Origin of the sequence: Alishewanella longhuensis (assembly GCF_014653435.1) — a bacterium.
GTDB classification, from domain to species: domain Bacteria; phylum Pseudomonadota; class Gammaproteobacteria; order Enterobacterales; family Alteromonadaceae; genus Alishewanella; species Alishewanella longhuensis.
In genome coordinates this window covers 163,712-279,054 of the sequence record NZ_BNAO01000003.1, presented here as the reverse complement: position 1 = coordinate 279,054, position 115,343 = coordinate 163,712, and the positions used below count along the sequence as shown (strand labels likewise).

Sequence of the window (115,343 nt, the reverse complement as noted above, 5' to 3'; positions counted from 1 at the left end):
TAATTTGCGGCTGTTAATGGCATAGACGGCAGTATCCATTAAGGTGCTGGTATCATTTTTTTGCCCGGAGATCAGATAAGCGCCTACCAGTGTCCAATAACTTAAGGCAGCTGTGGACTCATCACTAAACTGCACCTGATCAAAAGACACCAGGGCGATAACATCGATGCCAAACATAGATTGCAATTGATCCAGATTAGTGAAGCTGCCCTGCGGCCGCAGGTAGCTGCTGGGAATAAGTTGAATATCGCCGATAAAGTCTTGTTGCCGGAAGTGGCTCGCAATATTTTCCATTATCTGCATTTTAGCCGGCTCGTTTAAGCTTGCAGCGCCATGTTCGGCAAGAGCCCAAGGATTGCTGCCACGTCGATAAGTCTGCTCTGCGGGCACAAAAGCAATACCTAATCGAATAGGCAGGGTGAGCACTGGTGTGCCGGTTTCAACCTTAACTTCCGCAGCGGTGGGATACAAATACTCTACGACACTACTGCGACTGCCTAATTGCTGGCTGGCACAGCCTGCCAGGCTAGCTGCCACAGTACAGGATAAAAGTAGACGAGAGATGATGTTGGAAAATGCGATTCTCATAGTATAGCTCCAGCTAATACGGCTTTGGGTTAGACAACTCATTAGAGCGCCTTAAACTACCTGAAGTATTTTTTAGTGCCACTTAAATATAAAAAGTTGTTTTATTAAGCTCTTTAGGTATTATTTATTGATACTTTTTGGAGGTGGTATGACGCAAGGGGCTGCCTTGGTACAAACATTAAAGCGCGCGTTAAAGCAGCATGGTTGTACTTACGCGCAGGTCGCTGAGCAGTTACAGCTCAGCGAAGCCAGTGTGAAGCGCATGTTTTCACAGCAGCAATTTACCTTACAAAGGCTGGAGCAAATCTGTCAGCTGCTGGCAATGGACTTTAGTGACTTATTGCGGCTGTTGCAGCAAGAGCAAGGGCAAATTAGCCAGCTTACTGAGCAGCAAGAGTTAGAGCTAACAGCCGATCTAGGCTTACTGTTGGTTGCAGTGTCGGTACTTAATCATTGGACCATAGCAGATATTGTTAAATGGTATCAGTTTACGCCCAGCGAATGCCTGCAAAAACTGATTAAATTGGATAGGTTACAACTGATCGAGCTACAACCGGGTAACCGCGTTAAATTGCGGATAGCGGCAAATTTTAGTTGGCGCGACAATGGCCCTATTCAACGGTTTTTTCAACAGCAACTGGCGGTAGAATTTTTCAATCATCGGTTTAATGGCCAGGATGAAGCCTTGCTGGTACTAAACGGCATGTTGTCTACTGCCAGTAATCAGGAGTTTCAACGCAAGTTAACCCGCTTAGCGCGTGAGTTTAATGAGCTGGTGCAGCATGATAGCCAATTGCCACTGGCGCATCGCTATGGTGTGAGTGTGGTGCTGGCGCTGCGTAATTGGCGATTTGGCGTCTTTAAAGACTTTTTACGACCCGATGCGCCCGGATGATTTCAGCCGCGGTTCAGCCACAGCGGTATAAAAGCTACATATACAATTGATTTTGGGATCTTTATGCGTATCACATTAAATTTTACCGCGGCGTTGCTGCTAAGTAGTATATCGTTATCGACAGTTCAGGCTGCAACAGTGATTACTGAGCAAAATATTGCCCGCTATGAGGCCGCTTTACCGGAGCTGGCAAAAATTGAGCAAGATAATCCGGCCAGCTTAAAAAATTTACGACTGGCTAAGCATTGCGATTGGGCAAAACATGCCAGTGAGCTAAGAGCAAAAGAGCAGGGCAAGGACTATTTGCCGCAAGTTGACCAGGTGTTAGCCAAGCATCAGTTAACACCGGCGTTATTTATTGAGTTAACGGCCAAAGGTGCCTGGCCGGTGCTGCAATCAATGCAAGGGGTATTTAATCTTACCCGGCAAGGTTTACCTTTTTTACCCGAGGCACAGCGCAAGCAAGCTGAGCGCACTTTAGCGCAAAGTGATCATATGAGCTCGGTCATTCAGCCTTGCTTAACCGCCGCCGATAAAGCTGCGCTGCAACAATATCAACAGCGCTTTATTAATCTGGCCGGGCGTTTGCCGGGTTTAAGCCTGTAGCTAGGGTAAAACCTGCGGTTATGTAAAATAAGCCGCCAGGGGGCGAATTTTTACAGCTAATGGCTTAGGTTTAAAAGCGGAGTTCTCCCTAGTAAACGCCTTATCCTTGTCAAAGGCCGCTATCTTTAAGCGGCCTTTGCCGTTTTAGCACCCACCAGGTGAAGAGGCTGGCAGTAAAAAACATTAAAATGCTATAGCTGCTTGGCGCAATAGACATCGCCGTGTTTTGCAAAATACCGGTGGTGATCAGTAATGCCAGGGTGCCGTTTTGCAAGCCAACTTCTAAACAAATGGTGCGGGCCTGCTGTTCATTATGCAATAAATAGCGGCCAAGCAAATAGCCTGCTGCCATGGTAATAATATTTAGCGTTAACGCCGCCGGGCCACTTAGCAGCATGTAGTGCCAGAAATCATCACCCAGATCGATGGCAATACTGATAATCAATGCGGCTAACACCAGCACCGAAAAACGGCTAATAATCGGCTGTGCGCGGTGGGCAAAATTTGACCATTTTGCCCGGATCAACATCCCCAGTAATACCGGAATAACACTCACGATCATCAGGGTTAGCCAGGTGCGTACTAGTGGCAGTTCAAAAGCCGTGCTTTCGCCAAGGTAAAAATTAATCGCCCAGGCAGCGAGTAGCGGCAGGGTAAAGGGGGTAATAAAGCCGACTATCGCGGTAAGAGATACGGATAAGCCGACATCGGCTTTACAGAGGTAACTGTACAAATTAGAGGTGGTGCCGCCCGGGCAAAGCGCCAGAATAAACAACCCCACCGCCAGTTCTGCCTGCAAGCCAAATAAACTAATCAGTAACACCGCGATAGCCGGCAGTAATAACAGCTGCGCTGCTGTACCAACAAAAAACGCTTTAGGGGCACGCAGGACATCACGAAAGTTACTGGGGCGTAAGCTCATTCCTACGCCGGTCATAATCAGGATCAATGCTAGCGGCAAGCCAATTTGGGTCAGGGTAGCAAACATAAGCAGTTCTTTTTGTAATATATTCTTAGCCCTACGCTACCTTGTTGTGCAGCCAAGGGCAAGCTGCAAACTTATCCACACAACTCTTATATCCACACAACTCCGGTACCGGCCATACCAGTTTATCCACACAACTCCGGTACCGGTCAGACCAGTTTAGTCGCATGACTGCGCGACGGTGCTGCTCCGGGGTTCGATATGTAAGGTTAATTGCACGCCAAGCTCGGCTAGCTGCTGCTCGGCGATATCGGCGAGCTGATGGGCTTGCGCTACTGTCCAGTGGCCTGGGACCTGTAAATCGGCCTGGGCAAAAGCCTGGGTTGCGGCAGCACGGGTACGTAGGTTTATAAAACTTACCTGGCTGGCGTCAGGCAGATTCAAACCCGTGTTAGGTGTGGCAAGATAGTCTGCGCTAATATGAGCCAGCAGTTCGGTTAATTGCTGAACTTGTGGCTCTGGTAACGCCTTATCCATTAACCCATTAATGGCTTTGGCCAAAATACCAGCGCCTTCGCGCAGAATATGCAGGGCAACCAGCATCGCTACTGCCGCATCCAGCCAGCTTAAACCACTGATTGCCGCCAACGTCACGCCAATGACTACGCCGGCGGTAGTCCAGACATCTGTTAGCAGATGCTTGCCATCGCCTTCCAGCGCGGGGGATTGATACTGCTTGCCAGCGCGGATCAGTAATAAGCCAATAGCCAAATTAATCACACTAGCCAACACCGTCAGGAAGGTACCAAGCCCCAGGGCAGTAATAGCTTGCGGGTTAAGCAAGCGCTCAGCAGCGGTAACAAAAATGGCAATAGCCGCTGCAAAAATCATCCCGCCTTCAAAAGCAGCTGAAAAATACTCAGCTTTGCTATGACCAAAAGGATGACCTGCATCGGCGGGGCGGCTGGCAATGGTTACCATCCAAAGCGCGAAGCCTGCGCCAGCTACATTGACTAAAGACTCCATGGCATCTGATAAAAAACCGACTGAGCCGGTGAGGTACCAGGCCAGGGTTTTTAACGCCATGGTGAGTAAACCGGCAAAGAGCGACAGTAACAATAATTGGCGCGGGTGTAACTGCGGCATAGTGTCGTCCTGATAAGTTTTTACTAATCTAGTTTAGCGCGTATTGCGCCGGTAAAGTAATAAGCTTGGATAAAACACTTGCGCCTGAAGAGGTTGACGGTTAGCTTAGCTGTTTTATACCCGTTATCTTTGACGCTAACTGCACTTGCTGAAACAGGCTTGTTGGCGATACGACATTAAAGGCGAGCCATGAGCAGCGTAACCATTTTGGTGGATGTACAAAACATCTATTACACCAGCCGTGAGGCTTACCAGCGTAATTTTGACTACAATGCCTTTTGGCGTAAGGTCACGGCCGGGCGCACTGTGGTAAAAGCCATTGCCTATGCCATTGACCGCGGTGATGAAAAGCAGCGCCAGTTTCAGAATATTTTGCGCGCTATCGGCTTTGAAGTAAAACTTAAACCCTTTATCCAGCGTGCGGATGGCTCGGCCAAAGGCGATTGGGATGTTGGTATTACGCTGGACGCCATTGAATATGGTCAACAGAGCGATGTATTGGTATTAGCCTCGGGTGACGGTGATTTTGATTTACTGGTGCATAAGCTAGTGCAACAGTTTGCTACCGAAGTTGAAATTTATGGTGTAGAAGGCTTAACTGCCCAGGCCTTGGTCAAGGTGGCAAGCCGTTTTATTGCCATTGATGATGGCTTGTTGCTGCCAAAATAAAGATAGGTGCAAACTGCAGTTTGCACCTGATATTGAGGCTTAATGCTGGAAAAACTGCCGGACTAAATTATGCCGGAGTCGGTTCCGGCAGCAGCGCATCATCCAGCTTAGTCGCGCGTATCGCTGCGGCTCGCGTTTGCAGCCGCTGGACATAATCTTTAAAGGCTGGCCGTGGTTCTAAGGTGTTGAACCATAGGCCCCATTCAATATGGCTGCCAACATACACATCGGCGGCGGTAAATTGCTCACCACAAAGGTAAGGACTGGCAGTTAAGGCCGTTTCCAGTGCATCGAGTGTATCCACATACCTGCCACAACCCACCGAGGCGGCGTTATCTTCGTCAAGCCGCCAGCCAAAGGCCTTGGCTGAAGTGGCCATTTCCAGTGGGCCGGCGGTGAAAAAGAGCCAACGGTAATAGGTTGCACGCTCTGGGCTGTTGATGGCAGGTGCCAGCTGTTTTTCAGCGAAAAAGTCTGCCAGATAGGCACAAATTGCCGCAGTTTCTGTTACTACAATATCGCCATGGGTAATAACCGGCACTTTGCCCATCGGGTTCAATGCCAGAAAATCTGCTGCTTTCATCTCAGGGCCATATTGCAGCACCTTTACCTGATAAGGCACATTCAGCTCTTCCAACAACCAACGGACAATACGACCGCGTGATTGGGGGTTGGTAAACAAGGTTAATGAAGACATAGGGTTATTTCCTTATATTGAGTTTAGGTTAGCTACTATTTACCCGTTAACTGGTAAGGTTTCGGATAGGTTGGGGCTGTTCCCCCAAAACTATCCACAAACTATAAAACCCAAATAGGACAGAATCCGTCCTAGTTTTACGCTATATTTGCTGAATTCTCGTAAAAATAATGGAGTAATAAACAGTATGCGAAAAAGGCAGCAACTTTGAGCGGCCCAACAGTGCGGGTACTGACCTTATTAGAGCTGTTGCAATCAAACAGCCGGATGAGTGGCACTGAGCTAGCAGCGCGGCTGGGCGTAGATAAGCGTACGGTACGGCGTTATATTCAGGCGCTGGAGGCACTGGGTATTCCGGTTACCACCGAGCAAGGCTGTGAAGGTGGCTATATGTTAGTCGCCGGTTTTAAATTGCCGCCGATGATGTTTACCAATGATGAAACACTGGCCTTGTCACTTGGCTTGTTGGCTGCAAAAAATCTGCGCCTGGCCGATGTGCAAACGGCCATTAGCAGTATTCAGGCGAAGCTGGAGCGGGTGATGCCCACAAAACTGAAAAACCGCGCTCAGGCCATTGCCAGGACCATTGATGTGATGTTGCCAGAGGCCGCAACGGAAACGCCCGGTCAACACTTAGCCCCCTTACTTGACGCGCTGGAGTTGCAGCGCTCGGTTACTATTACCTATGCCTCCTATCAACAGCCGCCAGTGTCGCGGCAGGTAGACCCCTACGGATTATTGTTTCGAAACGGTCGTTGGTATATGAGCGGCTATTGTCATTTGCGCCAGGAGCTGCGTACCTTCAGGCTGGATCGCCTGCAACAGATAGCCTTGCTGGAACAGCGGTTTAACCGGCCAGCAAACTTTAATGCGGCCGAGCATTTTACCCATAGCCTGAACTCAATGCCGGGTAATCTGGACATTAAAGTTGTGCTGCACACCGATAAAACGACGGCAGCACTGGCGATGGGCGCAACCGCCGCCATGCTAAAACCGCAGTCAGAGGGGTTACTGCTTAGCACCCGTACCGATAGCGCCTATTGTTTTGCCTTATGGCTAAGCCAATTGCCGTTTGATTTTAGTGTTATTTCTCCGCCAGAGTTAAAACAGGCGCTGACTGCGCAAGCAAAGCGCTTAATGGCTATTGCCCTGCAAGAAACACCGTAGAGCTACATCAGGTACTTTGGCAAAGGCTTCGTTTGAATTTACCCGGAAGCGGTGTGCCTGGAGATTGTACTTTAGCAAAAGATATTAAGAAATGGCGTGCGGCGCTTGCTAGTTTTATAGTCGTTTACTACGCTTTAGTTGACTGCCGTAATAGCGAGTCCCAAACGGGTTAAAAATTAGTTTTTCAACCTGACTTATGTTCTTCATATCAGCAAAGGTGAGTAATTAATGCAAACTGCACTTGTTGAAAGGCGCCAGTTGACTGGGGAAATGCAGCCGTTCTGGGATGAACTTAATCTGGCCCAAAAATTCGCAATAACCGAACTCGAACGTTATGGTTACGAACTTGTTTTTGTGCGTTATACCAGCTCCGGCAGCCTGGCCGTTTTACGTTTAGGAGAGCGCTTCGCCGTCATCGATGAACATGGAGAGATTGATAGCGCCCCCAAAATTGCTATACGCCATTGAGTACTGTCAAACAGCAGTTATTTAGCTCTGCTTCGCCGTGTAATTTGGCGCTTGTTTCTCAGCAAGCGCCGTTTTTGTTGGTTTGCAGATAACTATTAACAGTTTATGTACCTCGCATAGCTTCACGTATTGCTGATAGCTCTAACGAAGTCGCCGTGGTGGTCAGGCGATTTAGCCTCATTTTGGGATCTGCTCGGCTTGGAAACCAGGTGCTTCAAATAGTCTTCAGCTGGTTTCATACAGTCCTCTTAGCTTATTACTAATGCTTATAGTCCTAAAGCTACGTAAAGGCATTAGGTTTGACAGTGTCAGGGTTACCAGGATGATCAGTAACGTTACCGCGTATAGCAGCAAGCTGTGCCAGCTCAGGTAAGGTATCAGCCAATCATAAAAGATAACCAAGCTTGTCAGAGCAATTAATGTCGCCAAGCCAATACCGAGTATCAGCATTGTTAGATATTCTCGTATCGAGTCTTTCACAATATGGTGGTACTGAGCACCTACAGCCAGTTTGATACTGAATTCAATCGAGCGTATCTGTACGCTGTAATGCATAATGCCAAAGAGTCCGATACAGGCTAAAAAGATCGTAAACAGCGCTAAGCTAATAGCGGCGATCAGTCTGACCCGATGGGGAAAGTTTGCTTGGGCAATACTGGTATCCAGCAGATTAAAGCGGGTAAGAATGAACTGTGGATTTAAGCTATGTAGCAGTTCAATCATACTTTCCCTGTTCAGTTCAGTATCTGGTTTTAGCTTGACCAACATCCATAATGCAGTGCCATAGTTGGGAAGGTAAAAGCGTGGTGGCGCGATATGTTTGCCGGGCAGTTGCAGGTTTTCCACTACGCCAATTACTGTCATGGGGGCGGTTGCTGCGTCCATCTTTAAACTCTGACCAATGGCTTTAGCGATATCAGCACCGGTTAGCAATTCGGCAAAGGCTTGATCAATAATCACCACTTTATCACTACCAAGATCGTCGCGGGTAAAAGTATTACCGAATAACAATCTTTGACCAACTACGGAGAAGTAATGGTGATCAACATTTCTATGCCAGGGATAGTAACGGCGATCATTCGCCATATCGGTTATTGCTAGCTGGTATAGATCCGCTAGCGGGCTGTATGCAAAGCTTAACTGCTCTACGTCTGGCCGTAAACGCAGTTGCTCCCCCAGCCCTGCCACCTGAGGAGCATAGTGATCCCAGCCTTGCCAGTCCAAAGTGGCAATATCAAATTCGATTTGTAAAATATGCTGGCTGTCAAAGCCTAGTGAGCGGTTCAATTTAGCGATGCTATCTTGTACCAGTAGGGCACTGAAAAAAATCAGCAGGGTGGCAATGCTTACCTGAGCCACAACCAAGCTTTTTCTGATGGCCGGTGAGACTTGTACATCCGTACCTTTACCACTTCCCTGCAACGCATGGCTTAGCTGGCGATAGTTAATACTGCGAACTGCCAGACCAGAAAGCAGCAAGGCGAGCAGAAGCAAGCCAGCGGCTCCCAGTACCAGTAACAACAGTGTTTTTTCATTGTCAGCTATCAGAGCATCTCGTAACGGGCGGCCTTCTAGCACGACTTGCCAGTTTCTGAAATTATCATGAGCTATAATATGTTGCTGATAGTATTCATTGACTATCGGTGTCAGCTCTGTGCTAAGTTTTTGCAAACGGCTTTGTTCTAGTTTGAGCAGAAGAAAGATTTTATCATCGGTTAGCCACCAACTACCTTGAAATGGTGAATTATTGTAGTCCCATGGCAACCAGAGCTGGGGTTCCTGTCCGATTTCTGTCAATTGGGGAGCAACAAAGGCTTTATCTAACACGCCTATAATAGGGTGGCTTACGCCATTAACATTGAGCCGAAGCGTTAAAATGTCATGCCGTTGTTGAAATAATTGCTGCCATGCCTGATAGCTGATCACCGCACCGGTATTAAAACTTCCTGGTCGATAATCATGGCCAAACCAGTTGCCCACCGCCATCTTTATGCTAAGTAGTTCGGCCAGTTCAGGCGTGACGTAAGCATTGGCTAAACGGGGTTGGGCTGGCTCAGATGCTAAAACTTCATTGGTAAAGTACAGCAAAGCCTGTTGACTGGCGGTGTCTTGTGCAGATTGTTGCAGTTGCTGATATAAATGCTCTGCGGCGGGGTGCAAAATAGCCGCTGACTGCAACACCTTGTGTTGATCCCAACGCTGGTAGTCTATCAGGTAAAGCTTGTCCTGCTCTGCATAGGGTAAGGGCTTAAATAGCAAAAAATAGCCTAGTGTCAAGACGATAAGAAAACCGGCAGTGGTTATCCCCATCGTTAGCACCACAGTGCTGACAAACCCTTTATCTTTAACAGCAGACTGCCCACTTTGTCACAACCAATAAAGCGCATTAGAAAATTTTTTTATAGTTAGCATGTTATTGGCCCTGCAATGCATAAATAGCCGGTTTGCGGATAATGCCCCAAACCGATAGGAGTGAGGTGAGCACGGTGAGCAGCACTATTAAGACAAGTGGCAGCGCAAAGCCGCCGGCTGACAGTGCAATGCTAAGCGTGCTGTGTTGCAGAGCTAGCCACAGTGCCACCAGCAGCAATGCTGCCAGCGCTAAACCTGCACCAACCGGTTTTAGATTCTCGCCCAGTAGTTGGCGTAAAATAGTGGCAGGCCGCGCACCTATTGCCATCCTTACCCCTAGCTCAAAGCGGCGCAGTTGCACGTTGTAGCTTAGAACACCGTAGATGCCGATGGCGGCCAAAACAAAACTCAGCACCACCAAGGCACTGGTGACGGCGGCGGCCAAATAATTACGCAGCAGCACGCGGTCAATATTGTCAGCCATGCTATGCATAGCAGCGGCTTTAAATTGCGGCGAAACCTGTGTCATGGCTTGATTGATCACTGTTTTGTCGATAGACATACCGGGTTTTAATTGCAGCACTAAACTGGCGCTACCACTCACACTGCGTGGCATGTAACTGCGATTGGGTTCGATCGCAGACCATGCATCTGGCAGCTGATGATTGGCGCTGACGCCGATGATTTCATAACTTTGGCTACCCGTTGGGTTATGCAGCCGTAGCCCTAACACTTGGCCATCGGGGCGCAGTTTTTCGGCAAACGTCTGATTGATGATCACTACCAGCGACTGGGTGCTGACTTCCTGCGCGGTAAAGTTGCGGCCTTGCAATAACGGGATCGCAAACATTGGGAAATAGTGCTGATCAGTGCTGGTGTAGCGGCTGATCAAGGCCTGGCTCGGTTCTGCCGGATCGGCCACCGCGTTTAAAATGCCAAAGAGTCCATCAAAAGATACCGGCGGGTAGTTGGTCACGCTGGCCGCTTCAACTGCAGGATGCTGTAGCAGAATATCGCGCACCTGCATCAGTTCCGTGGTGCGCTGGCGCAGCAAGGCAAATCGCTGCTCTGCCGGTAAACCGGCAGCAGGTGCTGGCGTGGCATCATCAATGGTGATTTGATAGCGGTCCCGGCTGGCAAACCCTACGTCCTGGCGTAGCTGGACCAGCGCCTGCAGCAACACCTGCAGACAACAAACCAGCAGCATGGCGGCCAGCATGACCTGGGCACCAATCAACAACTGACGGCTGCGGCGGCTGATTTGTACGCCGCTGCCTTTGCCACTGCTTTGCAGGTTTTGCTGGATGGCTCTGTAGTTAATTTGCGTATTAATCAGTTGGGCAAAGCAAAGCCCCAGCAACAGACAACTCAATAACGCAAACAGCAACACCGGCCAGTCCAACCCCAGCGCAGCGATGCCGGGCAGTGAATCAGCGGCGTATTCGCGTAGCAGGGCGTAGGCGGCCTCTGCCACCAGAAAAGCCAGCAATAGAGCGCCCAGCAGCAGCCAGCTCAGCTCTGCCAGAATGGACCCTAGAATATGCCGCCGTTGCGCCCCTAAAGCGACTTGAATGCTCATAGCACGCTGCTGACGGGCGGCACGGGAGAACAGCAGGTTCATAATGTTGGTGGCGGCAATCAACAGTAACAACATACTGCCGGCCAGCATCCACAAGGTGCGGTTACCGCTGTCGCCATGCAATATCTGCCGCAGCGGTTCTGCATTGAATACCAGGCTGCGGCCAGACTGATTGGATAGTGCTGCATCCTGATAACTGTTGTCCACCAGTGCTGTTAATTCCTGCGCAAAAGCCTGTCGTAAATCCGGGCTTTTCAGCTTGGCCAGATAAAACTGCCAGCCACTAACCGAAGTTCTGTCCCGCGGTACGACCGGGTTAAAATCCCAGGGTAGCCACACATCCGTATGACGGGAGGGGCCAACCAGCCTTGGCTCGGTAAACAAGGCTGATGCGATGCCAATGACTTTATAATCCTGCTCACCAATTCGCACCGTGCGGCCTACCACGGCCGGTTCGCTATTGTATTGACTGCGCCAGAGCTGTTCAGATAGCACCGCGACAGGCTGATGGCTGCCGGTATCTTCATCCTGACTAAAAGCGCGGCCGTGCAACATGGGCATCTGGTACATCCGCATAAACCCTGAGGTGGCATAAGCCACCTGGATCACCGGGCTGTGCGGTAAATCGCGCAATGTCATGTCGGTAAAAGAATAACCATACAGCGCATGGTCGCTGAGTTTGTCGGATGGCTGCTGGTAGACCGGAAAAGTCGAGTTCGGCAGCACCCGTTGAAACAGCACTGAACCATCTTTTGCTAACCAACTGGCACTACCTACCACCAGGTGCTCGTCATCCGGATAAGGCAGCGGCGCCGCCAGGATCTGGTAATTTAGGTTAAACATGGCGACTAAGGTGCCAAGCGTTAAGCCCAGCGTCAGGATCACGGTCAGTGCATAACCTTTGGCTTTGCTTAGCGCATAAAACGCGGTTGAAAAATCTTTGATAGTAAACATGTTACTGACCCTGCAATGCATAAATAGCCGGTTTGCGGATAATGCCCCAGACTGATAACAAAGATGTCAGCACTGTGAGCAGCACAATCAGTAGCAGTGGCAGGGAGAAGCCACCGGCTGACAGTTCAACCATCAGGCTGGTGTGTTGCAGACCCAGCCACAATGCAGCTAATGCCAGGGCTGCCAATACTAAACCGGCCAGCACAGGTTTCAGGTTCTCGCCGAGTAACTGGCGTAAAATCGTCGCCGGCCTGGCGCCAATCGCCATCCGCACACCCAGCTCAAAGCGACGCAGTTGCACGCTGTAGCTCAGCACGCCATAGATACCTATGGCCGCCAGCACAAAGCTCAGCAGCACCAGGGCGCTGGTGATGCTCAGTGCAAGATAATTGTCATACTGCAAACGGGTCATATTGTCAGCAATACTGACGATCCTATTGACCCGGTAATTCGGTGACACCGAGGTCAGCGCTGCGTTAATCGCGCTTTTGTCGATCTGCTGACCGGGCTTTACCTGCAGCAGTAAACTGCGGCCAAACACCGGGTTCAGCGTGCTGTAAACCCGGTATTTTTCGGGTTTAGCCAGTTCACTGTCCGCCGCGTACCAATCGGCAGCGATGCCAATAATTTCCGCTGGCGGCTGGTTACCTTGGCTATGCAGAAACTGGCCAAGCACCTGGCCATCGGGCGATAACGCTCTGGCGAGGGTTTCACTGATCACCACTACTGGCGCCCGGCTGCTGACTTCTTGTGCAGTAAAGCCACGGCCTGCCAATAAATCGATGTTAAACAGTGCCATAAAATATTGATCGGTATGCGTGATGCGGGCGTCGAGCAATTGGTTTGGGTTATCAGGGGATACCAGCACCATCAGCCGATCGCCGGAGGGGCCATAAAAAGACGCCGGCGCCCCGTTGGCAAAGGCCGCCATGGCAATCGCCGGGTGTTGTTGTAACAGATCGCGGACCTGCATCATCTGATCTTTACGTCCGCGGTGAATGGCGTCTTGTTCCGCCGCCGACAAGTTGGCAGCCGGATATGGCGTGGTATCTTCGGTATACACCTGAAAACGGTCTTCGGATGCAAAGCCGACCGGCTTGTTAATCTGGCTTATGCTCTGCAGCAACACCTGCGCACTGCAGACCAGCAAGATGGCGGCGAACATTACTTGCGCGCCAATCAACAACTGACGGGCGCGCTGGCTGACCTGCACACCACTGCCTTTGCCACTACTTTGCAGTGTTTGCTGCAGCGCCTGCATATTGATGCGCCGGCTAATCAGCGCAGCAAACGCCAGCGTCAGCAGCAGGCTGCCGACGATGGCAAATGCCAGGCTGCTCCAGCCAAAGCCCAATTGGATATAAAGCGGGATCAGATCACTACTATAGCGGTGCAGCAGCATACTGACGCCTTCGGCGACCCCTAAAGCCAATAGCATCGCCGCGAACATCAAACAGCTGAGCTCTGCCAACACCTGTGCAAACAAATGCTTATGTTGCGCTCCCAGCGCCGCCTGAATACACAAACTGCGTTGTTGTTTTACTGCACGTGACAACAACAGATTGGTCACATTGGTGGCCGCAATCAGCAGCAGCACCAAAGCGCCTGCCAGCATAAACAGCGTTTGCGTGTCGTCGTTGGCCAGGAAGTCGCGCAAGCTGTGTGCCTGAAAAATCACCTGACGCCCCGCCACGCTGGGCGTATCGGCACTGGTTTCCAACCAACGGCTGGCAATTTGCGGTCGCATCTCCTGTTCAAACTGCTGGCGCTGTGTGGGGTCGGCCAGTTTTGCCAGATAAAACAGGAAGGGTGAGCCGCTACGGGCAGGTATGGAATGCAACGGGCGGTCAAAATCCAGTGGCAGCCAGACATCAACCGCCCCCATCAACGGTCCATAAAAGTCGGGTTGTTTAAACTCAGCGCCAGCGATGCCGACGACGCGAAACTGCCGATCATCGACAATAATTTGCCGTTCTAACATGGCCGGATCGGCCTGATAATGCGCACGCCAAAACTGTTCACTGATCACCGCGACCGCCAGCTGACTGTCAAGTTCTTCGGTGTTGTCAAAGGCACGGCCTTGCAAAATCGGCATCTGATACATCCGCATAAACCCTGGCGTGGTATACGCAATGTCTGCCAATGGGGCATCGGGCAAATCACGTAAAGTATAGGTACCGGCATAGGCAAACAAGCCATGATCGGTCAGGCTTGTCGAAGGTTGGTGGTACATTTGTAACATGACTTGCGGTAGAGTGCGCTCACTGAGCACCTGACCGTTGCGATCAAGCCAGCGCGCACTGCCGACCAGTAGTTTGTCTGCTTCCTGATACGGCAGAGGCGCGGCAATAATTTGGTAATTCAGGTTAAACATCGCGACTAATGCACCTAAGGTCACACCCAAGGTGACAATGACGGTGGCGGCGTAACCTTTGGCTTTGCTTAGCCCGTAAAGCGCAGTAGAGAAATCTTTGATAGTCAGCATGTTATTGGCCCTGTAACGCATAAATAGCAGGTTTGCGGATAATGCCCCAGACGGAAAGCAGCGAGGTCAGCACGGTGAGCAGCACTATCAGCGCCAGTGGCAGGGCAAAACCGCCGACCGACAGTTCAACCATCAAGGTTGTTTGCTGCAAGCCTAACCACAGCGCTATTAGTAGCATGGCCGCCAGTGCTAAACCGGCCAGCACGGGTTTCAGATTCTCGCCGAGTAACTGCCGTAAAATAGTAACTGGCCTAGCGCCAATCGCCATCCGTACGCCCAGTTCAAAGCGGCGCAGTTGCGCGCTGTAGCTGAGCACACCATAAATGCCAATGGCAGCCAGCAGGAAGCTTAAAACAACCAGTGCTGTGGTTACCGCCGCGGCCAGATAGTTGCTCATTAGTACCCTGGTGACATTATCTTCGATGCTATAGATCTCGGCGGTACGAAAATGAGCGGAAACTTGGGACATCAGCTGATTTAACGCCGTTTTATCCAGTTGCATGCCGGGTTTTAGCTGTAAAAGTAAGCTGGTACCGCTAATCAGGTTACGCGGTAAATAACTGCGGTTGGGCTCTTCGGCCGACCATTCGTCTGGCAGATTATGGTTGGCGCTGACGCCAATAATTTCATAGGTCAAAACCCCACCTTGTGAATACAGGCGTTGACCGATTACATCACCATCGGGTCGCAGTTTTTGGGCAAAGGCCTGATTGACAATCACCACCAAAGCCTGAGTTGCTACTTCCTGTGCGGTAAAGTTTCGACCTTGTAGCAATGGGATATCAAATAGCGGTAAAAAATACTGATCGGTGGTGGCAACCCGGCTGGCGAGAATACGGGTGGGGTTATCCAGATCAGGCACATATGTAGCCGAGCCATAGACGCCGTCAAACGATATGGGCGGGTAGTTACTTACCGAAGCTTGCTGTACAGCTGGATGTTGCCGCACTAAATCACGCACCTGCATAAGCTCTTCTTTGCGTTGACGCTGGGCGGCCTGTCGCTGCTCTCTTGGTTGGTTGCTGTCAGATGTGGGAGCGGTGTCATCTATCGTGATTTGATAGCGTTGTTCGCTGCTAAAGCCAACTTGCTGGCGTAACTGCGTTAAGGACTGCAGTAACACCTGGGCACTGCAGACCAGCAGTAATGCCGCCAAGGCACTTTGGGTAGCAATCAGCAACTGACGGGTGCGGTTGCTGATTTGCACACCACTACCTTTGCCGCTGCTTTGCAGGCTCTGTTGCAATGCGCGGTAATTAATTTGTCGGCTGATCAATAAAGCGAATAGCAGTGCCAGCAGTAGGGTGGCTAGCAGGGAGAACAGCAACACGGGCCAATCAAAACCCAGTTCAAACAGCCTGGGCAGGGTGTTGGCGGCATAGGCTTGCAGCAAAGCATAAGCCGCTTCCGCAACAAGCTGTGCCAACAACAGTGCTGCCAACATCAACCAAGTTAGTTCGGCGAAAGTCTGGCTGAGCAAATGATGGCGCTGTGCTCCCAACGCCGCCTGAATACTCATGCTGCGTTGCTGTTTTGCGGCACGCGATAACAGCAGATTGGTAATATTTGCCGCGGCAATCAACAGCAGCATTAAACTCCCTGCCAGCATCCACAGCGTGCGGCTGCTGCTGTCGCCTTTAAGTAGTAACCGTAATGGCTCGGCATTAAACTGCACGCTGCGGCCAGTCTGGCTCGGTAAACCTTCTATCGATTCTTGAAACAGATGATTGATTTGCGGCCGTAACTCTTGCTCAAACGCCAATCGATCTGCCTCATGTTTTAGCTTGGCCAGATAAAAGTGCCAGCCATTGATAGAGTTGGCGGATTGTTGACTGACCGGATTAAAATCCCACGGCAGCCAGACATCGTTAGTGCGCGATGGGCCGATAAAGCGCGGTTCGCTGAAAGCGGCGGCAGCAATGCCAACCACGGTAAAATCAACGTTGCCAATGCGGATCCTGCGTCCCAGCATAGCCGGATCGGCGTTATAGTGTTTGCGCCATATTTTCTCACTCAGCACTGCGACTGCATTATGGCTACCTATTTCTTCAGCATCGGCAAAAGCGCGACCAAGCAATAATGGCATCTGGTACATTCGCATAAAACCCGGCGTGGTATAGCCAATCTGAATTTGTGGTGTATCCGGTAGATCACGCAGTGTCATACTGACAAATGAATAACCAAACAGTGCTTGATCGCTGAGTTTATCTGATGGTTTAGTGTAAAGTTGCAGCATGGTCTGGGGCATAATGCGTTGATACATCACGCTGCCATCTTTATCCAGCCAAGCCGTGCTGCCCACTACCAATTGCTCTTCATCGGCATACGGCAGCGGTGCGGCCAAAATCTGGTAGTTCAGGTTAAACATGGCAATTAATGTGCCCAGCGTCAGGCCCAGCGTTAGCACAACAGTGGCGGCGTAGCCCTTGGCTTTGCTCAGAGCATACAGCGCAGTCGATAAATCTTGCAGATTGAACATATCAATATCCTTATTCTGAGCCGGCACTGTTACTGTTTTCAAACAGTGAAATCAGTACAGTAAGCACGAGCAGGCATAGTGGTTGCAGTACGGTGATGACCAATAACAACCAGTAACTTTGCAGCAGCATTTACTGGCCAGCTACCTGACGCAATAGCGTTTCCGGCTGTGTTAATGGCGTACCCTCGGCATCCAGAATGCGGCCATCGAGTAAGTGCAATTTGCGGCTGGCCATATCGGCGTAACGCGGATCGTGCGTTACCATACAGAGGGTGGTGCCGTTGCTGTTGAGCTCGCTTAGCATATCCATTACCGCATCGCCGTTTTTGGAATCGAGGTTACCGGTGGGCTCATCCACCAGCAGCAGGGCAGGGCTGCCAACCAGGGCGCGGGCGATCGCAATACGTTGCTGTTGACCACCGGAAAGCTGGTTTGGGCGATGGCCGGCGCGATGTGTCATATCAACCGTTTTTAAACAGGCCATCACCCGTGCTTCCAGCTCGGCTTTGGGCACAGCATTACGCCGGTAGCGTAGCGGCAGGGCAATATTGTCAAATACCGTTAGCTCGTCTATTAAATTAAAAGACTGAAAAATAAAGCCAATTTTTTCATTGCGGATATAAGCTGCTTCGCTAAGGCTTAAACCACTGACTTCCTGACCTTCAATCTGGTAACTGCCTTGGGTAGGCATATCCAGTAACCCCAGCAAAGACAGCAAGGTAGATTTACCACAACCGGACGGGCCACAAATGGACACGAAGTCACCAGCAAAGATCTCCAGATCAATACCGCGCAAGGCATGGGTTTCCATTTCATCAGTGGCAAATACTTTGGTAATGCCTTGCATGCAGATTTTTTGTTGTTTCATTATAAATCCTTATTTTTAATTATATTTATAGTGCTTTGCTGATGCCGCGGGGGTTACTGCAGCAACTGGATACGCTCTGCATCACGATAAGTCGCCATATCAGACAAGACAAAGGTATCGCCTAAGTTAGCACCACTGGTAACTTGGATAAAACGGCCTGCATCTTCACCGAACTGTAAAGAAATAGCCGATAAGCTGCGACCATCGTCGGTTATTTTAAAGATGCGGCTGGTGCTATGGCTTTGACTATTAACAGGTCGTTCCAGATAAAGGGTGTTTGCTAAATGGGCGGTGAAAATTTGTGCATCAATATTGAGTTCTGGCCGAGCAGAGGCGGGTACACCTTCAGTAAAGGCCAGTTCAACTTCAATAGTGCCTTCCCGTACTTCCGGCGTAATACGGGTTACCACGGCGGCTACCCGCTCGCGGCGGGTATTTATTTGCGCTAACTGGCCTACCTGTAGCTGCTCAGCCCGGGATTGCGATACCCGTACCAGTGCCAATAAATCTTTGTCACTGCCCACCAAAGCTAACTCCTGTCCAGCTGCGACACTCTGCCCCAACTCGACCGGTAGCCGCTGTAAGACACCCGTCATACCGGCACGCACGGTTAAACGCTCAGCCCGTTGTTGCATTGTCAGGTAACGGGCCCGGGCCTGATTAATTTGCTCTTGCTGAATAATTTCAGATTGCGCAATGACTTCGCTCAGCTGTCCCAGCCGCTGTTGTTGTAAGTCCAGTCGCTGCTGCATTTGCTGTTGTTGTAGTACCGTCGTTTGATAGGTTAGCGATGAGACGACACCACTTTCAACCAGTTGCTGCTCAGCATTACGTCTTAGCGCAACCATTTGCAGGTTGGCATCCAGCTCAGCTTGAATCGATAATTCTGCTAAACGTTCGCGTTGATTGGCCAGTCGCTGACGTTTTAAGTTAGCTTCTTCCTGCGCCAGTGCCATCGCAGCGGCCTCCACCTCTTGTAATAATTCGGGATTACTTAACTGCAGAATAATGCTGTCTTCGGTCACTTGTGCGCCGGGTCGCAGCAGCACTTGTTGTACTGTCGCACTCGTCAGGGCGGTAAGCAGAGTTTGCTTATCAGAGCGCAGCACGCCATAGCCATCGACGCTGATTTGTAAATCGCCTTGTTGTACCTGCGCCAGCAGTAAGCGGGAGCGCTCTATTTTATGCAAATGGCCGGGTGAGGCGAGTAGGGTAGCAATAAGCCCGGCGCTGGCTAATACCGCCAACAGCAGTAGCGGCTTTTGCCAACGTTTAGCAGATTTAGTTTTTTTTATATCCATAATGACGATGCTGCTTTAGCCTGAAAGTGCGAGATTGACTTGAGTAAAGCAAAGGCTGTGCCGTTTTTAAGTTTTTGATTTTTAATGGTTATTATTTTATAGGCTAGCAAGGGGCGGTTATTCGTCCGATTTCGGACGGTAAATTCCGAAATCGGACTTAAAAAGGGTATCAGGGGTTATGGTAAAACGATGCGGGCACAGGCACCAATAAGGCCGTCATCACGGTTGCTTAGGGTTAGCTCGCCTGCTAATTGCTCAATAATATGTCGGCACAACGCGAGTCCTATACCCTGACCATCAGGTTTGGTGCTGTAAAACGGCACAAATAGATCCTGCGGGTTGCTGATGCCTTGCCCTTGATCCAGTACGCAGATTTCGGTGCTTTGAGCATTAGTTCCCGGTAAAGGGCTGCTGACTTGCCGAAAACGTAGCGCCACAGTGCCAGGTGGACTACCGGCTTCCAGGGCATTTTTAATCAGATTAATCAGCACCTGCTGCAGCAACATGGCATCGGTATTAAAGCTGAAGCTGGCGTTTGACACCTGCAACTGATGCTGCTGAAACAGCAGTTGTAAATCGGCTTGTAGTTGCTGCACACTAACCGACTGCAGCTGAACACTGAGCGGTTTGCTGAGTTCACTGTAGCGGCTAACAAAATCCTGCAAGTGACGACTGCGCTGGTTTATCAGCTCCAGCGCCTCTTGCTCCCGCGCGCCAGTTACTTTGTTTTTTAAATGCTCCGACAGCGCCAGGACTGGCGTTAAAGAATTACGGATCTCATGGCTTAGCACCCGGATCAATTGTTGCCAGGCTTGCAGCTCGTTGGCTCTTAACGCCGCCTTGATATTAATAAAGATCAATAGTTGATGCCGCTCACCCTGATCTAAAAAACGACTATGGCGAATTTGCCACTGTTTATCCCGCTTGCTATCAGCAAAATGCCAGTGCGGTAGTGCCTCCAGGCCAAGCTGACTGGCCGAGGTATGGCGCAGGCTTTGCCATGGGCGACCGAATAAAGCCGTAAATTCGTTGTTGGCGTAGCTAAGTTGCTGCTTATGGTTAAACACCAAAATAGGCGTATTTAACTGATCAATTAAGCGATACAGCAGAAACTGTTGCTCATCAAAGAAGCTTTTGCGTTGCTGCAGTTGTTCGCTTAATTGTAATAACTGATTTTGAAAGGTGGCAGCAATACCGCAGCGGTAAGCGGCTTTGGCTTGCAAGCTATAATCTTGATTTTGCAGTGCTTCTAACTGCACACTGGCCCGGCTAAAGGCCGACAACATGCGGGTACGGTTTTGCCATTGCCGTTGATTTAACCACAGCACCGCTGGCCAGAGCACAAGCCAGAGCCACCATAGTGGCCAATAGATACTGACTATGGCTGTCAGGCTGATTAAACAGCCCGATAGCAACAGGCATTGCCAGAGCGAGCTGGCCTCTAGCGAGCGGTTTATACCGCTAGTCGGCCAGGCCATATTTCTCTAACCGCCGATATAATGAGGACTTGGTAATCCCGAGCAAGTCAGCACTTTTTTGTTTATTGCCCAAACAATGCGCCAACGCTTGCAGGATCAGCTGCCGCTCTGCTTGCTCCAGCGTTAGCATCGGCAGCGAGGCGTCGCTTTGCGTGTTCGTGCTAACTTTTTGCTGGCGTGGTAGGGTTAAATCATCAGCGCTAATTTGGCTGCGCTGACATAACAGCACTGCACGCTCTATTACGTGGCTTAACTCACGGATATTGCCAGGCCAGGGATAGTTCAGCAGCAAGGCTTCAGCTTCTTTTAACAATCCCAGTTTAGTTTTATGATAGCGGCAGCCATGTTTTTCCAGAAAAAACTGCGATAAAGGCAGAATATCGGCAGGCCGCTCCCGCAGTGCCGGTACTCTGAATTCTAACGTATTAAGGCGATAGTACAGATCTTGTCGAAACAAACCCTGTTCTAGCAACTGACTAAAATTGCCATTGCTGGCACTGATTAAACGCACATCACTTTGCTCAGTGCTACTGGAGCCAAGCACTTCATATTGACCGCTTTCTAACACCCGCAGTAGCTTGGCCTGTTGCGCCAGTGGTAGGTTGGCGATTTCGTCTAAAAACAGCGAGCCGCCATGCGCCAGGGCAAAACGACCAATGCGAGGCTCTTTGGCATCGGTAAAAGCGCCTTTTTTATGGCCGAACATTTCGCTTTCAAACAAGCTTTCGGGGATTGCGCCCATATTCACACTAATCAACGGCGCCTTGGCGCGGGCCGAATGGCGATGAATAAACTGCGCTAACTGACTTTTGCCAGTACCGTTTTCACCGGTAAGCAAAATATTGGCATCACTGTTGGCGACCGCTTTTAATTGTTCGATAAGGCGCTGCATCTGCGGGCTTTGCCATACTAAGTTGTCGTCGCTATGACTTAACGCAGCCGTTAATTGCTGATTATGCTGTTGCAGGGCGGCCAGCTTTAATTGCTGATGGATCACTTGCAGCAGACGCTGGTTTTGCCAAGGTTTCTCAATAAAATCACCGGCACCCGCTTGCATTGCATTCACTACCAAGGCGGTATTTGACCAGGCGGTCATTGCTACCACCGGGCCGTCGAAGCCTTGTTGGGTATACCACTGTAGAAAGCGCAGTCCTTCGGCGCCAGAGGTGGTGTCGCGATCATAATTCATATCCAGCAGCAATAGATCGGCTTTGCTCTCGGCCAACCAGGCCATGGCCTGCACCGGGTTTTCTGCTTCACTTAGCGTAAAACCGGCATCTTCCAAAATAAAACGGGCAGATAACCGAATATCCCGATTATCTTCAATGATTAAGATATGTTGCTGCGCCATCGCTATTCCTTGCACAAATGAAGCTGCATCTTATGCGCTGTTGCTGCCAAGCTCAAGTGAACCCACATAATGCAGCAACATCCTGGTATTTTCTCAAAAGAGAGGTAGCTGCTACTTGGGTTTATTTAACAAGGCTTTAAGATCGGCAAACGGATTATGGGTAGCGGGCGCCACTTTTTGTTCGGTAGTGCCACCATAGAGCACAAATTCGTGGAATTTGTTGTGCTCATTGTCATGACAATAAATACACAACAGCTCCCAGTTGCTGCCATCTGCCGGGTTGTTGCTGTGATTGTGATCAATATGATGTACCGTCAGTTCACGCAAATTGGAATGCACAAATTCGCGGGCACAGCGGCCACACACCCAGGGATACATTTTTAATGCCTTGTCGCGATAGCCTTGTTCTTGTTGCTGGTAGGCCTGGGCGCCGCTTTGAGCTTTGTTCATAGTGCTTTACTCTGCGATAGTGTTTTTTAATGGATGCTAATTAGTCGTTTTTAGAAGAGGCTACAGGCTGCCGGTGATCTGCTATTACCTTACTGTATAAGCCAATTTCTGCCTCGTGACTAGGCTCACGCCAGCTCTCTGCTAATGCCGCCTGATACCAATCTTGCATAGCTGGCAGTGCCAACAATTGTTGTACATAGGTCAAACTTGGCTCAGTTAATGCTAACTGATAACTTTGCACCCGAAAGGCGACTGGCGCAAAAAAGGCATCGACTGCACTAAAGGCTGCCCCAGCCAAAAAAGGTCCACCAAATTGCGTTAAACCTTGCTGCCAGAGCTCATCTAATCGTGCCAGTTCCTCGGCCAATGCTGGCGGTGGATTGGTTAATTGCGCTCGCACCCCACAGTTCATAGTACAGACATTACGCAGGGTACTAAAACCTGCGTGCATTTCACTGGCTGCGCAGCGGGCATAATTGCGAGCGGTTGCATCGGTGGGCCAAACCCCGGTATGGCGTTCAGCCAGATACTCTATTATTGCCAAAGATTCCCAAACGACGGTCTTACCATCATGTAAACAGGGCACCTTTGCAGTGGGTGAAAATTGGCGAAAGGTCGCATAGTTATCAACCTGAAACTGCTGCAGTTGCTCTACAAAGGGAATATTTAGCTGTTTTAATAATAACCAGGGTCTAAGCGACCAGGAGGAGTAGTTTTTATTGGCGATAAATAGCTGGTACATGTGGCGCTCCTTAATAATCGGTAAGAGCTTACGCTGCTTGGCACAGCGGTTCAAGCGCTGTTGCTTATGCCAGGATCCTGCTTTTTAGCAAAAGAAATAACGGTGATGGGCGTTATATTTAGCACTTTATTAGCGCTATACTCCGTTTTACTTCGTTTAAGCCAAGTTTGTTATAAGGTTGCGACTGCTGTCAACCGCAGGAGGGTGCATGCTCGCCAGATTGCTTTTTATTGCCTTGCTGCTCTTAGGAAGTTATTTTTTGCTGTCGGCCTGGTCTAGCGGTAAGGGGCCAGTGCACCAGGTGCTGAAACAGAGCGCAGAGCAAGCGTTGCAACAGCAGCTGTGCCAAATCCCGGTGCTCTGGCGTATTGGCGAATTGGACCCGGCTTTTGCTTTAACCGCAGAGCAAGCTGAACAGGCGGCTTATGATGCAGCCGCCCAGTGGAATACTGCGCTTGGCATGGAGTTATTTCGCTATAACAGTCGCAACGGTTTTCCGATAAATTTTCGTTATGATGAGCGCCAGCAAAGGATGCTGCAACAAGCTTTATTACAACGTAATATTCAGCGCTATGACAGTAACATCGAACGTCGTGCTGAAACCTTGGCGCAGCAGAGTGAGCGGTTACAGCAGCAACATCGTGAGTTTGAACAACAAAACCAGCAGTTTGCTGCTGATATTGCTAGCTTCCAACAGCAAGCGGCTGCTAAATCACAAAATGTTACTGCATTGCAGCAGCAACAGCGGCAGCTACAACAGCGCGAACAGCAGCTTCGACAACAAGCAGAGCAATTAAACGCGCAGCAGGCGCAATTACAGCGGCAATACCAATATCTGAATGACACCCTGACAGATCGTAATGCCTTATTGCAAGATCAGCCGCCGCCAAACACGGCCGAGGTAGGCTTAATGGCAATTACTAATGGTAAGCGCAGCATGACTATTTTTGCTTACAGTACCCTTCCTGCATTACAACTGACGATAGCGCACGAATTTGGTCATGCTATGGGGTTGGGGCATACTAATAACAGTACTGCTTTGATGCACTATTCACTTAACCCACAGCAAAAAGGTTTAATCGCAGAAGATGTTAACGCGCTTAAACAGCAGTGTGGCTTCTGAGTAAGCCTTAATATCTTTTGAGAAACGCTACTAATAATACTACCCCTAATAGTTAGCTGGATAGCTATTTGTTCCCTCTGGCATTACGCCTTTACCTAAACGGATTTCTAATACTGATTCAATCTGATCTCGACCAGCCGCGTGAATACCTACCTCATAGTGTGGTTGTGTTACAGTGCGATTGCGACAACCTAGCAGTGAACAGTCCTTTACAGTGGTTTGTTGGTAACTGGCGCCTAAGCGGTTATCACTAGTGCGATCACGTTCAGCGATCGTCTCTTTATCTACCACCACAAACCAATCATATCCTTGCTCGGCGGTTAGTTCTGCTGCACGGCGCAGTGCATAAGCTCTGGCTTTACCTCGCTCATCACCGCGCGCTTTAAAAGTTACCCGGTAATAGTTTTGACTAATTTGCAGCTCGCTGTAACCATAGCCGTTTCCTTTTGCTGGCCGGTAATCAGGTTGGCTGCTACAGGCCGAAAGTAACAGAGTAGCGAGTATGATGAGAAGCTCCGTCAGTTGTTTAAGCTGTTTCATTTTACACCTCGACTCTCTTTAATGTTCGTTAAATACTCTTGTTCAGCCTCAAGACTAAGCGCTGGGCCTGCCATTAGCAGATCTAAAATACTGTCCAGCGGATGCCCGCCCGAAGCTGTTTGATATTGGCCGGCATCAGGATTCAAGCTTGTTAACAGTGAGGCTTCTATCAACCATTCACCTTGCTTGCGACAGGCAATATTCTCGGACTGAAGGTTGCTAGTGCGTAGCGTGTAGTGACGGCAAAAATCGCCTTGTTGATTGACAAAACTTAACTGCGGTATAAGTTGCTGTGCTGCCGTGGCATAAGTATTGCCACTTTGCGCGCTGTTTAAGAGTTGCATTACATCCTGATTTAGGGTTGCTATGGTCGTCTGCGGTTTATCATTTAACTGAGCTAAACCATAGCCAGCAAAGACGGCAATACATGCAACTGCTGCAGCATGTTGTTGAAACTGCTGCTGTACGCGACGCCACCATGGGAAGGTTACTACATTGCTGCTGTCGTTATCGTTCAGGAGTTGCATTACTGATATTGGCATAGGTTTTTGGTCAATGTGCTGATAGTGTTGTGCTACTAAGCTATCGACCAGAGCTAAATCAGCAAGCCGTTGAGTGAGCTGCTCGTCTTCTAGTAATTGTTGTCTAATCTGCTCCATTTCATGCTCAGCTAACGCTGCATCTAAAAAAGCAGACAACATTTCATCAGAAATTTTCCTGTTATCAGGGATATTCATGCCCAGCTCCCTTTGTTTTGTAAAGCGTTAACCATTGCTGCTCTTGCCCGAGCCAAGCGACTCATAATGGTGCCAGCAGGTATAGCCAGTATCTTGGCTGCTTCTTGGTAACTTAACCCTTGCACCGCAATCAGTGATAACACCTCGCGTTGCTCGTCTGGCAGCGTATTCATGGCGGTATTCACCTCAGAAAGATGAATGTTGTTAAGCATATCTTGTTCACCATCACTAATATTTTCATGTCGCAGCTCGGGCTTATTGGCTGCTTGTAATCGAACTTTTTGAGCTCGGTAGTCATCTATCCAAAGGTTACGACAAATTTTAAAGGCCCATTGTGGCAGCGGTATGCCCTCAGCCGGAGGTGTGTCCAGCAAGCGCAATATGGTATTTTGTAATAAATCATCGGCATCAGCCATGCTGCCTGTCAACGAATATGCAAAGCGGCGTAAAGCGGGTAATAGTAGTTTTAGTTCTGCTTTCATAGTTAGGTTATACTCCTCTTTAACCTAATAACGGCTCAGCGGTAAAAGTTATTCCAGCCTTAACGGAATTTTTTTTCTACTGAGCCGTTAAATGTTGTATCAAAAATTATAGGTTGCAAGAAATTTTATGAAACAGTGTCTTATCTTGGGTATTATCATGTTAAACATGATGCAGCAGGGGCTTGGCCAGGTAATACCCACAGATCCGCTACCAAGCGTATTGCCACAGGTTACTGAACCTTTGAAACGCACAACAGAGCAATTACAGCAGAGGGCGTTACAACAACAGTTATCAGAGAAGCTGGCTGAAAAAGCTAACTTAGCTGATCCTTTAACCATACTACCTCAAACCTTAGAAGTGCTTAGCAACACTGGGCAACTGCGCTGGCGCGAAGTTGAAGTGGAACAGGGATTTCGTGCTATAGAGCGAGAGTGGCTGCTATTAGTCAGTGTTGGCGAGTGGCAGCAGTTAGTTTCAGATTGGCCTGTGCTGCCAAGCATGGTTCAATCCGAAGATAAACTAGCGTCTCTTGGTTTGTCATTGATTAAAATAAAAGTGCCAGTAGAACTTGATTCAGCCAGTGCATTACAAACCAAGTTAACTGCCCAATTGGCCATCTTTGCGGGCAGGAACCATCTTTATCAACCGCAAGTATCGATGATGTCGGAGCTGGGAGCATCAACCATAAATACTGCGCCTATGTGCCAGTGGCCCGTGACATTAGGTATGATAGATACGGCTATTGCGCTGGATCATCCGGCATTGCAACAGCAGACAGGGCATTTAACGATTCTGCAGCGTAACTTTTTACCCGAAGATGTGGCGCAAAGCTTGGCTCATGGTACTGCTATTGCAGGTGTTTTGGCTGGTCAGCATCAGGTTGCGCCTTTGTTACCGCAGCTAAATTTATTTAGTGCCAGTGCTTTTTACCCAAGTAATCTTTATCAGCAATCTGCGACCCTTTCTCATATTATTCTGGCGCTGGATTGGCTCGCAGGCCAAGAGGTGAAGATTATTAATATGAGTCTAACCGGGCCAGATAATCCGGTGTTAGCGGCAATAGTGCAGCAATTAGCACTTAAGCAGATAATACTGGTCGCCGCGGCGGGAAATGGTGGCCCTGCCGCGTCGCCATTATTCCCAGCAGCATACAACGATGTGCTGGCTGTGACTGCGGTAGATGAGCAATTGCAGCTGTATCGTTGGGCTAATCAGGGTGACTATATAGATTTTGCAGCACATGGGGTGAAAGTTGCTGCATTGAGAGCAGATGGAGAGGTTGCTCTGCAAAGTGGTACCTCGATTGCAACGCCAGTGGTAACTGCTGCGGCCGCCTGTCTGCGGGCGCAACAACCTGAATTAACGTTGGCAGAGCTGCGCCTGGCTTTGATAGCGCAAGCCCGCGATTTGGGCAAGCAAGGTAAGGATCAGCAGTTTGGATATGGATTAATCACGTCGCCGCTAAAATTCGAATTGGAGTAGCAAGGCGGTGCGCGTTTCACGGTAATCCGCCCTGTCTAAGGTGGAACTGAAATCGCCATGCTCCATTTTACCGATTATTGCAAACTGAGGGTTTAAATTAAGTTGCCAACTGGCGTCAATAACAGTATGAGTATCAGAGCGTTGTGTAGTTTGATAGTCTCGCTGACTTACCTTTGCACCGACTTGAAGTTGTTGCGCAAATTGCCAACGCGTAAAGCGGTTGGATAGTTTAACTCTTAAACCTGGTGCCCGGTAACTGAAAGTAGGATCCTGAGTGCTTTCGTCTTCCCATACTAATCCCATAGAGAGAAAACGCATACCGGATCCAGAGAACCAAAACGCATCAGTGCTAGCGCTGAACGTGTTGGCATCGCGCTCATGGATGGAGGCAAAGGTTTTTTCCGCAAAAGTGAGTGCGGGTCTGATAAACCAGGTATCGCCGCAGTGTAACAGGCTGTATAAGCTGGCTTGATTAAGTCTGAGAAAATCTACTTTGTTTAACTGGGCATTGGCGTGATAGAAATTAGCACCAATTGTATGCTTACCCAGCATATAACTACCGTCAAGATAAGCTAACTGTAGACGGGTATTAAAATCATTGGCCTGTCGATAGTTCTTATCCAGGATGCTATAACCGGCATCAAGCCTAAGTTGGGGGGTTGCTTGCCAGCTCGTTGTTAACTCAGCTTCAAGTAACATCGCACTGTCTGACTGGCCACTTGCTTGTTCTATTGCGTTAATATTCACATTTGACTGGTATTCACTGCCAATTCTGGCTTTGCCAGTAAAGGCGATTTTGTCACTACCAATGCTTTGCCCGCTGCTAAATGCAGCCATCAATACTGAGGTTGTTAGCAAAACGCGTTGAAAGATAGCCATCTTATTTCTCCTGAATAAACATAAGCGCCGCATAGACGGCGCTTAGTAAGGCTTATAGAGCGGTGGATAAATTGATCGTGTTGCGCACAGTATTAGTGACTTGGGCGTTTACGGCTTGAGTCACGTTTTGCGAAATTGCAGCATTAGTGTTTTGCTGTACCGTTTGACTAGCACTACTCATCACTTGTTGTGGTAGAGCATTGACGGTATTAGAGCTTAAAGCGGCGGAGAGTTGGTTGCTGGTTGCTGCACTCGCTGACATTAGGTTATTTGCTGTACTGCTGCTAACCACACTAGCAAGCTCAGTATTGCTGGCAACCACTGCCAAGGGTGCTGTAGTTGTTTGGTTGTTAGCTGACACCAAGGTATGGTCAGTGATGACAGCGATAGTGGCAAGTAACGATGAATCGTTATTGCCCAGGTTGCTGACGAGCTCAATAGCTGCTGAGCCAGTGCCACTAAGATTACTGCCTAATGCGCTTTCAGGCATGTTCGCGGCTAGGGTATCAGTGGTTGCCTCATTTTCAGCTGTATTTTCTGTTTCCAGGTTATTTTCATTTGTAGTTTCAGTTGCAACTATCCTTGCTGCGGGATTTGCTGTTGTCGCCTGTGCTTGTTGATTACTGCCTGCGGTTGCCCGAGTTTGAGCTTGTTGAGTACTGCCGGCTGTTGCCCCAGCTTGAGCGTGTTGACTGATACTTAACTGAGTGCTGCCGGTATTATTTGCTGAAACGACTATGTCAGCTGCAGTACTAAAAGCAGAGAAACATGCTAAGGCAATTAATGTTGGGGTAAGTAATTTATTCATGATCGTCTCCTCGTTTTGTCGTGATTGACATAGCGATAACGATGCAGCTCGGTATTTTATTCCCAGAAGCAGAATATCTTTTAAAAAATTAATAATTGTTTGCTATAACCTTAATTCGCCTTTGCCCCTTAGTCCTTGTATAATATGCGCCCTTGTTCCACTCAGGTGCTTAATTTATGTCCACTGTTGCTACTGCTGTCTCCCGCAAATCTGCTCCTGTAGCGCGGATGGCGCCTGAACGCGATTTATTTTCCTATCCCAAATATTGGGCGGAGTGCTATGGCACGGCACCGTTTTTACCGATGTCACGTAAAGAAATGGATCAACTTGGTTGGGACAGTTGTGATGTGATTTTGGTGGTGGGTGATGCCTATGTTGATCACCCCAGCTTTGGCATGGCGGTAGTGGGGCGCATGTTAGAAGCCCAGGGCTATCGGGTAGGGCTTATTTGCCAGCCAGATTGGCACAGTAAAGATGACTTTATGCGCTTGGGTAAGCCCAATTTATTTTTTGGTGTGTCGGCCGGTAATATGGATTCGATGATTAACCGCTATACCGCCGATAAAAAGCTACGACATGATGATGCCTATACCGCCGGCGATATTGGCGGTAAACGGCCGGACCGCGCGGTAACGGTGTATACCCAGCGCTGTAAAGAAGCCTTTAAAGATGTGCCGGTGATTATCGGTGGTATTGAAGCAAGTTTGCGCCGCATTGCCCACTATGATTATTGGTCAGAAAAAGTGCGCCGTTCAGTCATTTTCGATGCCAAGGCGGATATTTTAATTTACGGTAACGCTGAGCGGCCATTAATCGAAGTTGCCTATCGGATTGCCAGCGGTGTGCCGGTAAGTGAAATTCAGGATGTGCGCGGCACGGCGGTGATTCGTAAAGAAGCCTTACCCGGCTGGCGCGGCGTTGACTCTACTGCGTTGGATAAAATTGGTAAAATCGATCCTATTCCCAACCCCTATGGCGCCGATGATGTGGGCTGTAGTAGCTACTCAGAATTTGCCAAAGCCGGTATCGATTTATCCAAACCTGCCGAAGTGGAAGCCAAACCCATATTGGTGCAACCGGCCCGGCAAAAACCCTGGGAGCAAACTTACGTTAAGTTACCGGCTTTTGAGCAGGTAAGTGTCAATAAGCCCTTATATGCGCATGCTTCACGCATTTTGCATCAGGAAACTAACCCGGGTTGTGCCCGTGCCATTATGCAGCGCCATGGCGATCGGCATATTTGGGTGAATCCGCCGGCTTTTCCGCTCAGTACTGAAGAGATGGATCTGGTGTTTGGCTTGCCGTATCAGCGGGTGCCGCATCCGGTGTATGGCAAAGAAAAAATTCCTGCCTATGAGATGATTAAAACCTCGGTCAATATTATGCGCGGTTGCTTTGGTGGCTGTTCGTTCTGCTCTATTACCGAGCATGAAGGGCGGATTATTCAAAGCCGCTCGAAAGAATCCATTATGCGCGAGATCAAGGATATTCGCGACAAGGTACCGGGTTTTACCGGCGTAATATCCGATCTGGGTGGTCCTACGGCCAATATGTACCGCTTAAACTGTAAAAATCCGAAAGCCGAGCAAACCTGTCGCAGGCCATCTTGTGTGTATCCAACAATTTGTGAGCATATGGATACCGATCAAAGCCCGACAGTAGAGCTGTATCGTGAGGCACGTAATTTACCTGGTATCAAAAAAGTGCTGGTGGCTTCGGGTGTGCGCTACGATTTGGCGGTAGAAGATCCTAATTATGTCCGTGAGCTGGTGCAGCATCATGTTGGCGGCTATTTAAAAATCGCGCCTGAGCATACCGAACACGGCCCCTTGTCGAAAATGATGAAGCCGGGGATGGGGGCTTACGATAAGTTTAAAGAAATGTTCGACCGTTTTAGTAAAGAAGCGGGCAAAGAGCAGTACCTGATCCCGTATTTTATTGCGTCGCATCCGGGTACCACAGATTTGGATATGGTCAATTTAGCCCTATGGTTAAAGGCGCGTGATTTTAGGTTAGATCAGGTACAGAACTTTTACCCAAGCCCGATGGCCAATGCCACTACCATTTATCATACCGAAATGAACTCGCTGAAAAATATCAATAAAGCGAATACAGAAGTGGTGGCGGTACCCAAAGGCGAGCGGCAGCGGCGTTTGCATAAAGCCATTTTGCGTTATCACGATCCAAAAGGCTGGCCGATGATCCGCGAAGCCTTAATAAAGTTAAAAATGCCACACCTTATCGGCCGGGGTAAGGATTGCTTGGTTCCGCCAGAAAGCAAAGACGAATTGCAGCAAAAGCCGCAGCGCGGCGGCAAACCGGCTTTAACCCGCCATACGGGGTTAAACCCTGCGGCGAAAGCCACGAAGCCTTATAGCAAGGGTAAACCCGCTACTAAGCCTGCAAAAGCTGAGGCCGGTAAGAATCAACCTGCTAATACCAAAGCGACCGGCAAAGGCAAAACCGCTAAGCCACGCTAACCGCAAGCCAAGTTATCCACACAACTCCGGTACCGGTCAGAGGTCATACCGGTACCGGAGTTGTGTGGATAAGTTTAGGTGAAGTAGTTCATCAGTTGTTAATGTTTTACCGCTATACTTTTGCTAGTCTGCCCTCATTTCGCTTCGCATAAACAAGGAAAGCTTATGTCTGCTCCGTCTTTTCTCTCGCGTGTTTTTGGTCAATTTAGCTGGTCGGCACCTGCCTGGCTTGCTGCGCTTGGGCACTATGCCAGGGCTAAACCCGTTGCATTTATGGTTCGAGCCGGCGTGGTGTTACTGCTAATAGTGGCGAGCGTCTGGGCAGTGCAGTACTACCGACAGCTACCCGTAGAACCCAAAGTTTATGCGGAGCTTACCCCGCCAGTGCTTGGGGAATATCGCGATGGTAAGGAGCAGCCGACGCCGTTAACCTTGCGTTTTTATTATCAACAAGATGGCGCGCCAGAAGTAGGCAGCCAGCCCACACCTCGCATGCTACCTGAACCAGAGCCTATTTTACCTGTTCCGCCAAGATCAGCATTAAGTGCCGCTCAGCTGGCTTTAGTAGGAGAAAAACTGCCGGTAGGTGATACGATAAAACCGGCTGTTGCAGGCTTTTGGCAATGGTTAGACGATAATACGCTGCAATTTATCCCAGAAAGTGCCTGGCCCGCCGGGCAACACTATCAGGTAAATTTACCAAAAGACTGGTTTGCTGAGCGGTTACCTTTGGCGGGGCGTAGCTGGCAATTTAGCAGTGCTGAATTAACGGCACAGCTACAAGAATTGCGTTTTTATCAGGATCCTGAGCAGTTGTCGGTACGAAAAGTATTGGCGACGCTGGCCTTTAGTCATGCGGTTACCGAGCAAAGCGTGCGCGCTGCCATAGCGCTGCGTTTACCCGAGACGGGCGCCCGTGCCGGCGCAGCAGCTAAGCCACTGTCTTACACCTTACAAGCAGCTGAGCACGACAGACTTTGGTATTTGCAAACTGAGGCCATTACTTTACCTGAGCAAGAGCAGTTTTTAACGCTGCATTTGGCTGCTGGCGTAACCGCCGCTATGGGTACAGGCAAAACGTTGACTGCGCAAGAGCAACAACTGCGTATTCCTGATGGCGCTTCGGTGTTGCAAGTAGGCGCAGCGCAAATTCAACTGGTGAGAAATAGCCAGGAAGAGCCTGAACAAGTGCTGCAGTTAAGCCTGACTGAGCGGGTACGTTATGCCGATTTAGCAGAGCATCTCACCCTGTATTTACTGCCGCAAAAAGCCAATAAGCGCAGTTGGAGCACCGCTGAACTGACCGCTGCCAATTTACAGCAAGCAGAACGGCTGACCTACCAGTTACAACCGGGCGCCTTTGCCCATGAGCAAGATTTTGCAGTAAAACTGGATTTACCCGTAGGCCGGCAATTGGCGGTGGTGGTTACTGCCGGTTTACCGGGGCTGGATCAGTACCAGCTGACTAAGCTTTTTCAAAGCGTACTCACCTTGCCAGAGTACCCAAAAGAAGCGCGGATCAGTGGTGCTGGCGCTGTGTTATTGCTATCCGGTGAACAAAAGCTGCAATTGATTAGCCGTGGCGTACCACAAATAAAAGTGCGGCTGGCTAAAGTATTACCGCAACATCTGAACCACTTAATTAGCCAAAGTGGCGGCGATATCAGTAATCCGTTTTTCTACAATTATAGCTTTGGCCCGGAAAACCTGGCCGATATTACCGAGCAGTTGCTAAGCGCCAATACCAGCAAACCGCAGCAAAACCAATTTTTAAGCCTAGATTTAAAACCGCATTTTGCACGTGCAGGTATGGGCGTGTATTTTATTGAACTGTATCAACATAATCCCGAGCATCCAGATTGGCGTGGTGAAGTATTAGATAAACGCCTGGTAATGGTGACCGATCTTGGCTTAATGGTAAAACATCAGAACGATAGCAGTCAGCGGGTGTTTGTGATGTCGCTGCTAAGTGGCGAGCCGGTAGCGGGCGCAGAGGTACAGCTACTGGGTCGTAATGGCATGCCAATACTGCGTGCCACAACCGATACACAGGGGCAGGCGCAACTTGGCGTAACCCAGGGCTTCCAGGGCGCACAGCAACCCGTGGTGTATTTGGTCCGCTATAACCAAAATGGCCAGACTGATAGCACCTTTATTCCCTATGATCGTTATAGCCGACAGTTAGACTTTTCCCGTTTTGCGGTAGATGGCGAGTATCAATCCTCGCAGCCTGATCAGCTAAAAGCCTTTTTATTTAGTGATCGCGGCATTTATCGACCCGGCGAGCAAGTACGCTTAGCCAGTATCATTCGCCGCAGTGATTTAGATCCGGTTAAGGCAGCAAACCTGTCTTTACAACTAAGCGTCAATGGTCCGCGCGGTAATACGGTGCAGCAACAAAAATTCACCTTAACGCCGCGTGGCTTACAAACCTTTAGTCTGAACACTGCGCAGTATAGCGATACCGGCCAGTATTGGGCGGCGGTGCAGCTGTTGGATGCGCAAGGCCGTACCCGGCAGCATTTAGGGGATGTGAGTTTTACGGTTGAGGAGTTTTTACCCGATACCCTGAAAATTAGCAGTAGGTTCAACCAACAAGCGGCAGGTTGGCTCACACCAGATGATTTAGCTCTGAATGTCCAATTAGACAACTTATTTGGCAGTGCTGCCCAGCAGCGTCGCGTAACAGCGCGCTACGAATTAATCCCCAGTGCCTTTCGCTTTGAGCAATATCCTGACTATCGCTTTGGGTTAAAAAATGATGATAGTTTGGTACGGCAGCGCGATAGCGTACCAGAGCAACAAACTGACAGTGCAGGGCAGGTGAGTTTTACTTTGCCGTTACAACGTTTTAGTGGCGGGCAATGGCGCCTACAGCTGTATGTTGATGGCTTTGATGGTGCCGGCGGTCGTGCGGTGCAACATGGCAGCGCGGCCTTACTTGCTGCCAGCCCTTTGTTGATTGGAGTTAAGGCCGATGGCGAGCTGGGCTTTTTACAGCAAGCACAGCGCCGACACGTCCATTTTATTGCTATTGATCAGCAACTGGCATTGCAAGCGCAAAGTGCACTCACCCTTAAGCTGATCCAAAAAACACCGCTGTCCAGCTTAGTTAAGCAAGCCGACGGCAGCTTGCAGTATCAAACCGTGCTGCAGCAAAAAACCTTAAGCGAACAGGCTTTTGCCATACCCGAGCAGGGGGTTAGCTACACCCTTAATACCACCGAGCCGGGTGAATATCAGCTGCAGCTGCTTAATGCGGCCGGTGAGCTGCTGAGTCAAACCGATTATACCGTAGTAGGCACCGCCAATTTAACCGCAAAACTGGAGCAAAATGCCCAGTTACAGTTAACGCTGAGCAAAACCGATTATCAGGTAGGTGAATGGCTGGAATTTAGCGTTACCGCACCTTACACCGGTACCGGCTTAGTGACCATTGAGACCGATAAAGTGGAAGCCTTTAGCTGGTTTAAGGCCGATAGCAGCCATAGCGTACAACGTATTCAGGTGCCGCCGGGCTTGCAGGGCAATGCCTATTTAAATGTCAGTTTTGTGCGCGCAGCCGGGGCGCCAGAGTTATTGCTAAGCCCACTGAGTTATGCGGTACAGCCGTTTAATATTGCCCGCTCTGCCCGAGCGTTAAACCTGAGCTTAACCGCGCCTGAGTTGGTGCGTCCTGGCAAAGATTTTTCAATTAAGCTTAGCAGCAACCAGCCTGCTGATGTACTGCTGTATGGTGTTGATCTCGGTATCTTGCAGGTCGCTGACTATGAATTGCCGGATCCGCTGGGCTTCTTTTTACAAAAACGCGCACTGCAGGTACGCAGTATGCAAATGTTGGATTTAGTTTTGCCAGAATTTAGCGCTTTGCAGCGGCTACGGGCCGGTATTGGCGGCGATCGTCAGCGGATGATGGTGGCTGGCGCTATGCTGGATGCCAATCTAAATCCGTTTGCCAGACGCGTTGATCAGCCTGGGGTATTCTGGCTAGGGGTGGTGCAAACTAACAGCGAAGGTACAGTACATCAAGCGCGCTTGCCCGAGACTTTTACGGGTGCCGTGAAATTGATGGCGGTGGCGGTATCAGAGCAAGCTCTGGGCGCAACCAGTCAGGATGTACGGGTGCGTGGTCCCTTTGTATTACAGCCCGATGTGCTGACTGCCGTCGCGCCAGAGGATGAATTTGACGTCAGCCTGTCGGTCACCAATATGTTGCCCGGTTCGGGGAATGCCCTGGGATTAACGGTAAGTACAAAGGTGAGTGAAGGTTTAAGCTTAATGTCGGCCGCCAGCCAACAGATCACCTTAGCAGAAGGCAGTGAACAAGCATTACGGATGCGTGTAAAAGCCGGCACTGTGCCAGGTGAAGCCAGTATTAGCTTTACCGTGACCACAGCAGATGGCAGTGAAAGTGCTAAGCGCGAGCTCAGTTTAAGCATTCGTCCGGCGCAGCCTTATCTGCGACAGCTTACCTTTGGTTACAGCCCGAGTGGTCAGCAACGCCTTACTGCCACGCCGTTATTACCGGTATTGGCTGAGCGGCAGTTAACGGCAGGCAGCAGCCCGTTATTGTTGGTGGACAGATTAAGCCATTATCTGGATACCTATCCGCATGGTTGTACCGAGCAGATGGTCAGTCAGGTCTTTCCGTGGATCCCGCTGGTGCAGCAGCCGCATTTTCAGGCACAGTGGCCGCTGTTAAATGAAAAATTTGCCAAGGTGTTGCAGGCTTTATCTGAGCGGCAACAAAGCGATGGCGGGTTTGCCTTTTGGCCGGGGCAGGCCGAGAGTGCCGATTTCCCCTCGGTGTATGTGATCCAGTTTTTAATTGAAGCCGAGCAGCAAGGTTTTGCGGTGCCGCATTATTTGTTGGATCGCGCCCTTAACTATTTACGTGGTCTAAGCCGGCTCAACGGCGCCAACTTGTATCAAGCCAGGCTGCGGGCACAGGCGATTTATTTGCTAAGTGTTAAAGGCGAACAGGTAAGTAATGCCTTAACCAGCTTACATGAGCGGCTGGAGCAGCAACACCAGAGCCGTTGGCAATCAGACAGTACTGCGGTCTACATGGCAGCCAGTTATCAGTTATTACAACAACCGGCTTTGGCAGAAAGTTTAATCAGAAACTATCGGCCGGGTCAGGTGTCGCAATTAGAACGCGATTATAAGCCTGTCAGCCTGCAAGTGCAGCCTTTTGCCAGCAGCCAGTTCCAGTCGCAGTTTAATTTAGATAGCCAGTATCTGTACTTGCTGGCGCGGCATTTTCCCGAGCGGGCCAAGCAGCTTAGCAGCGCGCAAATTCTGGCGCAGCTAGAGCCGCTGTTTGCTGGAGCGTATCATACGCAAGCTGCATCCTACAGTATCCTGGCCTTATCGGCCTACGCCAAGGTAACAGCAGAACCGGGCAAAGCCTTACCGCAGTTATTGGCCGACGGTCAGGCGTTGGCGCTAATCGCTAATCTGCCGTATGCCACCGCCCGCAGTAGTGATGAAATCAAGCAATTGGCAGTAAAGGCCGATTACCCGCTGTTTTATGCGTTATCGGAACAAGGCTATGCCGCCGCGTTACCCACTCAGCCTATAGCGGATGGACTGGAGTTGGTGCGGGATTATTTAGATGTCGAAGGCAATAAAGTGACCACTATTAACCAAGGGCAGCTACTAACAGTACGGCTTAGGATCCGTAGTTTAGGTAAAGAGACGATACCAAACGTCGTCGTCACTGACTTACTGCCAGCGGGCTTTGAGGTGGTACGCAGCTCTGTACCGCGGCAAAGTAACCGCTGGCGGGCTGATTATCTGGATATTCGTGAAGATCGTTTAGTTTGGTACGGTAGCTTTGCACCGCAAATGACGGAGCTGAGTTATCAGGTACGGGTCAGCGCGGCAGGCGAGTTTGCGGTGCCGGTTGCGGCGGCTGAGGCCATGTATGATAGCCGCATTAGGGCGCAAACCGCGGCAGGCAAGCTTAGCGTTGGCGCCTATCAGGCGCCGGCAGCGGCCAGTCAGCCCTAACTCAGCGCAGAACGATGCGTCAGGGAATAAAGCAACAACGTAAGCTGCGCGGTGTGCTGCTCGCGCTCTTTATGCTGTGTTTGGCCTTGTGGCTTGGCGGGTTGGTCTTGCCCTGGTTAACACCCAAGCCAGATCTTTATCGACATTATGCGGGGAGCCAGGCATTTTTTGCCAGGGAAGGTGAGTTATTGGCACTGCGGCCGGCAGCTGATGAGCGTTATCGCTTACGTTTGGCGCTGACCGATATGGCACCGGTAGTACAACAAGCTACAATACTGTATGAAGATCGGCGCTTTTACCAGCATTTTGGCCTGGATATCACTGCATTTTGCCGCGCATTTTGGCAAGGCGTGGTGAAAGGCGGTCGACGCCAGGGCGCGTCGACCATTAGTATGCAATTGGCGCGTATGCACTATGGGTTAAATAGTCAAAGCCTTGCCGGCAAGCTGCAGCAAATTATGCTGGCGTTTTATTTAGAACGGCATTTAACCAAGGCCGAGATTTTAGAGGGCTACTTAAATTATGCGCCCTATGGTGCCAATATCGAAAGTGTCGGTGCGGCCAGCCTGATCTATTTTGGCAAGCCAGCGGCTGAATTAAGTACCGCCGAAGCCCTGGCGCTCGCAGTGATCCCGCAAAATCCGCTGCAGCGCAATCCTGAGCGTCAGAACGGACAACAGCAACTGCAGCAGGCGCGTTTAAGGTTATTGCAAGCCTGGCAACAAACTTATCCCACCAGCTCGACCGAGCAGCAGTTATTAGCCTTACCGCTGAGCTTTGAGAGCCGTCGCGACTTACCCTTTGTCGCCCCGCATTTTGTGCAAGCGCTGGCGCGGCAGCAGCCCAGTGGGCCGATACATAGCAGTTTAGATTGGCATTTACAGCAGCAAGTGACCCAACAACTTAAGGCTTACTTGCGCCAGCAACAACGCTTGGGCATCAACAATGCCAGTGTGCTAGTGGTACACCGACCTAGCATGCAAATTAAAGCTTATCTTGGCTCGGCTGATTTTTTTAATAGCGCTATTGCCGGTCAGGTAGATGGCACAGCGGCGCTTCGCTCTCCGGGATCAGCATTAAAGCCTTTTATATTTGCCTTAGCCCTGCAGCAGGGGGTTATTCATCCGAAAAGTTTGCTGAAAGATTTACCGCAGCGTTTTGGACTCTTTAGCCCGGAGAATTTTGATAGGCGTTTTCGTGGGCCCATTACCGCTACTGAGGCACTGGTACAAAGCCGCAATGTTCCGGCGGTCACCCTACAAGCGCAGCTGCAGCAACCTGATTTTTACCAATGGCTAGCGGCTAACCAGGTGCCATTGCCACAAGCCGCCGATTATTACGGCTTAGCTTTGGCGCTGGGGGGGATGGAGATATCGATGCAGCAGTTAGTCAAACTGTATGCGATGTTAGGTAACCAAGGGCATTACCAACCGCTGCAGTGGCTGGCGCAAAGCGCTAACGCTGCGCCACAGCAAGCAAAACATCACAAGACAATTAACACCAGAAAGGATGCCGAACTTAACGTTGCATTTAACAGCAAACTGCCAGTTAGCAGCCAAGAAGATGTTGAGTGGCGGGGGCTCTTACCCGAAGCCGCTTTTTTAACGTTAAAGATGTTAGCGACACAGCCTGCACTGCAAAATGAACGCCTTACGGCGCTGACGACAACACCTCAAGTTGCCTGGAAAACCGGCACCTCTTATGCCTATAGGGATGCCTGGACGCTGGGGCTTTATGGCGATTATGTGCTGGCGGTGTGGCTGGGTAATTTTGATGGCAGCAGTAACCCGAATTTAATTGGCCGTAATGTAGCGGCCCCGTTGTTTTTTTCGTTATTACCGCTGTTAGGTGAGCAGCAGCACGCCAACCAACGGCTGTTTGCGCAAAGCGAGCAGCTTAATTTACGTGAAGTGGCGCTGTGTCGGCAAAGCTACCAGTTGCCTAATCAGTTTTGCCCAGAAATGGAGTCTGGCTGGGTTATTCCTGGTGTATCGCCCGTTGCAGTCTCGGATTTGCATCGGCCGGTACCGGTATATCGGCAAAGTGGTTTACGGGCATGCCAGCATCAACCACCGCTCACTGAGCTTGCGGTGTTTGAGTTTTGGCCCTCTGATATCGCTGCGCTGTATCAGCAAGCGGGTATTCGTTTACGCCAACCCCCTGCTTTTGCGGAAGATTGCCAGCAGCTTAGCCAAACCCAGGTACAGCCGCCGCAAATCGTTTCACCGCAGCCGCATTTAACTTACTTACCGCAAGCAGATCAGCCGTTAGCCTTACAAGCCCGCTTTGATGGTGCGGCCAAGCAAGGTTATTGGTTTGCCGATCAGCGCTTTTTAGGGACTGTTAAGCCCGGCGAGACCTTATTCTGGCCAGCAACAACAGGCCGTTATCAGTTAAGGGTGCAGGATGATTTAGGCAATGTCAGTGAAATTACGCTGAATGTGCAATAAAATTGGGCAGAATGTCATGAAGCTGCAGGCAAAAAGCAGTAAACTTAACGGCTTAATGATATTGCCGCACTTTTGAAAGAACGGCCTAACGCGTGAGATAACATCCGCATGAGAATTTTTGCTCTTCTACTCACTGTATCACTGTCGGTATTACTGGCGGCTTGTAGCAAAGCCCCTGTGACCGCAGGTGCTAAAACGGCGGTTAAAAACCAGCATAGCCTGGTGATTATTTCTATTGATGGCCTGCGCCATGATTATCTTGATTTACACCAGGCACCAATGCTGTCTGAGTTGGCTGCTGCTGGCGTGCATGTAAAGCAGTTACAGCCGGTGTTCCCCAGCAAGACCTTTCCCAATCACTATTCGTTAGTGACGGGGCTGCACCCGGAGAAGCATGGTATTGTCGATAATTCGATGTACGATCCTATTTATCAGCGGCAATTTGCGATGAGTATGCAGCAAGAAGTGGCCGATGGTTTCTGGTGGGGAGGGGAACCTATTTGGATCACCGCTGAGTTACAGGGCGTGACCGCAGCGACCTATTTCTTCCCGGGATCAGAGGCCGAAATTAAAGGCAAAAGACCAAGCTACTGGTTCCCTTACAAGCATGATACGCCGCTTAGAGAGCGCACCGAGCAAGTGTTAGCCTGGTTGGCGATGCCAGCAGCTGAGCGCCCACGAGTAATTACCTTATATTTTAGTGATGTTGATAGTGCCGGACATAGCTATGGGCCAGCGTCAAGCGAAGTGCGCGAAGCGCTGGTAGCCGTGGATGCGGAAATCGCGTATTTAGTCAATACCTTGCGTACTCGCGGGCAATTTGAACAGGTCAACCTAATCATTAGTTCTGATCATGGTATGGCAGAAGTTGATCAGCGTAAATATATGATTGCTGATGAATTATTTGATAGCAGCCTAGCACGGAGTGTACGTTTTTCGCGGGAAATTGTTAGCATTTTTCCAAAAGAAGGCGAAGAGGAAAAGATCTATCAGCAAATTGCCGAGCGGTATAATCCAGAGCACATGCGTTTATATCGCAAAGCGGAATTACCGGCGCGCTTTTATCATCAACAACATGCCCGCATTGCGCCCATTATTATGCTGGCCGAACAGCCCTGGATCTTTGTGCGTAAAAGCTTATTACCGGGTTTAAAGGCCGATCCCTCTTTTTTACGGGCGCGCGGCAGCCATGGCTATGATAATACCGAGCTGGAGATGCAGGGCATGCTCATTGCTTTTGGTCCGGCTTTTCAGCGTGCTGCGGTAATACCAAAACTGAGTATGGTGGACATGTACAATGTGATGGCGGCAGCAGTAGGGCTAACCCCGGCTGAAAATGATGGTGACAAGGCGGCATTACCCTTGCTGCTGGCGCAGGATTAAACGGCATGCAGTGTGGTCATTTTGCTGCCGGGCGTTGTCAGTCGTGCCAATGGCTGGCTACACCTTATCAAACGCAATTAGCGCTAAAACAGCAGCAACTCACCGCTTTATTAGCGCCCTTACAACCTTTTGAGTGTTTACCTGCGGTAGCCAGTGCTGAGCAGCAGTTTCGCTATAAAGCAAAAATGGTGGTGCTGGGCAGTAGCGAGACACCGCTGTTAGGTATTGTTAACTCGCAGGGAGAAGCTTTAGATTTAGCCGATTGTCCGCTATACCCCGCTAGCTTTGCGCCAGTATTTAGTGCGCTAAAAGACTTTATTCGGCTGGCGAAGCTGCAGCCTTATCAAATCACCGAGCGCCGCGGTGAGCTGAAATTTATTCTGCTTAGCCTAAGCCAGCACAGTGGCCGTTTTATGCTGCGCTTTGTACTACGTTCAAAAAATCATCTTGCAGTTATTCAGAAATTTCTGCCACAGTTGTTAAGCCAAGTCCCCGAGCTGGAGGTAGTAAGCATTAATTTGCAGCCGCAGCATGCGGCCTTGTTAGAAGGTGCGGAAGAAATTGTTTTAACCCCGCAAACGCTATTGCGCGAGCAGCTTAATCAGGTACCGCTGTATTTAACGCCGCAAAGCTTTTTTCAAACCAACCCAAGGGTCGCTGCTGCTCTGTATCGCACGGCAGCTGAGTGGGCGATAGCGTTGGCGCAACAAGGCGAGCAATTGTCCCAACTTTGGGATCTATTTTGCGGGGTAGGAGGCTTTGGTTTACATCTGGCCAGCGCTTTGCAGCAACAGACGCTGCAAGCGCCTAGCTTGGTGGGGATTGAAATTGCGGCGGCGGCTATTGCCAGTGCTACGCAATCCGCTGCCGAGCTGGGGTTAAGCAAAGTCAGCTTTCAGGCACTGGACTCTGCTGCCTTTGCTTATGCAGCGGCACAGGCGCCCGATTTATTGGTGGTGAATCCTCCCAGACGAGGCTTAGGCACTGCCTTATGTCAGGATATCAGCCGCTTACAACCACGCTGGTTAATCTATTCCAGCTGTAATGCGCAAAGCCTGGCGGCTGATTTACAGCAACTAAAGGGTTATCAACTAATTAAAGTTCAACTCTTTGATTTATTTGCACATAGTAGCCATTCTGAAGTGCTGACTTTACTAAAGCGGCAGTAATACTGCGCGAAAACCTTGCATCTGCCAGTAAGATAAATATACTGTATATATGAACAGTATTTTGGTGTGTAGGTACGATGCAAGGGTTACTGGAACAACTTAGCCGCCGCCAGTTAATCTGGCAAGGTTCAGCGGTAAGGCAAAATATAGCGGGTTGGCCTTCTGGTTATCCGGAGTTTGATCAGGCGCTGGGCGGCTGGCCGGCGCAGGGGCTGGTTGCCCTGCAAAGTTTGCCGGCCATTGGTGAGCTGCGGTTAGTGTTACCCTTGCTGGGGCTTTTGCAGCAACAAGGTTTGCTGTGTCTGATTAATCCTCCACAACAGCTACAGGCTGAACCCTTGCTGGCAGCCGGCTTACAGCTCCATAAAATATTATTATTGTCGCAACTGACAGGGGCTGATGGCCTTTGGGCGGCCGAGCAGGTATTGCGCAGTGGCTTATTTAAAGCCGTATTGCTATGGCAGCCGTGTTTGTCGCAGGTTGCCGGCAGGCGTTTGCAATTAGCCGCCGAGCAACAGCAGGCGTTATTGATCCAATTTAGTACCGAAACGCCCACCTTGTCTTTACCTTTAGCGCTGGCATTAAGTTTGTCGCCTACCGCTCAAGGGTTACAGCTTAGGGTATTAAAGCGGCGTGCTAGCTGGGCAGGGTTGGAATTTACGCTTAACATGCAGGCGGCCTGGCCAGCCCTTTATCCGCAACAAAACCCAGTGCAGTTTACTTTGGCAGCAGTAGGCTAAGCGATGCTGTGGCTTTATTTACACTTTCCTTCTTTGTTGTTAGATAACCTAAGTGCCGCAGCACCAGCTGTACCTATGGCACTGGCTGAGCCACGGCGGCATCAGTTGCTAGCGGTAAATGCCGAGGCGGCACAAGCTGGAGTGAGTGTTGGTCAGAGTGTAGCGACAGCGGTATTACTGTGCCCTAAATTACAGCTGTTCCCTCCGGATGAGCGCCGGCAGCAACAATTATTACAGCAGCTCTGTGTGCGGCTTTATCAATACACCGGCGATATTGCCCTGCAGCCGCCCGATGGCCTTTGCATCCGGGCCGGCACTATGCTGCAGTTATATTCGGGGTTTGCGGCCTATTGGCAACAATTACAACAACTTCTACAGGTGCAACAATGCCGGGTGATAGCGGCCTGCGCCAGTACACCTGTTAGTGCCCGTTTGTTAGCCCGCGCTGGCCGGCAGTGCTTAACGCTGGATCCAGAGCAAAGACTTAAGGCCTTACAGCAAACTGAACTGAGCTATAGCGATTTAAGTACCGAGGTGCAGCAACAGCTCGCCAGATTAGGGATCCGGCACATAGGGCAATTACAAGTGCTGGCTCCTGCGGAGTTAGCGCGGCGTTTTCCGCACGAGGTCGTGGGCTATTTACAGCAATTAGCGGGCGATAGCCCTAGGCCATTGCAGTTTTACCGGCCGGCCAGCCAATTTCAGCATTATCTGTTACTACAGTATGAAATCAGTCAAACGGAGATTTTACTGCGCCCGGTAAGCCCTTTGCTTAAGCAGTTGCAACAATTTTTACAACAGCGTAATCAGCTCTGTCGCTGCCTGATACTAACCCTGTATTTTCGTCAGCAAGCGCCACGGCAGATCCGGGTACAAGCCATGGGAGGGGAAGTGCAGGCGGCACGTTGGCAAAGTTTGTTAAGCTTGCAATTAGAACAGGTTAAGTTGCCAGAGCCGGTGTATGCCCTGGAGTTACAAGCATTACAGTTAAGCGCAGCAGTGGCGCAGAACAGTACGCTACTTGATGATAAACAATCCGGCATAGAAAAAAACACCACATTGAGTAAAGTGCAGTTACTAAGTTTACTGGCGGCAAAACTAGGTCAACAGGTTTTGCACAGCCCGGCTTATGTCAGCTGCCATTGGCCAGAGCAAAGCCTGCAGCGGCAAGCCCCCTTGCCAGAAAAAGAGCATAACAGTACAGCGGCTTCGCTGATGGCAGACAAGCCTTATGCTATCAGACCCAGTTTACAATTGGCCGAACCGGTTAACCTGACTGAACCTATTCAGTTACTGAGCGCGCCAGAGCGACTGGAGAGCCTATGCTGGCAAAGTGGCGTACTACGCCAGCGTGACTACTATGTTGCGCGTAATAGGCAAGGACAGCAACTTTGGGTATTTAAAACGCCTGCCCAGCAATGGTTTATCCATGGCTGGTTTAGTTAAACTGCCGTTGCGGCGGCAATCATTAATGTGCGGAGTTGGTCATGCCAATGGCCTACGCTGAGCTTTTTTGTCGTTCTAACTTTAGTTTCTTGCAAGGTGCTTCCAGCCCGGAAGAACTGGTAGAGCAAGCGGCGGCCCTGGGATACGAGGCGTTAGCGCTGACCGATGAGTGCTCGGTGGCCGGTATAGTACGGGCTTACCGACAAATTAGGGAGCAGCAGCTAGCGTTAAAGCTAATTGTTGGCAGTTACTTTCAGCTGGATAACCTGCGTCTGGTTTTGCTTTGCCCAAACCGTCAGGCTTATGCAGAGCTTTGCCGTATTATTAGCAATAGCCGGCGGCGAGCCAGTAAGGGGCAGTATCAGTTGGATAGCTGGGATTTGCTGTCGGCCCGCCATTGTCTGGCTTTATGGTTACCGCAGGGCGATGCTGCCAGTGATCAGCAGTGGGGGCCTTGGTTAGCTAAGCATTTTGCCGGGCGTTTATCTCTGGCGGTAGTGCGCCATTTGCGTTATCAGGAAAGCGCTTATCTGACGCAATGTGACGCCTTGGCGGCGCAATTTAATGTAGAACAGGTTGCAGTTGGCGCTGTGCTGATGCATAAACCGGCGCGTCTGGCGTTGCAGCAGGTGCTAACAGCCATCCGGCTAAAACAGCCGGTACAGCAATTGGGACGTCAGCTACTTAGTAATGCCGAAGCCAGCTTGCGTCCCGTTACAAAATTAGCCAGATTGTATAGCGAGACGGCACTGGCAACTACCCTGGTGTTGGCTGCGCGCTGTACCTTTTGCTTAACAGAGCTTAAGTATGAATATCCTGCTGAACTAGTACCTGCCGGACAGACAGCCAGTGGTTATTTACGGGCTTTAGTGGAGCAGGGAGCAGAGCGACGCTTTGCCGATACCGGTATACCCGCTGCAGTACGTTTACTGATTGAAAAAGAGCTAAGTCTGATTACGGAGCTAAAGTACGAGTATTTTTTTCTAACCATTTACGATCTGGTGCAATTTGCGAAAGGCCGGCATATTTTATATCAGGGGCGTGGTTCAGCGGCCAACTCGGTGGTGTGTTATTGCCTGGAAATTACGGCGGTCGATCCGCGGCAAATTAAGGTGCTGTTTGAGCGTTTTTTATCCCGTGAGCGGCGGGAGCCACCGGATATTGACGTTGATTTTGAGCATGAACGGCGCGAAGAAGTTATTCAGTACTTGTATCAAAAATATGGTCGTGAACGCGCGGCTATAGCGGCCACGGTGATCAGTTATCGCTTTAAAAGTGCCCTGCGTGACGTGGGTAAGGCGCTGGGTATTAATGAAGCGCAACTAGACTACTTTATCAATAACGTTAATCGCCGCCACGCTGCCGTTAGCTGGCAGCAGCAGTTAAGCCAGTTGGGACTCGATGCCACTCAGGGCCTGGGGCAACAATTAGTGAGTTTAGTTGAGCAGATTCGGGGTTTTCCGAGGCATTTATCGCAGCATGTTGGCGGCTTTGTGATCTCTGCTGGCCCCTTATATGAGTTAGTGCCGGTGGAAAATGCGGCCATGGCAGAGCGTACGGTGATCCAGTGGGATAAAGATGATCTGGAAACCCTGGGCTTATTAAAGGTGGATGTGCTGGCGCTTGGTATGCTTACAGCGATTCGACGCTGTTTTGCCTTAGTGGCAAAGCACTATCAGCAAGCATTAAGTATTCATAGCATTAACACATTGGGAGACGATGCCAGGGTTTACCAGATGATCCAGCGGGCCGATACGGTGGGGCTGTTTCAGATTGAATCGCGGGCGCAGATGAGTATGCTGCCACGGCTTAGGCCAGAGAAATACTATGATCTGGTGATTCAGATTGCCATAGTGCGGCCAGGGCCGATTCAGGGTGATATGGTGCATCCTTATTTACAGCGTCGTCATGGCTTAGAGGCCGTTTCTTATCCCTCTGCGGCGGTAGCCGGGGTGCTGGAGCGTACTTTGGGGGTACCTATTTTTCAGGAGCAGGTGATTCAACTGGCCATGGTAGCCGCAGGCTTTAGTGGTGGTGAAGCTGATCAATTGCGCCGGGCCATGGCCAGTTGGAAGAAAACCGGCGAACTGTTGCAGTTTAAAGAGAAGCTGATCCAGGGCATGCTAAAAAACGGCTATAGCCAGCAGTATGCCGAGCGTATTTACCAGCAAATTTGTGGTTTTGGTGAATATGGTTTTCCGGAATCGCACTCGGCCAGTTTTGCGGTATTGGCCTATGTGTCGGCCTGGTTAAAGTATTATTATCCTGCCGCGTTTTATACCGCGCTTCTAAACAGTTACCCAATGGGGTTTTATTCGCCGGCACAATTGATCCAGGATGCGAAACGGCATCACATTACGGTATTACCCATTTGTGTTAATCACTCTAACTGGGAGCATGAACTGGCATGCTGCCCACTACCGGCAGCAAATTCACAGCAAACGGCAGAGCACTCGCTAAGTGCTGAATCGCCGCTGGCATTGGCTCAACAAGCAGCTACGCCGTTAACACCGGTAGAGGTAGCAAGCATAGCTGCTGAGCCAACAACCAACTGGGGGATAAGGCTGGGGTTAAGATTGGTCAAAGGCCTAACTGAGCAAGCCGCAAAAGTGTTACAACAACAGCGACCTGCTGGCGGTTTTAGCGGCTTAACACAGTTAAAACAGCTTGGGTTAAGTAAAGCTGACTTAGCGGCGCTGGCCAGTAGTAATGCGCTGCAGGCGTTAAGTGGCGACCGTTATAACAGCCGTTGGCACTTACTTGATCAGCAAGATCAACTGCCACTGTTTGCCGCAAGTAACGAAAATACCCCGGCTTATTTAGCTGCGCCAGATGCCAGAGCTGCTATGTTAGAGGATTATCAGGCAACGGGCTTAAGTCTGACGTTGCACCCGCTAGCCTGGCTTAGGCAACAGCAAAAGCTCCGGGGCTGTGTGGTGGCTAGTCAGCTTGAGCAGGTTCGACATAAAGCCGTGGTGAGTGTGGCAGGGTTGGTTGCCGGACGGCAGAGCCCGGGCACGGCGGCAGGAGTAACCTTTATTACTCTGGAAGATGAAACTGGTAACGTTAATATTATTGTTTGGCAGGGTACGGCACTGGCGCAGCAAAAAGCCTATTTAACTGCAAAGATCCTAAAAGTGAATGGGATTTTAGAGCGGGCCGGCGACGTTACCCATATTATTGCCGGTCGCTTAACCGATTTAACCCCGCTGCTGGCAGATTTAAGCAGCAGCTCGCGGGATTTTCATTAGCGCTTTACTTGCTTTAACGTTTAAAACCTATCCTAAAACCCCCCCAGTGCTTACCGTCGACATAAATGGGGACCGATAAATCATGCATAATTTCACCCGTATCGCGTTTATAGGTTTGTAACAACATGGCTTCGGTATTACTACCGCAGCGGCTGCCGGTACGATCATTAAAGATCCGTTTGGTACGATTTTGTAGTAAGTCTTTGTCATAGTTGCCGGTGAGTGGCTGACTGAATTTACGGTTATGAGTAGGGAAATAGCCTTTACGATCAACAGCCCCTGCATACAGTACCTTCGCCTGGCGCTGTAAAATAGGCTCCTGAATTGCAGGAAAATGTTGATCAGTGTAACTATCATAGGCCGTGCTAAATTTTTGCGGATTGGTATTGGCGATAGGCTGATACTTTTCGCTAAATAACTGCTCCCGGCTTAATTTCCCGCTGCTGATAGCCTGGCTGAGTAAATTGCCAACGGCGGTTGCCGCTTGCTGTGCTTCTTGCAAAATAGGCTGATAAAAGGCATCTATTTGCTGCTGACTTAGCTCCCGGTAAATGGTTTCGGTTTCAACCGACACTTCGATAGCCTGAGTGGCGATACTTTGCCCTTTCTGCTCGATGGCTTGTAAAGCCTTACTGATATTTTGAATAGCCGAGCTGATTTGGCTGCCGGTTTGCTCTAACCCTGCGCTAAGTTGCTCAATTTGGCCAAGTGCTCCTGACGATTGCCTAATTTCCTGGCTAATATGATTAACGCCGGTGGCAACTTGCTGTAACTCCTGTTGCACTTGCTGGCTGGCTTGTTCTAATTGCTGCATTAGCGAGGCGGTGTGTTCACTTTGCTTGCGAATATCACTGAGCATAACTGCAATGTCTTTAGTCGCCCCGGCTGTTTTGCCGGCTAAGGCCCGCACTTCCTCGGCGACAACGGCAAAACCACGGCCTTGCTCGCCGGCGCGGGCGGCTTCAATAGCCGCATTTAACGCTAATAAATTAGTTTGGTCTGCCACATTATTTATCACCTCAGTAATATGCTGAATCTTATCGGCATTACCACGCAATGCTTGTAACTCACTAGCCGCATGGCTTACTGCATTGGCTAACTGCTGAATTTTGGTCACACCGGTTTGCAGATTATTATCGGCCTGTTGGCTGGCTGTAGCTGCCTGATTGATCGTTTGGTTGATGGTTTGTAAGTTATGGTTGAGCTGGCTGCTGGTTGTAGTAAGATCTGTAGTGGCACTGCCTATTTGCTGGCTATCTTCACTACTATGCCGGATCTCTTTAATTAAGCCATCAATGTAAAATGAGACCTCGGCAGCACCTATGGCCATTTTCGAGGTGGCGGTGGTGATACTGGCAAAGGCGGCATGAGTGGCGCTTTGTTCAGGCGTAATGTCGTTGCTGGTGTTAACTACGTTGGTGTTTAGATACAGGTAGATGGCCATAGCGAGTATGCCGATGGCTAAGGCGAATAGTGGGCTAAGCAACCAGGCAATGGCCAGTTGTATTAACAGTAAACACAGCAAAAATAGGATATGGCGGGTAAAGGATGCTGACATAACAACTCCGGTTGGCTTATTATTTTTTTCTTTTTGAAGTGCGCTTTGCTTTTATTACCTAGCTGCTACCTGACTTGGCTAAATCTTCTGTTCAGTTTCCCGGTTTATAATGAAATACGGTTTATCAAAACCGTGTTCTCTACTGAAGACCCGGTTTGCTTTAGCTTCAGGTTCTAGAATAGCGCCATTGTTGTCAAATGTATTGCATAAAATATCGACTAAAGTATGGGGGCTGTTAACTTTTTGTGCTAGCACCTTGCTTATTTTACCCTTTGGCAAGAACACTTTAGCCAAGCAGCTGTCATACTAATAAGCCAAGTCTGTTTTAAGGCCTGATGCCCTTAATTTTTGGAAGTATTTATTGTGGCCTACCTTTCGTTATTTATCACTGGCTTTATTGCGGCGACCTTATTCCCAGCCTCTTCAGAGCTATTGTTGTTAACTTTGTTACAGCAATCCTACCAACCTTTACTGCTTTGGTTAGCAGCGACAACAGGTAATACACTGGGTTCTTGTGTTAACTGGTGGCTTGGCATACAGCTTAGACGCTTTCAGCATAAAAGCTGGTTTCCGGTGTCTGAAAAACAACTGGCTCGGGCCGAACGGTTATTTTTGCGCTATGGCCGCTGGAGTTTGTTACTGTCCTGGTTGCCGGTAGTCGGTGATCCTCTCACCATGGTGGCGGGAGTGTTAAAAGTGCCTTTCCCCATTTTCTTACTGTTGGTAACCCTGGGTAAAGGCTTACGTTATGGCATCTTGATCTTGCTCGCTATGTCGTTTTTTTAATACGCCTAACCTTTTCTGATAGCATTATTGCGGCGGATCCGTCATCATTATGTACAATATCGACTAGATGGGAAAATATTATGGAATACCAATTATCTGCTGAAGAATTAGCCCGCATTACTGCACTGGATGCTGAGCAGCGTTACGATTACTTCATTCAGGCTGTGGCGGATTTACAGCAAATCTGGATCTTGACGGATGACGAAGGTTTTGTGCTGGTCAGTGCTGAAGATGAGCGTTGTATTCCGGTATGGCCACACGCTGAGCTGGCGAAGCAGTGGATTGAAGGCGAATGGGAAAATTGTCAGGCGCAGGCTGTAGATTTAGATACCTGGTTAAATAAATGGACTGAAGGCTTAAACGGCGATGAATTAAGCATTGCGGTATTGCCAGATGCTGATGGCCCGGGCGTGGTAGTCGCGCCAGATGAGCTAGCCGAAACACTGGTTAATGAATTAAGCGACGAGGCTTAATTTTAAGCTTTAAATAAAAAACGGCAGGGGTTCCTGCCGTTTTTTATTGGGAGCACGCAGTAAAAATTTTAGTTCGCCAATTCGTTGCCATTACGTAAGCCACTGGCAAAGGCCAACAGGTTCTCACTGGTGATTTGACTAATTTGCTGCAAGGCTTCTTTGGTAAAAAACGCCTGATGGCCGGTGATTAGTACATTAGGAAAGGTAAGCAAACGTTTGAAGACTTCGTCATCAATCATCTGCTCTGACAAATCTTCAAAGAAGATATCCGCTTCTTGTTCATATACATCCAGCCCCAGATAACCAATTTTACGGCTTTTCAGGCTATTAATAACGGCCTTAGTATCAATAAGCGCGCCGCGGCTGGTATTAATTAACATTACGCCGTCTTTCATTTGTGCCAGGCTGTCTTGGTTAATTAGATGCTGGGTATCTGGGGTAAGCGGGCAGTGCAGGCTAATAATGTCACTTTGCTGATACAGCTGCGCTAAGCTAGTGTAATGCCCGGCTAATTCAGCATTTTCTTGTACATCGTAACAAAGCAGCTTACAACCAAAGCCTTTAATAATACGTGCTGTGGCCAGCCCAATGCGACCCGTGCCAATTAACCCCACGGTTTTACCATGCATATTAAAACCCAGCAGGCCATCCAGCGCAAAATTATCATCGCGTACCCGGTTAAAGGCTTTATGCAATTTGCGGTTAAGGGTGAGCATCATCGCAAGAGTATGTTCTGCTACCGCTTCTGGTGAATAAGCGGGTACCCGTGCCACCCGAATACCCAGCTCTTTCGCTGTGTCGAGATCAACATTATTAAAGCCAGCGCAGCGTAGCGCAATCATCTCAATACCCATGACCGATAGCTGTTTTAATACCGGCGCTGACAAATCATCATTCACAAAAGCACAAATGGCGTGGCAACCCTGAGCAAGCTTGACACTTTCCTGGCTGAGACGGCTGTCAAAATAAGTAAACTTCAAGCTGGCATCTGCCCACTGGCTAAAGCCGTCCTGATCGTATTTTTTAGCACTGAATACAGCGATTTTCATCGGCAATCTCCCATCTGAATGCCGATAGCTTAGAGGATCTTCTGTTGTCATAATTAGCGCCAGATCAAAGTTACAGTAATTCTTCGATGGCTTGGGCTATGCTGGCCGGTTTTGTGCGCGGTGCATAACGTTTTACCACCACCCCCTCTTTATTTACCAGAAATTTGGTAAAGTTCCACTTTACTGCCCGGCTTTTTAGCAAGCCGCGGGCGTTATCTTTCAGGTATTCAAATACCGGTGCCGCTTCCGGGCCATTGACATTCAGCTTGCCCATTAGCGGAAAGGTGACACCGTAATTCAGTTCGCAAAATTGCGTTATTTCGGCATTAGAGCCTGGTTCCTGACCACCAAACTGGTTACAGGGAAAAGCTAAAATAACCAGGCCACGTTGATGATACTGCTGATGTAAGGCTTCTAAATCTTTATATTGTGGGGTGAAGCCGCATTTACTGGCAGTATTAACAATAAGCACCACCTTACCACGAAACTGGCTAAGCTCAATGGGCTTACCCTGATTGTCGGCTACTGTAAAATCATAGAGTATGGTCATCGTCATTCCTTTTAAGTGCTTTTCATTCGCCAGATAACTTTGTAAGCTAGCTTACCACTATGTCACATTTTTAAGTCATTTTTATGTCAAATCAACTTACTAAGGTCGCGTTTTTAGGGCTTGGCGTTATGGGTTTTCCTATGGCCGGCTATTTACAGCAAAAAGGGTATCAGGTAACGGTTTACAATCGCACCGCTGCTAAGGCAGAGCTTTGGGTAAAGCACTATGGAGGTGCAGCGGCCTTAACTCCCGCAGCGGCAGTTGCCGGTGCCAGCATGGTTTTTATGTGTGTGGGTAATGATGATGATGTACGCTCGGTAGTTTATGGCGAGCAAGGCGCGTTGTCGACGATGGCAACACAGGCAATTTTAATTGATCACACTACGGCTTCGGCTGAGTTAGCACGCGAGTTGGCTACTGCCTGTGCGACCAAAGGTATTGGCTTTTTAGATGCACCGGTGTCGGGCGGGCAGGCGGGGGCAGAGAAAGGAATTTTAACGGTGATGGTAGGCGGTGAGGTAGAGGTGTTTGCGAAGGCTGAAACAGCGATGCAGAGTTACTCCCGTTGTGTAAAGTTATTGGGGCCAGCTGGTTCCGGGCAACTGGCAAAAATGGTCAATCAAATTTGTATTGCTGGTGTCGTGCAGGGGTTGGCGGAAGCTCTGAACTTTGCCAAAAACGCCGGTTTAGATGGTGCTGCCGTGGTAGAGGTAATTTCGCAGGGGGCGGCATCATCTTGGCAGATGCAAAACCGCTCACTGACTATGCTGGATGATAAGTTTGATTTTGGTTTTGCCGTAGATTGGATGCGCAAGGATTTATCGATAGCGCTGAATGAAGCGCGGAAAAACGGTAGCGCCTTGCCGTTAACGGCGTTGGTAGATCAGTTTTATGCTGAAGTGCAGCAAATGGGCGGGAACCGTTGGGATACCTCGAGTTTAATTAAGCGGTTAACGCGTTAAGCGTGTTTTTGCTTAACGTGAGGCAACTGCAGATTCAAGATTAGTGCAACGCCCTTAACCGGATAGTAATAGCGTGCTCAATAAGGTCAATGGAAGGAACACTTAAGATGATCAAAAAAGGACTCAGTTTGTTAGGTTTAGCGGCTATTAGCAGCTTGCTTTGGTATGCTTACTTTCCTGCATCACCTGATAATTCTGCATCACCATCAACTGCACAACAGCTGGGTTTAGTTGCACAACCTTGTTGGTTTACTTCCGCTGACGATTGGCCTGTAGTGAATTGTTACCGAATGTTTGTGCCTGAAAATCACCAGCAAGGGACGAGGACGATTTCGTTTCCTGTAATTCATTTTCAGCGTTTTTCTGATAACGCCAAACAACCGCCGGTGATACATTTAGGTGCTGGTGGCCCAGGTGCGGCTATGTGGTTACATAACAAATACGTAGTAGAGTATATCTGGCGAGATTTTGAACACTCAGTACTTAGGCAAGATCGTGATTTATACCTGATAGATCCGCGCGGCACTGGCATGGCAAATCCCCGCTTTAATTGCCCGGCGGTTACCCGACATGCCCTGGCTCAACTTAAAAACCCTCAAGTGATGGCAGAATATGTTGCGCAAGAGTCAGAGCTTTATTTAACGTGCATTCAGGAATTACAACAACATGGCGTTGATATCGCGGCTTATCATAGTTTGTCAGTGATTCAAGATTTAAATTTGCTTCAACAGGCACTGGGATTAAACGAATGGAGTTTATTTGGCGTGTCTTATGGTGCGGTATATGCATTGTTATACGCCGATGAGTATGCCGATAATGTCGACACGCTAATTTTAGATAGCCCTGCCTTCCCTGCGTTAAAGAGCATGAAGGATCCCGTTGCAAGGTTTTTACGCCCCTTACAGCAACTGGTTAATTATTGCGAATTCGATGCTAGTTGTGTTGAACCTATCGACGCAGTATCAACGCGGTTACAGCAACTTGTTACTCAACTAAATGCCGATCCTATTCATTTGTCTTTGCCAAGTGGTTTTCTGGGTAGCCCTTTGCCCGTCAAGTTAACGGGTGATACTTTTATGAGTATCTTGTACTTTGCTATTTATGGTCATGATATTTACAGCGATATTGCTAAAGTCATTACTGAACTTGAGCAAAGGGATATTTCGACGTTTTATCGTTACATTGATAATTATGTCGAGCTGATAAAAGATCAGAATTACTCAGGCATTAGCATGATCAGTCATTTGTGCTACGACGAGGTGCCCTTTGTTGACCACGCCAGATTAACAGCGGCGTTGCAACAGGGCCTCACGGGACATATGCGAGATGGCGCGCTCTACACCTATACCTGGCCTGCTGACATTTGCCCTGTTTTTGGCGAAACTCTACCAAATAAACGGATGGTGCAACAGATCCGTACTGCAATACCGACCTTATTTTTACAGGGTAGTTTAGATAGTGTGACACCATTGGAAGATGTACAACAACAGCTTGAGTATTTTAGTCAACGTCAGCTCAGGGTATACCCACTTGCACACGGTGTGCACGGCAGTCTCGATTGTGTTGATGAAGATCTGCAAGCCTTTTTAGCCGCACCGTTACAAGATAGCGAACCGGCAATTTGTAGTTTCTCAGATGAAGATCTCTAAGGCTGTTTGGTGCACGTTTAGCCACCGGATGCACTAATTTTGAACCTGCGTAACTTGAGGGAGCTTTAGATTTGAGATATGTGCAACGCCCTTAACTGGGTAGTAATTTTCTCCACCGGCTTCGAGAAGATCGCTTAAATCGAAACGCCAGGCTGCTTGCAGCCGATATTGCACACAAAGACGCCGTGAACCCTTCCATGGGGGCTCCTCTTTCGCATCCATGCGAAAGACGCTTTGTTTAGCAATATCGACTCGCTGCCTGGTTGTATAGGTGTTATTTATTCGCTCGCAATATGCTCAATACTACAGCCTTGCAGCAGACTAGAAGTGCACTTGGGTATGCATAAGAATCGAACGAGGTGGTAAACGCATAGTACACTTTGCTCGGGGAGGTGTTTTTCATGGATGAAAAACAGCAGCGTACATGGACGTATCCACAGCGTGCCCCGACAAAGTCGTACGGCGCGTTTAGCCGCCGGATGCGCCAATCTCGAATCTGCGTAACGTGAAGTAATAGCAGCGCAAAGATAGGTGCAGCGCCCTTAACTGGGTAGTAATTTAAAACGGAAGCTTCTAAAGGATCGTTTAAACCTAAACGCCAGGCTGCTTGCAGCCGATATTGCACACAAAGACGCCGTGAACCCTTCCATGGGGGCTCCTCTTTCGCATCCATGCGAAAGACGCTTTGTTTAGCAATATCGACTCGCTGCCTGGCTGTATAGGTTTACTCGGATAGTTTGTGAAAGATCAGCAAGTTATCACGCTACTCGGCCGTTAACACCCACTCAGTTAACAAACGAACACCGTAACCCGTGCCACCTTCGGTATGTAAACCGCGATTGCTATTACTTAACGCATTACCGGCGATATCAAGGTGCGCAAAAGGCGTATTTTCAACAAATTGTTGTAAAAATAATGCTGCGGTAGAGGCTCCTGTGCTGCTTCCGGTATTGCGCAGATCCGCAATACGACTCTTAAGTTCAGGCAACATTTCATCACTTAAGGGTAAACGCCACACTTTTTCATTCACGGTGTCACCAGCTTTATTGAGTTGCGCGACCAAAGCATCATCTTTACTAAAAAGGCCAGCATAATAGCTACCTACTGCACCCACTTTAGCGCCCGTTAAGGTTGCAATATCAACAATAGCGCGGGGTTTAAAGTTTTGCTCGGCATACCATAGGGCATCAGCCAGTAACATACGGCCTTCGGCGTCGGTATTAATAATCTCAATGGTTTTACCATTACCGGCAGTGACCACATCACCTGGTAAGTAAGCGCGGTCTGAGATCATATTTTCTGCCAGTGGAATGAGTGCGACAACATTGACTGGAGCTTTCTGTTTAGCCAGCGTGTGCATAGTGCCTAATACCGCTGCAGCACCTGCCATATCGCTGGTCATTCTTAGAATAGAATCAGCTTGGGTTTTTAAGTTATAACCGCCGGTATCAAAGGTTACACCTTTACCGACAATAGCCAGAGGCTGTTGCTTGCTGCCTTCCCATTGCACTATCACCATACGCGGTGGGCGGGCACTGCCACGACCTACGGCAATAATGGCGCCTAAACCGGCTTTTTCCAGTGCTTTTTCATCCATTACCGTGACTTTGGCACCGAGTTTTCTTAGCTCCAGAGCCTGTTTGGCGAAAGTTTCTGGGTAAATGCCATTTGCGGGCTCATTGGTGAGATCGCGCGCCAGTTTTACACCTTCGCTTAGTGCCGCCAACTGCGCCAAACGCTGCTCTGCTGCACTTTGCTCGTTACTTAACAGATGTAATTGCCGAACTGTTTCAGGTTTTTTGTCACTATGGTAGCGAGTAAAGGTGTAACTAGCTAAATCGACACCGTGGCTTAATTGTGCCAGCAGTTCGCTTTGGCTAAAGGGGGGATTGATCAAAGAAGCGTCTAGTTGAATGCTGCTGGCGGCTGACCCTTTAAGGGCTCGTGCGGCAGTCGCACCCAATAAACTGGCTTGGTAAGGCGTCAGTTTTACTGTGTCGCCAGTGCCCAGTAACACGACGCGTTGGTACTGACTATAAGGTGAAGAAGGAGCTAACCAGGTAAGCGTAGCACCATGAGCCGCCTTAAAGTTCTCTTGTTTACTAATGGCTTCTAACTGTGGGTTAGCATTTAATTGTTCTGGGCTAACTAACAGCACTAAGGTATCAGCAGCACTGGCAACCGTAGCACTGGCTTTAATGCTAAATTGATCGGCAGTTGCAGCTGTGCTGGCCAATAGCAACGCCAGGGTAGTTAAACGAAACATGGACAATATTCCTTTTAGTATAATCTGATGATTATATTGGCGAAAATAGCGGTGTTATACAAGGAAGGTGCGTGTTGTCTATCGCGTATTCTTGCGTAAATAACACAAATTAGAAAAAGAAAAGGCGCCAAAAGGCGCCTTGCATAGCAAAGATGACTAGCGCGAGCCGCTAGGCAAACTGCATTTCCGGAATATCACCAGCAACAACCAATTTGCCAGCGGTTTTCTGCTGGATTTCCTCAACGGAAATACCAGGCGCGCGTTCTAACAGATGGAAGGCACCGTCACGCACTTCTAACACCGCTAAATCGGTAACGATTTTCTTCACGCAGCCCACGCCAGTGAGGGGTAGGGTGCAGCTTTCCAGTAGTTTGCTATTCCCATATTTGTCGGCATGGGTCATGGTAACAACAATGTTTTGTGCACCGGCGACCAGGTCCATCGCACCGCCCATGCCTTTTACCAGTTTGCCTGGGATCATCCAACTGGCAATATTGCCGTTTTGGTCCACTTCAAAAGCGCCTAGAACTGTTAAATCAACATGTCCGCCGCGGATCATCGCAAAGCTTTCGGCAGAGCTAAAAATAGCCGCGCCTTTGATGGCGGTAACGGTTTCTTTGCCAGCGTTAATCATATCGGCGTCAATTTCTGCTTCGGTTGGATAGGGCCCCATACCGAGTAAACCGTTTTCTGATTGCAGCATCACTTCAATGCCTGCAGGCACATAGTTTGCGACCAGTGTAGGAATACCAATGCCCAGGTTTACGTAGTAACCATCTTGCAGTTCCTGCGCTACGCGCATGGCAACTTGTTCACGTGATAAAGCCATTGTTGCCTCCTTAACCTTGCCGAACCATACGGCGTTCAATGCGTTTTTCAAAGTTACCTTTGATCACGCGCTGCACATAAATACCTGGGGTATGAATTTGTGACGGCTCCAGCTCACCGGGTTCCACAATTTCTTCTACTTCGGCTACAGTAATTTTCCCGGCAGTCGCTGCCATCGGGTTGAAGTTCATGGAGGTGTGGCGGAACACTAAATTACCGTAACGGTCTGCTTTCCAGGCGCGCACTATGGCAAAATCACCGGTGATGGCGGGTTCTAATACGTAGTTGCGGCCATTGATTTCACGGGTTTCTTTGCCTTCGGCAACCGGTGTGCCGTAGCCGGTGGCAGTAAAAAAAGCAGGTATGCCAGCACCGCCAGCACGCATTTTTTCAGCGAGGGTGCCTTGTGGCGTCAGTTCGACTTCCAGCTCGCCGTTGAGCAGTTGCTTTTCAAACAGGGCGTTTTCACCCACATAAGAGGCGATCATTTTTTTTATTTGCCGATCTTCAAGTAAAATCCCTAAGCCAAAGCCATCGACGCCGCAGTTATTGGAGACGACGGTAAGATCTTTGGTGCCCATTTTTTTAATTTGGGCAATTAAGCCCTCGGGGATGCCGCATAAGCCAAAGCCTCCGGCGATAACGGTCATGCCGTCTGTCAGCCCTGCCATGGCGTCTTCGTAGCTGTGTACGACTTTATTAAACCCTGCCATTTGTTGTCCTCTGTCGTTTTTGTCGCTAGTTTACGAAAAAATTCTTAGCCAGCTATGGGCGTTGCGCCTATCTTTACGCTGCAGTTACTTCAAGTTAAGCAGCTTAAAGTCCGGTGCATCCGGCGGCTAAACGCGCCGTACAACTTTGCCGAGGGACGCCGTGAACCCATCCATGTGCGGTTACAAACTTCTTCCTGAAGTTTGCCCTTCGGGCCAGCGCAAGCGCTGTTCAAATTCGTTCCCGACGAATTTGTCTGTTTTTCATCCATGAAAAACACGCCCTCGGTCAAAGTGTACTATGCGTTTACCACCTCGTTATGTTTTCGTGTTACATCCAGAAGTAGCTACGAAATAACACATCACTTTTTACAGAACTATTTAGCAATTTACTTAAATACTTCTATACAGCCAGGCAGCGAGTCGATATTGCTAAACAAAGCGTGTCCGGCATGGATGCCGGACAGGAGCTTACAAGGACGTATTTACAGCGTCTTTGTGTGCAATATCGGCTGCAAGCAGCCTGGCGTTTCGATTTAGGCGATCTCTTAGAAGCCTCTGTTTTAAATAACTACCCAGTTAAGGGCGTTACGCTAATCTCGAATTTGCGGCTAATTAATCTACTAAGCAGTTTGACTGCACTTCGCCTGAATCGCCAATCCTACTTTAGAACTAGACCGCTTCCCAAGCTGCTGACAAATAAACGCGCCTGCTTTTGCCAGCGCAGTTAAATCTAAGCCGTGCGAAATGCCAAGCCCCTCTAACAAATACACAACATCTTCAGTGGCAACATTCCCTGACGCACCGGCGGCATAAGGACAGCCACCCAAACCCGCGACAGCGCTATCAACGACACTAACACCGCGGCTTAGCGCCACGTAAATATTTGTTAACGCCTGACCATAAGTATCATGAAAATGCACCGCGATCTGCGCTAATGGCACAACCGCTAACACAGCATCCAGCATGTTGTTAACACTTTTTGCGGTACCCACACCAATGGTATCGCCAAGCGAAATCTCATAACAGCCCATCTCTAACAGTGCCTTGGCTACCTTAGCAACATCAGCAGGGGCAACCTCGCCTTGATAGGGGCAGCCGACTACACAAGAGACATAGCCACGCACTTTTATGCCATCTGCTTGCGCTGCCGCAATCACAGGCGCAAAGCGTTCTAAGCTCTCTGCTACGGAGCAATTAATATTTTTTTGGCTAAAGGCTTCCGAAGCGGCACCAAAGATAGCGACTTCAGTAGCACCAGCGGCTTTGGCCGCTTCGTAGCCTTTTAAATTTGGGGTAAGGGCGGCATACGTTACCGTATCGCCACGGCGAATGCCGGCAAAAACCTCGGCAGAGTCGGCCATTTGCGGCACCCACTTGGGGGATACAAAAGCACCGGCTTCAATATACTGATGGCCAGCAGCCGTGAGCATATCGATAAGCGCGATTTTGGCAGCGCTGCTTACCGCTTGCTCGTTTTGCAGGCCGTCACGCGGGCCGACTTCAACTATTCGCACACGCTTAGGAAAACTCATGCCTCCTCCGCACAAAAATCGACTAGCTCAGCGCCATCTTTAACTAAATCGCCAGCAGCATAAAATACTGCTTTAACCACGCCATCTTTTGGCGCTTTAATGGCATATTCCATTTTCATCGCTTCCATAATCACCAGCGTTTCACCGGCTTTGACGCTTTGGTTTTCACTGCAAAGCACAGCGACGATAGTGCCATTCATTGGCGCGGTTAAGCTGCCGGCGTGATCAGCGCCATCAACGGCGGTGGTCACTTCGGTCTGATAAACAATGTCATAACGTTGATGCTTGATAAAAATGCTAATGGTGTCTTGATATTGGCTTACCCGCACCTTCATGCGATGCCCAGCAATCACCGCGCTTAGCTCGTCGCCAGCCAAGTTAACTTGGCAATCGAATAGCTGCTGCGCGAGCGTAACTGTCATCTGCTGTTGCTGTTGTGCAATGCTAAGCGCATGCTTAGTTTCGCCCATTTGCAAATCGAGCTTGAGTGTCGCGGTTTCGTTCAGCCGCCAACCATGATTAAACTGCCAAGGGCTGTTGGTCGCTTGCGCGAGCTGTTGCGTTTGTTTTTTCGCAACGATAAAAAGTGCTGCCAAAATCAGCGCTTGATTCTCTTGGCTATGCGCAGGAGCAAACAAGCTTTGCTGATGCTTATTAATAAAGTTGGTATCAAGCTCCGCTGCTTTAAACGCTGGGTGCTCAACTAAGCTGGTTAAGAAACCAAGGTTAGTGGTGACTCCGGCAATGCGGTAATCATCTAAAGCGCGTAACATGCGGCTAATGGCACGATCACGGCTTTCATCCCAGACAATCAGTTTGGCAATCATCGGATCGTAGTAGGGGCTCACCTCATCATGCTCAACCACACCGGTATCTACCCGCACATTGCGGCTGGCTTCGGGTTGGCGTAAATAGGTCAGTTTGCCGGTAGCGGGTAAAAAGTCGTTATCCGGATCTTCTGCATACACCCGCACTTCAATGGCATGGCCATCTAATTGTACTTGCGCTTGTGTCAGTGGCAGTGGCTCGCCTGCCGCGACCAGTAATTGCCACTGCACTAAATCCTGACCCGTGATCATCTCGGTCACCGGATGCTCAACCTGCAAGCGTGTGTTCATTTCCATAAAATAGAAAGAACCGTCTTCATCAAATAAAAACTCAACCGTACCGGCACCACGGTAATCAATGGCTTTAGCGGCTTTTACGGCAGCTTCACCCATGGCTTGGCGCTGCGCTGTGCTAAAACTTGGGGCCGGGGCTTCTTCAATCACTTTTTGATGGCGCCGTTGAATGGAACAATCACGCTCGGCTAAGTACACGGCATTGCCGTGGTTGTCAGCGAAAACCTGAATTTCAATATGGCGTGGTTTAGTGAGATAACGCTCCAGCAGCATTTTATCGTTACCAAAACCGGCTTTGGCTTCACGGCGGGCACTGGCGAGCGCAGCATCAAACTCATCGGCTTGCCATACCACGCGCATGCCTTTACCACCGCCACCATAAGCCGCTTTTAATAATTGTGGATAGCCAATTTTTGCCGATTCGGCTTTTAACACGGCATCAGTTTGATCGTCACCATGGTAACCTGGTACTAAAGGCACTCCAGCGCCGTGCATAATTTTTTTCGCGGCGCTTTTCGAGCCCATGGCCGCAATAGCCGCTACTGGTGGGCCAATAAATACCACGCCAGCGTCTTCACAGGCTTTGGCAAACTCTTCATTCTCGGATAAAAAGCCATAGCCTGGGTGAATGGCCTCAGCGCCGCTTTGTTTGGCAATGGCGAGAATTTTATCGGCACGCAGATAAGAATCCTTGCTGGCAGCGGGGCCAAGTAAAAAGGCTTCATCGGCCATCCGCACATGGCGGGCATTGGCATCGGCTTCTGAATAGACGGCTACGCAACGGATCCCGAGTTTATGTGCGGTTTCTATCACCCGACAAGCGATCTCGCCGCGGTTAGCAATAAGTATTTTACGGAACATACTTTCTTATCCTGCTGATTTGACCGGTTTCGCTGCACTTGGCATACGAGTTTGCCGGTAGAGTTATAATGAGTTTGCGTATCTGCTTGAGTAAAACCTGCACGCTTGACCTGGCTGTAGCTTAGCGACATTTGCCATGCGTTGGGTTTATAACCAGTTTGGTTTTCGTTTTTCTAAAAAGGCGCTAAGCCCTTCCTGGCCTTCTGCTGATACACGAATTTCTGCAATGGCTTGCGTGGTGTGCGCAATAACCTCGTTGTTAATGTTTTTATTGTAAATCTGCTGTAATAAGTTTTTAGCGGCACTGACCGCGGCTGGGCTATTTTGCAGTAGTGCTTGCACCAGCGGCTCAGCCTGGTTTTCCAAGGTATCGTTGCTAACCACTTGATGCACTAAGCCTAAGGTTGCAGCGGTGGTTGCGTTAAAGCGTTCGGCGGTTAAAAAATAACGGCGCGATTGCCGCTCGCCTAAAGCGCGCATAACATAGGGACTGATCACGGCTGGGATTAAGCCTATTTTGACTTCGCTTAAACAAAAGCTGGCATTTTCCTCAGCAAGGGCGATATCACAGCATGCGACTAAACCCACAGCACCACCAAAGGCGGCGCCTTGCACTAGCACTAGCGTGGGTTTGGGGAAGGTATCCAGTTTGTGCATCAGACTAGCGAGTCCGGCGGCGTCGTCGAGGTTTTGCTGATAGTCTTTTTTCGCCATCGAGCGCATCCAGTTGAGATCGGCACCGGCGGAGAAGTTTTTGCCGTTGGATTTTAGTACTAACACTTTGACTCGGTTGTCAGCAGCGAGGCTGTCAAGCTGGGCGATAAGCTCGGCGATCATCAGATCGTCAAAGGCGTTGTGCACCTCGGGGCGGTTTAACACTAAACTGGCGACACCGCGGGGGTCTATGGTTACTTCGGTATACTGTAGAGTCATGGTTGATGTCGCTCCGTTTTTGCCAAATTCTATTGTATGGCTCTAATTTGGTGCATCCGGTGGCTAAGCGCGCCGTACAACTTTGTCGGGGCACGCTGCGGATGATTCCATCTAAGCTACTGTTTATTGAGTTAAATAAATTCTAGTTTTGTGCATCCGGTGGCTAAACGCGTCGTACAACTTTGTCGGGGCACGCTGTGGATACGTCCATGTACGCTCTTGTTTGGCATCCATGCCAAACAGGTCCCCGAGCAAAGTGTACTATGCGTTTACCACCTCGTTCGCTTCTTGTGAATACCCAAGTGCACCTCTAGCCTGCAGTAAGTCTCTGGCATTGAGCATACTGCGAGCTAGTAAATAAAACTTATGCAGCTAGGCAGCGAGTCGATAATGCTAAACCAGGCGTCTTTCGCATGGATGCGAAAGGATAAGCCTCCAGGGAAGGATTCACGGCGGCCTGGTGTGCATTATCGGCTGTAAGCAGCCTAGCGTTTCGGTTTAAGCGCTCCCTTCGAAGCCACTGTTTTAAATAACGACCCAGTTAAGGGCGTTGCACCAATCTTGAATCTGCTGTTATTTAGGCTTATGCAGGTTCAAGATTGGTGCATCCGGTGGCTAAACGCGCCGTACAACTTTGTCGAGGGACGCCGTGAACCCATCCATGTGCGGTTACAAACTTCTTCCTGAAGTTTGCCCTTCGGGCCAGCGCAAGCGCTGTTCAAATTCGTTCCCGACGAATTTGTCTGTTTTTCATCCATGAAAAACACCTCCCCGAGCAAAGTGTACTATGCGTTTACCACCTCGTTCGATTGTCGTGCATCCGAGAATGCACCACTAGACTGCAGCAAAGCTTTGGTATTGAACTTGCCGCTAGCTAGTAAATAAAACTTACGCAGCTAGGCAGCGAGTCGATAATGCTAAACCAGGCGTCTTTCGCATGGATGCGAAAGGATAAGCCTCCAGGGAAGGATTCACGGCGGCCTGGTGTGCATTATCGGCTGCAAGCAGCCTAGCGGTTCGGTTCAAACTTACTCACAGAAGCTAACTGCGAGCCTATAAAGTATCCTTTCGCAGCCAGGCAGCGAGCCGATATTGCTAAACAAAGCGTGTCCGGCATGGATGCCGGACAGGAGCCCCCATGGAAGGGTTCACGGCGTCTTTGTGTGCAATATCGGCTTCAAGCAGCCTGGCGTTTCGATTCAATCTCACTCATAGAAGCGCAAGCAGCCTGGCGTTTCGGTTTAATCTCACTTATAGAAGCGCAAGCAGTCTGGCGTTTCGCTTTAAGCGATCTCTAAGAAATCACCGTTTTAAATTTCTACCCAGTTAAGAGCGTTGCACCGTTCTAAACTCTGCTGAAACTAACGGCTAAGCCAGTTCCTATCCGGAGCATCAAACGGACAATTACATCCTAAACACACCAAAACGACTCTCTTCAATCGGCGCATTTAATGCTGCCGCAAGCGCCAAACCCACCGTCATTCGCGTTTGTGCCGGATCGATAATGCCATCATCCCACAGCCGCGCACTGGCGTAATACGGATGCCCTTGCTGCTCATACTGCTCAATAATCGGCTGCTTTAACGCCTTTTCAGCCTCTGCCGACAAAGTTTCACCCTTACGCGCTAAACCATCTTTCGTAACCTGCGCCATCACCCCAGCGGCTTGCTCGCCGCCCATCACGGAAATGCGCGCATTTGGCCACATCCACATCATCGTTGGATCATAAGCACGGCCGCACATGCCGTAGTTACCTGCACCATAACTGCCGCCAATTAATACCGTAAACTTCGGCACCTTGGCGCAGCTCACCGCCATCACCATCTTGGCACCGTGCTTGGCAATACCCTCAGCTTCGTACTTTTTGCCGACCATAAAGCCGGTGATATTTTGTAAGAACAACAACGGGATTTTGCGCTGGGCACACAGCTCAATAAAATGCGCGCCTTTTTGCGCCGATTCAGAGAATAAGATCCCATTATTGGCGACAATGCCCACAGGATAGCCGAAAATGCGTGCAAAACCACAGACCAAGGTAGCGCCGTAGTATTGTTTAAACTCGTCAAAATCTGAGCCATCGACAATACGGGCGATCACTTCTTTTACATCGAAAGGTTTACGTAAGTCGGTGCCGACAATGCCGTACAACTCTTTGGCGTCGTATAAAGGCTCTTCAGTTGGCTTAACATCCAGTTGAGCTGGCGCAGGGCGGTTTAAGCGTGAAACGGCATTACGCGCCAGTTGTAAGGCGTGTTCATCGTTTAATGCGTAGTGATCGGCTACGCCAGAGATCTTGCAGTGCACGTCAGCGCCGCCTAGCTCTTCGGCAGACACTTCTTCACCGGTCGCGGCTTTTACCAGCGGTGGGCCGGCTAAGAAAATGGTGCCTTGATCTTTGACGATAATACTCTCGTCGGCCATGGCTGGCACATAAGCACCGCCCGCAGTACACAAGCCCATTACCGCGGCGATTTGTGGAATACCTTTGGCTGACATATTGGCCTGATTAAAGAAGATGCGGCCAAAGTGCAGCTTATCGGGGAACACATCATCTTGCCGTGGTAGGTTGGCACCGCCAGAATCCACTAAATAAATACAGGGCAGATGGCAGCGCTCAGCAATTTCTTGGGCACGTAAATGCTTTTTCACGGTAAGCGGGTAGTAAGTACCGCCTTTTACCGTGGCATCGTTAGCGACTATCATGCACTCCACGCCATTAACACGGCCAATACCGGCGACCACGCCCGCAGCAGGCACGTAGTCTTCATAGCATTGCCAGGCGGCAAACTGGCCAATTTCTAGAAAGGGTGAACCGGGGTCCAGCAGTTTTTGTACCCTGTCACGCGCGAACAACTTGCCACGCGAAACATGGCGGGCGATTAAGCTTTCGCCGCCGCCCAGTTTAATTTGCCGTACTTTGCTGTTCAGATCATCCACCACCGCCTGCATGGCGGCGGTATTTTTCTGAAACTCCTCGCTGCGAGGATTAATTTTGCTGTGAATTTTAGTCATGTTAATTCGACTCGATAAACAGCTCGCGGCCAATTAGCATACGGCGAATTTCAGAGGTCCCCGCGCCAATTTCGTACAGCTTGGCATCGCGTAATAAGCGGCCGGTGGGGTATTCGTTGATATAGCCATTGCCACCTAATAACTGGATAGCATCCAGCGCCATTTGTGTGGCGAGCTCGGCCGCATACAAAATAACGCCAGCGGCATCTTTACGGGTGGTTTCACCGCGATCGCACGATTTCGCCACCATATACACGTAAGAGCGTGCCGCATTCATCCGGGTATACATATCGGCTACTTTGCCTTGTACTAATTGGAATTCACCAATCGATTGGCCAAATTGCTTACGATCGTGGATATAAGGCACAACCACATCCATACACGCTTGCATAATGCCAAGTGGGCCCGCCGCTAGTACCACACGCTCGTAATCCAGGCCGCTCATCAATACCTGCACACCACGACCAACTTCGCCTAATACGTTTTCTGCTGGCACTTCACAATCTTCGAACACCAACTCGCAGGTATTCGAGCCGCGCATGCCCAGCTTGTCGAGTTTTTGCGCTTGCGAAAAGCCTTTAAAACCACGCTCCACAATAAAAGCAGTAATACCTTTTGAGCCAGCGTTAACATCGGTTTTGGCGTAAATTACATAGGTATGGGCATCTGGACCATTGGTGATCCACATTTTGTTGCCGTTAAGAATGTACTTATCGCCTTGTTTTTCGGCGCGCAGTTTCATACTGACCACATCTGAACCGGCATTAGGTTCACTCATCGCCAGGGCACCAATATGCTCGCCTGAGCAGAGCTTTGGTAAATACTTTTGTTTTTGGGCTTCAGTACCATTGCGGAAAATCTGGTTAACACAGAGGTTAGAGTGGGCACCGTAAGATAAGGCTACCGAAGCCGAGGCGCGGCTGATCTCTTCCATGGCAATAACATGCTCTAAATAACCTAAACCCGAGCCGCCATACTTTTCATCAACGGTAATACCTAGCAGGCCAAGATCGCCAAATTTGCGCCATAAATCATTAGGGAAGGCGTTGTCATGATCGATCTGGGCAGCGCGAGGGGCGATTTCTTCACGGGCAAAGGCATTGACCTGCTCGCGGATCATATCGACGGTTTCACCTAAATCGAAATTAAGGCCTTTATAAGTACTAATCATGCTTACCCCGTTTTGCTTGGTTATGTCGTTATTAGTGTAATTTTTATGATGATGTTGTTTTTTGTAGTTGTGCTTCGTTAAGGGTTTCGCGACAACGTTTTTCAACTGTCACTAATTCCATTAAGACAACTTTGATATCGTCTAACTGCTGATGTAGCTCGGCTTTTTTATGTTCAATCAGCTTTAGCATAGTATTAAGCTGAGTAACGCTGCTTTTATCGGCATCGTATAGCTCAAACAACTGTCCGGTCTCTGCCAGGCTAAAACCCAAGCGTTTGCCGCGAAGAATCAGTTTTAGGCGTACCCGATCGCGTTTGCTGTAGATACGGGTTTGACCACTGCGTTGCGGTGTCAGCAAGCCCTGATCTTCGTAAAAACGGATACTGCGGGTAGTGATATCAAACTCCCGTGATAGCTCGCTGATGCTGTAGGTTTTATCGTCTTTTTCTTTCATGGCATGCCTTCCAACTAAGTGCTGGCAACTATAAGTGAAGTTTACGTAAAGGTAAAGCAGGGGGCGCATGCTTTCAGGCGGCCAAGGCGATGACTTAGCATTTCTGTAAAGATAAAATGCCAAGTTGCCCCCGATTATAGGACAATTTAACAGCCGTTTTTTTGCAAGTTAATACCATAGTGGTAGCATGTTGACGTTGGCGTAAACGTAAATTTGGTGTAGTCTCTTCGCCATTAGCCATAAATACCGATTTTGGAGAGTAAAATGAGTCAGCAAAACGCGGTAGTGATTGTCGCTGCGAAACGCACTGCCATGGGCGGTTTTACCGGTGGCTTAACGGAAGTTGACGCTACAGTATTAGGTGCAACATCGATCAAAGCCGCAGTGGCGGCAGCCGGTATTAAGCCAGAGCAAGTTAATGAAGTGATTATGGGTAATGTGCTCCCCGCAGGCTTAGGTCAGGCGCCAGCGCGGCAAGCAACCTTAAAAGCGGGCTTACCCTTAAGTGCCGGTGCTACTACCATTAATAAAGTCTGTGGTTCAGGCCTAAAAGCGGTAATGTTAGCAACCGATTTACTACAAGTGGGTAGTGCTGACGTGGTGGTTGCTGGCGGCATGGAGTCGATGAGTAATGCCCCTTACTTATTGGACAAAGCGCGCACAGGTTACCGTATGGGCCATGGTCAAATTAAAGATCATATGATGTTAGATGGCTTGGAAAATGCCTATGATGGCAAAGCCATGGGCTGTTTTGCGCAAGATACCGCAAACGAAAAAGCCATTAGCCGTGAGCAAATGGATGCCTATGCCGTTGAATCTTTAACCCGCGCACAAGCCGCTATTAACAGCGGTGCTTTTGAAGCAGAAATTACGCCTGTGACTTTTCAAACCCGTAAAGGCGAGGTGAGTTTTAAGGTTGATGAGCAACCTGGTAATGCCAAACCAGAAAAAATCCCTGGTCTGCGCCCAGCCTTTGCCAAAGACGGCACCATTACTGCCGCTAACTCAAGCTCCATTTCTGACGGTGCTGCAGCTCTAGTATTAATGCGTGAAGCGGACGCTAAAGCTCAGGGATTAACCCCTTTAGCCCGTGTTGTCGCTCATGCTACCCATTCTATTGCGCCAGAATTATTCACCATCGCGCCAGTTGGCGCTATGCAAAAAGTGTTGGCCAAAGCGGGTTGGGATAAAGAGCAGGTTGATTTATGGGAAATCAATGAAGCCTTCGCCATGGTAACCATGCTGGCGATTAACGAGCTTGGCTTAGATGCCAGTAAAGTGAATGTCAATGGCGGCGCCTGTGCGCTGGGCCATCCTATTGGTGCCTCAGGTGCCCGTATTTTAGTGACGTTAATTTATGCGTTACGCCAACGCGGCTTAAAAACGGGTATTGCCTCACTGTGTATTGGTGGTGGCGAAGGTGTGGCCCTGGCGGTAGAACTGGTTTAGTACCACGTAAAACAAAAAAGCGGTTGGGGAGAAGCGCCGCGCGATAAAGCTCGCAAAGACGAGTAATTATCCAAAATCACTCATGCTGCAAAGACAGCAACGATGATGGATAACGGTAACGGCGCCGGCCTTACAACGAATAATATTAAGGGCCGGCTAACCGTTTAAACTCAGCTAACAAACGAGATACACTCATGACTCAACAGGTTAAAATTTTTATCGACGGTGAATTTGTTCACTCGACAAGCGACAAACTTATTCCCGTAACAAACCCTGCTACTCAAGATATTATTGCGCAGGTGCCTTGTACCACAGCAGACGAAATGCAGCGCGCTATCGCGTCTGCTAAAGCCGCTTTTCAAACCTGGAAAGAAGTACCGGTCTCGGAACGTGCCCGTTTAATGATGCGCTATGCGCAGTTATTAAAAGATCATCAAGCTGATATTGCTGCCATTATTTGTGAAGAATTAGGCAAAACCGTTGAAGATGCCAAAGGCGATGTGTGGCGTGGTATTGAAGTGGTCGAGCAGGCGGCTAATATTCCTTCGTTAATGATGGGCGAGACGGTTGAGAACGTGGCCCGCAGTATCGACACCTACAGCTATATTCAACCGCTGGGCGTTTGTGCTGGCATTACGCCATTTAACTTCCCTGCGATGATCCCACTGTGGATGTTCCCGTTGGCGATTGCCTGTGGTAATACCTTTATTTTGAAACCGTCAGAGCAAGATCCGATGACGGTAAACAAACTGGCCGAGTTGTTTGTGCAAGCGGGCGCACCAAAAGGCGTGTTGCAAGTGGTGCACGGTGCCAAAGAGCAAGTGGATGCTATTTTGCATCATCCAGATATTAAAGCCATTTCTTTTGTTGGTTCGGTCAATGTGGGTCAATATATCTATAAAACCGGTACCGACAATTTAAAACGTGTGCAAGCCTTCGCGGGTGCAAAAAACCATATGGTTATTATGCCGGATGCCAATAAACAGCAGGTGGTTAATGCCTTAGTCGGCGCTTCAGTTGGTGCGGCGGGGCAACGTTGTATGGCCATTTCCGTTGCGGTCTTTGTCGGCAGTGCCGCTGAGTGGATCCCAGAGGTAGCTGCAGCCATTGGTAAAGTTGGACCAGGTCATTACAGTAATCCAAATGCCGCTTATGGCCCGCAAATTAGCCCACAAGCTAAAGCTCGGGTTATGTCGCTTATCGAACAGGGCAAAAAAGAAGGCGCTACTTGTTTGTTAGATGGCTCAGGCTGTGAGGTTGAAGGGTATCCAAAAGGTAATTGGGTAGGCCCAACGGTCTTTAGTAATGTCACAACCGAGATGGAAATCTACAAACAAGAAATCTTTGGCCCGGTGCTCAATACGATGACGGTTAACTCGCTGCAAGAAGCCATTGATTTGGTCAATTCCAGCCCCTTTGGTAATGGTACTGCTATCTTTACCGCCAGCGGCGCCGCCGCCCGTAAGTATCAGCACAATGTTGAAGTGGGTCAGGTAGGTATTAACGTGCCTATTCCGGTGCCACTGCCATTTTTCTCATTCACCGGTTGGAAGGGGTCTTTCTACGGTGATCAGCATGCTTATGGCAAACAAGCGGTACGCTTTTATACCGAAACCAAAACCATTACAGCGCGTTGGTTCGATGATGATATTGCGGTCTCAGGCCCCAATATGTCAATCAACCTGCGTTAACCGGTGACAGGGGCAGGCGAGCGGCGGCTAAAGTAAAGACAAACTCCTAAAAATTTGCAGCTTTGCCGTCGCCCGTTTTGCTATTCACCGTTTTGTGAAAACCCGCTTTGCAGTATGTAGTAAAGGAAATTTGAACATGAATTTTAATCTCACCGAAGATCAACAGGCCTTTGTTGACGTTGCCCGTCAATTTGCCGAGCAAGAGCTGGCACCACATGCTGCGCGCTGGGATCGTGAACATCATTTTCCGAAAGATGTGATTCAAAAAGCCGGTGAGCTGGGCTTTTGCTCACTGTATACCCCCGAAGACGCTGGTGGCTTAGGTTTATCCCGGCTCGATTCGTCTATTATTTTTGAACAACTTGCCATGGGGTGTACTGCCACTACGGCGATGCTGACTATCCATAATATGGCTACCTGGATGATCGCCAGCTTTGGCACTGAGGTGATTAAAACCGAGTGGCTACCCACTTTGGTAACAGGTGAAAAACTGGCCTCTTACTGCTTAACTGAGCCAGGCTCAGGGTCTGATGCTGCCAGTTTACGCACCAGTGCGCGCAAAGACGGCGACAGCTATGTCTTAAACGGTTCGAAAATGTTTATCTCCGGTGCTGGCGCTACCGAAGTGCTGGTGGTAATGGCCCGTACCGGCGAAGCAGGCCCCAAAGGCATTTCTGCCTTTGTGGTACCGGCAGATGCTGCAGGTGTGATTTACGGTAAAGCCGAAGAAAAAATGGGTTGGAATGCCCAGCCGACCCGCTTGGTGACTTTTGAAGACGTGCGTATTCCCGCCAGTGCCTTGTTAGGCAGCGAAGGGCAGGGGTTTAGTTTTGCCATGAAAGGCTTAGATGGCGGCCGTATTAATATTGCCACCTGCTCAATTGGCACTGCGCAGCAGGCACTGAATACTGCCCGCAATTATATGTTGGAGCGGCAGCAATTTGGTAAGCCGCTGGCTGCCTTTCAGGCATTGCAGTTTAAACTGGCTGATATGGCGACCGAATTGGTGGCAGCAAGGCAATTAGTGCGTTTAGCTGCCTTTAAATTGGATACGCAGGATCCAGAAGCAACGGCCTATTGTGCGATGGCGAAACGTTTTGCGACCGATGTTGGCTTTAGTGTTTGCGATCAAGCGCTGCAATTGCACGGTGGCTATGGTTATATTAAAGAGTATCCACTAGAGCGGCATTTCCGTGATGTGCGGGTGCATCAAATACTGGAAGGCACTAACGAGATTATGCGGTTGATTATTGGACGTCGCTTACTCGATGAGGCGGCGGGCGCTATTTTATAATACTGTCACTAAGCAAGGTTAAACTCGGCCGCCGCAATGTCGGCGGCAGGTGCTGCTAAGCAGAGCTGGCAGCCACAGCTAAGGACTAACAATGCTTGAAAATACTGCAACGGCAGTGGTGCTCTACGATGAGCTGACTGCTGCTAATGGTAAGAAAATTGCCATTGCTACGTTAAATTCTGAAAAATCACTTAATGCGCTAAGTTTACCGATGGTCGAGTCTTTGTTGCCGCAAATGCAGCGCTGGAAAGCCGATCCACAGATTGCCATGGTGCTACTGCAAGGTGCGGGCGATAAAGCGTTTTGCGCTGGCGGTGATATCCGTGATCTGTATCAGGCTATGAAAGATCAGCCTGGTACTTACCAGCCCTATGTTGAAGAGTTTTTCAGCAAAGAATATACCTTAGATTATCTTATTCATACCTTCGATAAACCGGTTTTAGTCTGGGGTAATGGTATCGTTATGGGGGGGGGGTTAGGCTTAATGGCCGGTGCCTCGCACCGAATTGTCACAGCCAGCAGCCGTATTGCCATGCCAGAGATGGCGATAGGCCTCTATCCTGATGTTGGCGCCAGCTGGTTTTTAAACCGCATGCCTGCCGGCTGTGGATTGTTTTTAGGGTTAACCGGCGCCTCTATTAATGCCGCTGATGCCCGCTTTATTGGTTTAGCCGATGTGTTTATTTGCCATGAGCAAAAAGCACAGGTTATCGATAAGCTACTTACCGTGAAATGGGGCGATACCGTAGCCCTTAATCATCAGAAACTTTCTGATTTATTACGTTTGCAAGAGCAAGGCTGCCGCACACAAATGCCGCTTAGCCAAATTCGGCCTTATCAGGACAGTATAGCGGAATTGGCCGCCTTACCTGATTTAGCCGCCGTCATGCAAGGTATTGTGGCGATGGCAGGTGACGATAAATGGCTTAGTAAAGCCAAAGACTCACTGCGTTATGGCAGTGCTATTACCGCCCATATCGTTTACCGCTTATTGCAATTGGGGCAAAGCAAAATTCTGGCCGACAGCTTCCGTTTAGAACTGGGGCTTAGTGTGCAATGTGCCAAATTAGGCGAGTTTCAGGAAGGCGTCAGGGCGTTACTGATTGATAAAGATTTACAACCAAAATGGTTATATCCGGACGTTGCAAGTGTACCAGCCGATGTCGTAACGGAGCTATTCAGCTCGCCCTGGTCTGCCGAGCAACATCCACTTCGTGAACTGGGTAAGCTAAAAGGATAATAATAATGACAAAGGTAGCCTTTATTGGTTTGGGCAATATGGGTGGCCCTATGGCCATCAATTTGGTAAAAGCGGGTCATCAGGTAACGGTGTTTGATCTCTCTGTAGCGGCGCTGGCGCAAGTGAAAGCAGAAGGTGCTGCGGTGGCAAGCTCAGCAGCGGATGCGGTGCAAGGGGCCGATTTTGTGATCTCGATGCTGCCAGCAGCGAAACATGTACTTAGCTTGTATCTTGGCGAGCAGGGCATTAGCGGCGCCATTAGCAAAGAAGCCCTGGTGATTGACTGCTCAACCATTGACGCTGAGAGCGCGCGTAAATTAGGTGCGGCGTTAGCTGAGCAAGGTATCGCCTTTATCGATGCGCCGGTGTCTGGTGGCGTTGGCGGCGCTAAAGCGGGTACCCTGACCTTTATTGTCGGTGGCAGTGATAGCGATTTTGAGCGCGCGAAAGCGGTACTTAGTCATATGGGCAAAAATTTGTTTCATGCCGGTGCCATTGGTGCCGGGCAGGTGGCGAAGATTTGCAATAATATGCTGTTAAGTATTCTGATGGTGGGAACCTCAGAAGCCTTACAAATGGGTATTGATAATGGCTTAGATCCAAAGGTGTTATCGGAGATTATGCTAAAAAGCTCAGGCCGCAACTGGACGCTAGAGCTGTATAACCCGTGCCCGGATGTATTGCCGAATGTGCCGTCGTCTAATGGCTATCAGGGTGGCTTTATGGTGGATTTGATGGTGAAAGACTTGGGCCTGGCACTAGAGGCAGCATTGCAAAGTGGCAGTAGTACACCGCTGGGAGCTTTGGCGCGAAATATGTACGTGGCGCATCAGCGGGCAGGTAATGGCAAGCTGGATTTTTCTAGTATTTTCAATGCCTTTGAGAAAAGTGAAAACTAGATCATAGTATTCGGAAAGAGCGGCTAACACTCCGTACATTTTTTGTCGGACACGCCGTATATACATCCCTGTAGGCTCCTGTTTTTCATCCATGAAAAACACGTTCCGCCAAAAAAGTACTTACGCGTTAGCCGCGGTGTTATCTTCGAGCTAAAGGTTACTTACAGGGGTTTTCTATATCGCTGCATAAGTAAGTTAGAAAATTAACGGGTTCTATTATGAATTTACAAGATAAAACAATAGTCATTACCGGTGGTGCCCAGGGCTTGGGTCTGGAGATGGCGCGGATGTGTGCTGCTGCCGGGGCTAAGCTGGCACTGATTGATATGAATAATGAGCAATTAGCGGCGGCAGCCGGCGAGTTATCAGCGCAGACGAAAGTGCAAACCTATGTGGCGAATGTGGCGGATGAAGCGCAGGTAGAAGCTACCTTTGCGCAAATTGATAGCGATTTTGCTGGTATCGATGGCTTAATTAATAACGCCGGTATTTTGCGTGATGGTTTGCTGTTAAAGGTAAAAGATGGCCAGTTAGTGGCAAAGATGCCATTGCAGCAGTTCCAGTCGGTGATTGATGTGAATTTAACCGGCGTGTTTCTTTGTGGCCGTGAAGCGGCGGCTATTATGGTTAAGCGTGGCACTAAGGGCGTGATTATCAATATGTCCAGCGTGGCGCGGGCAGGCAATATGGGCCAGACGAACTATGCTGCTTCTAAAGCGGGTGTGGTGGCGATGACGGTAACCTGGGCGCGTGAGCTTGGGCGTTATAGTATTCGGGTGGGCGCTATTGCCCCAGGCGTGATCCGTACCGCTATGACCGATGCGATGAAACCGGAAGCGCGTGAGCGGTTAGAAAAAATGAAGCCGGTAGGGCGCTTGGGCGAAGCCGCCGAGATTGCCCATACCGCTAAGTACATTTTTGAGAATGATTTTTTTACCGGCCGGGTGGTAGAAATTGATGGTGGTATAGCATTTTAAGTGCTATTTCTTGCTGTGTAAAAAGGCGCTGCGGCGCCTTTTTTCTCGATCGTCTTTATTGCGGTGCTTTTTTTAAACGACCTTTTTAAATGATTTTGATTAAACAGCTTTGATTAGCCTGCTTTTACTCGCGTTTTTTAGCAAACATTAAGGAACTGCTAATGACTATTTTTGCAAAGTTAACTACGCTTTTGTTAGCGAGCTTGTTGTTTATGCCGAGCCAGTTGTTGGCTGACGATAAAACTGCGCTTAGCGCATTGTTGAGTGAGTTTTTAGATGGCGCGACGCGTAACGATCCTGCTATCCATAATAAATACTGGGCCGAGGAGCTTATTTATACCAGTTCTGCCGGAAAGCGTTTTGGCAAAGCGGAATTAATGACCAGCGTCAGTAGCCGTGGCGAGTTACAGCCCCAAGATATTAGTATGCGTTATAGCAGCGAAGAGCTAGAAATTTTGCTCTATGGTGACACTGCTGTGATCGCCTTTACGTTAGTAGGGCAGTCTGACACCGAAACTTTACGTTTTTTAAATAGTGGTACCTTTGTTAAGCGCAATGGTCAGTGGCAGGCCGTTAACTGGCACGCCACCCGCTTAGCGGATTAAAGGCTTTTTACAGATCGGGTAGCTGACTTAGTGCGTAGCCTTTTAGGTAGTAAGTGACTGGGCTTTTCCCATTCTTTATTTTGACACCTTTGTTGGAGTAATCTTATGCCGCACCACCGCCTTGCACATTTAAATCATCAGGACGTACGTATTGATGAATTAACGGTTCACTCTTACGAGATGGGCCTCTATCTGGTCGAAGCCGATTTTGACGGCCGCAAAGGCTTTATTGTCAATGATGATAATCAGCCGCAGCGTTTTCATAGCGTAGAGCAGGTGAAGCAATCGCTTAGTGATTGTACGGTAAGGGAAGCTTGGCTGGTGCATCAATCGGCTTACGATGAAATGTGCGGTGGGCCGGAAAAAACCGACAATACTTTAAAATTGCCGATTTGCTTCAAGCATTAAGTTGCGTTAACTACCCGTGAAAAACCGCAGGCACCTTAGTGTGCCTGCGGTAGGGGCTTACCAGCCAATAGCGCGGTACAGCCGTTGCCACATTAATTGGTTTTGCTGTTTCAGACTGGCCGCACGGGTTTTCACTTCTGCAGTGAGTGTGTCTTTTTGCTCGAGTAAATCAGCGAGGGCGCCAAGCAAGCTGTCTTCAGAGAGTTCTTCAACACAAAAATCGCCCATCGCAAAATCGCTCATCATCGCATGGTATTTATGACTCCAACTGGTGGCAATACAGGGCACCCCTTGGCTTAGCGCATTAACTGCGCCATGAAAGCGAGAGCTTACCGCAAGCTCCGCCTTGCCAATAAAGGCTTTTACTGCCAACGGATCTTCAATTTGTACCAAACCACAAGGCGACAATGCGGCTATTTCTGCGCAAAGCTCAGCATCTTCTTTACCTTCGTGATTAACCAGCACCGGCTGTATTCCCAACACGGTAAGATAGTCGGCAGCAGCGGCAAAAGCGGCGACGTATTGCTGACGCATAGCCTCTGCATTGGCATGATTGTACTTTGAGACCACTTTGGAGTTAGGAATTAGCGCCGCGAACGGCATGCTTAACTCGGGCACTTCGCTGTTCGCTAATGGGCTTAAACCAACGGTAAAGTCAGGCGTTAAAATCACGTGCTCGGGTAACACATCAACACAACTTTGTAAGTGAGCTAACGACACCGGATCGCGGACGAAAATCAGCCGGGCATGGCTAATAATATCGCGCATAGCGGCTTTGCTGGCTTTTGACGTAAAAGGGCCAAAGGCTTGTGGCATAAAGATAAAGGCTTTGCCAGCTTTGTTAAAACGCACCACTTCTTTGGCGGTATTTTGTAAAAAAGCCAGTGGCCATTGATCGCCATAAGCAAAACCACTGGCTTCCAGTATCAGATCAACATCGCGCTCAGTAACCATACCGTAGCGCTTAAATAGCCCACGTAAGGCAGCAGGTAATTTACCGAGCATACCGGTAAGGTCTAGGCCTTTGCGCCGAAACGCCAGCTTTTGCCAGGCACCATGCCGGGCTCGCTCAGGGTAAGGTAAGTTAGGACCGGGTGATAGTACCAGTTCAAAGGCTTTGTCTTTTGCTTTTAAGCCCTGTAAGCAGGCTAATAACATCAGGTAGGCGCCTTTGTTGCGAAACTGTACGCCTTTAATTTCTACAAAATAAGGTTTAGTCATCAGTGATTTCCGTTATGAGTCTGTGCCGCGCGTTTAACCTTTAGCAGTTGCCATAACTGACTGCGGGTGCTCTTGGCAAAAAATAAGAAGAAGAATGAAGCATAAGCATAAGAAATTAAGGTCGCCCAAGCGGCGCCAACGATGCCGTATTCAGGGATCCACCAGAGATTAAGTACAACGTTTATCAACGCGCCCATGCCATGGCTAAATAACGATAATGGCTCTTGTTCAGTAATGACCAAGTGCTGACTAATTAAGTAACGTACAAAAATAAAACAGCCAGCCCAAATATGGATACGCAGTACCGTTATGGCGGCGTTAAAGCCTTCACCAAACAGCAGCAAAATGATCCACTCAGCAGTTAGGCTCATGACTATCGCTATTGCCAGCGCAGCACTAAAAAACATTAGTGCAAAACGGCGTAGCTTTAATAAGTAGCCATCCCAGCTTTTTTCATAAGCTTTTAGCATATCCGGGTAATAGCGCACGGCTAAGGTCGCGGGAAATACATACCATAACTCTGAAAGGCGGCTGGCAGCGGCATAAATACCGGCTTGTTCAGTGCCCGCAATACTGCCCAGCATGACGATGTCTATTTTTAGATAAATCACCGACACAATGCCAGAAACCCAAAGCCATGCTGAGCGTTTTAGTAATATCTTGCTATGGCTTAAGCTAAAATAACGCGGGCTATAGCCAGGCCAACGCTGCTCATCTTCTTTAAAAGGTTGATGTTTAGAGCGATAAATGAGGTATTGGGCTAGACCCACAATCAAAAACTCTAGCGCCGTGAGCAGTAATAAGCTGGCAATACCAAAACCTAGATAAAGTAGCCACAGTTTAAAAGCAAAGCTTACCAATGTAATCAACGATTTGGCATAGGCAGGGCTGCGGAAAGTCCCTTGATAATTTAAGTAGAACTCAAATAACAGAAAGCCAAAAAATGCCTGCAGCACAAAGAGTAGCGGAATGGCATAGCTTAGGTGCCCACTAAATAGCTGCGGATTAAGCAGATAAAAGATACCCAGCATCAAGCCACCGCCGAGCAGCCCCAGTCCCAGCCGGATACTGACGGCGGTATATAACATGGTCATGGCTTCTTGCCCGGTGGGCAATTTAGTCATTTGCCGTACTACCAGGTTATTCAGGCCCATACTGGTTAAAGGCACCAGAAAGGCACTCCAAGCCATAACAATAGAGTAAATACCCAGCTCACTGGCACCGAGCATCCGCGCGACAAATACGGTGAGAATGGCACCGGCGGCCAGTTTGACTAATTTGTCGCCCAGCATGGCCGTAGCACGTGCCATTAGCAGTTTTTTAAGTAATTTCATTAGCGTCTCCGGGGCAGGCGGCGACGCAAGTGCGACAGGATGCGCCAGATATTTTGCAGCAGCAGGATATAGCCGGCAAACACCAGCACAAAGAGCAGCAACATCACAATATCCGGGATCATCAGATATTCACCAATTACGCCGATACAGGCAAAAATGCAGGCTAATGCTGTTATTAACGTGAGAGACTCGCGTGAATCTAAACCCAAACGTAGCGAAATATGGTGTAAATGCTCGCGATCGGCCTGAAAAGGCGATTGCCCCTTTAAGATGCGTCTGAGCATAATCGCCACCATATCCATTAATGGAATGGCAATCAGCCACAAAGCCGTGACTGGCCGGAAGCTGGCTGTTTCACTTTGGGTGCCAATAATCAGTAACCAAATTACCGATAAACCAATCAACATACTGCCGGCATCGCCCATAAAGATTTTTTTACCCGGCACTAAATGCAAATTAAAAGCTAAATAAGGCAGTAAAGCGCAAATCAGCGTCATTGGCAGTAACGCTTGCTCTGGTTGCCCCCAGAGCAGCATAAAGCCAGCTATACTGACAAAACTGACTAAACTTAGCATCCCTGCCAGGCCATCAATGCCGTCGGTCATATTAAAGGCATTAATCGCTGCGATAACGGCAATCAGGGTGATGGGGATACCGAGCACTCCCAGTGTAACTTCGCCAAGGCCAAATAAATTCCCCAGGCTTGCCAGGTGCAAATCCAGCGCGTACACCATACCTAAACCGACGGCGAGCTGTATCGCTAAACGTAATTTAACGCTAAGATCCAGATAATCATCAAAAGCACCGAGGATCACTATGCTGCCGGCTAATGCTAAGTAATACGCCGGGCTGAGGGCTTCCGGAGCAAAGATTGCCAGTGCGACGGCTAGGCCACTGAACACAGATAAGCCGCCAATCAACGGGATCGCTCCCTGATGTTGTTTGCGTCCTTTGGGGATATCCACTAACCCAATACGCTGCGATAACGGATAAAAGAGGAGAATTGCCAGCAGGCAAAATCCAAAAGCTGAGAGTATTAATAGCAATTGCGATGTCATAACGGATTCATTTTTATCAATTTTGCCTATCTGGCGCTTATTCAGCCGGGCGTCAGCTGAAACTTGTTGTAATAATAATGCGAACTGACAGAATAAACGACTGGCTAACGCTAATAGTTTATAAATAGTGTCTTTTTAACCAAATTACCGCCGTTTTTCACAGGAGTGTCTTGTTAACGTGGCCAGTACCGATCGCAAAGTGCTAATTATCACTAATATGGGGCCAAAAGCCTCGGCGCCATTTCAGGGCCAGTTTGTAGCCAGTCAGGTTACTGAGCTTAACGCTCAGGGGCAAACCGCTGATTACCATTATATGCGTTGGCATGGTGACTCTTTGCTGAACAGACTATTGAAATATCCGGTGTTTTTATTGGATTTTCTTTGGCGCTTTATTTTCTGCCGTCAGCGCTATCAGCTTATTCATGTACATTTTTTCTATCCGACCATTTATCTGGCGCTGCTGTATCGTGTTTTACGGAATCGCCGGGTTAAGATTGTTGTGACCTGTCATGGCAGCGATATTTACCATTATCAACCACCGGGTAGGCTGTACCGCTGGTGTGCTAAGCAGGTGCAGGCCTGGGTTTTTACCAGCGAGCGTTTAAGCCAACAATTTTTTTTCACACCTGCGCAGCAGCAGGTGTTGTCGGCAGGGATCCAAGGGCGCTATGCTGCCACTAAGTGTGTGCCGTTGGCAGAAAAAGATATCGATATCTTGTATGTCGGCACGCTGGATAAAAATAAAGGGATGGATAGGTTAATCGCGCTGTTAGCTGAATTAAGCCCGTATCGTATCGTCGTTGCTGGCACAGGTCCGTGGCAGGAGGCCCTTACAAAAGCAGCACAAGGTGTCAGTCATTTGCAGCTGTTAGGCGCACAATCACCGGCGCAATTGCAAGCACTCTACCAGCGTGCCCGCTGTTTTATAAGCTTATCGCGCAATGAGTCCTTTGGGCTGGTCATGGCGGAGGCCATGGCATGCTATACGCCAGTGATTGCAACCGAAACCGACGGTTCTCAGGCCCAGGTGCTGCCCGCTGTTACCGGTTATCGTATTAGCCAGCAGCAAAGTGAGCCAGAGTTAATCCAGCAACTAGCGCAGCATATTACGCAATTACTGACGCTGTCGGCAGACCAGTATGCGGTGATGCAGCAAGCCTGTCGTCAGCAAGCTGAGCCGGTGTTACTGCCCAAGGTGGTAAGCCGCCTGCGTCAACTTTATCAGGATTTAGATAATGACCAACACAGCACAACATAGCTTAGCGGCTGTTTCAAAGGTAGCGATTGGACCGGTCGAGGTATCCGCCTTTACCGATATGGCACAGCTACTTGCCTTTATTTTGCATGAAGACGGTACAGTATTCGCCGGTTCGGCTATTGCGATTAATCCGGAGAAAATCTTAACCGCAATGGAGAACCCGGCCATCTTGCAAGTGATTAGTCAGGCGGATATTCGCTACGCCGACGGTATCGGTGTGGTAAAAGTGATGCGTAAGCGCTTAAAACGCCGGGTAGAGCGTATTCCTGGCTGTGAACTCTGGCAAGCGCTGATGCTGCGGGCTGCCAAATATCAGGTGCCGGTGTATCTGGTAGGTGCTAAGCCCGAGGTGCTAGCTCAAACCAAGGCCAAATTGTTAGCTCAGGGTACTAAAGTAGTTGGCGCCACAGACGGTTATTTTCAGGATGAAGCGGAATTAATTCAGGCAATACAGCAAAGTGGCGCTCGTTTTGTCAGTGTTGCCATGGGCTCACCAAAGCAAGAGTTGTTAATTCAGCGCATCCAGGCACAGCACCCAGATTGTTTTTACATGGGCGTTGGTGGTACCTATGATGTCTTTACCGGTAATGTAAAACGAGCACCTGATCTCTGGTGTAAATTAAACCTGGAGTGGGCGTATCGCCTGGTGCTGCAACCCAGCCGTATTGGTCGGCAACTAAGACTCTTCAGATACCTGTGGTGGTATCTTACTGGCAAAATATAAGGATGGCAGGATGTCGCAATACCCGTTAATCAGTGTTTATATGCCAACCTATAACCGCGCCCAGATGGCGTGTCGGGCTATTGACTCGGTATTGGCACAGGATTATCCGAACTTTGAACTAATAGTGGTCGATGACGCCTCAAAAGACGACACTATTGAGGTTTTAACGGCACGTTATGGCAGTGACAGTAGGATAAAAATTTTACGCCAGGACAGCGGACAAGGCGCCTGTGCAGCCCGTAATCGGGCTATGGCAGAAGCACAGGGTGATTTTGTTACCGGCCTGGATGATGACGATGAGTTTTTACCGCATCGCTTAAGCAGCCTTTATGCCGCCTATGATGATAAGTACAGCTGTGTCTGTTCTGCCTATATCTGGGATTATGGTTCAGTAAAGAAAACGTTATTTGCGGAGCGGCGGGCGGTGAGTTTGTCGGAATTATTGGATCTGCATACTCTATCGAATCAGGCACTGGTAAAACGCGAACGAATGTTACAACTTGGTGGTTTTGATACGTCACTGGCCGCCTTTCAGGATTATGATATGTGGGTGCGGGTGGTCCAGGCGTTTGGTCCGGCACTGCGGATTGCCGATGCCAGTTATAAAGTGAATGTTGGCCATGAATTGGGGCGCATTACTAACTCACCAAAACGACTGGATGCGCACCAACAATTTGTGGCCAAGCATCGCCCGCTAATGAGCGAGCGTAACTTGCAAAATCAGATGTTTTACCGGACAACTATGCAGCAACAACCGCTGAGCTTGCGTCAGCTTATCGGTTTGTCACGCTTTGGCTTGGTAAAGTTGAAGTGGCGCTATTATTTGAAACACCGGTTAGCAGGGCTAAGCCAGCTTCGTATCAGGTTGTTCAGTAAAGGTTTGCGCGGTTTGTTTAAAAAATAATGATTACCCTAACTTCTTTCCGGCTGCAAGGTGCCAAGCTAGATCAGGTGCTGCTGATTTTGGCCTCTATGGTGGTTTTAATTGATTGGTTAAATGGGCTGCTTTGGCACACCTGGGGTGCCAGTTACAGTTTGGCTGCAATATTTAAAGCCGTGCTACTGGCTGGCATTACGGTGCGGGGTTGGCAGCTTTGCCAAAAACAATTACTTGCGCCTCTGGGCTTGATGTTGTTTATGCTGCTCGGACCCTTGTATGTGAGTTGGTTAACGGGGCAGCACTTCTTATGGCACGACCTGCAACTTATCGCGAAGTCTGGCGCGCTGTTGCTGGCGCTTGCCTATTTTACCGTGCAGGCCAGGCAGAACCCCATAGCGTTTTTACGGTGGCTCGACTGGTTTGTGCTTGGCAGTTATCTGCTGTTACTGGGTAATTTCTGCCTAGGGCTCGCAGGCTATGGCGGTACTGCCTACCAACCGATGGAAGAGGTTGCACAAAAGTTTCTGGGTATTAAAGGCTTTTTTATCTCTACCAATGAATTGTCGGCGCTGTTGTTGGTGTTGAGTTGCTGGTTATTGCTACGTGCCTGGCAAGTAAAGCGTTGGTGTTATCCGCTAATAAGTATCGCGTCCTTGCTGATGGCCGGGTTAATGTTAACCAAAACCGGGCTGTTTGGTACCATGCTACTGGTCGTTTTTATTCCGCTACTGTTAACGCCACGCCATTATTATCGCTATCTTTATCAACACTATCGGCGCCGCTTGTGGCTATTAACTCTGGTGCTGCTTAGTATCATGCTGCTGGTGCTTTTCAACTTTACCAGCGTGTTACAGTGGGTAGGTATTTACGATAAATTGCTTTTCTCCTATCAGCAACGCGGGCTGGCGGGCATTATTTTATCCTCGCGTGATTACTATCTTCTGCGTAATTTTACGGCAGTGTCAGAACGCTACCCAGAATGGTTGCAACTGTTTGGTGTGGGTCAGGGCGGGGTACGTTTACTGCTGAAAAAGTATTTTATTGAGCTGGATTTATTTGACCTCTTGCTGTTTTATGGTTTAGCGGGCGTGTTACTTTATGCCTTAAGTTTCTGGCGAATTTTACTGTTAGCCGGCAGCCGTTTGGCCAGCAGCAGTGCCGCGGCGCCGGTATTGTTGTTAAATGTATTGCTTTTGCTGGTGTCGTTACTGGCGGGTCATGTACTGACATCGGGGATGTTGTGGCTCCCTTGGGCAGTCGTTAATGCTGCCGTGGTGGCGCAAAGTGTGCTGGCGGCGTCGCAGCAGCCTGTTACTGGGTTAAACAATGCCGCCGCAGTTGAGGAAAATGCATATGAAAGATCTGCTTGAGCCTTTTTTATATCCTCACAATATCCTGTTATACGGCTTACTACTGGCGTGTATTTGCTATCGCAAGAAAGGGTTATGGTTACTCCTGGTTTTTTATTATCTGATGGGCAACACCTTTATTGCTAATCAGGTGCGGCATTGGTACATCAGTAATACAACGCAACAACGTCTGATACAGCCGTTGCAGTCCGATCCTGTACTTTATGTGGTGTTAGGTTGTGGTGGCTCGGCACAGCAGTTGCCGGCCTGCGCTACCGCAAGGTTACAGCAGCTAAGTAAAGAGCTGGCGCAGCGCAGTAATGCTGACTTGCCAGCAACGGTATTAATTACCACACGTTACTGCCAACCTTACGTAGACTATTTGCAGCAGCGTGTAACCCAGCTTGCGGTAGATTGTTATGATGCAGGAGATAATACCTATCAAGAATTTTCCAGCCTGGCTATGCGTCTGGACAAGACTCAGTCTCTGCGCTTTATCACCAGTGATTTTCACAGTTGGCGGGTAAGTAAACTGGTAGCAGAGTACCAGTTCAATGCTACGATAGGGGCGGCTAGCACCCAAACCTTTCGTGCCGTAAACTGCGGTTTAAACTGTATGTTTACGGTTAATTTAACCAACTTAGACTTTTACAGTAAGCTTATGGCTGAGTTTAGCAGTTATGCGGTATATCGCCTGGGTGGGGAGCGCCTTACCGGCGCGGCGTCCGATTAAACAGTAGCAGCCCAAGCAAGACACCACTGATGGCCCCATAAAGGTGGGCATCTATGGCGACTTCAGCGGCAATTTTTGCCGCAAGCTCAGCATCTGGCCCGGCATATTGCTCGAAAGCGAGTTTAGCGGCGACACCCAGCAGAATAAGCAGGCCACTGCGATACCCCTGCCGGATATCCAGTACGGCCCCGAAGCATAAGATGCCATGTAACACACCAGATAGCCCTACATAGAGGTCAATTTGATGGGAGAAAAGCCATAAGCCAAGGCTGGTCGCAAGACCCAATATCAGGATTTGCCAGCCAAGGTTTAACCGGTGAGGTAGCGGCGCATGCAATAGCATAATCACCAAAAGTCCGGCCAGATTGAGCAGCAGATGGTATAAATTGCTATGTAAAAGATGGCCGCTGAAGAGTCGCCACAGCTCACCGTTAGCTAAGGCGGAACGGTTGTATTCTAGTGTTAGCTTTACCGTATCCGGACTCCAAAACAGGATACTGGTTATCACCCCTAGTAACAGATAAGGTAAATAAGGTTTAATTGATACACTTAGCATAGTGTTGGTTGATCTTATTGTAGTAACTGGTTAGGGTGTAAGAGCGCTATTATAAGGAAAGTCCCTGCAATGAAAAGATATCTTCTTTGTGCTAGCTATTTAGTGGTAGCCAGCGTTTCATCTTCACTATTTGCCGCTTCACCCCAGGAAACCCGCGAGCCCGAGGCGGCTACGGGTATTACGCAGCAGCAGCTTACGGTGTTTCCCAATGCGATGGTTGCGGCTGCAAACCCGCTGGCTTCCGATACCGGACAGCGTATTTTGCAAGCGGGTGGTAGCGCCATTGATGCGGCTATCGCCACCCAGCTGGTTTTGGGCTTGGTTGAGCCACAAAGCTCGGGCATTGGCGGTGGTGCTTTTATTATTCATTGGCAAGCGAGTAATCAAGCCTTAACCACTTTTGATGGCCGGGAAACAGCGCCTGCAGCAGCGGGCCCGGATTTATTTGTCGATAACGATAAAGTAATGAATTGGCGAGAAGCTTACGTGGGTGGTAAGTCGGTAGGTGTGCCGGGGGTACTGCGCGCGCTGGCGGATGCGCATCAGCGCTATGGTAAGTTGCCGTGGGAAGCCTTATTCAGCGATGCCATTATGCTGGCAGAGCAAGGCTTTCCGGTTACAGAGCGAATGGCAAAGCAATTGGCTTTGGGATGGAATCAAGGACTAACGCAGCTGGCACCGGCCAAAGAATTTTACTATCCCGGCGGCCAGCCTTTGGCTGCAGGTGCTTTGTTAAAAAACCCGGAATATGCCGCCATCTTAAAGCAAATAGCAAAAGAGGGCGTTAGTGCGTTCTATGAAGGGGCTAATGCACAAGCTATAGTGAATGCGGTACAGCAGGCGGCGATAAATCCAGGCCGACTAACCCTGACAGATTTAGCCAGCTATCAGGCTGAACAGAAAGATGCGGTGTGCATTAGTTACCGGGTGTACCAAATTTGTGGTATGGCTCCGCCTAGCTCAGGCGGTATTGCGGTATTACAAATGATGGGCATGCTGGAGCATTTTCCATTGGCAACGATGAAACCCAACAGTGCTGATTCGATCCATCTAATCAGCCAGGCGGCGCGTTTAGCTTTTGCTGACAGAGATCACTATATCGCCGATCCGGCCTTTAGCGACGTGCCGGTAGCAGGCCTTCTGGCGCCTGATTACCTTAAAGCACGTGCTGCTTTAATTGGCGCTAATGATAACACTGCCACCCCCGGTGAGCCTGTTGGGGCAAAAGCGCTGTCTGCCGCGCCGGCTATAGAGTTTCCGAATACCAGTCATTTGTCGGTAGTGGATGCAGCAGGCAATGCGGTGAGTATGACTACCAGTATCGAAAATGTCTTTGGTTCAGGCGTGATGGTTAATGGCTACTTGTTGAATAATCAGTTAACCGATTTTAGTTTAGTGCCAAAAATGAACGGTTTCTGGGTAGCCAATAGGGTAGAAGGCGGCAAACGCCCACGTAGTTCTATGGCGCCAATCATGGTCTTTGATGCTGATAACAACTTAAAACTGGTGATAGGCTCTCCAGGTGGCAGCCGTATTATTAACTATGTGGCGCAGAGTTTAGTGGCCATTTTGGACTGGCAGTTGGATGTACAGCAAGCCTTGAATTTGCCACGCCATACCCATCGTAATGACTACTTAGCACTGGAGCAAGGTACGGCTTTAGTTGAGTTACAAAGCGAATTAACAGCCCTTGGCTATGAAGTGAGAATACAGGACTTAAATAGCGGTTTGCACGCTATCGCTGTTGATGGGGAACGTTTAGCAGGTGCAGCTGATCCCCGCCGCGAAGGTAAAGTCAGTGGTTTTTAATTATAGGTAGTTAGACATGAATGAAATAAGTAGCGCGGTAGAAGGGGGGGTACTCACCTTGAGTATGCACCGGCCGGAGAAGAAGAATGCGCTGAATTTGCAGATGTATCGGCAGCTAACAGCAGCACTGCAGCAAGCGCAACACGACGGTGAGATCAGGGTGGTGGTGTTACAGGGTAGTGCAGAGTGCTTTACCAGTGGGAATGATTTAAAAGACTTCTTAGCCGCGGGTGAGCTAAATGCCGAGCATCCGGTTGTGCAGTTTCTCTATGCTGTGTCGGCGTTTCCCAAGCCAGTAATTGCTGCCGTTGCCGGATTAGCTATTGGTATTGGGACTACGGTATTACTGCATTGCGATTTGGTATATGCCACTGCCGATTGCCGTTTCCAAATGCCGTTTACCTTATTAGGTTTATGTCCAGAGGCGGCTTCCAGCCTATTGTTGCCGCAAGTCGCTGGATATCAGCGCGCTGCGCAATATTTGTTACTGGCGGAGCCTTTTAGTGCCCAGCAAGCGGCTGATTTTGGTTTAGTGAATGAGATTGTTGCTAACGATGAGCTGCTCGCTTATGCAGCGGGTAAAGCACAACGTCTGGCAGCCTTGCCGGCTGAAGCAGTGCAGCGTAGTAAAGCTTTATTAAAAGCACCACAACAGCAGTTGGTGCAGCAGACTATCAATAAAGAGTTAGTGGATTTTGGCTTGCTATTGCAAAGTGACGCCTGTCGAGCGCAATTACAGGCGTTTTTTAACAAGTAAGGGGCTCTAATAGCACCGGGTTTAACGAATACTGGTGCTAAATTTATCGGCCTGAACTTCGCTAACCAACCAGCTACCGCGTTGCCTGATCAGAACAACAGTTCTGGTTTCTTGAATTCGTCTATCGTCAAACTCGCCGTCAAAAATAAGCTGAATATTCGCACTGTCATGGTATTGCTCACGCAGATTGCGGCCGCTGCGATTAACATTAATCAATACTTTATCAAAATTCATATTAAAAAGCGTACGGCCAGCCTGGCGCGCTGTGCCATAAGAGCCAAGCAAACTGGCAAATTCTTTGGTACTCATGCTTTGCGCTTTTTCGAGATCTTTATCATTATAAATGGCATGAAAAAACTCGCCGGCAACATGTTCAGGGGAGCCTAACTGAGCATTGACTTGTGTACTGCGCTCGCATCCCGAAAGAATGAGTAGCAAGACGATCAGCGAATATTTTACATAAACCATAAGTACTGTCTTTTTAGCGAAGCTGGTGTCATTAATTGTGGTTGTTTTTGCTGTCGCTGTAAAGAAAAAGGCTGCTAAATGCAGCCTTTTCCAGTTAAGCCTGTGTTAGGCTTCAAGCTCTTGCTCAGTAAATACACTGGTAAATAGTGGGCTGGTCAGGTAACGCTCTGCTGCGCTGGCTAAAATAACCACAATATTTTTACCAGCAAATTCAGGTAGTTCTGCTAGTCGTGCTGCGGCAACAACGGCTGCGCCAGATGAAATACCGGCCAGAATACCTTCTTCTTTCATTAACCGATGCGCCATGGCAATGGCATCGTCGCTGCTAACTTGTTCTACCCGATCAATTAAATCAACGTCTAAAACTGCTGGAATAAAGCCTGCACCAATACCTTGAATTTTGTGTGGGCCAGGCTTAATTTCCTGACCGGCTTTAACCTGGCTAATTACTGGCGATTCTGCTGGTTCAACCGCGACGCTGACTAAAGGATGTTGCTTTTCTTGTTTAAAAAAACGGCTAACACCGGTAATAGTGCCGCCGGTGCCGACGCCAGCTACAAACACATCGACCTGACCGTCTAAGTCATTCCAAATTTCTGGACCAGTGGTTTCAAAGTGAATTTGTGGGTTGGCTGGGTTATCGAACTGACCTAAGATAAGGTATTTATCCGGATTAGACGCCTGAATTTCTTTGGCTTTTTCAATCGCACCTTTCATGCCTTTCGGGCCTTCGGTCAGTACCAGGTTAGCACCGAGCGCTTTTAATAGTTTACGGCGCTCTAAGCTCATGGTCGCTGGCATGGTCAGCGTGAGTTTGTAACCGCGGCTGGCCGCCACAAAGGCTAAAGCAATACCAGTGTTACCTGAGGTAGGCTCTACCAATTCTTTATCTGCTGTTAAGATACCGCGTTTTTCTGCATCCCAAATCAGCGCGGCACCTAAACGGCACTTTACACTAAAGCTTGGATTACGTGCTTCAATTTTGGCATACACATTGGCACCCTTAACCACCCGGTTTAATTTGACCAGTGGGGTACGACCGATAGATAAGGTGTTATCTGCATAGACATTAGCCATAAAAAACTCCAGAATTAGATAATATTGGTTATAAGCATACGCACCTGCGTAAAAAAATGAAGTAGTATTTGGCTATAAGTTATAGCTGTTTTGACTTTTGCCTGAGGATTTAACATGGCGTTTCAAAGTACCGAAAATTATATTGTCTCTGCGGAGTTAGCATTAGCGGTTAATGCCGCTGTTACCTTAGAAAAGCCATTACTGATAAAAGGGGAGCCCGGTACCGGTAAAACCCGGCTGGCCGAGGAATTGGCGCAGAGTTTGGGGGCTGAACTGATCCAATGGTATATAAAATCGACCACCAAAGCCCAGCATGGTTTATATGAGTACGATGCGGTATCACGGCTGCGCGATAGCCAACTCGGTAGTGAGCGGGTGCAAAATATCGCCAATTATATTAAGCCGGGTAAGCTCTGGCAGGCCTTTACTGCTGCGAAGCGGCCTGTGCTACTGATAGACGAAATTGATAAAGCTGATATTGAATTTCCCAACGATTTGCTGCACGAGCTGGATCAGATGCGTTTTTATGTGCATGAAACCGGCGAACAAATTATTGCGGTGGCGCGACCTATTGTGATCATCACCTCGAATAACGAGAAAGCTCTGCCAGATGCCTTTTTACGCCGCTGCTTTTTCCACTATATCCGCTTTCCGGATGCTGAGGTGCTTAGGCAAATTGTTGAGGTGCACTTTCCACAAATTCGCCAGCAGCTGCTAAGCACGGCCTTAGAGATATTCTTTGAGCTGCGTGAGTTACCGGGTTTAAAGAAAAAGCCCTCTACCTCGGAATTACTGGATTGGCTAAAACTGCTGCTTGCGGAGCAAATCCCACCGGAAGTATTGCAACAACAGCAACAACAAGGCGGTTTAATGCCGATGTTTGGCGCCTTGCTGAAAAACGAGCAGGATGTACAACTGGTAGAAAAGCTGGCTTTTATTGCTAAGCGGCAAGGACGCTAAATGCTGGTTGATTTCTTTTTTATGCTGCGTAAATACGGCCTGAAAAGCAGTATCACCGAATTACTGGACTTATTAAAGGCGTTGCAGCAACACGTGGTGTTTGCTGATACCGAGGCTTTCTATCATTTATCGCGCCTGATCCTGGTAAAAGATGAAAGTCAGTATGATAAGTTTGACCGGGCCTTTGCTGACTATTTTGCCGGCGTCGCCGAGGTGGATTTAGCCAGCCGTATTCCTGATGATTGGCTTATGCCGGATCTTATCCGCACGTTGTCAGAGGAAGATAAAGCCGCGCTAAAGGGCTTAGGTAGTTTAGAAGAATTGCTTAAACAATTGCGTGAGCGTTTAGCTGAGCAGCAAAAACGCCACGCCGGCGGCAATAAATGGGTGGGTACCGGTGGCACTTCGCCATTTGGCGCCTATGGGTTTAATCCCGAAGGGGTGCGTATTGGCCAGCAGGGCAGCGGGGCGCGCCGAGCCGTTAAAGTATGGGATAAGCGGGAATTTAAAGATTTAGACACTAATAGCGAGCTAAATAACCGCAGTATCAAGTTGGCGCTGCGGCAACTTAGGCGTTTTGCCCGCAGTGGTGCGGCCACAGAGCTGGATTTAACCGGCACTATTCAGGCAACCTCAGAGCAAGGCTATCTGGATTTACGTTTTGTACCGGAAAGGCATAATGCAGTAAAGGTGCTGATGTTTTTTGATGTTGGCGGCTCGATGGACGATCATATCGAATTATGCCAACAACTCTTTGCAGCGGTTAAAACCGAATTTAAGCATCTGGAGTTCTATTATTTTCATAATTGTGTGTATGAAGGGGTTTGGCGCAATAATCAACGCCGCTATACCGAGCAAACCGCGTTGCAAGATGTGTTGCATACCTATGGCAGTGACTATAAGCTAATTTTTGTTGGCGATGCCACCATGGGCCCGTACGAGATTGATTACCCTGGCGGCAGTGTAGAACATTGGAATCAGGAGCCAGGCCGGGTATGGTTGGAACGTTTATTAGCGCAATTTCCCAAAGCAGTATGGCTTAATCCGCAGCCTGTACAGTGGTGGCAACATTATCATTCAATTAGTATTATCCAGCAGATTATGCAAAAGCGCATGTACCCGCTAACGTTAGACGGTTTAAGCAACGCCATCAAAACCTTAACCAGCTAACTGGTCAGACCCAACTCCGGTACCGGACCGACCAGTTGCAGGCGTTTTGCTAAGGGTGTAGTGAAAAAAGTGATAGAGATTGAGCGATGATAGAACCTGAATTAGCGGTGATTTTATTAAATGCCACCCTGGTTGTGCTGGCGTATTTTTGGTTTTACCCACGAGTTGCCGGTGCTAACTTGCAAAAAGTGGCACTCTTTGATCTATTAACAACGGCAATTGCCTTGCTTATTGTTGGGCTGAAATTTTGGGGCTCGGGCTACCAGTTCGAACTTGTGGGTTTTCACTTAAACTGGTTTTGGTTTACCTTATTGACGTATCTGGTGTTGGAGATCCCGCTGTCGTTTTGGTATTTAAAGCGTTACCGGTAGTAAGGTTGCTTTAGTGAGTTGGCTGACCGGTTTTCCTGAAAAAGCGCTTGCCACCGATTTGGCTACAGTGTTAAGCGCTGCCTCTAAACTCGGTGTTAGTCCTCGTCGTTTTCGGCTTGCTGGCGGGCTTTACGATCCTGCATCTCGGTAAAAGCCGCATTGATTTCATCCAGCACTGCGTTTAAATCGACTTCACGCTCTTCTTCAATAAAGGTGCCGGTAAGCGGTGTTTCAGGATTAAGATTACCCGCTTCAAATAATGCCCAGATTTCCTTAGCATATTGGCTGCTTGCCAGCTCGGGCGCAAACTGTGCATAGTACTGAGTGATATTATCGACATCGCGGGTCAGCATCCACTGCGCGTTGTTATTCGCTGCAGCATCAACGGCTTGCGGCAGATCGATAATAACGGGCCCTTGCTGGTCTTGCAGCACATTAAATTCTGACAAATCACCATGCACCAGACCAACGGCTAGCATACGAAGTACATCCTGCATCATGGTTTTATGATCGCGCCGGGCTTGTTCAGCCGTGAGCTGAATATCGTTTAAGCGCGGTGCCACATCACCATCTTCGTCAACAATCAGCTCCATCAGTAACACGCCATCATAACAGCCGTAGGGAGTTGGCACGCGGACACCAGCGTCAGATAGCTTATATAACGCATCTACCTCAGCATTTTGCCAGCTTTCTTCGGCTTGTTCCCGCCCAAAACTGGAGCCTTTCTCCATCGCTCGGGCGCGGCGGGAGCTGCGGACTTTACGACCTTCCTGATATTGCACGGCTTTTTTAAAGCTACGCTGGCTGGCGTCTTTATACACTTTGGCACAGCGAATCGCCTCGCCACAACGTACCACATAGACCGCCGCCTCTTTACCACTCATCAGTGGCCTGAGTACTTCATCCACTAATCCCTCATCGATTAGAGGTTGCAGCCGTTTTGGCGTTTTCATTCCACACCTATACTGTTCATGTCATACCTAAATTGTGCGTAGCTGGTCAGACCGGTACCGGAGTTAGGTCTGACCAGTTTTTAGAGTTCGAGGTAGTGCGGCCAGCCAAGTAGCGGGCTTTGCAAACCGTGTTTATGTTCAAAGGCATCCAGTTTTTCAGGGGACGCCTCGGTTTGTTGTAATTGCTGATAATCACGGCAAAAATGCAAGGTACGCAGCAAGGCAGGGACGAAATGCTGGCCCAGATCCTGACGAATGGCTGCCGCGTTATCGGCCGGTAGCTCACTGAGCACGGTTTCGGTTTGCATTATTAAATAAGCTTCGCTAAACCAATGTTCCGCCAGCGTAATTTGCCGCAGCCGCTTTTTAAGATCTTGCTTTACCTTATCACCAGCGGTTAATGCACGATACAGCACCACTTCAGCCAGCACTTCCTCTAAGCTAAAATGCTCAAATTCATCAAATACCTGGCGTTGATAAAATTGTTGCCGTAGTAATTGCATGGCATGCAGACGGTGATGCTCCGTGAGAGCCTGCTGATAAGCTTGCCAGCCTGGCCAATCTTCGGCTTGTGGTGGACTAGAAACCTGTGCCAGCAATTGCTCGTCTACCTCACCATACAACGACGCCTTGCCAGTGCTTTTCCGGCTGACTGCGGCAAGCATACTCCAACCCTTCTGAAAGGGCTTAACCAGGCCTTCCGGAGCCAACAGCAATTGCAGGGCTTTTTGCTGATCCTGCTCACTCAGAGCGAGTAAACCCAGGCTAACAATGCCAATCACATCATGCGCGGCTTGCTCCAACAGATGCATTTTGTACTTGTTGTAAAATTTATCGGCAAACTTCAGGCTCATTAATACCGCTTTGCATTTAATTTGACTTAGCTGCTCTGCGCTTAAGGTGTCTTCGGCTTGTGCCTGATAAATCACCTTACTTAAAAACGGGCCTTGCTGGGTATCACGAACAATTAACTGCATCCGATTGATCCCTTAATCCAGAAAACTGAACATATCGTCCACTTCGGCAAATTCATCTTCTACCTGGTTTTTCTCTTTCGCTTGCATCACCAGCTCAGTGGCAAATTTACTGATAATACCTTCCCAGCCCGACTTTTCATTGCGAATAAGGGCTTTTATTGCGCTTTCCACACCAGGCGTGAGCTGACGGATCAGGGCCAATAAGCTTTTCGGATCGTCATAACCAATATTATGCGCATCTTCTGTTAGTTGGCGTTCGGTATAACTTTCAGCTTCTTCTAAGTGCTCTTCATCTTCGTACAGTTTATCTTCCCAGTAGTTCTCGTACTCGAGAATTTCACCGCGATAAATCTCAATAAAAGGAATAGATAAATAAAACAAACCTGCTGGATCTTCGGCAATACATTCCAGAATTTCCGCTTGTTTCTCTTCGTTGTCCTGAGTGCGAATAAGGTAAGTTAAAAAATCAAAAGTATGCTGTTTTAATTCTTCGGCATTGTTTTTGATTTTCTCTTCCCAATACAGCGGCTGCTGGCAGACGATATCGCGGATTTTCTCCGGCGTCATTAGCTCCGAAATAATGGAAGGGAAAGACAAATCGTGCTGACTGTTCATTTGCGTCAGGGTGACAATATCAATTTGTTCAATCACTTCGCCCAGTTGTTCATCACTCATGGTATTGGCAATAATTTCAAAGCGTTTGCTGGCTTGTTTCGGTTCTATTACGGCCAGCTCTTTAATTTCAGCAACGGCAATCGCAATTAAATCAGTACTCACTGTTAGTTCTCCCGGTTAAAGCGAATTTCATCGTATTGATCGTCGTAGCCTTCTTCGTCTTCATCTTGCTCATCGTCGTAGTCGTCGCCTTGATAAGCCTCTGCGTCATAATCTGCTTCGTCGTTCTCATCATCTAGATCGTCTGCTGCTTTTTTAGCGGGTATAGCTTTATCCTGTGTCAGTAAATACAGCGCAGCACAGGCTTCAATTAAGGTGTTTTCAGAGTAATCCCGCACGGCTTTTACCAGCGGTAAATCGGCCGTATTAAAAGCGACGGCAACTTTAAACTCATCCCAGCTGGGCTGCTGGCCACTACTTAACCACTGATTCCACTTAGCACCTGTACCCGGCGGAAACTTTACCCGGCCAAACAGCGCCATGGGTAAATACTCAGGCACCGATTCCAGCATTTCAGGATCGCTTAGCAATACCGCTTTCATTTTACTGGTAAATTGCTCCAGTGCTTTGGGGTTTTCCGGATCGCTGTACGAGTCAATATTATCCCGTGCATCGGTATGTAGTGCACGAATTCTGGCTAAATTAAGTTTGCTTGCCATGTTGGCCTCACGCATAAAATTCGTCCCACAGCTCGCGCATAGCGGCAGTGGGATCGGTAACAATTACATTATTAAAGTCTTTTAAAAAAGCACTGCGCTGCTTGGGATCAGACAATACCTCATAGGCGGTTTTAACCCGCTGCAGCTGACTGGCGGCCTGCGCATGTTCTTCTTCTGATAAACCATGCAGTTTATCTGGATGGAATTTATTCGCTAAGCGTCGATAGGCTTTCTTTACTTCGTCATCACTGGCATTGGATTTAACGCCAAGTACCCGAAAGTGATTAATCATGCTGTGATCCTGTAGACACGGATAGATGAATCTAAACAAAGGCAGATAATAGCAGATCTGTCTCACGCTTGGCAGCGCCCGATGTAAATCTTCGGCTTTATCGGTATTTTAGGGCTTATACCGGAATTAGCGCTTGAGAAAACGCCCGGCAAACGCCATTATATAGCGGTATCAATACGTGCGTCAGGTTTAACACCGTTGCCGTATTGATAGTCTGCAACAATGAGGTGTTATGCGCTGGTTAAGCGGTTTCGCGATACTATTTTATTTAAGCTTATTGTGTACGCCGCAAGCCTTTGCGCTGCATGATGCAAATGTATCACCGCTGGCCGATAGTCAATTGCAGGCAGTGCAACCCGCGCTGCAGCAGCACCTGCCTAACCAGACAAATGATCAAGAAGATCCGCACGCCGCTGCGTTAATTGCTGCTGAACAGCGGTTTACGCTAAGTCTTGAACAGCCGATAGCTGCCTTTTCGCCTAATCTAGAGAGTCGCAATCGGTATAAGACCCGGCAGGCGCGCGCACCACCATACTTCCTCACACTCTGATCAAATCCAGGCTTATCGCCACGGGCAGTGACACGTTTACTGAAAAAGTCAGCAAACGCGAATACTGCCTAACAGATTAAAATGTTGATTATATCGCTGCAACAGTCTTGCTGTTGCGGCCTGTGAGGATGTTATGTTGAACCAAAACTCCTGGTGGCGTTATATGCTGGTAGTCGGCATGCTATTGCTAACGCTAGTGTACGCTCTACCTAATTTGTATCCAGCCGATCCTGCCTTAAATATTAGCGCTAGCCGCGGCGGTAGCGTTGCTGAAGAAACCCATCAGCAACTTGTTACTGCCTTAGCGGCAGACGGTATTTCCTTAAAAACCTCGGCCTTGGTAAATGGCCAGTTGCTACTGCGCTTTCACGATACTGAAGCGCAATTACAGGCCCGGGAGCGGGTTGCGGCAACCTTGGGTAGCAACTACGTAACAGCACTTAATTTAGCACCGGCTACCCCCAGTTGGTTAGCGGCTATTGGTGCAACACCGATGAAGCTCGGCCTTGATTTACGCGGAGGTGTGCATTTTTTACTGGCGGTAGATATGCAGGCTGCGCTGGAGAAAAACCTGAATGATTTAACGGCACTGGTGCGAATGGAGTTACGTCAGGCGGATATTCGCTATCGCAGTGTGCAGACCGATCTTAAACAACAACAGGTAACCATCATGCTGCGGCAGGCGAATGATGCCGCCGCCGCCGAAGCCTTGTTAAAGAAAACCGATGCCGGCCTAGAGTTTAGCCGTAGTAGCGATGGCTTAGTATTACAGCTGAGCTTGTCAGAGCTTAGGCAGAAAGAGATTCGCGAATATGCCCTGGCGCAAAATATTACTATTTTGCGCAATAGGATCAATGGGATCGGCGTGGCGGAGCCGCTAGTGCAGCGCCAGGGAGCCGATCGTATCATAGTGCAATTACCCGGTGTGCAAGACACAGCGCAGGCTAAAGAAATTTTGGGGGCAACGGCGTCGCTGGAGTTTAGATTGGTTGATACCGAAAGCGACTTGGCCGCGGCCTTAGCCGGACGACTGCCAGCTCATGCTGAGCTTTATCAAAGCCGTGATGGCCGGCCACTCTTGCTGGAAAAACGCGTTATGCTGACCGGTGATCATATTACCGGTGCCAGTGCCGGTTATGATGATAGCGGCAGGCCGCAAGTGACCATTATGCTGGATGCACCAGGTAGTAGCTTACTCTCCGCCGGCACCAAAGATGCCGTGGGGCGGCGCATGGCATCGGTATTTATCGAGTATCAGGCTGGCAGCGAACGTGCGGCAGACGGTACGCCTATTTTAGTCAAACAACAGGAAGTGATTAACGATGCCACTATTCAAAGCCGCCTGGGAGGCCGCAGTTTTCAAATTACCGGTTTAAGCTCATCTGCCGAAGCGCAGAATCTGGCAAGTTTGCTTCGAGCCGGCGCTCTGATTGCCCCGATTCAGATTATTGAAGAGCGCACTGTAGGCCCAAGTCTGGGGCAGGAAAATATTAATCTGGGAATGCAAGCCATCCAATGGGGCATGCTGGCTGTTTTAGTTTTTATGGCCGTGTATTACAAAGGCTTTGGCCTGGTGGCTAATGTGGCGTTGTTGGCCAATGTGGTGTTGTTGATTGGCCTGATGTCGATGCTACCCGGTGCCACCCTTACGTTACCCGGTATGGCAGGCATAGTGCTGACTGTTGGGATGGCGGTAGATGCCAATGTACTGATTTTTGAGCGAATACGCGAAGAGCTGGCAGAAGGGCGCTCGGTACAGCAAGCGATCCATCAGGGCTATGACCGGGCCTTTGCTACTATTGCTGACTCAAATATTACTACCTTGCTGGTGGCGCTGATCCTGTTTGGTATAGGTACTGGCCCCATTAAAGGCTTTGCCGTAACCCTGGCGCTGGGCATTTTAACCTCTATTTTTACTGCTGTTATCGGCACCCGGTTATTAGTTAATGTAATTTGGGGTGGCCGCCGCGTGCAGTCACTGCCCATCTAAGGAGTCTGGCATGCAAGTCTTTAACTTTAGTAAGCCTGTTAATTTTATGCGCGTTAAAGGTGTGGCGGTGACAGTCTCCATGTTGCTGATTATCTGTTCGTTAGCCTTGTTGGCTACCAAGGGAATTAACTGGGGATTAGATTTTACCGGCGGCACCGTCATTGAGGTCAGCTTTGCGCAAGCCGCAAATTTGGGGCAAGTGCGTGAAACCTTAGGCTTAGCGGGTTTTCCTGATGCGGTGGTACAACTTTTTGGCAGCAGTCAGGATGTGCTGGTGCGGATCCCGCTACGTGAAACTCTCGCACAAAGCCAATTAGGCGATGCGGTGCTCAGTGCCTTAAATACCCAGTTTGACAGTCAGGTGACGATGCGGCGTATTGAATTTGTCGGGCCTAGCGTAGGAGAAGAATTAAAGCAAGACGGTGGCTTGGCCTTGCTGGTGGCCTTATTGGGTATTTTAGCCTATGTGGCAATGCGTTTTGAATGGCGCTTATCGGTAGGTGCCGTGCTGGCGCTGGGCCATGATGTGATCTTAACGTTAGGCTTATTTTCGTTACTGCAAATCGAGTTTGATCTCACAGTATTGGCGGCAGTGTTGGCGTTGATCGGCTATTCCATCAACGATACCATAGTGGTATTTGACCGTATCCGTGAGAGCTTTCGGAAACTACGCGACAGCACAGTCGATGAAACAATTAACTTTGCAATTACCTCTACCTTAAACCGTACCGTTATTACGTCGTTAACCACCATACTGGTATTAGTAGTGCTATTTTATATGGGCGGCGCGCTAATCCATGGCTTTGCTACGGCCCTGTTGTTTGGTATTGCCATAGGTACGTACTCTTCTATTTATGTGGCAAGTAGCTTTGCTGTGTTATTAGGATTAAACCGGGCGGACTTACTGCCGCCGCCGGTATTGGCAGAAGGCGAGGGCGCTGAGCAACAGCCGTAACGCCCTTGCTAAGCATAGAAGCTAAACATAAAAGTTAAGCATAAAAAATGCCGGCGTTATTGCCGGCATTTTTAACTAACTAACTAACGTAATCGTTAATAGCCTTGGCTATGCACATCGCGTACTGCTCGACCTGATGGGTCGGTCATCTCAGCCATCTTGGCATCCCAGGCCAGCGCTTCTGGCGTAGAGCAAGCAACTGATTTGCCGCCAGGTACACAAGCAATGGCGCCAGCATGCGGGAAGTGCTCTTCAAAAATCACCCGATAGTAATAAGCTTCTTTACTATCCGGGGTGTTTACCGGGAAACGGAAGCTGGCCGTGGCCATTTGCTGATCGGTAATTTCTTTCGCCGCATGGGCTTTTAAACTGTCAATCCAGTTATAGCCCACACCATCGGAGAACTGCTCTTTTTGCCGCCATAAAATTTCGTTTGGCAGTAAACCATCAAAAGCATGACGCAGAATATGTTTTTCCATCTTGCCGCCGCCGCACATCTTCGCTTGTGGGTTTAGGCGCATCGCCACATCCATAAACTCTTTGTCGAGGAAAGGCACACGAGCTTCAATACCCCAGGCAGACATGGCTTTGTTGGCGCGGTTACAGTCAAACATATGTAAACGATCTAACTTACGCAGGGTTTCTTCATGAAACTCTTTGGCATTCGGCGCTTTATGGAAATATAAATAGCCGCCAAAAATCTCATCAGAACCTTCGCCCGATAATACCATTTTAATGCCCATGGCTTTAATTTTGCGGGCCATTAGATACATTGGCGTTGAGGCACGAATAGTGGTGACATCGTAGGTTTCTAAGTGATACACCACATCACGCAGCGCATCTAAGGCTTCTTGCACACTAAAGTGCACCGTGTGGTGTACGGTGCCAATGGCATCGGCGACCTTTTGCGCAGCAATTAAATCTGGTGAACCTGGCAAGCCAACAGCAAAAGAGTGCAAGCGCGGCCACCAAGCTTCGCTTTGATCGTCATCTTCAACGCGGCGTTTAGCAAATTGCTGGGCAATGGCCGAGATCAGTGATGAATCTAAGCCACCGGATAACAATACGCCATAAGGCACATCAGACATTAGGTGCGTTTTTACACTGTGCTCCAGCGCCGCCTTTAACTCTGCTTCGCTGGCGGGGTTATCTTTTACTGCATCGAAGCTTTGCCAGTCGCGCTGATAGTATTTGCGCAGTTCGCCAATCTTGCTATCAAAGTAATGACCTGGCGGGAACTCTTTGATTTGTTTACAAACAGGGATTAAGGCTTTTAATTCTGATGCGACAAATAACTGGCCATGCTCATCATAGCCGTAATATAGCGGAATAATCCCCATGTGATCGCGGGCAATCAGGTAACGCTGTTGCTCGGCATCATACAAAATAAAGGCAAACATGCCGTGCAGTTGATCAATAAATTCTGCACCATGCTCCAGATAAAGCGGTAAGATCACCTCACAATCCGATTTAGTTTTAAACGGGTAGGGTGTGGCTAGCTCTTTTTCGAGCGCTTTATGATTGTAGATCTCACCATTCACTGCCAGAATGTGATTTCGATTATCATTAATCAGCGGTTGGGCACCATTTTCAGTATCTACAATGGCTAGGCGCTCGTGCACCAAAATGGCATTGTCGTCATTCCAAATACCAGACCAGTCTGGACCACGATGACGTAATAACTTAGATAACTGCAGCGCCTGTTGGCGCAATGCTTTAACATCTTGTTTGATGTCAAGCACCCCAAATATCGAACACATGATAACCTCTGATAATAATTAATTAAGAATAATGTTTGGCAGTATGCACGTCTAAACGTACTGCTTGACTGTGCCATGCCAGCAAGAAAATGCAAGGGCTTTTTTTGAAAAAATAGGCAAAAATTTCGATTTGAAGGAAATCACAGACACTAATGGTTAAAAATGCAACAAAGGTCCGTTTTACGGCGCCACTACAGTGGTCCACAGCAATTATCACCAGCAATCCTATTTTTAGTGATCTACAGCAGCTGTTTAAACTAAACGCCTGTGCAGATTGGCCTGACATCCCAGCGCTTAATGGCTGGCGCGCTGCAAAGGATTATCAGTTTGTTGATAATGCGCTGTTAGCGGCTGACGGCCGCTATTATGAACATTTCATCTTTGAGACTCAGCAAATCCCCACCCGGGCAGAAAACTGGCATGATTTTTTTGGTGCCTTGATTTGGTGTTTATTTCCCAAAACCAAAGCCTTATTAAACCAGCTGCATATGGCGGAAATCGCTGAGCATGGTCAACAGCAACGCAGTAAGCTGCGTAATAAGCTCACGTTGTTGGATGAGTGTGGGGTGCTGGTTTGCCTGGAGCCAGAGCAGCTAGAACACAGTGAGTTATTGCGCCAGCACCAATGGCAGCAGAGTTTTGTAACAAAACGCAGTGACTGGTGGCAAGGCGTACGGCCTGTTATTTTTGGCCATGCTATTTATGAAATGGCCACCATGCCTTTTATTGGTTTAACCGCTAAATGTTGGTTTATGCCTGTACCTGCTGGTTTTGGCCATTGGTCTTTAACAGATACTTACACTTTTTTAGATGAAAAACTGGCTCAACAAATTGCTAACACCAGCTTACTGCTTGATAATCAGCAGCTAACACCTTTGCCACTGCTCGGTATTCCGGGCTGGTATGCTGCCAATAGTGAGCATAGGTTTTATAGCAACGTGGAGTATTTTCGGCCAAAAAGAACGGCACAACAGGGCAATTAACGCAGGATAGCCAGATGATAGAAATTAAAAACTTACAAAAAGCCTTTTCTTTAACTAAAAGCAATAAGTTATCTGACACTGAAAAACAGGATGTGCGCTATAGCAATAAACAGTTTTTGTCCGTGCGTAATGTCAGTTTTCATTGTGGCCCAGGTGAAGTGTTAGGTTTACTTGGTCCCAATGGAGCCGGTAAAACGACTACCTTGCGCATGCTATCAACAGCATTGAAGCCGGACGATGGCTCGGTGTTAATTAACGGCGTTGATGTGTTAAAAGAGCCGGTAAAAGCCCGTAAACAGATTGGCTTTTTATCAGCGGATACCGGTCTATACGGCAAGCTAACGGCTTATGAAAATATCGCCTATTTTGGCCGCTTGCATGGCATGAAAGAAGCCGCGTTAAAACAGCGCATTGATGAGCTCTTTACCATGCTGAATATGCACGATTTTGCCAATCGCCGTGCAGATAATATGTCCACCGGTATGAAGCAGAAAACCGCTATTGCCCGGGCGGTAGTGCACTCACCTAAGGTGGTTATTTTAGATGAGCCCACCACCGGTCTGGATATTATGACAGTGCAAACGGTACTGGATTTTATTAAAGGTTTAAAAGCAGCCGGTACGCCGGTTATTTTCTCAACCCATCATCTGGATGAAGTGGCAAGCCTTTGCGATCGGGTGGTGGTGATTGATAAAGGGATTAGTGCTTTTTCTGGCAGTTTGGCCGAGTTTAGCGCGCTATCCGCTGACGGCGATCTTCGCGACGCCTTTTTGGCTGTGTTACAGCAACAACCTACAGAGCAAGGAGCCGTCTAATGTGGCAGGTGTATTTAAAAGAATTAACTGAGTTAATGCGTGATCGCAAAACGCTGATTTTTGTCATTTTACTCCCTATTTTTATCTTTCCGGTGATTTTCGGCATTATGGGGCTGGTGCTGTCCTCTACTACAGCAAAAGCCATGCAAGAACAGCACAAGTATGTGATCGTTAATGGTGAACAAGCTCCCGAGTTTGCAGAAGCTTTGTTTTATCATAAAAACTTTAAGAAAGTGGAAACGGATTTAAAAGATCCTGCTGAGTTAATCGCGGCGATTCGTGCGGGCGATTTTGCGGTAGCGGTAGTGATTCCGGATGATTTTAAAGATAAGCAACACGCCGTTGAACAGAGCCAGTGGCAGCTTATTTATAATCAGTCTAGCCAATTAGACTTTATGTCACGTTATTTCAATGAGCTGTTAGAGAACTATACGGGCCAATTACAGCGGCAATCGCTTAGCGCTCTGGGTGTTGATCCGGTTAAATTAACCGCCATTTTAAAACCCGTTTCTGTCGAAAAAGTTGATACCGCGGCGAAAAGGGAAAATCTGGGTGAAAAATTCGGTGCCTTAATTGCTTACATCTTAATTCCGCTGTGCTTACTGGGCGCCTCTTATCCTGCTATTGATATGGGGGCAGGGGAGAAGGAGCGTGGCACCTTGGAAACCTTGTTAATTTGCCCGGTAAGCCGCTCGGCTATTGTGCTTGGGAAATTTTTAACGGTGTTAAGTACCGGCTTGGCTGGGGCGCTGATTACGGTAGCAAGTTTTGGCATTTGGGGCGCTGTGATAGGGTCTTTTGCCGGCTTTGCGGTAGTACAAGAAGCGATGGGCGCAATTTCTGCACCTGAGCTTTTAATGATTTTCCTAATGATAGTGCCGACCTCAGCAATTTTTGCGTCTTTATTACTGGCCATTTCTATTTACGCCAAAACGTTTAAAGAAGCGCAAAATTATATGAGTCCTTTAACGATCTTAATGTTTGTGCCTTTAGCAGCAGCCATGATGCCAGGTGTAGAATTGACGACTAAAACGGCGTTAATCCCAGTGATGAATGTGGCGCTGGCAATAAAGGAGCTGATTAAAGGCACGGCTGATGGCGGCATGATAGCGCTAATTTTTGGGGCTACCGTGGCGCTGGCGGCTGCATTAATAGCCTTTTGTGTGCATTGGTTCCAACAGGAAAAGGTATTATTCCGCTAGAAATTTCATCAATGAGTATTGATAACGATTCGCAATAATATTATTATAGCGCGGTATTCAGCAATGAGACCGCGCTATGTATATCTGTATTTGTAAAGCTGTAACTGACAAAGCAATTAAACAAGCTATTGCCAATGGCGCAGACTCGGTCCGTGAGTTAAAAGCTCAGCTCGGTGTGGGTAGCCAGTGTGGTAAATGTGTTTGTCAGGCCTCGCAAATATTACACAACGAATTAGTGAAGCAACACCAACTTATTGATCAACTTGCCAAACCAGCAGCCTAAGTCTCGGTACTTAGCGATGCTCTCTTGAATAATATGCTGTGCACCCGTGCTTTTTCATTCTCATTCAGTCAAATTCCAGCCATAATAAGTTTTAGTCATTTGCAGTTGCCTGTTACAGCGCCTTTGCCTAAGCTTTTACGCTGGCTAAAATGGTACTGCCTTATTTTTTAACCGTGAGTTCCAGGAGTATTGATGGACCAGATTAAGCAGGTTGCGATTGTTGGCGGCGTTCATGGCAATGAGTTTTCGGGGATTTATCTTGTCCGCCAGTATTTAGCGAAACCAGAGCAAGTTCGCCGCGCCAGCTTTAATACCGAAGCCGTGTGGGCCAACCCGGAGGCGCATTATGCGAATAAGCGCTATTTGCATAGCGACTTAAACCGTCAGTTTAAAAATGTTGATTTGGCCAATCCCAGCTTAAGCAACTACGAACAAAGCCGTGCCAAGGTGTTAAATGCGCAGCTTGGGCCTAAGGGCAATGCCCGTACCGATTTACTGATTGATCTACATAACACCACCAGCAATATGGGGGCCTGTCTTATTTTAACGCAAGCGGGGCCTTTTTATAATCAGCTGGCCGCTTATGTAAAAATGATGATGCCGGAAGCCATTATCTCGCGCGACGAAGATCACTTTGCGGCAGAAGATCATGCCTTAATGTGTACTTTAGGGCGTTATGGTGTGTTGGTGGAAGTTGGACCGCAGCCGCAATCGGTGCTCAGACAAGATGTATTAGAGCTAATGCATACCATGACACAGCATATTTTGGATTTTGTTGAGCTGTACAACACCAGCAGTTTACCTGCGCTGCCAACACAGACAGAGGCCTTTCGTTACTTGCATAGTATTAAGCTACCCATGAACGAAAAGGGGGAGAGGATAGGGATGGTACACAAGAATGTGCAGGATAGGGATTATCAGCCGATTTACCCCGGCGATCCTATTTTTACCTTGTTTGATGGCACTGAAATCTCTTACGATGGTGACGAGGTTGTTTATCCTACTTTTATTAATGAAGCCGCCTACTACGACAATAATTTAGCCATGTCATTAAATGAAAAGATTATTATCGAATTATAAATCTGGCCGCTTACTCAATAGGCTCATGTTTTAACGCAAGGAAGGGCGGTATGAACACAGCACGGCGCATGCAGGGTGTAAAGAGCAGCCTTTTAGGTTTGATGTTATGTTTTACCAGTATGCTCGACTTTGCGTATGCCGAGCCGAAGCAGCTGCCTTGTCAGGATCCCGCTTGTAATACACCGGTGCTTTTTTTAACAGAGCACAGTTTACCGGGTATTTTCCTGGATCAGGATGCCAAGCTGAGCGGTGCAACGGTCGATTTAGTGCAAGAGCTGGTACGCCGTTTACAGCTGCCAGCCGATTATCATTTATTACCCTGGGCCAGAGCAATGCAGCGCGCCCAACAAAGCCCGCGTAGTGTGTTATTTGAAACCGTGCGTACCCCAGAACGTGAGGCGCTATTTCATTGGGTTGGCCCCATTAAATATTACAATATGATGCTATATGGCTCGGAGCAGTTTCTTAATGTTACGCCAGCGAATTTAAGCCACAGCGCAGTGGCCTGTGGCTACCGTGGCGCCTCATACAATACGGCATTACACGACTTAGGTTTTGTGGAAGGGACTAATTTAGTACTGGTAACACGTGCCGGTGACTGCGTAACTATGGTGCAGCTGGGGCGGGCAGACATTACCCCGTTAAATGAATATCGCTACGGCAGGTTATTTCAGTTAAATGAGCTGCGCTTGATGCCATTACAGCCTTTGCGTGAAGTGGAGTTGTATTTGGCCCTGTCACTGGATTTCACTGTTGAAGAGGTCGCGTTGTGGCAGCATACCTTAGAGCAAATATATCAAGATGGAACATTGCGTACGCTTTATCAGAATGTCTTTCCTGAACAAATTATTGTCAAACTGGAACAGCTTGCCGCTAAATCAGACTAAACAGCATCCGAGTTTACTGTTAGTTAGCGGCTGCAGCATCGGGCTGGTGAACACCTATAACTGGGTGTAATGTGCCTTTTTCTGAATTAATTCAATAGCGTAGTTATCTGGATCCCGCACAAAGGCAATTTCAGTTGTGCCGCCTTTTACCGGACCCGGTTCACGGCTAATGACGCCACCTTTGGCACGGATTTTATCGCAGGCTTCATAGACATTGTCTACTTCCAGCGCAATATGCCCAAAAGCATTGCCCAAATCGTAGCTGTCGGTGCCCCAATTATAGGTAAGCTCCAGCACTGCCTGGCTGCTTTCATCACCATAGCCAACAAAGGCCAGCGTGTATTTATACTCGGTGTTTTCAGATTGGCGAAGTAATTTCATGCCCAGCACTTCGGTATAAAAGGCGATAGATTTTTCTAAATTCCCCACGCGTAGCATGGTGTGTAAAATGCGCATAGTCGCTCCTATTCGGTTTTTTCTTTAAATTCGCAAAGATCTTCAATAATACAGCTACCACAGCGCGGCTTACGGGCGATGCAGGTATAACGACCATGTAAAATTAGCCAATGGTGTACATCGAGTTTAAATTCGGCGGGGACTACCTTCAGTAACTTCTGCTCCACCTCATCCACGTTTTTGCCGGCGGCCAGTTTAGTACGATTAGAAACCCGAAAAATATGGGTGTCTACCGCTATGGTGGGCCATTTAAAGGCGGTATTCAGTACCACATTGGCTGTTTTACGGCCTACACCGGGCAGGGCTTCCAAGGCTTCACGATTTTCCGGTACCTCACCGTTATGTTTTTCTACTAAGATACGGCAGGTTTTAATCACATTTTCCGCTTTAGTATTAAACAAGCCGATAGTTTTAATATAGTGTTTTACCCCGTCAACCCCTAAATCCAGCATGGCTTGTGGGGTACGGGCGTTAGGAAACAACAGCTTAGTGGCTTTATTTACCCCAACATCGGTCGCCTGTGCCGATAGTAGTACCGCAATTAACAACTCAAAAGGCGAGCTGTATTCTAATTCGGTGGTTGGGTGAGGATTGGCCGCCCGTAAGCGGCTTAACATTGCAATGCGTTTTTGTTTATTCATTATTTGTATGCCGGTTATTGCGCGGCGCCGGTAACCCGGGCCCGGGTAATAGAACCTTTAGCGACGGCTTGTTTACGGGCTTGCCGCTGATCGATGCTGTTTTTTAGTGCTATTAATAAACCCATACCAATAAAGGCGCCTGGCGGTAGCATCGCCAGGAGAAAATGATTGTCACTGTGAAATACTTCAATACGTAAGATTTTCGCCCAATCGCCTAATAGCAGTTCGGCACCATCAAATAAGGTACCCTGACCCAGTATTTCGCGCATTGCTCCCAGCGCAACTAATACTAACAAAAAGCCAAGCCCCATCATTAATCCATCTATGGCGGAGGGGAGTAGCGGGTTTTTCGAAGCAAAAGCTTCAGCCCGACCAATGATGGCGCAGTTAGTCACAATTAATGGCAGGAATATTCCCAGTGATTGATAAAGGCCAAAGGTATAGGCATTCATTAATAACTGGATCACGGTAACAAAGCTGGCAATAATCATCACAAAAATAGGGATTCGAATTTCATTGGGTACATGAGCCCGAACCAGCGAAACGACCATATTAGAGCCAAGTAAAACCAGTAAGGTGGCAACCCCTAATCCCAGTGCATTAGTCAGGGTGTTAGTTACGCCGAGCAGTGGGCATAGCCCCAATAGCTGCACCAGGCCGGGATTATTCTTCCATAAACCTTGTAGTGTTAGCTCTTTCATTAAACTCATGGTGATATCTCACAGTTTGCTGGCGCAGTGGCCAACTCTGGGTGTTGCTGAACGTAAAGAGCCGCACGATACACCGCGTTTACTACGGCGCGCGGTGTAATGGTGGCGCCAGTAAACTGATCGAAGTCACCACCATCTTTGGTAACTGCCCAGCGTCTGGCATCTGCCGCCGTGGCCGGTTTACCGCTGAAACTGTAGATCCAATTGCTGCGGCGCTGCTCAATTTTATCACCCAAGCCCGGTGTTTCCTGATGGCTGACCACCCGGCTACCCAGCACAGTACCATCTGGGCTTACCGCGACTAATAAATCAATATTACCGCTATAGCCATCGGGTGCGGTGGTTTCAAGCAGGTAGGCTTTAAGTTCATGGTCCTGACGCCACCGGTACACTTTCTGCCCGGCTTTGCCTAATTGCTCTGGCACATTAACCAGGGTGCAATCTGCCAGCAGCTCACGGGCATTGCTGGCGTCGGGTAAGACCTCTTGTAGGATGGCTAGCTGACTTAATAGCCGCTGCTCGGCAATCTTCGGTTGGGTCAGTTGATTTAGGCTACCAAGAATGGCAACACAAACAATAGCCACTAGGGCCAGGGCGAGGGCATTTTTACTGATTAAACGGATCATTTAGTACTGCCCTTTGCTTTATGGCCATAAGTTCGTGGACGAGTATAGTAATCGATTAACGGCACGCACATATTGGCTAGCAAGACGGCAAAAGCAAAGGCGTCAGGGTAGCCACCAAAGGTACGAATCACAAAAACGAGCGCACCAATTAAGGCGCCATAGTACAATCTGCCTTTGTCCGTGGTGGAAGCTGAAACCGGATCGGTTGCAATAAAAAAAGCTGCCAGCATGGTCGCGCCGCTGAATAAGTGGAACAATGGGCTGGGGTTAGCATCGGCCGCAGCCAGCCAGCCCAGTGCACTTAATAGGAATAAACTGACGATAACGGCAGTTGGAATACGCCAGCTAATGATCTTTTGTTGGACTAAGAATAGCCCGCCCGCCAGGTAAGCCAGATTGACCCATAGCCAGCCAGCGCCCGCAATACTTTGATAGACGGGTTTGCTATAACTTTCGGTAAGGGTTAGGCCCTGTGCCAGGTCGGTTCTAAGGGTGTCTAGCGGTGTTGCCAGAGTACTGCCATCTATCCCTTGTTGTAACTGCGTTATGCTAAAGCCACTACAACTATACTGAGTAAAAACTGCGCAAACGGCATCAAGAGGGCTTAAGGTAACGGCCTGTAAAGGCAGGGGCGGTAACCATTGCGTCATCTGTACCGGGAACGAGATAAGCAACAACACATAGGCCGCCATGGCCGGGTTAAACAGATTATTGCCAAGGCCACCGTACAATTGTTTTACAAAGATAATGGCAAAAGCGGTACCAATAACAACCAGCCACCAGGGGGCATAGGGGGGGATTGAAATTGCCAGTAAAACAGCCGTTACTAAGGCGCTATGATCGGTAAGCCTTGGTAAGATAGATTTCCCCCTAAGCCATAGCATTACAGCTTCAGCCAGCCAGGCAGTGCAAATGGCTAATACTAACTGTACCAAAACACCATATCCAAAAAACACCGCTTGTAAGGCAATACCGGGTATACAAGCAAGGGTAACCAGTTTCATCAGGCCAGCAGTACTGCGCTGGTTATGATGATGTGGTGAACTGGCAATTTTAAAACTCATTATTCTTCACCTTCTAGCTTTGCTGTAGCCTTGCGTGCTTTTGCGCGGGCAATAGCGGCAGCCACGGCAGCCTGCCGCGGGTCGATAGCTTCGTTGTTGCCTGGCTGCTCGGTATCTGAGGCGTTAGTAGTGGCGGTGTCTGTCGTAAGTGCAGCTTGTTCTTTCTTCGCTTTTGCGCGGGCAATAGCGGCAGCCACGGCAGCCTGCCTGGGATCGATAGCTTCGCTGTTGCCTGGCTGCTCGGTATCTGAGGCGTTAGTAGTGGCGGTGTCTGCCGTAAGTGCAGCTTGCTCTTTCTTCGCTTTAGCGCGGGCAATAGCAGCCGCTACAGCAGCGTTTTTCGTAGCACTGCTATCATCAGCACTTAGCGCACCTTGGGTAGGCTCATCCTGCTTGGCGCTAGCGGCTTTTTGCGCTTGATAATCACGGGCTTGCTGCTTTTTCTGCTCGCGTTCAGCCAGGATTTGCTCACGTGTTTTTTCGGCTGCGTGTTCAGCTTGCTTGGTTTTAATACGTGTGAGGGCATCAGCAACTGCGTTTGTCGCTCCGCTTTGCTGCTGGGCTTGTTCTCTAGCCGCCGCTAATTGTTGATTACGTGCCAGGCGTGCTTGTTTTTCTGCTTCTAAACGGGCATTGCGTGCTTCAAACCGGGCTTTAGCTTGTTCAGCTTTAAGCGCTTCACGTTGTTGCTCTCTGATATCTGCTTTGGCAATACGGTAGTACTGTACCAGCGGAATTTCACTGGGACAAACATAGGCACAGGCACCACACTCTATACAATCGGCCAGGTTATACTCTTGCAATTTATCATGATCTTTTGCCTTGCTATACCAAAGTAATTGTTGCGGTAACAAGGTTGCAGGGCAAGCATCTGCACAGGAACTACAACGTATACAATCAAGTTCTGGGCCGGCATCGGGTAACTCAGTCGCTGTGGGAGCGAGAATGCAGTTGGTAGTTTTCACTACGGGTACCGATAAGTCAGGCAGGGTAAAACCCATCATCGGACCGCCCATTATGACTTTTTGCCGCTGTTCTGCCTGAAAACCACAAAAATCTAGTAGTGCCGCTACGGGCGTGCCGATCAGGGCGTGCACATTTTGTGGGTGAACCAGCGTTTCTCCTGTGACGGTAACAATACGAGAGATAAGCGGGTGATCATCCAGCACGGCTTGAGCGACCGCAAACGCCGTACCGACATTCTGCATCACTATGCCAATATCAGCTGGTCGGCGTCCAGCCGGGACTTCTTTATTGGTCAGTAATTGTATTAATTGCTTTTCACCGCCTGAAGGATATTTAACCGGTACTTCACGCACATAATAGTGTTCTCGTTGGCTACAGGCGGCTTTTAATGCGGCTATAGCAATCGGTTTGTCGTCTTCAATACCTATTAATACGGCTTTCGGATTCAATAGCTTACAAAGTATATCAATACCTTTAACTATGGTGGTCGGCGCTTCTTGCATCAATGCATCATCGGCACTGATATAAGGCTCACACTCCACCGCATTAATGATAAGATAATCAACTGGTTGGCTCATGCCGGCTTTAAGGTGTGTTGGAAAGCCTGCGCCGCCCATACCGGCAATACCGTTATCCTGGATCCTTTCTAAGATGGTTTGATTATCACAACTGACAATATTCAGAGGTTGACGGGGCCGCCATTCGTCAGCACCATCAGGTTCAAGCACAATGACCGTCTCAGGCAAAGCCGATGGGTGGGGGCTGGTATGTTCGGTGATGGCGATGATAGTACCCGATGTTGGCGCATGTACCGGCACGACCATAGAGTTATCGGCAAAGGTTAATGCCTGACCTTTTAGCACCCTTTCGCCAGTTGTGATCGATAGTTGACCTGCAACACCGATATGTTGTCGCACTGGCAGATAAAGCCGGTCGGGTAGCGGCAGATTGGCTATCGGCTTGCTGCTCGTTTGCGTTTTACGTACCGGAGGATGCACGCCACCATGAAAATCCCATAGGGCGCCGGCTTGGATTTGCTGAAATAAACTTGGCACGTGCTACTCCACCAGTTTTACGGGTATGGCTTGCAGATCCCATTTCCACCGTTCCGGGGTAACCGGGATCGGTATCATATCAATACAATCAACGGGACAAGGTTCAACGCAGAGATCGCAGCCGGTACATTCTTCAGCGATAACCGTATGCATTAGCTTAGAGGCCCCTAAAATTGCATCGACCGGACAAGCCTGAATGCACTTAGTGCAACCGATACATTCATCTTCACGAATAAAGGCCACCCGCTTAACTGCCGGCTCTTGCGCTGCGTTAAGTGGCTTAGCCTCTACTCCCATAAGCTCTGCTAATTTTTTTATAGTCGCCTCACCGCCAGGTGGGCATTTATTAATATCATCGCCATTAGCAATAGCTTCGGCATAAGGGCGACAGCCAGGATAACCGCATTGACCACACTGTGTTTGTGGTAAAATATCATCAATCTGTTCGACGAGAGGATCGCTTTCTACTTTAAAACGAATAGCCGAATAACCGAGTAGGGCTCCAAATAACAAGGCCAGCACACCCAGTGCGAGCAGTGCAGTAATTAACGTCATACGGTTCTCACCAGACCACTAAAACCCATAAAAGCTAGCGACATTAAACCTGCTGTAATCATGGCAATCGCTGCACCCTTGAACGGTAGTGGGACGTCAGCGGCGGCAAGGCGCTCGCGCATCGCGGCAAATAGGATGAGTACTAAGGAAAACCCTGCTGCAGCGCCAAAGCCATACAGTGCAGAATTGATAAAGTTATGCCGCGCATTAACATTGAGCAAGGCGACGCCTAAAACCGCACAGTTAGTGGTAATGAGCGGCAAGAAAATGCCCAATAACCGATACAAATTCGGGCTGGTCTTATGCACCACCATTTCGGTGAACTGCACAACGACGGCAATAACCAAGATAAAGCTTAGGGTGCGCAAATACAATAAATCCAGCGGAGCTAATAAATAACTATCAACCAGGTAACTACAAATGGAGGCCAGCGTCAGTACAAAGGTGGTGGCAAGCGACATACCTATAGCGGTTTCTAGTTTGCCAGACACCCCCATAAAAGGGCAAAGACCAAGAAACTTCACCAGGACAAAGTTATTTACCAACACTGTGCTGACCAGCAGCAGAAGAAATTCAGTCATAAAGTTACTTAATGCCGTAGAAGGCCTATATTATGCAGTCTCAGCTACATGGATACAACCAGACAAACTAAAGGGCTTTTGCTATGCAGAAGCCCTTTGTACAATATAAAACATAAAGAATACGCCAGTTTTTAAGCGTTAGTTTAAATAGGTTGTGGCTTGCCGATATAGTAACCCTGACAACCGTCAATAAATAATGACTCCAGCATGTGCTTTTCTTCTTGGGTTTCGACACTTTCGGCTAAAACACCAACACCTATCCGGTGAGCGAGATCGATCATTAATCGCATAAAGTATTGATTGTTCTTATCTTCATCGATTTGCCTGGTGTAGCTACCATCCATTTTTATATAGTCTGGCTTTAAATCTCGGAAAAACTTAAAGGAGGTAATACCGACACCAAATTTTTCTACTGTGATCCGCGAACCGACGCGATGCAACGTATCGATAAAACGTTTACTGGTTTTCAAATTTTGCTGTAAGCCAAATTCGCTCACTTCGAAAATTAACTTAGCTGCTATGGATGCATCCTTTAGCAATCGTCTTTCCAACCAGACCACAAACTGATCATCATGGACACTTCTTGGCGACAGATTTATGCCAAAGTACTGATCTTGCATATTTTGCGTTTTAATAGTGTTGAGTGAGGTTTCAACAATTAAACGATCAATCGCAATAATTTTATCCAGCTTCTCTGCCATTGCTAAGAAAGAGGCCGTAGGTAAAATCTGGTCTTCATGTGTTTTAAAGCGCACTAAAATTTCTGAGTAGGCTCTGGCAGCGCGACTGCATGGCTGGATACTTTGCAGCAAAAGTATCAGACGATTATTGCTAAGCACATCTTCAATCACATTACGCCAATTCTGATTGCCATAGTTATTGGCTGCATTTTCTAAACCGGTAGCCTCTTTTTGCAGATGCCAGGCATTTGACTGCTTAGTTTGCGCTAAGCTAATACAGGTATCTGCAGTGGCAAGTAATTCGCCTAACGCTTTGCCATTTTCGTAACCCACTAAGCCGGTATAGGCAACAGAATCGAGCTCTGCCAGTTTTTGATATTCGTTAAAGCGGCTTTGTAATTGCTGGGCAAAATTTTCTGACTCTTTGGTTGTGACTCTGGGTAATATAATGCCAAAATCAGAGCCACTTAGCCGAAATAACTTGCTTTCTTTGTAGGTCATAGCGAGGCGTTTAATAATATCAGCAACTTCTTTAACGTACTGATCTCCCTCGTGAAAACCGCGGGTTTGATTAATGCTTTGTAATTCTGTACAACGCGTTATAGCAAAAATCCCAAATTCGGTTTGTTTTGAATCATGAATTTGTTCTTCATAGGTTTGTACAAACCTGTTGCGATTGGGGAGCTCCGTCACGGGGTCTTTATATGCTTCTTCCGCTATTTTTTGTGCTTCAGCCGCCATAATCTGATATTGCTGTTTAGTATATGTCGCTAATTTATGTAGTGAGATACCTAAAGCAGAGAATTCAACAGGTAATTTGCTGGTATCAGGTTTGAAATTACCGGCGTTCGTTAAAAAACCTTCGATTGCAGTATTTACCGCATAATTAGCCTGTTGGTATTTACGCGTAAGACTGGCTTTAATCATGAAAATAGGTAAGGCACACAACAACACAGGTATCAGCAGCAGGAAATAAATAAAATTTTGCAGCTGGCTAAGCGTCGCTTGGGGGTTCAATTCAAAGCGTACTAAGATGTCTTGCTGTTGATCGCTGAGTGTGATGGCTTGATTCTTTTGCCCGACAAGCTGCAATAAGCTATTGAAGAAGCTTGGCGATACCGCATTATTTTGTTCATACAGGATGCTGCCGTCGAAGCGTGTGACTTCTAACCGCTTAAAAGTAAAGCTGCGTTCTAATTGTCGGCTTAGAGATTTACCATCGGCTGTGATATGGGTGCTTACTATCTGTTCAATAGCATTTCTAGTTTGTGATTCTTGCAAAGCTAACAAGTTCTTACTGTACAACAGGAATGAAAACAGCAGAATAATTGTTATTAATAACGCGCTAACCAGCTGAGCAATAAGCAGAGTGCGAAAATTCTTCATAGTTGCTAACCACCAGATTTATCTAAGCTCTGATTTCGAGAGCTTTAGTATAGCTTTTTACGGCTGATAATGATGAGTATTTAAGCAAAAAAAACCTTAAAAATAAATAAATAACGTTAATTTGGCTAATTTATGCAAAGTGTACGATAGGATTAATTGCAAAGCAGAGA

98 protein-coding genes (1 of these 98 cut by a window edge) are annotated in these 115,343 nt (G+C 48.7%); 46 read left to right on the top strand and 52 right to left on the bottom strand.

The features are described 5' to 3' along the window. Positions 1–630 carry the 5' portion of a rhombotarget lipoprotein gene (rhlP, locus tag IE163_RS08360; protein WP_229833488.1) on the bottom strand. Its footprint begins 312 nt before the window's first position, so the window shows 630 of its 942 coding nt (coding positions 1–630); it begins with the start codon at positions 628–630; its stop codon lies beyond the left edge, outside the window. Between the two features lie 106 nt (positions 631–736). Between rhlP and IE163_RS08355 the strand changes: the two genes are divergently transcribed. Together IE163_RS08355 and IE163_RS08350 are read left to right on the top strand one after the other, a co-directional pair. Then, entirely contained in the window at positions 737–1,483 is a 747-nt protein-coding gene (locus tag IE163_RS08355) for a helix-turn-helix domain-containing protein (RefSeq protein WP_189432168.1), read from the top strand. Between the two features lie 63 nt (positions 1,484–1,546). Beyond that, positions 1,547–2,089, top strand: coding sequence for a hypothetical protein (locus IE163_RS08350; RefSeq protein ID WP_189432166.1), 543 nt, complete (start codon positions 1,547–1,549; stop codon positions 2,087–2,089). A gap of 109 nt (positions 2,090–2,198) precedes the next feature. On the opposite strand, the gene IE163_RS08345 is transcribed toward IE163_RS08350, so the two are convergent. Together IE163_RS08345 and IE163_RS08340 are read right to left on the bottom strand one after the other, a co-directional pair. Beyond that, the gene (locus IE163_RS08345) at positions 2,199–3,077 is read right to left on the bottom strand and encodes a bile acid:sodium symporter family protein (RefSeq protein ID WP_189432164.1); all 879 of its coding nucleotides are present in this window, start codon (positions 3,075–3,077) and stop codon (positions 2,199–2,201) included. Positions 3,078–3,233: 156 nt separating this feature from the next. Further along, a complete protein-coding gene (locus IE163_RS08340) occupies positions 3,234–4,160 on the bottom strand; it encodes a cation diffusion facilitator family transporter (protein WP_189432162.1) in 927 nt (308 codons plus the stop codon). A 189-nt stretch (positions 4,161–4,349) separates the two neighbouring features. Between IE163_RS08340 and IE163_RS08335 the strand changes: the two genes are divergently transcribed. Next, a complete protein-coding gene (locus IE163_RS08335; protein ID WP_189432161.1) occupies positions 4,350–4,829 on the top strand; it encodes an NYN domain-containing protein in 480 nt (159 codons plus the stop codon). A gap of 67 nt (positions 4,830–4,896) precedes the next feature. Here IE163_RS08335 and IE163_RS08330 read toward each other — a convergent pair whose 3' ends face one another. Beyond that, positions 4,897–5,526 carry a glutathione S-transferase family protein gene (locus tag IE163_RS08330; protein WP_189432158.1) on the bottom strand — a complete coding sequence of 210 codons (630 nt, stop codon included), beginning with the start codon at positions 5,524–5,526 and terminating at the stop codon, positions 4,897–4,899. Positions 5,527–5,733: 207 nt separating this feature from the next. On the opposite strand from IE163_RS08330, the gene IE163_RS08325 reads away from it, so the two are divergent. Both IE163_RS08325 and IE163_RS08320 read left to right on the top strand, forming a co-directional pair. Further along, positions 5,734–6,693 (top strand): helix-turn-helix transcriptional regulator, encoded by a 960-nt coding sequence (locus IE163_RS08325; protein WP_189432156.1) that lies wholly within the window; start codon positions 5,734–5,736, stop codon positions 6,691–6,693. Between the two features lie 228 nt (positions 6,694–6,921). Further along, positions 6,922–7,161, top strand: a complete 240-nt coding sequence (locus tag IE163_RS08320; RefSeq protein ID WP_189432154.1) for a hypothetical protein — start codon at positions 6,922–6,924, stop codon at positions 7,159–7,161. 225 nt (positions 7,162–7,386) lie between these two features. On the opposite strand, the gene IE163_RS08315 is transcribed toward IE163_RS08320, so the two are convergent. The 10 genes from IE163_RS08315 to IE163_RS08270 all read right to left on the bottom strand — a co-directional run bounded on the left by IE163_RS08315 (position 7,387) and on the right by IE163_RS08270 (position 23,200). Continuing rightward, positions 7,387–9,471, bottom strand: a complete 2,085-nt coding sequence (locus IE163_RS08315; RefSeq protein ID WP_189432153.1) for an ABC transporter permease — start codon at positions 9,469–9,471, stop codon at positions 7,387–7,389. A 103-nt stretch (positions 9,472–9,574) separates the two neighbouring features. Next, positions 9,575–12,046, bottom strand: coding sequence for an ABC transporter permease (locus IE163_RS08310; RefSeq protein WP_189432151.1), 2,472 nt, complete (start codon positions 12,044–12,046; stop codon positions 9,575–9,577). A gap of 1 nt (position 12,047) precedes the next feature. Continuing rightward, the gene (locus tag IE163_RS08305; protein ID WP_189432149.1) at positions 12,048–14,531 is read right to left on the bottom strand and encodes an ABC transporter permease; all 2,484 of its coding nucleotides are present in this window, start codon (positions 14,529–14,531) and stop codon (positions 12,048–12,050) included. Position 14,532: 1 nt separating this feature from the next. Beyond that, positions 14,533–17,010, bottom strand: a complete 2,478-nt coding sequence (locus IE163_RS08300; protein ID WP_189432147.1) for an ABC transporter permease — start codon at positions 17,008–17,010, stop codon at positions 14,533–14,535. Between the two features lie 130 nt (positions 17,011–17,140). Next, positions 17,141–17,878 (bottom strand): ABC transporter ATP-binding protein, encoded by a 738-nt coding sequence (locus IE163_RS08295; RefSeq protein WP_189432145.1) that lies wholly within the window; start codon positions 17,876–17,878, stop codon positions 17,141–17,143. Positions 17,879–17,931: 53 nt separating this feature from the next. Further along, positions 17,932–19,179 carry an efflux RND transporter periplasmic adaptor subunit gene (locus IE163_RS08290; RefSeq protein ID WP_189432143.1) on the bottom strand — a complete coding sequence of 416 codons (1,248 nt, stop codon included), beginning with the start codon at positions 19,177–19,179 and terminating at the stop codon, positions 17,932–17,934. Between the two features lie 176 nt (positions 19,180–19,355). Further along, positions 19,356–20,657 (bottom strand): sensor histidine kinase, encoded by a 1,302-nt coding sequence (locus IE163_RS08285; protein WP_189432141.1) that lies wholly within the window; start codon positions 20,655–20,657, stop codon positions 19,356–19,358. Next, positions 20,641–22,008 (bottom strand): sigma-54-dependent transcriptional regulator, encoded by a 1,368-nt coding sequence (locus IE163_RS08280; protein WP_189432139.1) that lies wholly within the window; start codon positions 22,006–22,008, stop codon positions 20,641–20,643. The genes IE163_RS08285 and IE163_RS08280 overlap by 17 nt, the downstream gene beginning before the upstream one ends. Before the next feature lie 111 nt (positions 22,009–22,119). Beyond that, on the bottom strand, positions 22,120–22,458 hold the full coding sequence (locus IE163_RS08275; RefSeq protein WP_189432137.1) for a YajD family HNH nuclease: 339 nt from the start codon (positions 22,456–22,458) through the stop codon (positions 22,120–22,122). Between the two features lie 40 nt (positions 22,459–22,498). Continuing rightward, a complete protein-coding gene (locus tag IE163_RS08270; RefSeq protein ID WP_189432135.1) occupies positions 22,499–23,200 on the bottom strand; it encodes a glutathione S-transferase family protein in 702 nt (233 codons plus the stop codon). A 208-nt stretch (positions 23,201–23,408) separates the two neighbouring features. On the opposite strand from IE163_RS08270, the gene IE163_RS08265 reads away from it, so the two are divergent. Then, positions 23,409–24,323 carry a matrixin family metalloprotease gene (locus IE163_RS08265; protein WP_189432133.1) on the top strand — a complete coding sequence of 305 codons (915 nt, stop codon included), beginning with the start codon at positions 23,409–23,411 and terminating at the stop codon, positions 24,321–24,323. Positions 24,324–24,368: 45 nt separating this feature from the next. Here IE163_RS08265 and IE163_RS08260 read toward each other — a convergent pair whose 3' ends face one another. From IE163_RS08260 to IE163_RS08250, 3 genes are read right to left on the bottom strand one after another with little or no spacing between them, the layout of a single operon-like run. Further along, complete coding sequence (locus tag IE163_RS08260) at positions 24,369–24,863, bottom strand: CC0125/CC1285 family lipoprotein (protein WP_189432131.1); 495 nt, start codon at positions 24,861–24,863, stop codon at positions 24,369–24,371. Then, positions 24,860–25,600 (bottom strand): anti-sigma factor family protein, encoded by a 741-nt coding sequence (locus IE163_RS08255; protein WP_189432129.1) that lies wholly within the window; start codon positions 25,598–25,600, stop codon positions 24,860–24,862. The genes IE163_RS08260 and IE163_RS08255 overlap by 4 nt, the downstream gene beginning before the upstream one ends. Next, entirely contained in the window at positions 25,597–26,082 is a 486-nt protein-coding gene (locus IE163_RS08250) for an RNA polymerase sigma factor (protein ID WP_189432127.1), read from the bottom strand. Before IE163_RS08250 ends, IE163_RS08255 begins: the two co-directional genes overlap by 4 nt. 127 nt (positions 26,083–26,209) lie before the next feature. On the opposite strand from IE163_RS08250, the gene IE163_RS08245 reads away from it, so the two are divergent. Beyond that, entirely contained in the window at positions 26,210–27,565 is a 1,356-nt protein-coding gene (locus IE163_RS08245; RefSeq protein ID WP_189432125.1) for a S8 family serine peptidase, read from the top strand. Here IE163_RS08245 and IE163_RS08240 read toward each other — a convergent pair. Both IE163_RS08240 and IE163_RS08235 read right to left on the bottom strand, forming a co-directional pair. Then, positions 27,545–28,444: an outer membrane beta-barrel protein gene (locus IE163_RS08240; protein WP_189432124.1), complete on the bottom strand. Its 900-nt coding sequence runs from the start codon at positions 28,442–28,444 to the stop codon at positions 27,545–27,547. The two genes, IE163_RS08245 and IE163_RS08240, sit on opposite strands and share 21 nt — an antisense overlap. Before the next feature lie 52 nt (positions 28,445–28,496). Then, on the bottom strand, positions 28,497–29,252 hold the full coding sequence (locus tag IE163_RS08235) for a hypothetical protein (protein ID WP_189432122.1): 756 nt from the start codon (positions 29,250–29,252) through the stop codon (positions 28,497–28,499). Positions 29,253–29,479: 227 nt separating this feature from the next. On the opposite strand from IE163_RS08235, the gene IE163_RS08230 reads away from it, so the two are divergent. The 8 genes from IE163_RS08230 to IE163_RS08195 all read left to right on the top strand — a co-directional run bounded on the left by IE163_RS08230 (position 29,480) and on the right by IE163_RS08195 (position 48,186). Next, positions 29,480–31,732 carry a YgiQ family radical SAM protein gene (locus tag IE163_RS08230; protein ID WP_189432401.1) on the top strand — a complete coding sequence of 751 codons (2,253 nt, stop codon included), beginning with the start codon at positions 29,480–29,482 and terminating at the stop codon, positions 31,730–31,732. A 165-nt stretch (positions 31,733–31,897) separates the two neighbouring features. Then, positions 31,898–37,747, top strand: a complete 5,850-nt coding sequence (locus IE163_RS08225; protein WP_189432121.1) for an alpha-2-macroglobulin family protein — start codon at positions 31,898–31,900, stop codon at positions 37,745–37,747. A 14-nt stretch (positions 37,748–37,761) separates the two neighbouring features. After that, the gene (gene pbpC / locus IE163_RS08220) at positions 37,762–40,197 is read left to right on the top strand and encodes a penicillin-binding protein 1C (protein ID WP_189432119.1); all 2,436 of its coding nucleotides are present in this window, start codon (positions 37,762–37,764) and stop codon (positions 40,195–40,197) included. 108 nt (positions 40,198–40,305) lie between these two features. Continuing rightward, the gene (locus IE163_RS08215; RefSeq protein WP_189432117.1) at positions 40,306–41,580 is read left to right on the top strand and encodes an alkaline phosphatase family protein; all 1,275 of its coding nucleotides are present in this window, start codon (positions 40,306–40,308) and stop codon (positions 41,578–41,580) included. Between the two features lie 5 nt (positions 41,581–41,585). Continuing rightward, complete coding sequence (gene rlmC / locus IE163_RS08210; protein ID WP_189432115.1) at positions 41,586–42,749, top strand: 23S rRNA (uracil(747)-C(5))-methyltransferase RlmC; 1,164 nt, start codon at positions 41,586–41,588, stop codon at positions 42,747–42,749. A gap of 77 nt (positions 42,750–42,826) precedes the next feature. Further along, positions 42,827–43,489: a SulA-like leucine-rich domain-containing protein gene (locus IE163_RS08205; RefSeq protein ID WP_189432113.1), complete on the top strand. Its 663-nt coding sequence runs from the start codon at positions 42,827–42,829 to the stop codon at positions 43,487–43,489. Between the two features lie 3 nt (positions 43,490–43,492). Beyond that, positions 43,493–44,935: a Y-family DNA polymerase gene (locus IE163_RS08200; RefSeq protein ID WP_189432110.1), complete on the top strand. Its 1,443-nt coding sequence runs from the start codon at positions 43,493–43,495 to the stop codon at positions 44,933–44,935. Between the two features lie 41 nt (positions 44,936–44,976). Continuing rightward, positions 44,977–48,186: an error-prone DNA polymerase gene (locus IE163_RS08195; RefSeq protein WP_444541871.1), complete on the top strand. Its 3,210-nt coding sequence runs from the start codon at positions 44,977–44,979 to the stop codon at positions 48,184–48,186. Positions 48,187–48,199: 13 nt separating this feature from the next. Here the strand turns inward: IE163_RS08195 and IE163_RS08190 are convergent, their stop codons facing one another. Next, complete coding sequence (locus IE163_RS08190) at positions 48,200–49,744, bottom strand: methyl-accepting chemotaxis protein (protein ID WP_189432108.1); 1,545 nt, start codon at positions 49,742–49,744, stop codon at positions 48,200–48,202. Between the two features lie 363 nt (positions 49,745–50,107). On the opposite strand from IE163_RS08190, the gene IE163_RS08185 reads away from it, so the two are divergent. Next, complete coding sequence (locus IE163_RS08185; RefSeq protein ID WP_189432107.1) at positions 50,108–50,530, top strand: YqaA family protein; 423 nt, start codon at positions 50,108–50,110, stop codon at positions 50,528–50,530. A gap of 80 nt (positions 50,531–50,610) precedes the next feature. Continuing rightward, a complete protein-coding gene (locus IE163_RS08180; RefSeq protein WP_189432104.1) occupies positions 50,611–51,003 on the top strand; it encodes a DUF2750 domain-containing protein in 393 nt (130 codons plus the stop codon). Positions 51,004–51,071: 68 nt separating this feature from the next. Here IE163_RS08180 and IE163_RS08175 read toward each other — a convergent pair whose 3' ends face one another. Together IE163_RS08175 and IE163_RS08170 are read right to left on the bottom strand one after the other, a co-directional pair. Continuing rightward, positions 51,072–52,052 (bottom strand): 2-hydroxyacid dehydrogenase, encoded by a 981-nt coding sequence (locus IE163_RS08175; protein WP_189432398.1) that lies wholly within the window; start codon positions 52,050–52,052, stop codon positions 51,072–51,074. A 70-nt stretch (positions 52,053–52,122) separates the two neighbouring features. Beyond that, on the bottom strand, positions 52,123–52,602 hold the full coding sequence (locus IE163_RS08170; protein WP_189432102.1) for a glutathione peroxidase: 480 nt from the start codon (positions 52,600–52,602) through the stop codon (positions 52,123–52,125). 83 nt (positions 52,603–52,685) lie between these two features. Here IE163_RS08170 and IE163_RS08165 point away from each other — a divergent pair, with 83 nt between their 5' ends. Next, on the top strand, positions 52,686–53,564 hold the full coding sequence (locus tag IE163_RS08165) for an NAD(P)-dependent oxidoreductase (protein ID WP_189432100.1): 879 nt from the start codon (positions 52,686–52,688) through the stop codon (positions 53,562–53,564). 107 nt (positions 53,565–53,671) lie between these two features. Further along, a complete protein-coding gene (locus IE163_RS08160) occupies positions 53,672–55,213 on the top strand; it encodes an alpha/beta fold hydrolase (RefSeq protein ID WP_189432098.1) in 1,542 nt (513 codons plus the stop codon). 763 nt (positions 55,214–55,976) lie between these two features. On the opposite strand, the gene IE163_RS08155 is transcribed toward IE163_RS08160, so the two are convergent. From IE163_RS08155 to IE163_RS08115, 9 genes are all read right to left on the bottom strand, one after another. Further along, positions 55,977–57,479: a leucyl aminopeptidase gene (locus IE163_RS08155; RefSeq protein WP_189432096.1), complete on the bottom strand. Its 1,503-nt coding sequence runs from the start codon at positions 57,477–57,479 to the stop codon at positions 55,977–55,979. A 169-nt stretch (positions 57,480–57,648) separates the two neighbouring features. After that, positions 57,649–58,308 carry a CoA transferase subunit B gene (locus IE163_RS08150; protein WP_189432094.1) on the bottom strand — a complete coding sequence of 220 codons (660 nt, stop codon included), beginning with the start codon at positions 58,306–58,308 and terminating at the stop codon, positions 57,649–57,651. Positions 58,309–58,318: 10 nt separating this feature from the next. After that, positions 58,319–59,020 carry a CoA transferase subunit A gene (locus IE163_RS08145; RefSeq protein WP_189432092.1) on the bottom strand — a complete coding sequence of 234 codons (702 nt, stop codon included), beginning with the start codon at positions 59,018–59,020 and terminating at the stop codon, positions 58,319–58,321. A 620-nt stretch (positions 59,021–59,640) separates the two neighbouring features. After that, positions 59,641–60,552, bottom strand: coding sequence for a hydroxymethylglutaryl-CoA lyase (locus IE163_RS08140; RefSeq protein ID WP_189432090.1), 912 nt, complete (start codon positions 60,550–60,552; stop codon positions 59,641–59,643). Then, on the bottom strand, positions 60,549–62,534 hold the full coding sequence (locus IE163_RS08135) for an acetyl/propionyl/methylcrotonyl-CoA carboxylase subunit alpha (protein WP_189432088.1): 1,986 nt from the start codon (positions 62,532–62,534) through the stop codon (positions 60,549–60,551). Before IE163_RS08135 ends, IE163_RS08140 begins: the two co-directional genes overlap by 4 nt. Positions 62,535–62,681: 147 nt before the next feature. Continuing rightward, positions 62,682–63,467 (bottom strand): enoyl-CoA hydratase/isomerase family protein, encoded by a 786-nt coding sequence (locus tag IE163_RS08130; protein ID WP_189432087.1) that lies wholly within the window; start codon positions 63,465–63,467, stop codon positions 62,682–62,684. Positions 63,468–64,871: 1,404 nt separating this feature from the next. Next, positions 64,872–66,479 carry a carboxyl transferase domain-containing protein gene (locus tag IE163_RS08125; RefSeq protein ID WP_189432085.1) on the bottom strand — a complete coding sequence of 536 codons (1,608 nt, stop codon included), beginning with the start codon at positions 66,477–66,479 and terminating at the stop codon, positions 64,872–64,874. A 1-nt stretch (position 66,480) separates the two neighbouring features. Further along, positions 66,481–67,650: an isovaleryl-CoA dehydrogenase gene (locus tag IE163_RS08120; RefSeq protein WP_189432083.1), complete on the bottom strand. Its 1,170-nt coding sequence runs from the start codon at positions 67,648–67,650 to the stop codon at positions 66,481–66,483. 43 nt (positions 67,651–67,693) lie between these two features. Further along, positions 67,694–68,104: a MerR family transcriptional regulator gene (locus IE163_RS08115; RefSeq protein ID WP_189432081.1), complete on the bottom strand. Its 411-nt coding sequence runs from the start codon at positions 68,102–68,104 to the stop codon at positions 67,694–67,696. A 264-nt stretch (positions 68,105–68,368) separates the two neighbouring features. Here IE163_RS08115 and IE163_RS08110 point away from each other — a divergent pair, with 264 nt between their 5' ends. The 8 genes from IE163_RS08110 (at position 68,369) to IE163_RS08075 (ending at position 76,667) form a co-directional block, all read left to right on the top strand. Further along, the gene (locus IE163_RS08110; protein ID WP_189432079.1) at positions 68,369–69,553 is read left to right on the top strand and encodes a thiolase family protein; all 1,185 of its coding nucleotides are present in this window, start codon (positions 68,369–68,371) and stop codon (positions 69,551–69,553) included. A gap of 194 nt (positions 69,554–69,747) precedes the next feature. Next, positions 69,748–71,244 (top strand): CoA-acylating methylmalonate-semialdehyde dehydrogenase, encoded by a 1,497-nt coding sequence (locus IE163_RS08105; RefSeq protein WP_189432076.1) that lies wholly within the window; start codon positions 69,748–69,750, stop codon positions 71,242–71,244. Positions 71,245–71,380: 136 nt separating this feature from the next. Continuing rightward, positions 71,381–72,538: an acyl-CoA dehydrogenase family protein gene (locus IE163_RS08100; protein WP_189432074.1), complete on the top strand. Its 1,158-nt coding sequence runs from the start codon at positions 71,381–71,383 to the stop codon at positions 72,536–72,538. A 91-nt stretch (positions 72,539–72,629) separates the two neighbouring features. Next, positions 72,630–73,778 (top strand): enoyl-CoA hydratase/isomerase family protein, encoded by a 1,149-nt coding sequence (locus IE163_RS08095; protein WP_189432072.1) that lies wholly within the window; start codon positions 72,630–72,632, stop codon positions 73,776–73,778. A 5-nt stretch (positions 73,779–73,783) separates the two neighbouring features. Continuing rightward, positions 73,784–74,677, top strand: a complete 894-nt coding sequence (gene mmsB / locus IE163_RS08090; RefSeq protein WP_189432070.1) for a 3-hydroxyisobutyrate dehydrogenase — start codon at positions 73,784–73,786, stop codon at positions 74,675–74,677. Positions 74,678–74,895: 218 nt separating this feature from the next. Beyond that, positions 74,896–75,654: an SDR family oxidoreductase gene (locus tag IE163_RS08085; RefSeq protein ID WP_189432068.1), complete on the top strand. Its 759-nt coding sequence runs from the start codon at positions 74,896–74,898 to the stop codon at positions 75,652–75,654. Positions 75,655–75,815: 161 nt separating this feature from the next. Further along, the gene (locus tag IE163_RS08080) at positions 75,816–76,259 is read left to right on the top strand and encodes a nuclear transport factor 2 family protein (protein WP_189432066.1); all 444 of its coding nucleotides are present in this window, start codon (positions 75,816–75,818) and stop codon (positions 76,257–76,259) included. A 105-nt stretch (positions 76,260–76,364) separates the two neighbouring features. After that, a complete protein-coding gene (locus IE163_RS08075; RefSeq protein WP_189432064.1) occupies positions 76,365–76,667 on the top strand; it encodes a DUF6482 family protein in 303 nt (100 codons plus the stop codon). Between the two features lie 57 nt (positions 76,668–76,724). Here IE163_RS08075 and IE163_RS08070 read toward each other — a convergent pair whose 3' ends face one another. Genes IE163_RS08070 through wecA form a run of 3 tightly spaced genes read right to left on the bottom strand, consistent with a single transcriptional unit; the run spans position 76,725 to position 80,280 of the window. After that, positions 76,725–77,888, bottom strand: a complete 1,164-nt coding sequence (locus IE163_RS08070) for a polysaccharide pyruvyl transferase family protein (RefSeq protein WP_189432062.1) — start codon at positions 77,886–77,888, stop codon at positions 76,725–76,727. After that, complete coding sequence (locus tag IE163_RS08065; protein WP_189432060.1) at positions 77,888–79,222, bottom strand: flippase; 1,335 nt, start codon at positions 79,220–79,222, stop codon at positions 77,888–77,890. The genes IE163_RS08070 and IE163_RS08065 overlap by 1 nt, the downstream gene beginning before the upstream one ends. Continuing rightward, positions 79,222–80,280 (bottom strand): UDP-N-acetylglucosamine--undecaprenyl-phosphate N-acetylglucosaminephosphotransferase, encoded by a 1,059-nt coding sequence (gene wecA / locus IE163_RS08060; protein WP_189432058.1) that lies wholly within the window; start codon positions 80,278–80,280, stop codon positions 79,222–79,224. The genes IE163_RS08065 and wecA overlap by 1 nt, the downstream gene beginning before the upstream one ends. 178 nt (positions 80,281–80,458) lie before the next feature. On the opposite strand from wecA, the gene IE163_RS08055 reads away from it, so the two are divergent. The 5 genes from IE163_RS08055 to IE163_RS08035 are packed head-to-tail and all read left to right on the top strand — an operon-like array spanning position 80,459 to position 85,224. Further along, a complete protein-coding gene (locus IE163_RS08055) occupies positions 80,459–81,538 on the top strand; it encodes a glycosyltransferase family 4 protein (protein WP_229833487.1) in 1,080 nt (359 codons plus the stop codon). Next, positions 81,516–82,262 (top strand): WecB/TagA/CpsF family glycosyltransferase, encoded by a 747-nt coding sequence (locus tag IE163_RS08050; protein WP_189432056.1) that lies wholly within the window; start codon positions 81,516–81,518, stop codon positions 82,260–82,262. The genes IE163_RS08055 and IE163_RS08050 overlap by 23 nt, the downstream gene beginning before the upstream one ends. A gap of 10 nt (positions 82,263–82,272) precedes the next feature. Further along, positions 82,273–83,166, top strand: a complete 894-nt coding sequence (locus IE163_RS08045; RefSeq protein WP_189432054.1) for a glycosyltransferase — start codon at positions 82,273–82,275, stop codon at positions 83,164–83,166. After that, positions 83,166–84,512 (top strand): hypothetical protein, encoded by a 1,347-nt coding sequence (locus IE163_RS08040; protein ID WP_189432052.1) that lies wholly within the window; start codon positions 83,166–83,168, stop codon positions 84,510–84,512. The genes IE163_RS08045 and IE163_RS08040 overlap by 1 nt, the downstream gene beginning before the upstream one ends. After that, on the top strand, positions 84,496–85,224 hold the full coding sequence (locus IE163_RS08035) for an ElyC/SanA/YdcF family protein (protein ID WP_189432050.1): 729 nt from the start codon (positions 84,496–84,498) through the stop codon (positions 85,222–85,224). The genes IE163_RS08040 and IE163_RS08035 overlap by 17 nt, the downstream gene beginning before the upstream one ends. Here IE163_RS08035 and rrtA read toward each other — a convergent pair. Beyond that, on the bottom strand, positions 85,202–85,780 hold the full coding sequence (gene rrtA / locus IE163_RS08030) for a rhombosortase (protein WP_189432048.1): 579 nt from the start codon (positions 85,778–85,780) through the stop codon (positions 85,202–85,204). The two genes, IE163_RS08035 and rrtA, sit on opposite strands and share 23 nt — an antisense overlap. A 69-nt stretch (positions 85,781–85,849) precedes the next feature. Between rrtA and ggt the strand changes: the two genes are divergently transcribed. Both ggt and IE163_RS08020 read left to right on the top strand, forming a co-directional pair. Then, entirely contained in the window at positions 85,850–87,589 is a 1,740-nt protein-coding gene (gene ggt, locus IE163_RS08025; protein ID WP_189432046.1) for a gamma-glutamyltransferase, read from the top strand. Positions 87,590–87,605: 16 nt separating this feature from the next. Next, positions 87,606–88,346, top strand: coding sequence for an enoyl-CoA hydratase (locus tag IE163_RS08020; protein ID WP_189432044.1), 741 nt, complete (start codon positions 87,606–87,608; stop codon positions 88,344–88,346). A 21-nt stretch (positions 88,347–88,367) separates the two neighbouring features. Here the strand turns inward: IE163_RS08020 and IE163_RS08015 are convergent, their stop codons facing one another. Together IE163_RS08015 and cysK are read right to left on the bottom strand one after the other, a co-directional pair. Then, positions 88,368–88,814, bottom strand: coding sequence for a hypothetical protein (locus IE163_RS08015; protein WP_189432042.1), 447 nt, complete (start codon positions 88,812–88,814; stop codon positions 88,368–88,370). A gap of 105 nt (positions 88,815–88,919) precedes the next feature. Beyond that, positions 88,920–89,891 carry a cysteine synthase A gene (cysK, locus tag IE163_RS08010; RefSeq protein WP_189432039.1) on the bottom strand — a complete coding sequence of 324 codons (972 nt, stop codon included), beginning with the start codon at positions 89,889–89,891 and terminating at the stop codon, positions 88,920–88,922. A gap of 114 nt (positions 89,892–90,005) precedes the next feature. Here cysK and IE163_RS08005 point away from each other — a divergent pair, with 114 nt between their 5' ends. From IE163_RS08005 to IE163_RS07995, 3 genes are all read left to right on the top strand, one after another. Then, positions 90,006–90,851: an AAA family ATPase gene (locus IE163_RS08005; protein WP_189432037.1), complete on the top strand. Its 846-nt coding sequence runs from the start codon at positions 90,006–90,008 to the stop codon at positions 90,849–90,851. Then, positions 90,852–92,021: a vWA domain-containing protein gene (locus tag IE163_RS08000; protein ID WP_189432035.1), complete on the top strand. Its 1,170-nt coding sequence runs from the start codon at positions 90,852–90,854 to the stop codon at positions 92,019–92,021. An 86-nt stretch (positions 92,022–92,107) separates the two neighbouring features. Continuing rightward, the gene (locus IE163_RS07995; RefSeq protein WP_189432033.1) at positions 92,108–92,392 is read left to right on the top strand and encodes a hypothetical protein; all 285 of its coding nucleotides are present in this window, start codon (positions 92,108–92,110) and stop codon (positions 92,390–92,392) included. A gap of 95 nt (positions 92,393–92,487) precedes the next feature. Here IE163_RS07995 and IE163_RS07990 read toward each other — a convergent pair whose 3' ends face one another. The 5 genes from IE163_RS07990 to atcJ form a co-directional block, all read right to left on the bottom strand. After that, positions 92,488–93,345 carry a PA4780 family RIO1-like protein kinase gene (locus IE163_RS07990; protein WP_189432030.1) on the bottom strand — a complete coding sequence of 286 codons (858 nt, stop codon included), beginning with the start codon at positions 93,343–93,345 and terminating at the stop codon, positions 92,488–92,490. 80 nt (positions 93,346–93,425) lie between these two features. Continuing rightward, complete coding sequence (gene atcC, locus IE163_RS07985) at positions 93,426–94,322, bottom strand: cold adaptation protein AtcC (protein ID WP_189432028.1); 897 nt, start codon at positions 94,320–94,322, stop codon at positions 93,426–93,428. A gap of 12 nt (positions 94,323–94,334) precedes the next feature. Then, a complete protein-coding gene (gene atcB / locus IE163_RS07980) occupies positions 94,335–95,099 on the bottom strand; it encodes a cold adaptation protein AtcB (RefSeq protein WP_189432026.1) in 765 nt (254 codons plus the stop codon). A gap of 2 nt (positions 95,100–95,101) precedes the next feature. After that, on the bottom strand, positions 95,102–95,656 hold the full coding sequence (atcA, locus tag IE163_RS07975; RefSeq protein ID WP_189432394.1) for a cold adaptation protein AtcA: 555 nt from the start codon (positions 95,654–95,656) through the stop codon (positions 95,102–95,104). A 7-nt stretch (positions 95,657–95,663) separates the two neighbouring features. Further along, entirely contained in the window at positions 95,664–95,948 is a 285-nt protein-coding gene (gene atcJ, locus IE163_RS07970) for a cold adaptation protein ActJcold adaptation protein ActJ (RefSeq protein WP_189432024.1), read from the bottom strand. 232 nt (positions 95,949–96,180) lie between these two features. On the opposite strand from atcJ, the gene IE163_RS07965 reads away from it, so the two are divergent. The 3 genes from IE163_RS07965 (at position 96,181) to secF (ending at position 99,443) form a co-directional block, all read left to right on the top strand. Next, on the top strand, positions 96,181–96,498 hold the full coding sequence (locus IE163_RS07965) for a hypothetical protein (protein ID WP_189432433.1): 318 nt from the start codon (positions 96,181–96,183) through the stop codon (positions 96,496–96,498). 133 nt (positions 96,499–96,631) lie between these two features. After that, positions 96,632–98,488 carry a protein translocase subunit SecD gene (gene secD, locus IE163_RS07960; RefSeq protein WP_189432022.1) on the top strand — a complete coding sequence of 619 codons (1,857 nt, stop codon included), beginning with the start codon at positions 96,632–96,634 and terminating at the stop codon, positions 98,486–98,488. A gap of 10 nt (positions 98,489–98,498) precedes the next feature. Beyond that, complete coding sequence (gene secF / locus IE163_RS07955; RefSeq protein ID WP_189432020.1) at positions 98,499–99,443, top strand: protein translocase subunit SecF; 945 nt, start codon at positions 98,499–98,501, stop codon at positions 99,441–99,443. Between the two features lie 95 nt (positions 99,444–99,538). On the opposite strand, the gene asnB is transcribed toward secF, so the two are convergent. Further along, positions 99,539–101,203, bottom strand: coding sequence for an asparagine synthase B (gene asnB / locus IE163_RS07950; RefSeq protein ID WP_189432018.1), 1,665 nt, complete (start codon positions 101,201–101,203; stop codon positions 99,539–99,541). A gap of 152 nt (positions 101,204–101,355) precedes the next feature. Here asnB and IE163_RS07945 point away from each other — a divergent pair, with 152 nt between their 5' ends. The 6 genes from IE163_RS07945 (at position 101,356) to IE163_RS07920 (ending at position 106,453) form a co-directional block, all read left to right on the top strand. Further along, positions 101,356–102,186: a DUF3025 domain-containing protein gene (locus IE163_RS07945; RefSeq protein ID WP_189432016.1), complete on the top strand. Its 831-nt coding sequence runs from the start codon at positions 101,356–101,358 to the stop codon at positions 102,184–102,186. A gap of 14 nt (positions 102,187–102,200) precedes the next feature. Next, positions 102,201–103,001, top strand: a complete 801-nt coding sequence (locus tag IE163_RS07940; protein WP_189432014.1) for an ABC transporter ATP-binding protein — start codon at positions 102,201–102,203, stop codon at positions 102,999–103,001. After that, positions 103,001–104,203 (top strand): ABC transporter permease, encoded by a 1,203-nt coding sequence (locus IE163_RS07935; protein ID WP_189432008.1) that lies wholly within the window; start codon positions 103,001–103,003, stop codon positions 104,201–104,203. The genes IE163_RS07940 and IE163_RS07935 overlap by 1 nt, the downstream gene beginning before the upstream one ends. A 76-nt stretch (positions 104,204–104,279) precedes the next feature. Next, a complete protein-coding gene (locus IE163_RS07930; RefSeq protein ID WP_189432007.1) occupies positions 104,280–104,486 on the top strand; it encodes a bacterioferritin-associated ferredoxin in 207 nt (68 codons plus the stop codon). Between the two features lie 192 nt (positions 104,487–104,678). Then, the gene (locus IE163_RS07925) at positions 104,679–105,566 is read left to right on the top strand and encodes an aspartoacylase (protein WP_189432006.1); all 888 of its coding nucleotides are present in this window, start codon (positions 104,679–104,681) and stop codon (positions 105,564–105,566) included. 50 nt (positions 105,567–105,616) lie between these two features. Then, positions 105,617–106,453 (top strand): substrate-binding periplasmic protein, encoded by an 837-nt coding sequence (locus IE163_RS07920; RefSeq protein ID WP_189432003.1) that lies wholly within the window; start codon positions 105,617–105,619, stop codon positions 106,451–106,453. Between the two features lie 54 nt (positions 106,454–106,507). On the opposite strand, the gene gloA is transcribed toward IE163_RS07920, so the two are convergent. The 9 genes from gloA to IE163_RS07875 all read right to left on the bottom strand — a co-directional run bounded on the left by gloA (position 106,508) and on the right by IE163_RS07875 (position 115,173). After that, positions 106,508–106,909 carry a lactoylglutathione lyase gene (gene gloA, locus IE163_RS07915; protein WP_189432002.1) on the bottom strand — a complete coding sequence of 134 codons (402 nt, stop codon included), beginning with the start codon at positions 106,907–106,909 and terminating at the stop codon, positions 106,508–106,510. Between the two features lie 8 nt (positions 106,910–106,917). After that, complete coding sequence (gene nth, locus IE163_RS07910; protein ID WP_189432000.1) at positions 106,918–107,550, bottom strand: endonuclease III; 633 nt, start codon at positions 107,548–107,550, stop codon at positions 106,918–106,920. A 14-nt stretch (positions 107,551–107,564) separates the two neighbouring features. Then, entirely contained in the window at positions 107,565–108,260 is a 696-nt protein-coding gene (locus IE163_RS07905; RefSeq protein WP_189431992.1) for an electron transport complex subunit E, read from the bottom strand. Further along, the gene (gene rsxG / locus IE163_RS07900; protein WP_189431990.1) at positions 108,257–108,886 is read right to left on the bottom strand and encodes an electron transport complex subunit RsxG; all 630 of its coding nucleotides are present in this window, start codon (positions 108,884–108,886) and stop codon (positions 108,257–108,259) included. Before rsxG ends, IE163_RS07905 begins: the two co-directional genes overlap by 4 nt. After that, entirely contained in the window at positions 108,883–109,950 is a 1,068-nt protein-coding gene (gene rsxD / locus IE163_RS07895) for an electron transport complex subunit RsxD (RefSeq protein WP_189431988.1), read from the bottom strand. The genes rsxG and rsxD overlap by 4 nt, the downstream gene beginning before the upstream one ends. Beyond that, positions 109,950–111,971, bottom strand: coding sequence for an electron transport complex subunit RsxC (gene rsxC / locus IE163_RS07890; protein WP_189431986.1), 2,022 nt, complete (start codon positions 111,969–111,971; stop codon positions 109,950–109,952). Before rsxC ends, rsxD begins: the two co-directional genes overlap by 1 nt. Positions 111,972–111,974: 3 nt before the next feature. Next, positions 111,975–112,526, bottom strand: coding sequence for an electron transport complex subunit RsxB (gene rsxB / locus IE163_RS07885; RefSeq protein WP_189431984.1), 552 nt, complete (start codon positions 112,524–112,526; stop codon positions 111,975–111,977). Further along, positions 112,523–113,107, bottom strand: coding sequence for an electron transport complex subunit RsxA (gene rsxA / locus IE163_RS07880; protein WP_189431982.1), 585 nt, complete (start codon positions 113,105–113,107; stop codon positions 112,523–112,525). Before rsxA ends, rsxB begins: the two co-directional genes overlap by 4 nt. Positions 113,108–113,250: 143 nt before the next feature. Beyond that, entirely contained in the window at positions 113,251–115,173 is a 1,923-nt protein-coding gene (locus IE163_RS07875; protein WP_189431980.1) for an EAL domain-containing protein, read from the bottom strand. Positions 115,174–115,343 lie beyond the last annotated feature (170 nt).

Coding starts and splice junctions, on each gene's coding strand:
- IE163_RS08355 (WP_189432168.1), top strand. CDS start 737: ATGACGCAAGGGGCTGCCTTGGTACAAACATTAAAGCGCGCGTTAAAG.
- IE163_RS08350 (WP_189432166.1), top strand. CDS start 1,547: ATGCGTATCACATTAAATTTTACCGCGGCGTTGCTGCTAAGTAGTATA.
- IE163_RS08345 (WP_189432164.1), bottom strand. CDS start 3,077: ATGTTTGCTACCCTGACCCAAATTGGCTTGCCGCTAGCATTGATCCTG.
- IE163_RS08340 (WP_189432162.1), bottom strand. CDS start 4,160: ATGCCGCAGTTACACCCGCGCCAATTATTGTTACTGTCGCTCTTTGCC.
- IE163_RS08335 (WP_189432161.1), top strand. CDS start 4,350: ATGAGCAGCGTAACCATTTTGGTGGATGTACAAAACATCTATTACACC.
- IE163_RS08330 (WP_189432158.1), bottom strand. CDS start 5,526: ATGTCTTCATTAACCTTGTTTACCAACCCCCAATCACGCGGTCGTATT.
- IE163_RS08320 (WP_189432154.1), top strand. CDS start 6,922: ATGCAAACTGCACTTGTTGAAAGGCGCCAGTTGACTGGGGAAATGCAG.
- IE163_RS08315 (WP_189432153.1), bottom strand. CDS start 9,471: ATGGGGATAACCACTGCCGGTTTTCTTATCGTCTTGACACTAGGCTAT.
- IE163_RS08310 (WP_189432151.1), bottom strand. CDS start 12,046: ATGTTTACTATCAAAGATTTTTCAACCGCGTTTTATGCGCTAAGCAAA.
- IE163_RS08305 (WP_189432149.1), bottom strand. CDS start 14,531: ATGCTGACTATCAAAGATTTCTCTACTGCGCTTTACGGGCTAAGCAAA.
- IE163_RS08300 (WP_189432147.1), bottom strand. CDS start 17,010: ATGTTCAATCTGCAAGATTTATCGACTGCGCTGTATGCTCTGAGCAAA.
- IE163_RS08295 (WP_189432145.1), bottom strand. CDS start 17,878: ATGAAACAACAAAAAATCTGCATGCAAGGCATTACCAAAGTATTTGCC.
- IE163_RS08290 (WP_189432143.1), bottom strand. CDS start 19,179: ATGGATATAAAAAAAACTAAATCTGCTAAACGTTGGCAAAAGCCGCTA.
- IE163_RS08285 (WP_189432141.1), bottom strand. CDS start 20,657: ATGGCCTGGCCGACTAGCGGTATAAACCGCTCGCTAGAGGCCAGCTCG.
- IE163_RS08280 (WP_189432139.1), bottom strand. CDS start 22,008: ATGGCGCAGCAACATATCTTAATCATTGAAGATAATCGGGATATTCGG.
- IE163_RS08275 (WP_189432137.1), bottom strand. CDS start 22,458: ATGAACAAAGCTCAAAGCGGCGCCCAGGCCTACCAGCAACAAGAACAA.
- IE163_RS08270 (WP_189432135.1), bottom strand. CDS start 23,200: ATGTACCAGCTATTTATCGCCAATAAAAACTACTCCTCCTGGTCGCTT.
- IE163_RS08265 (WP_189432133.1), top strand. CDS start 23,409: ATGCTCGCCAGATTGCTTTTTATTGCCTTGCTGCTCTTAGGAAGTTAT.
- IE163_RS08260 (WP_189432131.1), bottom strand. CDS start 24,863: ATGAAACAGCTTAAACAACTGACGGAGCTTCTCATCATACTCGCTACT.
- IE163_RS08255 (WP_189432129.1), bottom strand. CDS start 25,600: ATGAATATCCCTGATAACAGGAAAATTTCTGATGAAATGTTGTCTGCT.
- IE163_RS08250 (WP_189432127.1), bottom strand. CDS start 26,082: ATGAAAGCAGAACTAAAACTACTATTACCCGCTTTACGCCGCTTTGCA.
- IE163_RS08245 (WP_189432125.1), top strand. CDS start 26,210: ATGAAACAGTGTCTTATCTTGGGTATTATCATGTTAAACATGATGCAG.
- IE163_RS08240 (WP_189432124.1), bottom strand. CDS start 28,444: ATGGCTATCTTTCAACGCGTTTTGCTAACAACCTCAGTATTGATGGCT.
- IE163_RS08235 (WP_189432122.1), bottom strand. CDS start 29,252: ATGAATAAATTACTTACCCCAACATTAATTGCCTTAGCATGTTTCTCT.
- IE163_RS08230 (WP_189432401.1), top strand. CDS start 29,480: ATGGCGCCTGAACGCGATTTATTTTCCTATCCCAAATATTGGGCGGAG.
- IE163_RS08225 (WP_189432121.1), top strand. CDS start 31,898: ATGTCTGCTCCGTCTTTTCTCTCGCGTGTTTTTGGTCAATTTAGCTGG.
- pbpC (WP_189432119.1), top strand. CDS start 37,762: ATGCGTCAGGGAATAAAGCAACAACGTAAGCTGCGCGGTGTGCTGCTC.
- IE163_RS08215 (WP_189432117.1), top strand. CDS start 40,306: ATGAGAATTTTTGCTCTTCTACTCACTGTATCACTGTCGGTATTACTG.
- rlmC (WP_189432115.1), top strand. CDS start 41,586: ATGCAGTGTGGTCATTTTGCTGCCGGGCGTTGTCAGTCGTGCCAATGG.
- IE163_RS08205 (WP_189432113.1), top strand. CDS start 42,827: ATGCAAGGGTTACTGGAACAACTTAGCCGCCGCCAGTTAATCTGGCAA.
- IE163_RS08200 (WP_189432110.1), top strand. CDS start 43,493: ATGCTGTGGCTTTATTTACACTTTCCTTCTTTGTTGTTAGATAACCTA.
- IE163_RS08195 (WP_444541871.1), top strand. CDS start 44,977: ATGCCAATGGCCTACGCTGAGCTTTTTTGTCGTTCTAACTTTAGTTTC.
- IE163_RS08190 (WP_189432108.1), bottom strand. CDS start 49,744: ATGTCAGCATCCTTTACCCGCCATATCCTATTTTTGCTGTGTTTACTG.
- IE163_RS08180 (WP_189432104.1), top strand. CDS start 50,611: ATGGAATACCAATTATCTGCTGAAGAATTAGCCCGCATTACTGCACTG.
- IE163_RS08175 (WP_189432398.1), bottom strand. CDS start 52,052: ATGAAAATCGCTGTATTCAGTGCTAAAAAATACGATCAGGACGGCTTT.
- IE163_RS08170 (WP_189432102.1), bottom strand. CDS start 52,602: ATGACCATACTCTATGATTTTACAGTAGCCGACAATCAGGGTAAGCCC.
- IE163_RS08165 (WP_189432100.1), top strand. CDS start 52,686: ATGTCAAATCAACTTACTAAGGTCGCGTTTTTAGGGCTTGGCGTTATG.
- IE163_RS08160 (WP_189432098.1), top strand. CDS start 53,672: ATGATCAAAAAAGGACTCAGTTTGTTAGGTTTAGCGGCTATTAGCAGC.
- IE163_RS08155 (WP_189432096.1), bottom strand. CDS start 57,479: ATGTTTCGTTTAACTACCCTGGCGTTGCTATTGGCCAGCACAGCTGCA.
- IE163_RS08150 (WP_189432094.1), bottom strand. CDS start 58,308: ATGGCTTTATCACGTGAACAAGTTGCCATGCGCGTAGCGCAGGAACTG.
- IE163_RS08145 (WP_189432092.1), bottom strand. CDS start 59,020: ATGGCAGGGTTTAATAAAGTCGTACACAGCTACGAAGACGCCATGGCA.
- IE163_RS08140 (WP_189432090.1), bottom strand. CDS start 60,552: ATGAGTTTTCCTAAGCGTGTGCGAATAGTTGAAGTCGGCCCGCGTGAC.
- IE163_RS08135 (WP_189432088.1), bottom strand. CDS start 62,534: ATGTTCCGTAAAATACTTATTGCTAACCGCGGCGAGATCGCTTGTCGG.
- IE163_RS08130 (WP_189432087.1), bottom strand. CDS start 63,467: ATGACTCTACAGTATACCGAAGTAACCATAGACCCCCGCGGTGTCGCC.
- IE163_RS08125 (WP_189432085.1), bottom strand. CDS start 66,479: ATGACTAAAATTCACAGCAAAATTAATCCTCGCAGCGAGGAGTTTCAG.
- IE163_RS08120 (WP_189432083.1), bottom strand. CDS start 67,650: ATGATTAGTACTTATAAAGGCCTTAATTTCGATTTAGGTGAAACCGTC.
- IE163_RS08115 (WP_189432081.1), bottom strand. CDS start 68,104: ATGAAAGAAAAAGACGATAAAACCTACAGCATCAGCGAGCTATCACGG.
- IE163_RS08110 (WP_189432079.1), top strand. CDS start 68,369: ATGAGTCAGCAAAACGCGGTAGTGATTGTCGCTGCGAAACGCACTGCC.
- IE163_RS08105 (WP_189432076.1), top strand. CDS start 69,748: ATGACTCAACAGGTTAAAATTTTTATCGACGGTGAATTTGTTCACTCG.
- IE163_RS08100 (WP_189432074.1), top strand. CDS start 71,381: ATGAATTTTAATCTCACCGAAGATCAACAGGCCTTTGTTGACGTTGCC.
- IE163_RS08095 (WP_189432072.1), top strand. CDS start 72,630: ATGCTTGAAAATACTGCAACGGCAGTGGTGCTCTACGATGAGCTGACT.
- mmsB (WP_189432070.1), top strand. CDS start 73,784: ATGACAAAGGTAGCCTTTATTGGTTTGGGCAATATGGGTGGCCCTATG.
- IE163_RS08085 (WP_189432068.1), top strand. CDS start 74,896: ATGAATTTACAAGATAAAACAATAGTCATTACCGGTGGTGCCCAGGGC.
- IE163_RS08080 (WP_189432066.1), top strand. CDS start 75,816: ATGACTATTTTTGCAAAGTTAACTACGCTTTTGTTAGCGAGCTTGTTG.
- IE163_RS08075 (WP_189432064.1), top strand. CDS start 76,365: ATGCCGCACCACCGCCTTGCACATTTAAATCATCAGGACGTACGTATT.
- IE163_RS08070 (WP_189432062.1), bottom strand. CDS start 77,888: ATGACTAAACCTTATTTTGTAGAAATTAAAGGCGTACAGTTTCGCAAC.
- IE163_RS08065 (WP_189432060.1), bottom strand. CDS start 79,222: ATGAAATTACTTAAAAAACTGCTAATGGCACGTGCTACGGCCATGCTG.
- wecA (WP_189432058.1), bottom strand. CDS start 80,280: ATGACATCGCAATTGCTATTAATACTCTCAGCTTTTGGATTTTGCCTG.
- IE163_RS08050 (WP_189432056.1), top strand. CDS start 81,516: ATGACCAACACAGCACAACATAGCTTAGCGGCTGTTTCAAAGGTAGCG.
- IE163_RS08045 (WP_189432054.1), top strand. CDS start 82,273: ATGTCGCAATACCCGTTAATCAGTGTTTATATGCCAACCTATAACCGC.
- IE163_RS08040 (WP_189432052.1), top strand. CDS start 83,166: ATGATTACCCTAACTTCTTTCCGGCTGCAAGGTGCCAAGCTAGATCAG.
- IE163_RS08035 (WP_189432050.1), top strand. CDS start 84,496: ATGAAAGATCTGCTTGAGCCTTTTTTATATCCTCACAATATCCTGTTA.
- rrtA (WP_189432048.1), bottom strand. CDS start 85,780: ATGCTAAGTGTATCAATTAAACCTTATTTACCTTATCTGTTACTAGGG.
- ggt (WP_189432046.1), top strand. CDS start 85,850: ATGAAAAGATATCTTCTTTGTGCTAGCTATTTAGTGGTAGCCAGCGTT.
- IE163_RS08020 (WP_189432044.1), top strand. CDS start 87,606: ATGAATGAAATAAGTAGCGCGGTAGAAGGGGGGGTACTCACCTTGAGT.
- IE163_RS08015 (WP_189432042.1), bottom strand. CDS start 88,814: ATGGTTTATGTAAAATATTCGCTGATCGTCTTGCTACTCATTCTTTCG.
- cysK (WP_189432039.1), bottom strand. CDS start 89,891: ATGGCTAATGTCTATGCAGATAACACCTTATCTATCGGTCGTACCCCA.
- IE163_RS08005 (WP_189432037.1), top strand. CDS start 90,006: ATGGCGTTTCAAAGTACCGAAAATTATATTGTCTCTGCGGAGTTAGCA.
- IE163_RS08000 (WP_189432035.1), top strand. CDS start 90,852: ATGCTGGTTGATTTCTTTTTTATGCTGCGTAAATACGGCCTGAAAAGC.
- IE163_RS07995 (WP_189432033.1), top strand. CDS start 92,108: ATGATAGAACCTGAATTAGCGGTGATTTTATTAAATGCCACCCTGGTT.
- IE163_RS07990 (WP_189432030.1), bottom strand. CDS start 93,345: ATGAAAACGCCAAAACGGCTGCAACCTCTAATCGATGAGGGATTAGTG.
- atcC (WP_189432028.1), bottom strand. CDS start 94,322: ATGCAGTTAATTGTTCGTGATACCCAGCAAGGCCCGTTTTTAAGTAAG.
- atcA (WP_189432394.1), bottom strand. CDS start 95,656: ATGGCAAGCAAACTTAATTTAGCCAGAATTCGTGCACTACATACCGAT.
- atcJ (WP_189432024.1), bottom strand. CDS start 95,948: ATGATTAATCACTTTCGGGTACTTGGCGTTAAATCCAATGCCAGTGAT.
- IE163_RS07965 (WP_189432433.1), top strand. CDS start 96,181: ATGCGCTGGTTAAGCGGTTTCGCGATACTATTTTATTTAAGCTTATTG.
- secD (WP_189432022.1), top strand. CDS start 96,632: ATGTTGAACCAAAACTCCTGGTGGCGTTATATGCTGGTAGTCGGCATG.
- secF (WP_189432020.1), top strand. CDS start 98,499: ATGCAAGTCTTTAACTTTAGTAAGCCTGTTAATTTTATGCGCGTTAAA.
- asnB (WP_189432018.1), bottom strand. CDS start 101,203: ATGTGTTCGATATTTGGGGTGCTTGACATCAAACAAGATGTTAAAGCA.
- IE163_RS07945 (WP_189432016.1), top strand. CDS start 101,356: ATGGTTAAAAATGCAACAAAGGTCCGTTTTACGGCGCCACTACAGTGG.
- IE163_RS07940 (WP_189432014.1), top strand. CDS start 102,201: ATGATAGAAATTAAAAACTTACAAAAAGCCTTTTCTTTAACTAAAAGC.
- IE163_RS07935 (WP_189432008.1), top strand. CDS start 103,001: ATGTGGCAGGTGTATTTAAAAGAATTAACTGAGTTAATGCGTGATCGC.
- IE163_RS07930 (WP_189432007.1), top strand. CDS start 104,280: ATGTATATCTGTATTTGTAAAGCTGTAACTGACAAAGCAATTAAACAA.
- IE163_RS07925 (WP_189432006.1), top strand. CDS start 104,679: ATGGACCAGATTAAGCAGGTTGCGATTGTTGGCGGCGTTCATGGCAAT.
- IE163_RS07920 (WP_189432003.1), top strand. CDS start 105,617: ATGAACACAGCACGGCGCATGCAGGGTGTAAAGAGCAGCCTTTTAGGT.
- gloA (WP_189432002.1), bottom strand. CDS start 106,909: ATGCGCATTTTACACACCATGCTACGCGTGGGGAATTTAGAAAAATCT.
- nth (WP_189432000.1), bottom strand. CDS start 107,550: ATGAATAAACAAAAACGCATTGCAATGTTAAGCCGCTTACGGGCGGCC.
- IE163_RS07905 (WP_189431992.1), bottom strand. CDS start 108,260: ATGAGTTTAATGAAAGAGCTAACACTACAAGGTTTATGGAAGAATAAT.
- rsxG (WP_189431990.1), bottom strand. CDS start 108,886: ATGATCCGTTTAATCAGTAAAAATGCCCTCGCCCTGGCCCTAGTGGCT.
- rsxD (WP_189431988.1), bottom strand. CDS start 109,950: ATGAGTTTTAAAATTGCCAGTTCACCACATCATCATAACCAGCGCAGT.
- rsxB (WP_189431984.1), bottom strand. CDS start 112,526: ATGACGTTAATTACTGCACTGCTCGCACTGGGTGTGCTGGCCTTGTTA.
- rsxA (WP_189431982.1), bottom strand. CDS start 113,107: ATGACTGAATTTCTTCTGCTGCTGGTCAGCACAGTGTTGGTAAATAAC.
- IE163_RS07875 (WP_189431980.1), bottom strand. CDS start 115,173: ATGAAGAATTTTCGCACTCTGCTTATTGCTCAGCTGGTTAGCGCGTTA.